This is a genomic window from Pseudomonas sp. RA_15y_Pfl2_54 (assembly GCF_963971015.1).
GTDB classification, from domain to species: Bacteria; Pseudomonadota; Gammaproteobacteria; order Pseudomonadales; family Pseudomonadaceae; genus Aquipseudomonas; species Aquipseudomonas baetica_A.
Genome location: NZ_CAXAPN010000028.1, coordinates 1 through 97,503, shown reverse-complemented (window position 1 = coordinate 97,503; position 97,503 = coordinate 1). Strand labels below are relative to the sequence as shown.

The window sequence follows — 97,503 nt, the reverse complement described above, 5'->3', positions numbered from 1 at the left end:
GGAAACAGGCTGGTCTGGCTGCGAGACTCTCCTTGGATGTAAGCCATAACGAAAAATGCTCCGTATCTTTCGATACGGAGCATTTTCATTGAGCGCTGCGCAGATTGCTAGGTTTTCACACAGTCTGCGAAGGGTGCTTTTTGCGTTTCGCTAAAAGCTTAGCGCTTCAGCGAAGCCGGCAGGTGCGGCTGGATCGCCGTCAGAACTGCCTTGAAGCACTTGGTGTTGCCGGCAACGATGTGGCCTTTTTCAAGGAAATCGTGACCGCCGGTGAAGTCGCTCACCAAACCGCCGGCTTCTTGAATCAGCAGGGCGCCTGCAGCCATGTCCCACTCGGACAGGCCCGACTCCCAGAATGCATCGAAACGACCGGCAGCGACGTAAGCCAGGTCCAGGCTCGCCGAACCAGCGCGGCGGATGCCGGCAGTTTGACCCACCAGAGCGCGGAACATGCCCAGGTAGTTGTCGAGGTTGTCCATCTGGTCGTCCCGGAACGGGAAGCCGGTGCCCAGCAGGGCGCCGTCGAGGCTGGTACGACCGCTGACGCGCAGGCGACGACCGTTCAGTTGAGCGCCGCGACCACGGCTGGCGGTGAATTCTTCCTGGCGAACCGGGTCCAGAACCACTGCGTGTTCCAGGCGACCGCGATATTTGCAGGCGATGCTGACGGCAAAGTGAGGAATGCCGCGCAGGAAGTTGGTGGTGCCGTCCAGTGGGTCAATGATCCACAGGTATTCTTCGCCTTCGATGCCGGTGCCGGCGTGCAGGCCAGTTTCTTCACCCTGGATCGAGTGATTCGGGTAAGCCTTGCGCAGGGCGTCGATGATTTTCTGTTCGGCGGCACGGTCAACCTCGGATACATAATCCTTGGCGTCTTTTTCGTCGACCTTGATGGTATCCAGGCGCTCGATGGAGCGGAAGATCAGTTCACTGGCGCTGCGGGCGGCGCGCAGCGCGATATTCAGCATGGGCTGCATGGATGTGTCACCTAAGGTTGTTAAAGAAAGCCGCGCATTCTATCAGAACTTTTCTTCAGGTGAAGGACGCTGTTCGCTTTCATAGCTTAACGGTAGGCTGTTCTGTAAGATTTGCACCCCTTCCCTGTGTCCGAGAGCGCCTCCCTTGCTGCAGAACATTCGTGTCGTCCTGGTCAATACCAGCCACCCCGGCAACATCGGCGGGGCTGCGCGCGCCATGAAAAACATGGGTCTGTCGCGATTGGTGCTGGTTGAGCCGCGGCTGTTCCCGCACCACGAAGCCGATGCTCGTGCTTCCGGTGCCGGTGACATTCTTGAAAACGCGCAAGTCGTCGCCACTTTGGAAGATGCCTTGGTCGGCTGCAATCTGGTGCTCGGCACCAGTGCTCGTGATCGACGCATTCCGTGGCCACTGCTGGATCCGCGCGAATGCGGCACCAAAGTGGTTGAGGAGGCCGGGCAGGGTGCCGAAATCGCTCTGGTGTTCGGTCGTGAAGATTCCGGCCTGACCAATGAAGAGTTGCAGCGATGTCACTTTCACGTGCACATCCCCTCCGATCCGGAGTTCAGTTCGCTGAACCTCGGCGCGGCGGTGCAGGTGTTGAGTTATGAAGTGCGCATGGCCTGGCTGGCCGCACAGGGTCAGCCGAGCAAGATCGAGAAAGAAGAAGTGGCCTCGGTGAAAAGTGCCGAACTGGCGACCATGGATGAGTTGGAGCGATTCTATGAGCATCTGGAACAGACGCTGGTCGCCATCGAATTCCTTGATCCGGAAAAACCACGGCACTTGATGGCGCGCCTGCGCCGGTTGTACGGACGCAGCTCGGTCAGCCGGGCGGAAATGAATATTTTGCGTGGCATTCTCACGGAAACCCAAAAAGCGGCCCGTGGTGAGCTTCTTAAGCGGAAGGACTAAATGATGTTTGAGCGTTTGCGTGAAGATATCCAAAGTGTGTTCCATCGAGACCCGGCGGCGCGTAACGCTTTTGAAGTCCTGACCTGCTACCCCGGGATGCATGCGATCTGGATTCACCGATTGGCCGGGATGCTCTGGCGCCATGATCTGAAATGGCTGGCGCGTCTGGTGTCGAACTTTGGTCGCTGGTTGACCGGGATCGAGATTCATCCGGGGGCGAAAGTCGGTCGACGCTTCTTTATCGATCACGGCATGGGGATCGTCATTGGCGAAACCGCCGAGATTGGCGATGACGTAACCATTTATCAGGGCGTGACCCTGGGTGGCACCAGTTGGAATAAAGGCAAGCGCCATCCGACGTTGGGTGATGGTGTTGTCGTCGGTGCGGGCGCTAAAGTGCTCGGCCCGTTCACGGTCGGCGCTGGTGCCAAGGTCGGCTCCAATGCCGTGGTAACCAAAGAAGTGCCGCCGGGCGCCACGGTTGTGGGGATTCCTGGGCGAATCATCGTCAAATCCGATGAGGAGCAGGACGCCAAACGCAAGGCCATGGCCGAGAAGATCGGCTTCGATGCCTATGGTGTCAGTGAGGACATGCCTGACCCGGTGGCGCGTGCCATCGGTCAGTTGCTTGATCACCTGCAAGCGGTGGATGGGCGACTGGAGGGGATGTGCGGCGCGCTGAAGGATCTGGGCAGTAGTTACTGTGCGAAAGATCTGCCTGAGCTGCGTGAAGAAGACTTTGCCTGCGTCAAAGGCAAGGATCAGAGTCAGGCGAGCTAAACCGCGTCGTATTCTTCGCGAGCAGGCCAGCATTGGAATGCATTCCCTTGTGGGGGTGGTCTCGCTCGCGAAGAACGATAACGCGGTATGTCTGGCTGTGCGCCACCAGCCTTTGCTATGATGCGCGCGCTCTTTTGCGGGTAAACCCGACTAAAGCACTAGGTCTTATAGTTGACTTAAATGCTCGGGAATTGCATACTCCCGCCCATTCTGAACTCCGTGGTAACTGTCCATGCGACTGACTACAAAAGGCCGATACGCCGTGACCGCCATGCTCGACCTGGCGTTGCACGCGCAGCACGGGCCCGTGTCTCTGGCCGATATCTCCGAGCGCCAAGGCATCTCCCTGTCCTACCTTGAACAGCTTTTCGCCAAGCTGCGCCGCAGTAACCTGGTTTCCAGTGTTCGCGGTCCGGGCGGTGGCTACCAGTTGTCCCGCGACATGCAGGGCATTCAGGTTGCTCAGGTGATCGATGCGGTGAACGAGTCGGTCGATGCTACCAAGTGCCAGGGCCAGGGCGATTGCCATTCCGGTGACACCTGTCTGACCCATCATCTGTGGTGCGACCTGAGCCTGCAGATTCACGAATTTCTGAGCGGTATCAGCTTGGCTGACCTTGTGACTCGCCGTGAGGTGCAAGAAGTAGCCCAGCGTCAGGATCAGCGTCGTTGCAATGGCAAGGCGCAGCACCTGGACAAGATTGAAGCGTCCGCCGTCGAATGACAGCCAAAGAGCTAGCGGCACGCCAGCCAGCCTGATTTAGGAGATAGTCCATGAAATTGCCGATTTACCTTGATTACTCTGCGACCACCCCGGTCGATCCGCGCGTTGCGCAAAAGATGAGTGAATGCCTGCTGGTCGACGGAAACTTCGGTAACCCGGCGTCCCGTTCCCATGTGTTCGGCTGGAAGGCTGAAGAGTCCGTCGAAAATGCCCGTCGTCAGGTGGCCGACCTGGTCAACGCCGACCCGCGCGAAATCGTCTGGACTTCCGGTGCTACCGAGTCCGATAACCTGGCAATCAAGGGCGCGGCACATTTCTACGCCTCCAAGGGCAAGCACCTGATCACCTCCAAAATTGAGCACAAGGCTGTCCTCGACACCATGCGCCAACTGGAGCGTGAAGGTTTCGAAGTGACCTACCTCGATCCTCAGACTGACGGTCTGATCACTCCTGAGATGATCGACGCCGCGCTGCGCGAAGACACCATCCTCGTGTCGATCATGCACGTAAACAACGAAATCGGCACCGTCAACGACATCGCTGCCATCGGCGAACTGCTTCGATCGAAAGGCATCCTGTTCCACGTTGACGCCGCTCAGTCCACTGGCAAGGTCGAGATCGACCTGCAGAAGCTGAAAGTCGACATGATGTCGTTCTCGGCCCACAAAACCTATGGCCCTAAAGGCATTGGCGCGCTGTACGTCAGCCGCAAGCCGCGTGTGCGCATCGAAGCGACCATGCACGGCGGCGGTCACGAGCGCGGCATGCGTTCCGGCACTCTGGCGACTCACCAGATCGTCGGCATGGGCGAAGCGTTCCGTGTGGCCAAGGAAGACATGGTTGCTGAAAACGTTCGTATCAAAGCCTTGAGCGATCGTTTCTACAAGCAGGTCGAGCATCTGGAAGAGCTGTACGTAAACGGCAGTCTGACTGCCCGCGTTCCGCACAACCTGAACCTGAGCTTCAACTACGTTGAAGGCGAATCGCTGATCATGGCGCTCAAGGATCTGGCGGTTTCGTCCGGTTCGGCCTGCACCTCGGCATCGCTTGAGCCTTCGTACGTACTGCGCGCTCTGGGCCGCAACGACGAACTGGCGCACAGCTCGATCCGCTTCACCTTCGGCCGTTTCACCACCGAAGAAGAAATCGACTACGCCGCGCAGAAAGTCTGCGAGGCCGTTACCAAGCTGCGCGCTCTGTCGCCGCTGTGGGACATGTACAAAGACGGTGTCGACATTTCGAAAATCGAGTGGGCGGCACACTGATTTCAAGTCGCCGCGAACCGGCCCTGTCAACTCAGGTTGTGGGGCATAAAGAGCGACTCTCTGATGAGTGAGGATTAAGAATCATGGCTTACAGCGAAAAGGTCATCGACCACTACGAAAACCCGCGTAACGTCGGCAAGATGAATGCCGAAGACCCGGATGTCGGCACTGGCATGGTCGGCGCACCGGCGTGCGGCGACGTGATGCGTCTGCAGATCAAGGTCAACGATCAGGGCGTGATTGAAGACGCCAAGTTCAAGACCTATGGCTGCGGTTCGGCCATCGCTTCCAGCTCCCTCGCTACCGAGTGGATGAAGGGCAAGACCCTGGACGAAGCGGAAACCATCAAAAACACTCAGTTGGCCGAAGAACTGGCCCTGCCGCCAGTGAAAATTCACTGCTCGGTACTCGCTGAAGACGCTATCAAAGCGGCCGTTCGCGATTACAAGCAGAAGAAAGGCTTGATCTGACTTTCAGGATTTGGCGACGAGTAAGGAGTCACCGATGGCTATCAGCATGACAGAAGCGGCTGCTCGACACGTGCGGCGCTCCCTCGACGGGCGCGGCAAAGGTGAAGGGATTCGTCTGGGTGTTCGCACCACAGGCTGTTCCGGCCTTGCCTACGTGCTGGAGTTTGTCGACGAGGTGGTTGCAGAGGATCAGGTGTTCGAAAGTCACGGTGAAAAAGTGATTATCGACCCCAAAAGCCTGGCCTACCTGGACGGCACCGAGCTCGATTTCGTCAAGGAAGGGTTGAACGAAGGCTTCAAGTTCAACAACCCCAACGTGCGCGGCGAGTGTGGCTGCGGCGAAAGCTTCAACATCTGAGGCTTGTCGTGGGTATTCCTTGTCATTTCGCTTTATTCGAGCTGCAACCGAGTTTCCGTCTGGATCTCGAGCAGTTGGCCACGCGCTATCGTGAGTTGGCGCGTGGCGTTCATCCTGACCGCTTTGCCGACGCTTCAGAGCGCGAGCAGCGGTCGGCTCTTGAGCAGTCTGCGCGTCTGAATGACGCTTATCAGACGCTCAAGAGCCCGGCCCAGCGTGCGCGCTACCTGCTGACCATCAGTGGGCATGAAGTGCCGATGGAGGTCACGGTCCACGACCCCGAGTTTCTTTTGCAGCAGATGCAATGGCGCGAAGAGCTCGAAGACCTTCAGGACAGCGCCGACCTGGACGGTGTCGCCGTATTCAAGCGTCGCCTGAAAGTGGCTCAGGAAGAACTCAATGAAAGCTTCGCAGCCTGTTGGGATGATGCAGCGCAACGCGAACAGGCCGAACGCCTGATGCGGCGCATGCAGTTCCTCGACAAGCTCACCTACGAAGTGCGCCAGTTAGAAGAGCGCCTCGACGATTAACCCAGTGCCGCTCCGGTCGCACGCCTGATATACAGATAAGTCCTGATCACGATGGCCCTACTGCAGATCGCCGAACCCGGCCAAAGTCCTCAACCGCACCAGCGTCGTCTGGCTGTGGGGATTGACTTGGGCACTACCAATTCGCTGGTCGCTGCGTTGCGCAGTGGTCTCTCCGAGCCGCTGGCCGACGCTGACGGGCAGGTCATCCTGCCGTCCGCCGTGCGTTATCACGGCGATCGCGTCGAAGTCGGCGAGTCGGCCAAATTGGCCGCCGCCTCCGATCCCCTGAACACTGTGCTGTCGGTCAAGCGCTTGATGGGGCGTGGTCTGTCCGACGTCAAGCAATTGGGCGAGCAACTGCCCTATCGCTTTGTCGGCGGCGAATCGCACATGCCGTTCATCGATACCGTACAAGGCCCGAAAAGCCCGGTCGAGGTCTCGGCCGATATCCTCAAGGTGCTGCGTCAGCGTGCGGAAGCGACCTTGGGTGGCGAGTTGGTCGGGGCGGTGATCACCGTGCCAGCGTATTTCGATGATGCTCAGCGTCAGGCCACCAAGGATGCGGCGAAACTCGCCGGCCTCAATGTGCTGCGCCTGCTTAATGAGCCAACCGCAGCCGCTGTGGCTTACGGTCTGGATCAGCACGCCGAGGGCCTGGTCGCGATTTATGACTTGGGCGGCGGCACCTTCGATATTTCCATTTTGCGTCTGACCGGCGGTGTTTTCGAAGTCTTGGCCACTGGCGGCGACAGCGCGCTGGGCGGTGACGACTTCGATCACGCGATTGCCGGCTGGATCATCGAGAGTGCGGGTTTGTCCGCTGATCTCGATCCGGGCGCGCAACGTAATCTGCTGCAAACTGCTTGCGCAGCCAAAGAAGCCCTGACCGACTCGGCGACTGTTGAAGTGGCTTACGGTGGCTGGAAAGCGCCGCTGACCCGCGAAGCTTTCGATGCGCTGATCGAGCCGATGGTCGCTCGCAGCCTGAAAGCATGCCGCCGCGCCGTTCGTGATTCCGGTGTTGAGCTGGAAGACGTACACGCCGTGGTCATGGTCGGTGGCTCGACCCGTGTTCCACGCGTTCGCGAAGCGGTCGCCGAAGCTTTCGGTCGTCAGCCATTGACGCAAATCGACCCGGATCAAGTGGTGGCCATTGGTGCCGCGATCCAGGCCGACACCCTGGCTGGCAACAAGCGCGATGGCGGCGAACTGCTGTTGCTTGACGTGATTCCGCTGTCCCTGGGGCTGGAAACCATGGGTGGCTTGATGGAGAAGGTAATCCCGCGCAACACCACCATCCCCGTCGCACGCGCACAGGATTTCACCACTTATAAAGACGGCCAGTCGGCCATGGCGATCCATGTACTGCAGGGTGAGCGTGAGCTGATCAGCGACTGCCGCTCCTTGGCGCGCTTCGAATTGCGCGGCATTCCGGCGATGGTGGCCGGTGCGGCGAAGATTCGCGTGACCTTCCAGGTCGATGCTGACGGTCTGCTCAGCGTTTCTGCCCGTGAACTGGGGTCGGGCGTTGAAGCGAGCATTCAGGTCAAGCCGTCCTACGGTCTGACCGACGGCGAAATCGCCAAGATGCTCAAGGATTCGTTCCAGCACGCCAATGACGATAAGGTCGCCCGCGTTCTGCGCGAGCAACAGGTGGATGCCCAGCGCCTGATCGAGGCTGTGCAGGGCGCTCTCGAGGTGGATGGCGAGCGTTTGCTCGACGCCGAAGAGCGCATGGTCATCGACCTGCAGGTGCAGGAGCTGGCCGAACTGATGAAAGGCACCGATGGTTACGCCATCGAGCAGCAGACCAAGCGTCTGTCGCAAGTGACCGACGCCTTTGCTGCCCGCCGGATGGATTTGACGGTGAAAGCCGCTCTGTCGGGGCGCAACCTGAATGAAATCGAGGATATCTGATGCCGCAGGTCATTTTTCTGCCCCACGAGAAGTTCTGCCCTGAAGGCATGGTGGTCGAGGCTGCGCCCGGCACATCGATTCTCGAACTGGCCCACGAACACCATATCGAGATGGAAAGCGCCTGCGGCGGCGTTTGCGCCTGCACCACTTGCCACTGCATCATCCGCGAGGGTTTTGACTCGATGGAAGAGGCTGACGAGCTGGAAGAGGACTTCCTCGATCGTGCCTGGGGTCTGGAGGCGCAATCGCGTCTGGCCTGTCAGGCTATCGTGGGTGAAGAAGACATCACCGTCGAGATTCCGAAATATTCGCTTAACCATGCGGCCGAAGCGCCGCACTGACTGGTAAGACTGTCATGAGCTACGGTTGGAATGATGTTCAACGCATTGCAGAAGAATTGGCCGAAGCCAAGCCGGATGTAGATCCGCTTTCTGTGAATTTCGTCGACCTGCAGCAATGGATCAAGGAATTGCCTGACTTCGACGACACCTCTGGCCGCGTCGGCGAGAAGGTGTTGGAAGCGGTTCAGGCGCTCTGGATCGAAGAAGTAGACTGATCGTCCTCGCAGGTTAGGCAATACCCAAGAACCCGCGTATAATTCGCGGGTTTAATTTTTCGCAAATTACCGTTTCTGGAGTTACACCATGGCTGTTCAACGCACTTTCTCCATCATCAAGCCTGACGCTGTTGCAAAAAACGTCATCGGCGAAATCACCACTCGTTTCGAAAAAGCCGGCCTGCGCGTTGTAGCTTCGAAACTGAAGCAACTGTCCAAAGCCGAAGCTGAAGGCTTCTACGCTGAGCACAGCGCTCGTGGTTTCTTCGGCGACCTGGTTGCTTTCATGATCTCCGGCCCTGTTGTTGTTCAGGTTCTGGAAGGCGAAAACGCTATCGCTCTGAACCGTGAGCTGATGGGCGCTACCAACCCTAAAGAAGCTGCTGCCGGTACCATCCGCGCTGACTTCGCTGATTCCATCGACGCCAACGCTGTTCACGGTTCGGACTCCGAAGCCGCAGCTGCTCGTGAAATCTCGTACTTCTTCGCAGCTACTGAAGTAACCACTCGCTAAGCATTGGCTTAAGAGTGAAGGTGAATCCATGACTACATCGACTGTAAAAACCAACCTGCTGGGTCTGACTCAACAGGAAATGGAAAAATTCTTCGACTCAATCGGGGAGAAGCGTTTCCGTGCCGGTCAGGTAATGAAATGGATTCACCACTTTGGCGTCGATGATTTCGACGCCATGACGAACGTCAGCAAGGCCTTGCGCGACAAGCTCAAGGCTATTGCTGAAGTCCGTGGTCCTGAAGTGGTCAGCGAGGATATCTCCAGCGACGGCACCCGTAAGTGGGTGGTGCGCGTGGCGTCCGGCAGCTGCGTCGAGACCGTGTACATTCCCCAGGGCAAACGCGGCACTCTGTGCGTTTCGTCCCAGGCAGGCTGTGCCCTGGATTGCAGTTTCTGCTCCACCGGCAAGCAAGGCTTCAACAGCAACCTCACCGCCGCCGAAGTGATCGGCCAGGTGTGGATTGCCAACAAATCTTTCGGCAGCGTCCCGGCAACCGTCGACCGTGCCATCACTAACGTGGTGATGATGGGCATGGGTGAGCCGCTGTTGAACTTCGACAACGTCGTCGCCGCCATGCATCTGATGATGGATGACCTTGGTTACGGGATCTCCAAGCGCCGCGTGACCCTGTCCACGTCGGGTGTGGTGCCGATGATCGATGAGCTGGCCAAGCACATCGACGTATCCCTGGCGTTGTCCCTGCACGCACCGAATGACGCATTGCGTAACCAATTGGTGCCGATCAACAAGAAATATCCGCTTAAGATGCTGCTCGAGTCGTGCCAGCGCTACATGTCCGCACTTGGCGAGAAGCGTGTGCTGACCATCGAGTACACCTTGCTCAAGGATATCAACGACAAGATTGAACACGCCGTTGAGATGGTCGAGTTGCTGAAGAACATTCCGTGCAAGATCAACCTGATTCCGTTCAACCCGTTCCCGCATTCCGGGTACGAGCGGCCGAGCAACAACGCAATCCGTCGCTTCCAGGATCAGTTGCATCAGGCCGGTTTCAACGTCACCGTCCGCACTACCCGTGGTGAAGACATCGACGCCGCGTGTGGTCAATTGGTAGGGCAGGTGCTGGATCGCACCCGTCGCAGCGAACGTTACATCGCCGTGCGTGAGTTGAGCGCCGACAGCGATCTGGCACAGAACGCCGCGAACACTAACTAAGAGAGGATCTCTATGTCCCTGCGCTTTGCGCTGCTGTTGCTGTTGGCCAGCCTGTGTGCTGGTTGTGTCCTGTCGGGTGACTACAACCCGATGAAGACCAGCAAGGGCCGCGATGAAGCGCGAGCTGCCTACGTGCAACTGGGGTTGGGGTACTTGCAGCAAGGCATGAGCGAGCGGGCCAAAGTGCCGCTGAAAAAAGCGCTGGAGCTCGACAGTTCGGACCCTGACGCCAACGCTGCCCTCGGGCTGGTATTTCAGGCTGAAATGGAGCCAAAACTGGCTGACGAGCATTTTCGCAAGGCGTTGTCCTCCCGTCCGGGTGATGCGCGAACGCTCAACAATTACGGCAGTTTTCTCTACGAAGAGCAGCGATATAAAGAAGCCTACGAGCGTTTTGAACAGGCCGCCGCCGATACCCTGTATCCTGAGCGTTCGCGTGTGTTCGAGAACCTCGGCATGACAGCATCGAAGCTCGGCGAGCGTGACCTGGCGCAGCAGCATTTGGAAAAGGCGCTGCGATTGAATCGTCAACAACCGCGCGCATTGCTGGAAATGGCTGAGTTGTCCTTCGAAGACAGGCATTATGTGCCCGCACGTGACTATTACGACCGTTTCAGCCTGCTTACCGATCAAAATGCACGTAGTCTATTGCTTGGCGTTCGGCTGGCTAAAGTGTTTGAAGATCGCGACAAGGCAGCCAGTTACGGCCTGCAATTAAAACGACTCTATCCCGGTACGCCGGAATATCAGCAATACCTGTCGGAGCAATGATGAAAGCGGCGCATCCCGAAGTTGTAGCAGCGAATCGCGTTAACCCCGGTGAGACCCTGCGCCAGGCACGCGAAAGCAATGGCTGGTCGCTGGCCGAAGTGGCCCTCAAGCTCAACCTCACTGTGACTTCCCTGAGCAATCTTGAAGCCGGCGCTTTCGACAAGCTGCCGGGGCATACCTTCGCACGCGGTTACATTCGCGCTTATGCCAAATTGCTCGGCATGGACCAGACCGTTCTGGTCCAGCAATTCGACCAGTCCACCGGCACCGACTCCCAAGGCAGTAACGTACACGCCCTTGGCCGTATCGAGGAGCCTGTTCGGGTTTCCCACACCATTTTGCGTATCGTCTGCCTGCTGTTGCTGATCGCGGTGATTGGCGGTGGTTTCGTCTGGTGGCAGGATCAGACATCGCTGCGAACCAAAGAATTGACCAGCCTGGCATCGGAGCACGTTGAAGTCGAAGGCGCCGACGGCACCACCCAGATACACCCGATAGACGAGCCGCAGGACCAGGCTGTTGCGCAAGGTCAGGCCGAGGGCACCACCGCGCTGGCGCTACCGCAGTCGGAAACCACAGCCGAATCGAGCGGCCCTGAAGGCGCCGCCCCGGCACCCGCTCCAACTGAACCGGCCGCGCCCGCGCCCGCGCCAGTTGTTGCGACCCCGGCCCCCAGCGTACCGGCCACGCCAGCGCCGACTGTCACAGCACCGGTCGCCTTGGCAACGCCTGCACCGACCCAGGAAACGCCTGCCCCCGTTGCCGGCGATGGTCAGGTGCAGTTGCAGTTCACCGGCGATTGCTGGGCACAAGTGACCGATGGTCGTGGCAAGGTTCTGTTCAGTGGTCTGAAGCATAAAGGCGACAGCGTATCTGTTTCCGGTAAGCCGCCGCTTGCTGTGCGCCTGGGTGTTGCCCGCGCCGCGCAGGTCAGCTACAACGGCCAACCGGTCGATATCGCTCCGTTCACCAGTGGCGAGACTGCTCGCCTGAAGTTGGGTCAATAAGTCATGCACGGCGAATCACCAATCAAACGTCGCGTCTCGCGCAAGATCTGGGTCGGTAACGTACCGGTAGGCGGCGATGCGCCTATCGCTGTGCAGAGCATGACCAACAGCGACACCAATGATGTTGCCGCCACTGTTGCGCAGATCAACCGTCTTGAAGCTGCCGGCGTCGACATCGTCCGCGTCTCGGTGCCAGACATGGACGCTGCCGAGGCGTTCGGCAAGATCAAGCAACTGGTCAAGGTGCCCCTGGTTGCCGACATCCACTTCGACTACAGGATCGCTTTGCGCGTAGCCGAACTGGGTGTGGACTGCCTGCGTATCAACCCGGGCAATATCGGTCGTGAAGACCGCGTGCGCGCGGTGGTTGACGCCGCCCGTGACCGCGGGATCCCGATTCGCATCGGCGTTAACGCCGGTTCCCTGGAAAAAGACCTGCAAAAGAAATACGGCGAGCCCACCCCCGCTGCACTGGTTGAATCCGCGCTGCGTCACGTCGAGCACCTCGAACGCCTGAATTTCCAGGACTTCAAGGTCAGCGTGAAGGCCTCCGACGTATTCATGGCCGTCGAGGCCTACCGTCTGCTGGCAAAAGAAATCGTTCAGCCACTGCACCTGGGGATCACCGAAGCGGGTGGATTGCGTTCGGGTACAGTGAAATCCGCCGTGGGCCTAGGTATGCTGCTCGCCGAGGGGATTGGCGATACTATCCGCATCTCGCTGGCGGCCGACCCGGTCGAGGAAGTGAAGGTCGGCTACGACATTCTCAAGTCTTTGCACCTGCGTTCCCGTGGAATCAACTTCATCGCCTGCCCGAGTTGCTCGCGGCAGAACTTCGATGTGGTCAAGACCATGAACGAGCTGGAAGGGCGCCTTGAAGACCTGCTGGTGCCGCTGGATGTCGCGGTGATCGGTTGCGTGGTCAACGGCCCCGGCGAGGCCAAGGAAGCCCATATCGGCTTGACCGGCGGCACGCCAAACCTGATTTACATCGACGGCAAACCGTCGCAGAAACTGACGAATGACAATCTGGTGGATGAGCTGGAAAAGCTGATCCGCCAGAAAGCGGCCGAGAAGGTCGAAGCTGACGCTGCGGTTATCGCGCGCGGTTGAGCCTGACTGTAGAGCCGAACGAATTTAAGGATTTAAAGTGAGCAAGTCATTGCAAGCCATTCGTGGCATGAACGACATCCTGCCCGAACAGACCCCGCTGTGGCGTTATTTCGAGAGCACTGTTGCGCGTCTGCTGGATAACTACGGTTACAAGCAGATCCGCATGCCGATCGTCGAGTTCACCGAGCTGTTCAAGCGCTCGATCGGTGAAGTCACCGACATCGTTGAAAAAGAGATGTACACCTTCGAAGACCGCAACGGCGACTCCCTGACTTTGCGTCCGGAAGGTACCGCAGCGTGCGTGCGTGCAGTGCTCGAGCACGGCATCACCGGTGGCGGCCAGGTACAAAAACTCTGGTACATCGGCCCGATGTTCCGCCACGAGCGTCCGCAGAAGGGGCGTTATCGCCAGTTCCATCAGATCGGTCTGGAGGTGTTCAACCTCGACGGTCCGGACATCGACGCCGAACTCATCATCATGACCTGGCGCCTGTGGGGCGAACTGGGTATTCGGGACGCCGTCAAACTCGAACTCAACAGCCTGGGTACCAGCGAGTCCCGTGGTCGTTATCGTGAAGCGCTGGTCGAGTACCTCTCGGCGCACCACGACAAGCTCGACGAAGACAGCCAGCGTCGCTTGAAAACCAACCCGCTGCGGGTGCTCGACACCAAAAATGCCGACACTCAAGCCGTGTTGGTCGATGCGCCGAAAATGGCTGACTACCTGGACGACGAGTCCCGTGCCCACTTCGAAGGCCTGAAGGCCCGTCTGGACGCCGTTGGCATTCCTTACGTGCTCAACCCCAAGCTGGTTCGAGGCCTTGATTACTACAGCAAAACCGTTTTCGAATGGGTCACCGACAAGCTCGGTGCCCAAGGCACCGTGTGCGCGGGTGGCCGTTACGACGGTCTGGTTGAGCAGATGGGCGGCAAGCCGACCACAGGCGTTGGTTTCGCCATGGGCATCGAGCGTCTGGTGCTGATGCTCGAAACCCTGGAACAGATCCCGGAAGAAATCTCCCGTCAGGTCGACGTCTATCTCTGTGCCTTCGGTGAAGAGGCCGAGTTGGCCGCTCTGGCGCTGGCCGAGCGTGTTCGCGATCAACTTCCAAACCTGCGTCTGCAAGTCAATGCCGGCGCCGGTAGCTTCAAAAGCCAGTTCAAGAAAGCCGACAAGAGCGGTGCACTGTACGCACTGATCCTGGGTGACGACGAAATGGCCCAGCAAGTGGTAGGTTTCAAACCCCTGCGTGGCCAGGGCGAACAACAAAGCATTGCCTGGGATGCGCTCGCCGCTCACCTGGCCACCTGCGTCGTGCAGGGTTGAAGCTGTCTAAACAGCCGATTTAGCGATTAAGGAGTATTGGGGTGTCGAGTACCGAAGACGAACAGTTGGCGGATTTGAAGGACTGGTGGACACGCAACGGCAAACCTCTGGTCACCGGCGGCCTGTTGGCGCTGGTCATCGTGTTCGGCTGGCAGGCTTATCACAAGTATCAGAGCAACCAGTCGCAAGGCGCTTCGGTGCTCTATCAGCAACTGCTGGAAACCACACTGACGCCTGACGGCAAGCCTGATACTGCGCGCGTTGCGGATCTGGCCGGCAAGCTCAACAGTGAATTCGGCGGTACTGCCTACGCGCAGTACGGCAGCCTGTTCGTGGCCAAGGTTGCAGTCGACAGCGGCAAGCTCGATGACGCAGCGATGGAACTGAAAGCCATTGTCGACAAACCGGCCAACCCGGCGCTCGGCGAAATCGCCCGTCAGCGTCTGGCGCAAGTGCTGGGTGCGCAGAACAAGGCCGATGACGCTCTGAAACTGCTCGACGGCGATGCCGATAAAGCGTTCCTGGCCACTCGCGAAGAGCTCAAGGGCGACTTGCTGGTGCAGTTGGGTCGTACCGATGACGCGAACAAGGCGTATCAAAAAGCCAAGGCAGCACTGTCGGATGAAGCGGCAGTCGGTGGCCTTCAAATCAAACTCGACGACCTGGCCAAAGGGGATGCGTGACGTGATCCGTTGGAAGCATGCAGCATTGCTGGCTCTGGCCCTTCTGGCCGCGGGTTGCAGCAGCAACAGCAAAAAAGAATTGCCACCGGCTGAACTGACCGACTTTAAAGAAGAAGTGGTTCTGCAAAAGCAGTGGAGTCGTTCGATTGGTGATGGTCAGGGCGAAACCTACAACATGCTGGTGCCAGCGGTTGACGGTGACACCATTTACGCTGCCGATGTAACCGGCATCGTGATGGCCATGGATCGCAGCAACGGCGACGTGAAGTGGAAAAAAGATCTTGAACTGCCTGTCTCCGGCGCCGTAGGCGTTGGTTACGGTCTGGTTCTGGTTGGCACGCTGCAAGGCGAAGTCGTTGCTCTGGACACCGTCACCGGTGAAGAGAAGTGGCATGCTCGCGTGAACAGCGAAGTCCTCGCCCCGCCGGCCAACAACGGCGACGTGGTCGTGGTGCAGACTCAGGACGATCGTCTGGTCGGCCTGGATGCCTCCACAGGTACTCAACGCTGGGTGTATGACAGCACGCCGGCCGTACTGACACTGCGTGGTACCAGTGCACCGATCGTGACCAACCGCCTCGCGGTGGCTGGCTTGTCGACCGGTAAAGTGGTTGCTGTGGACATTTCCAACGGTGTGCCGGTCTGGGAACAACGGATCGCGATTCCACAGGGTCGTTCGGAACTGGAGCGCGTAGTCGACATCGACGGCGGTCTGCTGCTTTCCGGCGGTACGCTTTACGTTGCCAGCTATCAGGGCCGTGTTGCGGCACTGGATCTGGAGAGCGGTCGTCAACTCTGGCAGCGCGATGCGTCGAGCTACGCCGGTATTGCCCAGGGTTTCGGCAGCGTCTATGTCAGCTTGGCATCAGGCACCGTTGAAGGCGTCGACGAACGTTCCACCACTGCATTGTGGAGCAACGATTCGCTGGCTCGCCGTCAACTGTCGGCGCCGGAAGTGTTCTCCAGCTACGTTGCAGTCGGCGACATGGAAGGTTACCTGCACCTGTTGAGTCAGGTGGACGGTCGATTCGTCGGCCGTGAGCGCATCGACAGCGACGGCCTTCGCGCCCGTCCGCTGGTGGTGGGTGACACGATTTATGTGTATGGCAACAGCGGCAAACTGGAAGCCCTGACCATCAAGTAACAACTATGCTTGGGGATAACACCCCAGGCAGCTTCACTTGTGGGAGTGAACCTGTTCGCCCCCACAGTGTTGCCCCGAGCACCAGCCGCTGCCTCGCAGCGGCTTTTGTATTTTCTGAAATAACGAAGTGGAGAGCCGCATGGTTCCCGTAATCGCCCTGGTGGGCCGACCGAACGTCGGCAAATCCACCTTGTTCAACCGCCTGACCAGGACTCGTGACGCCATCGTCGGCGACTTGTCCGGTCTGACCCGTGATCGCCAGTACGGTGAGGCCAAGTGGCAAGGGCGTTCCTACATTCTGGTCGACACCGGTGGTATCTCCGGTGACGAGCACGGTATGGACGAAAAAATGGCCGAGCAGTCGCTGCTGGCCATTGAAGAAGCTGATGTTGTGCTGTTCCTGGTAGATGCCAAGGCCGGTTTTACCGCCGCCGACCAGATGATCGCCGAACACTTGCGCAAACGTAACAAGCGCTCCTACGTGGTTGCCAACAAGGTCGACAACATCGACCCGGAAATGGCCCGCGCTGAATTTGCTCCGTTGGGTATGGGCCACGCGATTCCGATCGCCGGTGCTCACGGCCGTGGCATCACTCAGATGCTGGAAATCGCCTTGGGTGATTTCCCGAGAGACGAAGAAGAGCCGGAGGACGGCGAAGAAGAAGTCGTTGCCGAAGGCGAGGAAGCCAAGCGCATTCCTGGCCCGAGCGAAAAAGACGGGATCAAGATCGCCATCATCGGCCGTCCGAACGTCGGCAAGTCGACTCTGGTCAACCGCATGCTCGGTGAAGACCGGGTAATCGTCTACGACCAACCCGGCACCACGCGCGACAGTATCTACATTCCGTTCGAACGCAATGAAGAGAAGTACACGCTGATCGACACCGCCGGTGTTCGCAAGCGCGGCAAGATCCATGAAGAAGTCGAAAAGTTCTCCGTGGTCAAAACCCTGCAAGCGATCAAAGACGCCAACGTGGTGATCTTCGTGATGGACGCCCGCGAAGGCGTGGTCGATCACGACCTCAACCTCTTGGGTTTTGCCATTGAGTCCGGTCGTGCGCTGGTTATTGCCATCAACAAGTGGGACGGCATGACGCCGAGCGAGCGCGACTTCGTGAAGGTCGAGCTGCAACGTCGACTGTTCTTCGTTGATTACGCCGATATCCACTTCATCTCGGCTCTGCACGGCACGGGCGTGGGCAACCTTTACGCGTCCGTACAGAACTCGTTCAAGTCGGCGGTCACCCGCTGGCCGACCAACCGCCTGACCCAGATTCTGGAAGACGCGGTTGGCGAGCACGCGCCACCGATGGTCAACAACCGCCGGATCAAGCTGCGTTACGCTCACTTGGGGGGGGCCAACCCGCCGATCATCGTGATCCACGGTAACCAGATCGAGAAAGTGCCCAAGTCGTATGTGCGCTATCTGGAGAACACTTACCGCCGTGTGCTGAAGCTGGTCGGTACGCCGATCCGTATCGAGTTCAAGGGCGGCGAGAACCCGTACGAAGGCAACAAAACCACGCTGACCGACCGTCAGGTCAACAAGAAGCGTCGTTTGATGTCGCACCACAAGAAAGCCGACAAGAAGCGCCGCGACAAGAAGTGATTCATCGCTTCTTGTGCGATCAAGATAAAAAGGGGGGCGCCGGTTGGCGCCCTTTTTTTATGGGCGTCGTATGGGCTATCCTCGGGCTCTCCCGCGCCGTCGTCAGAGCCGGGGGCAGAGCAGGGAACCCGGATGATCACCAGTAAGCTGCCGAATGTCGGCATCACTATTTTCACGCAGATGTCTCAGCTCGCGGCGCAGACCGGGGCCATCAACCTGTCCCAGGGTTTTCCTGATTTCGACGGCCCACAGTCCCTGCGCGATGCGGTCGGTCGGCATATTGCCAGTGGCCATAACCAGTATTCGCCGATGACCGGGTTGCCGGCGCTGCGTGAGCAGATTTCAGCGAAGATCGCCCGCAGTTATGGCGTGAACGTCGATGCCGACAATGAAGTGACAGTGACGCCGGGTGCAACCCAGGCGATTTTCTGTGCCATTCAGGCCGTTATCCACAGCGGTGACGAAGTGATCGTTTTCGACCCGTGCTACGACAGCTATGAACCCGCAACGGAACTGGCCGGCGGTCGCTGCATGCATGTGCAACTGAGGCCCGACGATTTCTCCATCGATTTTGACAAGCTTGCCGCTGCCCTGAGTCCGCGCACGCGAATGATCGTCCTCAACACCCCGCATAACCCGAGCGGAGCGCTGATCAGCCGCGCAGAGCTTGATCAACTGGCGGCGTTGATCCGCGATCGTGACATCTATTTGATCAGCGATGAAGTCTACGAACATCTGGTGTTCGATGGCACGCCACATGTCAGCGTGCTGGCCCATGAAGCGTTGTATCAGCGCGCATTCGTGGTCAGTTCGTTTGGCAAGACCTACCACGTCACGGGCTGGAAAACCGGTTACGTTGTTGCACCGCCCGCGCTGACGGCTGAATTGCGCAAGGTGCATCAGTACGTCAGTTTCTGCGGCGTGACGCCGTTGCAATACGCCTTGGCCGATTACATGGCACAACACCCTGAGCACGTCGAAGAGCTGCCAGGTTTCTATCAGGCCAAGCGCGATCTGTTCTGTGATCTGCTGACGCCGTCGAGATTGAGCTTTACCCGAGTCACCGGTACTTACTTCCAACTGGTCGATTACTCACAGATACGTCCCGACCTCAACGACGTCGAGATGGCGATGTGGATGACCCGCGAGCATGGCGTGGCGAGTATTCCGGTGTCGGTGTTCTACCAGAAACCACCCGAAGGCCAGCGCCTGGTGCGCCTGTGCTTCGCCAAACGCGAGGAGACGCTGCGCGAAGCGGCGGCCAAACTATGCGCGATCTGAGTGCGTTACCCGATCTCAATCTGGCACTGATTCAGACCAGCCTGGCATGGCATGACCGTCAGGCCAACTTCGAGCATTTCGAGGTGTTACTGGAGCAGGCGCGTGGGGCGGACCTGATCATCCTGCCGGAAATGTTCACCACCGGCTTCTCCATGGAGTCAGAAACCCTCGCCGAAGCCGAGAATGGCCCTACCAGCAAATGGCTGCGGGTGCAGGCGGCCAAGCTCAATGCGGTGATCACCGGCAGCGTGATCGTTCAGGCCGCCGACGGTAGCCACCGCAATCGTTTGTTGTGGGCAAGGCCCGACGGCGAAGTCTGGCATTACGACAAGCGCCACCTGTTCCGCATGGCCGGCGAGCACAACCACTACACCCCCGGTGAACGTCAGGTGCAGTTCGAGCTCAAGGGCTGGAGGGTTCGACCGCTGATTTGCTACGACTTGCGATTCCCGGTGTGGAGTCGTGACGCGCAGGACACCGATCTGCTGCTGTACACCGCTAATTGGCCGGGTGCACGGCGTTTGCACTGGAATCGCCTGCTGCCTGCGCGAGCCATCGAAAATCTGTGCTACGTGGCGGCGGTCAATCGTGTGGGCACTGACGGCAAGGGGTTTGCGTATACCGGCGACAGTCAGGTACTGGATTTCCAGGGCGAAACCTTGCTGGCGGCGGGGGAGGCTGACGGGGTGTTCAGGGCTGTGCTGGAGGCCGCGCCGTTGGCTGCTTACCGTGAGCGTTTTCCGGCGAATCTGGATGCCGATACCTTCGAGTTCACCTGATATTTGCGGTGTCTGGCAGGCCGTCTTCGCGAGCAAGCCCGCTCCCACAGTTGACCGCGTTCCAATGGGGGAGCGGGAGGCCAGATTGAGCAATACAAAACCATCAGGCAAAAAAAGGCCCCGGCGTTCGCACTCCGGGGCCTTGTGCGTTTCAGCGATGGCTTAAGCCGCTTTCGCTTCCGGCTGGCTCAGCGAACGGTTGAGTGCGCTGAACAGTGCCTTGAAGCTGGCCGTGGTGATGTTCTCATCGATACCCACACCGTGCACCGCACGTTCGCCGTTCACGCGCAGCTCGATGTAGGCCGCCGCTTTGGCATTGGTGCCCGCGCCGATCGCGTGCTCGTTGTAGTCCATGATCTCCACCGGAATCGGCAGGCCAGCGACCAGTGCTTCCAGCGCACCATTGCCTTTGCCGCGCCAGTGCAGGTTGGTTTCGCCCTGACCTTGGCTTGCCACCTCCACTTCGACCGAGCTGTTGCCGTTTTCTTCCTGCAGGCGATGGCTGACCAGAGCATAAGGGGTGTTGGCTTGCAGGTATTCGCTGATCAACAGCGAGTGGATCTGCTTGGCGGACATCTCCAGGCCCAGACGGTCGGTTTCACGCTGCACGACCTGGCTGAACTCGATCTGCATGCGGCGTGGCAGGCTGATGCCATATTCCTGTTCCAGCAAATAAGCGATGCCGCCCTTGCCCGACTGGCTGTTGACGCGGATCACCGCCTCGTAGCTGCGGCCGATGTCGGCCGGATCGATCGGCAGGTACGGGACTTCCCACAGGGCATCGGGTTTCTGCTGGGCGAAACCCTTGCGGATCGCATCCTGGTGGGAGCCGGAGAAGGCGGTGTGAACCAGGTCGCCAACGTACGGGTGACGTGGATGAACCTGAATCTGGTTGCATTCTTCGACGACTTTGCGCACGCCGTCGATGTCGGAGAAGTCCAGCTCAGGGTTGACGCCCTGGGTGTACAGGTTCAGTGCCACGGTGACGAGGTCGACGTTACCGGTACGCTCGCCGTTACCGAACAGGCAGCCTTCGACACGATCGGCGCCCGCCATCAGGCCCAGCTCGGTCGCAGCCACGCCGGTGCCACGGTCGTTGTGGGTGTGCAGGCTGATGATCACGCTGTCACGACGGTTGATGTTGCGGCCGAACCATTCGATCTGGTCGGCGTAGATGTTCGGGGTCGCGCATTCCACGGTGGCCGGCAGGTTGAGAATCATCTTGTGCTCGGGCGTCGGGTTCCAGACCTCGATCACCGCGTCACAGACTTCCTTGGCGAACTCCAGCTCAGTGGCGCTGAAGGTTTCCGGCGAGTATTCGAACGTCCACTCGGTGTCCGGCTGCATCGCGGCGTATTTGACGAACAGCTTGGCGGCGTTGACCGCGATGGCCTTGATGCCGTCCTTGTCCTGATTGAAGACGATGCGACGGAAGGACGGCGAGGTGGCGTTGTACAGGTGAACGATGGCTTTCTTCGCACCGCGCAGGGATTCGAAGGTGCGCTCGATCAGGTCTTCACGACCCTGGGTCAGCACCTGAATGGTGGTGTCGTCCGGGATGTGGCCTTCTTCGATCAGGGTGCGCACAAAGTCGAAGTCGGTTTGCGACGCGGCCGGGAAGGAGGCTTCGATTTCCTTCACGCCCACTTGAACGAGGGTTTTCCAGAAACGCAGCTTTTTCACCGCATCCATTGGCTCGATCAGCGACTGGTTGCCGTCACGCAGGTCGGAGCTGCACCAGATCGGCGCGACATCGATGGTTTTTGACGGCCAGGTGCGATCCGGCAGGTTGATGACGGGAAACGCACGGTACTTCGAAGACGGATCTTTGAGCATGCTCATCGGGAAATTCCTTATTGTCTGGGCCGAAAAGAGGCGGCCTGCCGGTGGAACGAATGTTCTTGGAAAAGCGTGGGACGAGGCGTAGCGATTCAGCCTCGCAGTCGTGCGCTGACGAGGCACAGGCTGCGGTGCTGGCGAAGCTGAATGAGGGTGTGAGAGGTTTTCATGCCCTCAACCCTAACCGCGGGTGGGAAGGATGGCAAGCAGTCGGAAAAAAATTGAGAGGAATACTCGAAAAGTACAGATTTGCACGATTTTATTGTGCGCTATGGCGGGAATCGTATGGATGTTTGCGCGAGGTTCGATACGGGCGCAATCGCTTTTCGGTGGCAGTCACGACGCCTTCACGAGCAAGCCCGCTCCCGCATTGTCCGTGTCGCACACGCATCTCGTGAACACCACCAACCTGTGTGGGAGCGGGCTTGCTCGCGAAGAGGCCTGCGGCCTCAGCGCATGACTCAGGGCTGGAAAGCGCCGATAAAGATCGCCGGATCGACCCGCGCATCATTCAGGCTGACATTCCAGTGCATGTGCGGCCCGGTCGCCCGGCCGGTCGCCCCCACCTTGCCCACCACGCCGCCACGGGCCAATTGATCGCCAACCTTCACATCAATTTTCGACATATGGCAGAACATGCTGATAAAGCCCTGCCCATGGTCGACAAACACGGTGTTGCCGTTGAAGAAATAGTTGCCGATCAGGATCACCTTGCCTGCCGCCGGGGTCTTGATCGGCGTGCCTGCCGGCACCGCAAAATCTAGGCCCGCGTGGGGGTTGCGTTCTTCACCATTAAAGAAGCGGCGCACACCGAACTTGCTCGACAGTGGCCCGTTGACCGGTTTGTCCAGCAGCAGATTGCTCGGCGTGTTCGGGCTGAAGCGGCGGTAAGCCTTGATCTGTTCGGCCAGTTCACCCTGTATGCGCTTGAGGTTGGCCGGGTTTGGATTGACCTGCTGAGTGTTCTTCAGGGTGATGCGTTGTTCCGGGTATTTCTTGTTTCCGACCGTGAACGGCAGATTGCGTCCGCCGCTGCTGATCTGTTGCGCGCCGGGCTTGACCGTCAGCGGCACACCGACGATCGCCAGCCAGTTGTTCTGTTCCTTGACCACCAGTACCGGTTTGCCTTGATAAGTAGCTTTAGGCGCTTGGCTCGATACGCCCAGATCAACCACGGCGACGCCGCCCGGCACCGGTTTGTTCAGCATCCGGGTGATGTAACTGTCGGCGTGGGCATTGAAAGTCAGGCACAGGAGCAACAGTGGAGCCAGAAAACGCGGCATGGATCAGTCCAGTAAAGAGAGGGTGACAGGCGTCAGATGATTGTCTTCGACGCGCACTTGCAGTTCGCCTTCGCCCAGTTTGGCTTTCAGGCGCTGGCCGGTATGGGTTTGCGCCGCGTTGCGAATCGCGTTGCCGCGCTCGTCGAGCAAAATGCTGTAACCGCGGCCGAGGGTCGCCAATGGGCTGACCACGTGCAGTGTCTGCATTTGGCTGTGCAGTTGCAGGCGACGGCTTTTCAGGCCTTCACGCATCGCGCGTGGCAGACGCTCGGCGAGGCTATCGAGACGCTGGCGCAACATTGCCAGTTGCCGCCCCGGATGTTGCCCGGCGAGGCGGGTTTGCAGGCGGATCAGGCGTTCTCGACGGGTATTCAAGCTGCGTTCGAACGCCCGGCGCAGGCGCATGTCCAGATCATCCAGGCGCTGAGCCTGCTGGCGCAGACGTTCGCCGGGATGGCGCAGGCGACGCGCCATGCCTTCCTGTCGCAGGCGATCACGCATCAAACGGTCACGCATACGCATCACCAAGCGGCGATGCAGGCTTTCGACCTGACGGATCAGATGGCTGGAATCGGGGGCGAGCAATTCGGCGGCCGCGGACGGCGTCGGTGCCCGCACGTCGGCAACAAAGTCGCTGATCGACACGTCGGTTTCATGGCCGACCGCGCTGACAATCGGTGTGACACAGGCATCGACCGCACGGGCCACGGCTTCTTCGTTGAAGCACCAGAGGTCTTCCAGCGAACCACCGCCGCGAGCGAGGATCAGTGCGTCAAAACCACGGGCATCGGCCATTTTCAAAGCACGGACAATCTGCGCGGTGGCTTCGCGACCCTGCACGGCGGTGGGAATCAATGTCAGTTGGACCTGCGGCGCACGGCGGCGGAACACACTGATAATGTCGCGGATGACCGCGCCGGTCGGCGAACTGATGATGCCGATGCGTTGCGGATGCGCTGGCAGCGGTACTTTGCGTTCAGCGCTGAACAGGCCTTCGGTGCTGAGTTTTTCTTTCAGCGCATCGAAGGCCAGTCGCAGTGCACCGTCACCGGCCGGCTCAACCGTGTCGAGAATCAACTGATAGTCGCCACGGCCTTCGAACAGCGAGACCTTGCCGCGCACCTTGACTGCCAAGCCATCCTTCAACGCTTGACGCACCCGCGCCGCGTTCTGCCGGAACAGCGCGCAACGCACCTGCGCGCCACTGTCCTTGAGGGTGAAATAGATGTGGCCGGACGCCGGGCGGGCGAGGTTGGAAATTTCGCCTTCGACCCAGATATTGCTGAACACGTCTTCCAGCAACACCCGCGCGCGGCCGTTGAGCTGGCTGACAGTCAGGACTTCACGGTCCAGGCCGAGTCTTGCAAAGGGGTCTTTAATCATGGGGCGCAGTTTAAAGGCATTCGCCTGCCAATCACCACATGTCCACTCGGCACTTGACCGGATTTCGTCAGGGCTTAAGCTGCCGGCCTTTAGGGCGTCTTCGCGGGCAACCCGCTCCCTCAAGGTATCTCTGCTGTACACGCGATGTGTGAACGATGGAGGCCTCTGTGGAGCGACCTTGCCGGCGCAGGCGTCAGAAGCCACACCGCAGGTTTTTCCATGAATTCGCAAAGCATCATTGTCCCGAAAATCTCCACCCTGCCGGTCCACGAACCCCGGGCCCGGGCGATCGTGCGCTGGCTGGTGCGCAAGAACATCATCAAGGAAGAACTGACGACCTGTGGCCGCACCGGTAACCGCATGGCTTACGCGATTGCCGATGGCGCGCGGGCCGTGGTGTTGCACCCGCAGGCGTTGCCGTTCGGTGAGCCGATCAACGGGTTGGAGATTGTCACTAAACGCTGCATCTACACCCCGGCCAAGGGCTTTCTCGAAGAGGCCGGTTGCGCCGAGTGCCGTCGTGAGGTCGGCGAAGCGTTGTTCGAAAGCCTCGAAGACTGGATGCCGGGGCGCACCGACAACTTCACCTGCCCGGAATGCGGCCATGAAGATGACATCAACGGTTTCCTGTATTTGCAGGAATGTGCGTTTTCCAACCTTGGTTTCATCTTCAACAACTGGCTGGAAGCAGGGTTCAAGCAAAGCTTTATCGATGAGTTTGCTGATTGGCTCGATCAACCTGTCTCTTGGGTCAAGGTGGAGCTGTAGCGGCGGGGATCTCCGTATATCAGCAACATTGATATTAAGCGGAGTTTTACATTGAACAGCGGGGGGTGTCTGACTATAATGGCGCGCTTCCATTTTCCCGCTCGGGAGCCCCCGCGATGCTGCGTATCAGCCAAGAAGCTCTGACATTCGACGACATTCTACTAGTGCCTGGTTATTCCGAGGTGCTTCCTAACGAAGTCAGTCTCAAGACCCGCCTTACCCGTGGCATCGAGCTGAATATTCCTCTGGTTTCTGCCGCCATGGACACCGTCACTGAAGCCCGTCTGGCAATTGCCATGGCTCAGGAAGGTGGCATCGGCATTATCCACAAGAACATGACCATCGAGCAGCAAGCTGCCGAAGTTCGCAAGGTCAAGAAGTTCGAAGCCGGCGTCGTCAAGGATCCAATCACCATCGAGGCCGATGCCACGGTTCGTGATCTGTTTGAATTGACCCGCATGCACAACATTTCCGGCGTTCCGGTACTGCACGATGGCGACCTGGTCGGCATCGTCACTTCCCGTGACGTGCGCTTTGAAAACCGCCTGGATGCCACCGTCCGCGAAGTGATGACGCCTAAAGAGCGTCTGGTCACGGTCAAGGAAGGCGCCGACAAGAACGACGTGCGTGAACTGCTGCACAAACACCGCATTGAGCGCGTACTGATCGTCGACGACAAATTTGCCCTCAAAGGCATGATGACGGTCAACGACATCGAAAAAGCCAAAGCCTACCCGCTGGCCAGCAAGGACGATCAAGGTCGTCTGCGCGTTGGTGCTGCTGTCGGCACCGGTAAAGACACCGGTGATCGTGTCGCTGCGCTGGTCAATGCCGGTGTGGACGTGGTGGTGGTCGACACCGCTCACGGTCACTCCAAAGGCGTGATCGACCGCGTTCGCTGGGTCAAATCGAATTTCCCTGAAGTGCAGGTGATTGGCGGCAACATCGCCACCGGCGCAGCCGCCAAGGCCCTGGCCGAAGCGGGTGCCGACGCCGTCAAGGTCGGTATCGGCCCTGGCTCGATCTGCACCACCCGTATCGTCGCCGGTGTCGGCGTCCCGCAAATCAGTGCCATCGCCAACGTTGCCGCAGCCCTTGAAGGCACCGGCGTACCGTTGATCGCCGACGGCGGCATCCGTTTCTCCGGTGACCTGTCCAAGGCCATCGTAGCCGGTGCCTCCTGCGTGATGATGGGCTCGATGTTCGCCGGTACTGAAGAAGCGCCGGGCGAGATCGAACTGTTCCAGGGCCGTTCGTACAAGGCTTATCGTGGCATGGGGTCGCTGGGCGCCATGTCCCAGGCTCAGGGCTCCTCCGACCGTTACTTCCAGGACTCCTCGGCAGGCGCCGAGAAACTCGTTCCGGAAGGCATCGAAGGCCGGGTTCCTTACAAAGGCACCTTGAGCGCGATCATTCACCAGTTGATGGGCGGTCTGCGTTCCTCGATGGGCTACACCGGTAGCGCCAACATCGAAGAGATGCGTACCAGGCCTGAGTTCGTGCGGATCACCGGCGCTGGCATGGCCGAATCCCACGTTCACGACGTGCAGATCACCAAGGAAGCGCCAAACTACCGCGTAGGTTGAGCCTTCAAGCAACAAGCTAAGCAACCGGGGCTGTTTTATTCAGCCCCGAGTTGTTTCTGAATCACGACTGTTTCTGAATGACTTAGACGAGACTGAATCATGGCCCTCGATATTCACGCTCACCGCATCCTGATCCTCGACTTCGGTTCGCAATATACCCAACTGATTGCCCGCCGCGTGCGCGAGATCGGTGTGTACTGCGAACTGCACCCGTTCGACATGGACGAGGATGCGATTCGCGAATTCGCTCCGAAAGGCGTCATCCTCGCCGGCGGCCCCGAGTCCGTGCACGAAGCCAACAGCCCGCGCTGCCCACAAGCTGTGTTTGACCTGGGCGTACCGGTCTTCGGTATCTGCTACGGCATGCAGACCATGGCCGAGCAACTGGGCGGCAAGGTTGAAGGTTCCGAACTGCGTGAGTTCGGTTACGCCCGCGTTGATGTGGTCGGCAAGAGCCGCCTGCTCGACGGCATCGAAGACCACATCGACGCCGACGGCCTGTTCGGCCTCGACGTATGGATGAGCCACGGTGACAAGGTCACCAGGATGCCGGAAGACTTCCACATCCTGGCCAGCACCCCGAGCTGCCCGATCGCCGGCATGTTCAACGACGACCGTGGCTACTATGGCGTGCAGTTCCACCCGGAAGTGACCCACACCAAACAGGGCGGCCGCATCCTGTCGCGTTTCGTTCTCGACATCTGCGGTTGCGAAGCCCTATGGACGCCATCGAAGATCGCTGAAGATGCCATCGCCAACATCCGCGCACAGGTCGGCACCGACAACGTGCTGCTGGGGCTGTCCGGCGGTGTTGACTCCTCGGTGGTTGCGGCGCTGCTGCACAAAGCCATCGGCGATCAGCTGACCTGCGTGTTCGTCGACAACGGCCTGCTGCGTCTGCACGAAGGCGAGCAAGTGATGGCCATGTTCGCCGAGAACATGGGCGTCAAAGTGATCCGCGCCAACGCCGAAGACCAGTTCTTGAACAACCTGGCCGGCGAAGCCGACCCGGAGAAGAAACGCAAGATCATCGGTCGCACGTTCATTGATGTATTTGATGCCGAATCCTGCAAGCTGGATAACATCAAGTACCTCGCTCAGGGCACCATCTACCCGGACGTGATCGAGTCGGCTGGCGCGAAAAGCGGCAAGGCGCACGTGATCAAGTCGCACCACAACGTGGGCGGTCTGCCGGAAGAGATGAACCTGAAACTGGTCGAGCCACTGCGCGAGCTGTTCAAGGACGAAGTCCGTCGTCTGGGCCTGGAACTGGGCCTGCCGTACGACATGGTCTACCGTCACCCGTTCCCGGGCCCGGGCCTTGGCGTACGCATCCTCGGTGAAGTGAAAAAGGAATACGCCGACCTGCTGCGTCGTGCCGACCACATCTTCATTGAAGAACTGCGCAAGGCCGACTGGTACCACAAAGTCAGCCAGGCGTTCGTGGTGTTCCAGCCCGTGAAATCGGTTGGCGTGGTCGGCGATGGCCGTCGTTACGCCTGGGTCGTGGCCCTGCGTGCCGTGGAAACCATCGACTTCATGACCGCGCGTTGGGCACACCTGCCTTACGAACTGCTGGAAACCGTTTCCGGCCGCATCATCAATGAAATCGAAGGTATTTCGCGCGTTACTTACGACGTGTCGAGCAAGCCGCCGGCGACGATTGAGTGGGAATGATCCTGCTGCACTTCGATGCTTGCATTGAGTGACAGAAAACCCCTGGCCCAGGCCAGGGGTTTTTCGTTTCTGACGTGGATGTCAGTCAGGGAGACTGCTCTGTAGCGCCAGCCCCATCTCTGTCAGTCGTAGCGACATTTCCTCGATGTTGGCGAACTTGACGTCGTTCACCCGAGTCCATGCGGGACGATGCAGGGAAATGCCACCGTCGGCCAGATTCGCCACAGGCGTACGCACGAGCATGCCTTGCTTGCTACGGTGCAACACGGTGTAAGTGTCTGCGGTTTTCTGGATCATATACATGCCACGCCTGTGCAGCAGGTTCTCCAGTGTCTCCTCATTCCAGGCCACCGGTTCGGCTGGCATTCGCAGGCGAAAGTCAGCGCGAAGGACATCGTCAGTCTGTGTCGCTGCACCATTTGAAAATGATCCTCGACGCACTTCGATACCCGGGTCGGCGTCGACTTGCAGGGTGTCAACCATTCCGGCTTCCTCGATGCGCAAACCGATAGCGCCCTTTATTTCGCTGAGACCAGGCAGACCTCTCAGTGTGTTGGTGTTTTGCACACCGGTCAGCGCGATCCATTTTTTCGGGCTGTTGAGGTAGGTGTCACCCGTCATGATGTCGCTTGCCAGATAGGTGCCCATCATTTGTTCGTCATAGGGCGACAGCGGTGACTTCATTTTGTAGCTCGCTGCGCAGTCTATGCCCTGGATGCGCACACCGTTGGCCTTGGCTGCCTTGACCAGTTCCAGCGCATTGAATCGCCCCGTAGGATCGGTGCCCAGGCTGCTCAGGTAGGTTCGTAACTCTGCCGACAGGCTGCCGGATGTGAAGTAGCGGTTCAATTCCACTTGAGCGAAGTCACTGAGCACGCCACGCAGGTAAAGGGTTTTGGCGTGCCTGGCCAGCGCTGGCATGTGTTCGATCATGAAGCGCATGCTGGCAATTCGGTTCAGCGTTTCACCCACTACCAGTCCGGGTGCAGATTCAAAGATGCGATCAATGAACTCTGAAATTGAAATCGGCGTACTGATGGCGGTCATGGCGGGCCGGGGAGGCGGGGTGATCCACGGAAGATTGCTGAAAAATTTTCTCGCGCCGGCCTGCAGCAGTTTGCGCTTGCCCACGGCATACAATTCAAAGGGGTCGTGCATGCTGAAGCTACCGTCGGCATTTGGCATCAGTTGGGCATGGGTTTCGGTCAGGTTCAGTGCCCAGGCTCTTATCGAACTGCGCACAGTCGGTTCGATATCGTAGGCAGAGTTCACTATGCGCAGTGGGCGTGATACCGGAGTATGTGATTCGACCTGCGGTTGAGCGGTTGCCTCAGGCCCGGTCGGTTCAAGGGGGGCGAGCGGAATATCGGGAACGCAGGTTTTTCCCATGCATTGGCCGCCGCCGTTGAGGCGCAACGACTGCATTCGCTCCCACTCGCCAGCGGCATTCAGACGTACCGGCAAGGAATGAATAAACTGATTGGGTCTGTCCGGGTCCACGATAGCCCAATAGCCGCCTTCGCTATAGTCGCCGAAATAGCGCACATAGTACGGGTTGTCATTTATCAGAATGGCGTAAGGCGGATCGCTGTCGAGTCGAAAGATGCCTTGGAACTGTCCGGGTTCGGTCTGCATATCCAGGCCGTCGAGCAGTTCGTTGCACATGTATTTGTCAGGAATCGGCGGCGCTAGAGCGCTTTGCGCCGGGGTCGACCCGGACGCTTCAGGGCCAGGAGCAATAACGTCTGGCTCGACCGCAACGATGAGTTCCTGTTGTTCGACCCGCGGATCCGTCAGCTCCGGTGCCGACGTGGACGCGGTCAGCTCAGCCATTTCTGCTGCCTCGGCCGCTTCCACCTCGGCTCCCACCTCCAGCATCGAGCCGGTGCCCTTGAGGAAGGGAACGTTAAACAGCGCGTCAATCCCGCTCAGCACTGCACCCAGTACGCCTGCGTGACGATCACGGGCGGTTGTGCCGTTGACCGCCTGATCGATGTTCAGCCCCATGCTGACGATGCTGGCGCCAATGACCGGCAGTGCGACCGGCCAGCCTACAGCGGCCATCGGGCCAAAAACCTTGAGGCCGGCGCTCAGATACCCGATCCATAGTTTTTTGCGCAGGTCGCCATTGGAGGTCAGGGACAGGCTGGCTTCGGCAAACATTGCGTTGCGGGTCGAATCACGCAACCAACTGAACGCATCACCACTGATCGCCAGGTTGTGCCGATTGATCAGGTGGTGATCGGTACGGCCCCAGGTGCTGACCAGACGATTCATCAAATCGGTGATGTTCTCGGTCATCTGCTGACGTTCGGCGAGTGGAAAGTGATTGAGCAGATTCTTGCGTCGCGTGTCGTGATTCATCTGCTCTAGAACCCACCAATGCATGTCCGCTGAGGTTTCCAGCACTACGAACGTCAGGACCTCACCGGGCAGATAGAGAATCTGCCGACCAACCGGATCGACAATGCGCAGCAGGTTGCTGGCCGTATGGCCGTCGATATCGAACGCACGCACCTCATTGCCCGCCGCATGAGGCGTTTGTAGCGTTGAGAGGTTCATCGGCCAGGTGACAGGCCCGATCACCGAATCGACGATCCACTGGAAATCCGTACCGGTCAATTGCCCGACTTCCAGTGCCTGCACGGCTCGGCTGAGGAAGTTGCACTTGGCCAGCGTGCGGAAATCATCGGCGTGCGTGTTCCAGAAAGCCGTCAACCTGTCGTTGTATCGCGTGCTGAAGTCGATATCCCAAAAAGTGTTGAGCACCTCGTTGCCGTGCAGACGCACTTCGTTGCGGTGGTCGAAATTTTCGGTCTGGGGCCCATCCTTGTAGAAACCGGCGTAGAGATCCAGCAGATCGGCGTTGTCCTGGTCGGTGGCGCGAAAACGATGAATCACCAGTTGGGTGAGGGTCATCGATTCGTAGGGTTTTTCGCGCACGTGCTCCCAGCCGGTAAATGACCGGGTGCTGCTCTGGGCGGCCTTGAATCGATGAAAATAGACCTGATCCGGGTCAAGATTCGCTAGACCTTTTTCTTGTAACAGATGACGGGCGGCTTCATGTGCCGTGTCGTGCAGGCCCGGACAATTTTGCACGATGGCCGTGGCCATTGCCTTGAGGGCCGCTTTATCTGCCGCATTGGGCTGAGGACGTTGTACGGGGGCGTTCATGCTGTCTCCATCCATGAGAAACGAAGGCCGAGCATGGCCGATTCGCTCAAGGGGAGTGCACTACCTATGTACCGCACATTGCCGTCGAAAACGTGCTGCGGTCAGCGCCGTGCCACGTCGGAGAAGTAGAACTTGTCCAGCGTGTGCCGGGACTCGGTGTACTCGAACTGCCGACCGTCCTGGAGGAAAGTCTGGTTGCTGACCACGATCACATGGCTTTGCTCATCGAGATCAAGGTGCAACTGATCATCCTTGCTGCGCGGCACCGCCTCGATGGTGCGTTGGGCGTAGGCGATCTGCAGCTGCAAGGTCTGTTCGATGTAGGCGTAAATCGACTGCTTGGCGATATCGAGGGACAGGCCTGGAATCACCTCGGTAACGAAATGGTTGATGTCGAGAATCACCCGTTTGCCGTCGATGCGCCGCACCCGTTTGACTCGCGTGATGGGGCTGCCGGGCTCGGCGTTGATGTGTTCGAGCAGAGCACCTTCCAGTGTGATTTGCGTCAGTTCGACGACTTCGGTGCTGACGTCGTTGCCCAGTCGCGGATAGGTTTCCTGGAAGCTGACGATGCCGCCGAGCTGGAACTCGATCGGGTTGGTCGACAGCACGAACGTACCTTTGCCATGGATCTTCTGGGCGAAACCGCGCTCCTGAAGTTGCTCGATGGCCTTGCGTACGGTGCCGCGGCTGGCCTGATAGCTGTCCATCAGTTCGGTTTCCGAAGGCAGACGGGCGCCGCGTTCCAGGCGTTCAGTCGTGATGCTGGCCAGCAGATCGCTATAGATCCGGTTGTATTTGCTCATGGGTAGGCTGCTCTGTGCCGACTGTGCTCAAAACGTCGAACCTTAAGGGCAGGGTAGGGCTTTGTCCATGTGGGGAATGGAAATCACCCAAGGGTAGGGTAGGAAAATTCGCTGCCGATCTGACGGGAATATGCAAAAACAAACTCGTCTGTACGAGTTGTTGCATTAACTCGTACAGACGAGTATTTTTCGCTTCGGCGTGCTGCCAATAACAACAATTCACGGTGGAAGAACAAGCATGAGCCATGACTATCCGAACATCGCCAGCGAGTTGCTGCAAAGCCTCGGTGGCAGCGACAACCTCGAACAAGCCGCGCATTGCGTCACGCGCTTGCGTCTGGCCCTGAAGAATCCCGGCCTGGTCGACAGCGCCACGCTCAACCAGATCGATCTGGTCAAAGGGTCGTTCTTCACCGGTGGCCTGTATCAGGTGGTGATCGGTCCGGGTGAAGTGGAAAAGGTCTACGCCGAATTGCGCCGACAGACCGGTCTCGCCGCAGCGACCATCGCCGACGTTAAACAGAAAAGTGTCGAGAAGATCAACGCCATGCAACGTCTGGTGCGGGTGTTTTCCGATGTGTTCATGCCCATCCTTCCGGCGCTGATCATTGCCGGTCTGCTGATGGGCATCAACAACCTGCTGGGTGCCAAGGGCATGTTCATCGAAGGGCAGACCCTGCTGGATGCCTACCCGAAACTCGACGGGCTCTGGAGCCTGATCAATCTGATGGCGAACACCTCGTTTGTGTTTTTGCCGGCGCTGGTGGGCTGGTCGGCGGCCAAGCGTTTTGGCGGCAGTGAAATCCTCGGCATTGTGCTCGGCCTGATGCTGGTTCATCCGGACCTGCTCAACGCCTGGAACTACGGCAAGGCCGTGGCCGGGCTGGACGGCCAGCAAATGCCGTACTTCGACATCCTTGGTCTTTTTCAAATAGAGAAAGTCGGCTATCAGGGGCAGATCCTGCCGATATTGCTGGCCGCCTATGTCATGAGCGTCATCGAAAAATGGCTGCGGGCGCGCGTGCCCAACGCGGTGCAGTTGCTGGTGGTGCCGATCACCACCATCGTCGTCACCGGCGTGCTGGCGCTGGCCGTGATCGGCCCGGTGACGCGCCACATCGGCATCCTCATCACCGAAGGCGTGGTCATGCTGTTTGACCTGGCACCGATGGTCGGCGGGGCGATATTCGGACTGCTGTACGCGCCACTGGTCATCACCGGCATGCACCACATGTTTCTCGCGGTCGATCTGCAATTGATCTCGACCCAAGGCGGCACCTTCATCTGGCCGATGATCGTCATGTCGAACCTCGCCCAAGGCAGTGCTGCGCTGGCGGTGTTCTATATGACGCGCAACGCGTGGGACAAGAGCATGGCGTCGACCTCGGCGATTTCCGCGTATTTCGGTATCACTGAACCGGCCATGTTCGGGGTCAATCTGCGCTACAAGTTTCCGTTCTATGCCGCACTGACGGGGTCGGCAATGGGCTGCATCTTCCTGTCGCTGAACAAGGTTCAGGCATCGGCCATCGGCGTCGGAGGCCTGCCCGGTTTCATCTCGATCATTCCGCAGTTCATCCCGATGTTTGTGATCGGGATGGTCATCGCCATGGTTGTTCCGTTTGTTTTGACCTGTGCACTGAGCATGAAGATTGTCCGGCCTGGATATCGGGTTGCCTGACGCTTCCATTTATTGAAGGAATTGAGCCATGCAAGACTGGCAACGTTCGGTGATCTACCAGATCTACCCGAAGAGTTTTTACAGCCACGCTGGCAACCCGACAGGTGATTTACTCGGGATCGTGGCCAAGCTCGATTACCTGCATTGGCTGGGTGTCGATTATTTGTGGATCACCCCATTCCTGCGCTCGCCGCAACGGGACAACGGCTACGACATCAGCGATTACTACGCGATCGACCCGAGTTACGGCAGCATGGCCGATTGCGAGTTACTGATCGCCGAAGCCGGCAAGCGCGGGATCAAGCTGATGCTCGATATCGTGGTCAACCACACTTCGATCGAACACGTCTGGTTCCAGCAGGCGCGCAGCAGTCTCGACAATCCCTATCGCGACTTCTATATCTGGCGCGATCAGCCGAACAACTGGGAGTCCAAGTTTGGTGGTTCTGCCTGGGAGTACGAAGCCCAGACTGGCCAATACTTCCTGCACCTGTTTGACCACACCCAGGCTGATCTGAATTGGGATAACCCCAAGGTGCGCGCCGAAGTGTTCAAGATGATGCGCTTCTGGCGGGACAAGGGCGTGGGTGGTTTCCGTCTGGACGTCATCAATCTGATCTCCAAACCGGCAGATTTTCCCGAGGACAACAGCGACGGCCGACGCTTCTATACCGATGGCCCGAACGTCCACGAGTACTTGCAGCAGATGCACCGCGAAGTCTTCGAAGGGCACGACCTGATCAACGTCGGCGAGATGTCGTCCACCCGCCTGGAACACTGCATTCGTTACTCGAATCCGCAATCAAAAGAACTGTCGATGACCTTCAACTTTCATCACTTGAAAGTCGATTATCCGAACCTGCAAAAGTGGGTTCACGCTGAATTCGATTTCCTGCAGCTCAAGCAGATTCTGTCTGACTGGCAGACCGGCATGCAGGCCGGTGGTGGCTGGAACGCGCTGTTCTGGTGTAACCACGATCAGCCGCGCGTGGTTTCGCGTTTCGGCGACGACGGCGAGTATCGGGAACTCTCGGCGAAGATGCTCGGCACCGCGCTGCACTGCCTGCAGGGCACGCCGTTCGTGTATCAGGGCGAAGAACTGGGGATGACCAATCCGGGTTTCGAGCATATCGATCAGTACCGCGATGTCGAAACGCTGAACATCTTCCGGCTCAAGCGTGAAGCGGGAGCCAGTGATGTCGAGAACATGGCGGCGATCATGCAGAAGTCCCGTGACAACGGGCGCACGCCGATGCATTGGAACGCCGAGCCCAATGCCGGTTTCAGCCGTGGCGAGCCGTGGATCGGGGTGCCGGCCAATGCCGCGCACATCAACGTCGCCAACCAGCGCGATGACCCGGAGTCGGTGCTGCATCACTACCGCCATTTGATTGCGTTACGGCGCACAGAGGCGTTGATCTCAGAGGGCGTCTATCGACAGTTGCTGCCCGAGCACAAGCAGGTCTGGGCCTACCTGCGCGAAGGGACGGGGGAGCGCCTGCTGGTGGTGAACAATTTCTATGGCACACCGTGTGACGTCGAACTGCCGATAGAGATCGACGAGTCGCTGAGCCAGCGGTTGTTGATAAGTAATTATCCGCACTGTCCATTGCGCAATCGACGGGTGAGTTTGCGACCTTACGAATCGTTCGCCCTGCATCTGATCGACCCTGACACCTAACCAAAAACAGTGTTTCAAAAAACACGCAGAACCCTGCGCGGGAGAGTTTTGCGCGCCGATTTCATGCAATCACACAACAAAAATAATGGGGTGGCTTATGAAAACAACAATAAATCGTAGCCTTGCAGTCGCAGGTTTTTGCCTGGCGTTACCACAAACATCACAAGCGCTGGAGTTCGGCGGTTACTTGCGCAGTGGCGTCGGCAGCTCGACCCAGGGCGGTGGCCAATCGTGTTTCCAGTTGCCGGGCGCGCAGACCAAATACCGTTTGGGCAACGAGTGCGAACAGTATGGCGAGCTTGAGCTACGCCAGGATTTGTACACCCTCGACGACGGCTCGGTGCTTAGCGTTGATGGCATGGCCTCGCTGTACAACCGCTACGACCGCCGGCCCACGTTCAAGGACGACAACGGCTCGATTCGCCTGCCGCAGGCCTACGCACAGTGGTCGAAGCTGCCCGCGCTCAATGGCGGTTCACTCTGGGCGGGCCGCCGCTACTACAAGCGTAATGACATCCACATTTCCGATTTCTACTACTGGAACCAGAGCGCTACGGGCGGCGGGATCGAGGATGTGTTGATCGGCGACCTGAAATACAGCTACGCCTTCTCGCGCAAGGACAACCTGTACCAAAAGGACTACATCAACCGGCACGACTTCAACGTGGCCGGTTTCAATACCAACCCGGGCGGTCAGCTTGAGTTCGGCTTGAGTTATATCGACAAGCCCGATAGCCGTGACGCCCACAGTGGTTGGGCAATCACCACTCAGCATGTGCAGAAGGACTTTCTGGGCGGCAAGAACAAACTGGCCCTGCAATATGGTGAAGGCCCCGGCACCGGGCTGGGCTACACCGGCAACGTCAAACTGGACGACAGCAATAAAAGTTATCGGATCGTCGAGTTTTTCGACTGGCAGGTAACGCCGCGTTTCGGCGGGCAGTTCGAGGCGGTGTATCAGAAAGACATTCGCCCGGACGGTGCTGACCAGAACTGGATTTCTCTGGGCGTGCGCCCGACTTATGCGTTCACCGAACAGTTCAAACTGGTGACGGAACTGGGCCACGATCAAGTCGAAGCGCCGGGCGGCACGCGCAAGCTGAGCAAGTTCACCGTTGCCCCGACCTGGTCACCCAAGGGCCCGGAGTTCTGGGCGCGCCCTGAGGTGCGTCTGTATTACACGTACGCCACCTGGAACGAGGCCGCCAAACGTGCGGCCAATGAACTGGCCCAAGGTTCGGCGCTGTCCGACACCGGTGCCTTCGGCAGTGCACGCCACGGTGCGAACGTCGGATTGCAGGTCGAATACTGGTGGAAATAAGCGATGCTGGTGGGGCGTCGCGCTCCATCGGCACTTCAAAGAACAAAACCGCAGGTGACGTCATGGCCACATCCCAACCATTACAACTGCTGGCGCCTTTGGCTGGCGTGCTGATACCGCTGGATCAAGTGCCGGACCACGTGTTTTCCAGCCGGGTGATCGGCGACGGTCTGTGCATCGATCCGACGTCGTCGACCCTTTGCGCACCGCTGGCTGGAGTGGTCAGCAACGTCCAGGCCAGCGGGCATGCCGTGAGCATTACCGATGACAACGGCGTTCAAGTGTTGCTGCACATCGGGCTCGATACGGTCAATCTTGCAGGCCAGGGGTTTACCCGCCTGGTCGAGGAAGGCCAGAGGGTTGAGGCCGGGCAGGCGCTGATCGAATTCGATGCCGATTACATCGCGCTGCACGCCCGCAGCCTGATGACCCTGATGCTGGTGGTCAGTGGCGAGTCATTCACCTGGCTGACCGCGCCAACCGGTCTCGTTGACCCCGGCCAGCCGTTGTTGAGCCTCGCCACTTGCGGGGCGACCGGCGAGGCCCCGGCGGCCGCTGAAGGCGAAAGGTTTTTCTGCGCACCACTGACATTGCCCAATCTCAATGGCCTGCATGCGCGTCCGGCGGCAGTGTTCGCTCAGGCGGCAAAAGGCTTTTCAGCAAGGATTTATCTGCACAAACAGCAGGCTGAAGCCAACGCCAAGTCATTGGTGGCGATCATGGCGTTGCAGACCGCTTTGGGTGACCGTGTGCAGGTGAGTGCGGTGGGCGAAGACGCTGAAGCCGCGATCAACACGCTGTCCCGATTACTGGCCCAGGGCTGTGGGGAAGCGGTGGATGTGAAGCCTGATGCGGTGCAGGTCGAGGCGGTCGAGCCTGAGGCCCTGACGGTCATGCGTGGGGTCTGCGCATCACCCGGTTCGGCATTGGGCCAAGTGATGCAGATCGTCGAGCCAACGCTTGACGTGAAAGAGTTCGGCGCCGGGGCGCATTTAGAGCGCGAAGCCCTCGCCAATGCATTGATCGAGGCGGATATGGCCTTGCAGCACCTGCGCGACACCGCCACGGGTGACGCGCAGGCAGACATTTTCAAGGCTCATCAGGAACTGCTCGAAGACCCGGGTCTGCTCGATCAGGCTCAAACGTTGATTGCCGAAGGCAAAAGTGCAGCGTTTGCCTGGCGCGCGGCCACGCAGGCAACAGCGACACTTTTCCAGCATCTCGGCAGTCCGTTGCTGGCCGAAAGGGCGGCGGATCTGGTCGATGTGGGCCTGCGCGTCCTCAAGCTGATCCTCGGGGTTCGTGAGAATGCGCTGGAGCTGCCGGAGGGGACCATTCTGATCGCCGATCAACTGACGCCGTCCCAGACCGCCGGGCTCGATACAAACAAAGTATTGGGGTTCGCCACGGTTGGCGGTGGAGCGACCAGTCACGTCGCGATTCTCGCCCGCGCCTGTGGCTTGCCGGCGATCTGCGGGATGCCCATGCAAATGCTGGCGTTGGTCAGTGGCTCGCGCGTGTTGCTCGATGCCGACCGGGGCGAGCTGCACATAGACCCGGATCCCGTGGCGATCAATGAATGGCAGATCAGGCATGATCAACAACGCCAGCGCCATCAACACGAACACGCAAACGCAACGCAGGCAGCCTGTACCCGCGACGGGCATCACGTCGAGGTGACGGCCAACGTTGCCTCGCTGAGTGAGACCGAGCAGGCGATGACCCTGGGAGGCGCCGGTGTGGGGCTTTTACGTTCGGAGTTTCTTTATCTGGATCGCAATCACGCACCCACTCGCGACGAACAAGTATCGACTTACAGCGCCATCGCCCGGGCTGTGGGGCCATCGCACAATCTGGTGGTGCGCACGCTGGATGTCGGCGGCGACAAACCGCTGGCCTACGTGCCGATGGACAGCGAAACCAACCCGTTCCTGGGGCTGCGCGGGATTCGCCTGTGTCTGGAGCGCCCGCAGCTTTTGCGCGAGCAGTTCCGGGCCATCCTGGGCTGTGTCCATCTGACGCGTCTGCACATCATGTTGCCGATGGTGGCGCAGCTCTCGGAGCTGCATCTGGCTCGGCAGATGCTGGAGCAGGAAGCGCTGGCGCTGGGCATCGTTGAACGGCCGAAGCTGGGAATCATGATCGAAGTGCCGGCGGCAGCATTGATGGCCGACGTGTTTGCGCCGCATGTGGACTTCTTTTCGATCGGCACCAACGATCTGACGCAATACACGCTGGCCATGGATCGCGATCATCCTCGTCTGGCCAGCCAGGCGGACAGCTTCCATCCCTCGGTATTGCGCCTGATTGCGATGACCGTGAAGGCTGCGCATGCCCACGGCAAATGGGTCGGCGTCTGTGGTGCGATGGCTTCTGAACGCTCGGCTGTGCCGTTGTTGCTCGGACTTGGCGTGGATGAGCTGTCAGTGAGCGTGCCGCAGATTCCGGCGATCAAAGCCGCAGTGCGCGAGTTGGATCTGCTCGACTGCAAGGCCATTGCCGAGCAGGTGCAGGGGCTTGAGAGTGCTGAAGACGTGCGCGAGGCGCTGCGTCTGTATCACGAGGCGACGGTCGATACTTTACGGGCACTGGAGAATTGAAAATGTTCGATAAATTGCAGACGGCGTTCTGGAAAGCACTGACCCCGGATCTGGTGGCAGACGAGCCGCCAGTACAGGCCGAACCTGTTGGCGGCCTGAGCACAGAGATCGTGGCGGCGCTGGGGGGAGTGGATAACCTCCAATCCCAGCAACCAGCGGCGTTGACCCGGGTGCGTGTGGCGTTGCGTGATGTATCGCGTATGGATCGTGAGGCACTGAGCAATGCCGGTGTTGCGGGCGTCATGGAACTGGAGGACGGCGTCATCCACCTGATTACGGGGCTGCGGCCATAGGGCTGTAGATGATGTGCGGCCTAAGGTCACCCTTACTGTTTCTCATCCGCAGGTGTATCGTATTCGCCTTTTACGGGCCTTCAGGGTCTGTCGCTGATACGTGAGGTAGTTGAGTTCATGTCCTTTACCCGTCGCCAAATCCTCGGTGGCCTGGCCGGTCTTGTTGTCGTTGGTGTGGGAGCGGGGGGCGCGTCGCGTTACTGGCTGGGCAAAATGGCTGACGCTCAAGCGGGTCACGACTACGAGCTGATCGCCGCGCCTTTGGACGTGGAGCTGGTGCCGGGGCACAAGACCGAGGCTTGGGCGTTCGGCCCGTCGGCGCCGGGCACTGAATTGCGCGTGCGTCAGGGCGAATGGCTGCGGGTGCGTTTCATCAATCACTTGCCGGTCGCGACCACCATTCACTGGCACGGCATTCGCCTGCCGCTGGAAATGGACGGCGTGCCCTACGTTTCGCAGTTGCCGGTGTTGCCGGGTGAATACTTCGACTACAAATTTCGTGTGCCGGACGCCGGCAGCTACTGGTATCACCCGCACGTCAGCAGCAGCGAAGAGCTGGGGCGCGGGCTGGTCGGGCCGCTGATCATCGAAGAGCGCGAGCCGACCGGGTTCAAATACGAAAAGACCCTGAGCCTGAAGAACTGGCACATCGACGAAGAAGGCAATTTCGTCGAATTCAGCATTCCCCGTGAAGCAGCGCGTGGCGGCACGGCCGGGCGCCTGTCGACCATCAACGGCGTGCCAACGCCAGTGATCGAATTGCCAGCAGGGCAGATCACTCGGGTGCGACTGCTCAACCTCGACAATACCCTGACTTATCGCATCAACATTCCCGGCGTCGAAGCGCAGATCTACGCGCTGGACGGCAACCCGGTGGAGCCACGTCCGCTGGGCAAGGAATACTGGCTTGGCCCGGGCATGCGAATCTGCCTGGCGATCAAGGCGCCCGCAGCCGGTGAAGAGCTGTCCCTGCGCAACGGTCCGGTGCGTCTGGGCACCCTGCGCTCGGTGGCCAACACTGATGCTCCGACCGAGTGGCCGAAGGCCTTGCCGGCCAACCCGGTGGCCGAGCCGGACCTGGCCAATGCCGAAAAACTCAACTTCAATTTCGAATGGGTCGGTTCGGTGTCGGTCAACGTCGACAACGGCAAGCCACCGAGCCTGTGGCAGATCAACGGCAAAGCCTGGGACATCACTGACAAGACCTGTGCGGATCGGCCGATTGCCACCCTGAAACTGGGGCAGAGCTATATTTTCGAGCTGAAGAACATGACCCAGTATCAACACCCGATCCACCTGCACGGCATGAGCTTCAAGGTGATTGCGTCGAATCGGCACAAGGTCATTCCGTATTTCACCGACACCTACTTGCTTGGCAAGAACGAGCGTGCGCAAGTGGCGTTGGTGGCGGATAACCCGGGTGTGTGGATGTTCCACTGCCACGTCATCGACCACATGGAAACCGGCCTGATGGCCGCCATTGAGGTGAAGTGATGCGCCAGATTCGCCCCGCAGCGATCATCGACCGCAGCCGTGATCAGGACTTCATGCGCGAAGCCCTTTCCCTCGCCGCGCAAGGCGCCGCCCTCGGCGAAGTGCCGGTGGGCGCGGTGCTGGTGCAGGACGGCGAGATCATCGGTCGCGGCTTCAATTGCCCGATCAGCGCCAGTGACCCGAGTGCCCATGCAGAAATGGTCGCGATCCGCGCCGCCGCTCAGGCGGTGAACAACTATCGCCTGCCGGGCAGTACGCTGTACGTGACGCTGGAACCGTGCAGTATGTGCGCCGGGCTGATCGTCCATTCGCGCATTGCGCGGGTGGTGTATGGCGCACTGGAGCCTAAGGCCGGGATTGTGCAGAGCCAGGGGCAGTTTTTTACCCAGGGCTTTTTGAATCATCGGGTGGTGTATGAAGGCGGGGTGCTGGCGCAGGAGTGTGGCGCGGTGCTGACCGAATTCTTCCGGGCCAGACGCGCAAAACCATCTGAATAAACACAAGACTCAATGTGGGAGCGAGCAAGCCCGCTCCCACAACGGGATCTCCGTTGCTTGGGAGATGGGGTTATTTCTTCGCGACGATAACAGCGCGCATCGGCGCCGGCAGTCCTTCGATCGTCTTGCTGTGATCTTCGGGGTCAAGGAAGTCGCTCAACGACTGATACTTCATCCATTCAGTGCTGCGCTGCTCTTGGATGGTGGTGGTGCTGACATCGACGCAACGAATATCGGTAAACCCGGCACGCCGCAGCCACAACTCCAGCGCCGGCACCGACGGAAGGAACCACACGTTGCGCATCTGCGCGTAGCGGTCTTCCGGCACCAGCACCTGGTGCTTGTCGCCTTCGACCACCAGGGTTTCCAGCACCAGTTCGCCACCCTTGACCAGACAGTCCTTCAGCGCCAGCAAATGCTCGATCGGCGAGCGACGGTGATAGAACACGCCCATGGAAAACACCGTGTCGAATCCTTCAAGGTTCGGTGGCAGGTCTTCAAACGGGAACGGCAGGTGCCAGGCATTCGGCTCCGACAGGTAACGCTGCACAGCCTGGAACTGGCAGAAGAACAGCCAGTTCGGATCGACGCCGATCACGCTGTCCGCACCGGCACCGAGCATGCGCCACATGTAATAACCGTTGCCGCACCCGACATCGAGGATGCGTTTGCCTTTCAGATCCAGATGCGGTGCGACTCTCGACCATTTCCAGTCCGAACGCCATTCGGTGTCGACGTGCACGCCAAACAGATCGAACGGCCCCTTGCGCCATGGCGACAAGCCCATCAGCGCGGTGTGCATTTGCGCGCGGGTTGCATCGTCGCAATCGGTGTCCAGCTTCAAGCCGTTGAGCAAATCGACGTCGCTCGGCTGGATCTTCGGCAGCGCGTCCAGCGCACTTTGCCAGCGCTCCAGATCGCCGTGGCCCTTCTCCATTTTCTTGTCGAGTTGTGCTTGCAGCGTGTTGGCCCAGTCGGCCAGCGGAGTACCTGCCAAGCGGCGGGCGAGGGGGGACAGATCAATCATGGCAAGGCAATCAACGAGGCAAAGTTAAGACACTGGAACCACGGCACGACTTTCGAGAACCCGGCGGCTAACAGGCGCTCGCGGTGTTCTTCAAGGCTGTCGGGCTTCATGACGTTTTCGATGGCGCTGCGCTTCTGGGCGATTTCCAGTTCGCTGTAGCCGTTGGCGCGTTTGAACGCGACGTGCAGATCGGTGAGCAATTCGTGCTCTTGAACATCGTTGAAGCGCAGCTTCTCCGACAGAATCAACGCCCCGCCCGGCAGCAGCGATTGGCGGATGCGCGACAGCAACGCCGTGCGCTGATCCGGGGCGATGAATTGCAGGGTGAAGTTCAGCGCCACTACTGAAGCAGGCTGGAAGTCGAGGGCGAGAATGTCGCCTTCGATCACTTCGACTGGCAGCAACTCCTGGAACATCGAATCCTGACCGTTAAGGTATTCGCGGCAACGCTCAACCATCGCCGCCGAGTTATCCACCGCGATCACCCGGCAACCATCGGTGCGCACGTGACGGCGCAAGGCCTGAGTCACGGCGCCGAGCGAAGCACCGAGGTCGTAGAGCACGCTGTTCGGTTGGGCAAATTGCGCGGCGAGCACACCGAGGTTTTCGACGATGGTCGGGTAACCCGGCACCGAGCGCTTGATCATGTCCGGGAACACCCGCACCACGTCCTCGTTGAAGGCGAAGTCAGGCACCTGGGCCAAAGGCTGGGCGAAAATGCGATCGGGGTCTTTGCTCACGGCGGTTTCCGGCGGTGTCGGTGGAAAAGGCCGGCATTTTAGCCAAAGTGGCGCGGGGATGCTTGGGTTGTCTGATGAAACGCGGGAAAGGCCATTGAGGAAAGCTGAATGACCCTGCTCTGGGATTGAGCGAGGTCATTCATCATTTAATGCGGATTACTGAGGTTGCAGTAAGACGATGTAAGTGGACTTGCCGGAAATTTTTAACTCTTGATTACGGTTGTTGACACCCTTGAAATCAAAGCCAATCTGGTAATGCAGTTTTTCTGAGGTCACTTCGATTGCTTCTACCGTGAAGGTGCCGCTTTTCGCTACATATGAGTATGAGGTAATGAAACCAGGAATAGTTCCGGTTTCAAAATAATAGGAATGTTCGAAAGGAAAGCCTGGATCGCCAACTGGATAAGTGCCGGATTTAATCGCCTTATCGAATATAAGCACCAGACCCTTTTTAGTGCGATTTGAATAATCCTGAGTATTTGCGCGAGTCACCAAAGCGATCAGGTCGCTCGCGGTGTCGGCTTCAAATTGAACAATTTGGCTCTCAAATTTTACGCGGTCTGAGACCGTTGCATATGTTTCAGCACTGACTGTGATGATGGGTTCTGCAGTGTTGGCAGAATTTGAGTTTTTGCTTTTGAAGAAGCTCATGGGATCCATCCTTGTATTAAACGGTGAGTTGTGGACGCCATGGAATGCTAGGATGGGTCAAATAAACAAACCACTGTCAGATCTGACAGGTTTTTATAATGTTTCGAGATAGAAATTGCACTTTTTAGTTAAGGTGTTCCGAATAGTCGGCGTGTTTTGCCAAACGCTGAGGCTGCAATACCCCATTGTCCCAACCAATAACTGATGATGATCACGTACGGCGCCCCGTGGAAGGGCGATACGAAACGATCAATGCCGATCCGTTGAAGGCGAGGTCAGGCACCTGGGCCAAAGGCTGGGCGAAAATGCGATCGGGGTCTTTGCTCCCGGCGGTTTCCGGCGGTGTCGGTGGAAAAGGCCGGCATTTTAGCCAAAGTGGCGCGGGGATGCTTGGGTTGTCTGATAAACCGTGGGAAAGCGCCTTGAGGAAGGCGGAATGACCGGGGCCGAAGCGTATGGTCTGGTCATTCATTATTTGAAGCTGATTAAACAGGTCGCAGTAATACGATGTAAGTGGAGTCGCCCGCGATTCTCAGTTCCTGATTACGTGCATTGACACCCATGAAATTAAACTTAAATCGGTAATGTAGTTTCTCGGGAGTAGCCTGCATGACCTCTACAGTGAAAGTTCCGCTTTTTGCATAGTAGTTGAAAGAGGTAGTCGCGCCAGAGATGACCCCCGCTTCACCGTAATAGGCCTTCTGGAAAGGAAACTCAGGATCAGTAACAGAGTAGGTGCCAGGCTCAATGTTCCTATCGAACGTGAGCCCAATGCTTTTTGCACTTTGATAGGTGGGACCCCCGGCGTTTGCATGAGTCACCAGCGAAATCTGACTACTCGCAGGATTGGCGTGGAACTCAGCAAATTGGCTGTTGAATTCGACTCGGTCAGTGATCGTGGCAACTGTTACAGCGCTGACTGTGATGACGGTATCCTCAGCGTTGGCAGCCGTGGCGCGTTTGAAAAACTCATGAGATGCTTCCTTGTATTCAACGGGTGGTCGGAGATGACCACTGAATACTAGGGGAAAGGAGAAAATCCGAACTACTGTCAGATCTGACAGTTGTTTATAACGGTTTGGAATTATTTGCGGAGTTTATAGATATAAATTTTTACTTTAACCGTCCTTCGTATTAAACGCCGAGGCGGCAATACACCATTGTCCCAACCAGTAGCTGAGGATGATCACGTAGGGGGCTGGGTGAAATGGCGACACGAAGCGATCTATGCCGATCACGCTGTCGGAGAACACGAACGCCAGGGCACCGGCGGCGGCCAACAATGCCGAGCGCTTGGGCACATCGGTGCCGAGGCGGGCGAGGGCGCGCCAGAGCATGGCGCTGATCGCGGTGCCGTAAACAATCACCGGCACCAGCAAAGGCCCCAGCCCACTGGAAATCAGAATCCCCAGCAGCACCGCGCCGACGGCGACAGCGAGCACCAACGGCAACAGCGCCAGACGTTTGCAGTCGCTGAGGTAAGCCTTGAGATAAGCCAGGTGCGCGACCAGAAATGCACCGAGGCCGAACACAAACAAATCACCCGGCCAGGCCAGCAACACATCACCGAGCAGAGAGAAAATCAGACCGAGGCTGATCCAGCGCCGATAGTCGCTGGGTGGCGCGTCGTGCAGCCAGCCGAGCAGCGCCAGCACCGGTAACGGTTTGACCAACAGGCAGAGCAGCGCCGCATGGGTGCTCAGGCCATAGAGAAAGGTCACCGCGCCCATCAGCGCCAGAATCAGCCAGCCCACGATCAGTTCACCGATATCGCACAGTCAAAGGTTTCCACCGGCAACACTTCTGGTGCCCAAGGCTGTTGCGACGTCAGGCGCAGGCGCCCGGTGCCGGCAGCGAACGCCTGGAAGCGCCAAGTGGAAAGCCCGGCGGCACCGACGACGCCGGCATCTTCGGGGTTGCTGTAAACCTCGGGGCTGAGCGCGCGTAACACGCCACCGGCCGAATCCTGAATGGCCCAGCGATAACCGGTGGTCGGGTTGCTTGGCAGCATCACGATAAGGTTTTGCCCGATGGTGAGCCGCACGGGGCATTCGCTTTGTTTTTCCACGGTCACGTTATGTTTCGGCTGCGTGGCGCAAGCGGCCAGCAAGGAAAGGGCGAGGGGGACAAACAGGCGAGTGGGGGACATAAGATCGGCGGCTCCGGCGTTGGCGACGAACGGCGAGCATAACTGAAGATGAGACAAAGTGTGACGGTCGGGGCGGGTTTCGACTGTGCCGACGCTTTCGCGAGCAAGCCCGCGCCCACAATGGCCGGTGGTGATCACAAACCTTGTGGTCATCACCCAACCCTGTGGGCGCGGGCTTGCTCGCGAAAGGGGAATTTCGGGCTCTAAAGAACTATCAGAAGAGCACCTTCGCCACATCCGCAAACCGCTTGGCGAAGTGCACGGTGATGCCTTCCTTCAAGTAGTCCGGCAGTTCCTCGAAGTTGCCACGGTTCGGCTCCGGCAAAATCAGTTCGAAAATCTTCTGTCTTCTTGCCGCAATTACCTTCTCGCGTACCCCGCCAATCGGCAGTACGTGCCCGGTCAGGGTCAGTTCACCGGTCATCGCCACGCCTTTTTTCGGCGCTTGATTGCGTGCGAGCGAGAGCAGGGCGCTGGCCATGGTCACGCCGGCGCTCGGGCCGTCCTTCGGTGTGGCGCCTTCCGGTACGTGCAGGTGGACGAAGGCTTCGTCGAAGAATTTCGGATCGCCGCCAAACGACTTCAGGTGCGAACTGACGTAGCTGTAGGCGATTTGCGCCGACTCCTTCATCACATCGCCCAGTTGCCCGGTGAGTTTGAAGCCGCGATTGAGCGTGTGAATTCGCGTGGCTTCGATCGGCAATGTGGCGCCGCCCATGCTGGTCCACGCCAGGCCGGTGATGACACCGGTGCCCGACAGCACCTGCTCATTACGGAACACCGGATGACCGAGCGAGGCTTCCAGGTCTTTGGGCCCGAGCTTGATTACCGCTTTGGGGTCTTCGATCAGCTTCATCACCGCTTTGCGCACCAGTTTGCCCAGTTGTTTTTCCAACTGACGCACCCCGGCTTCACGAGCGTAACCGTCGATCAAGGCCTTGAGCGCGCTGTCGCTGATGCTCAGGCTGCCCTTGGACACGCCAGCCTTCTCCAGCAGTTTCGGCCACAGGTGACGCTTGGCGATGGCGACTTTTTCTTCGGTGATGTAGCCCGACAGGCGAATCACTTCCATCCGGTCGAGCAGCGGGCCGGGAATCGAGTCGAGGGTGTTGGCAGTGCAGACGAACAGGACTTTCGACAGGTCCATGCGCAGGTCGAGGTAGTGGTCGAGGAATTCGACGTTCTGCTCAGGGTCCAGGGTTTCCAGCAGCGCCGAGGCCGGGTCGCCCTGGTAGCTCTGGCCCATCTTGTCGATCTCGTCGAGCATGATCACCGGATTCATCACTTCGACGTCTTTGAGCGCCTGCACCAGTTTGCCCGGCTGCGCGCCGATGTAGGTGCGGCGGTGGCCCTTGATCTCGGCCTCGTCGCGCATGCCGCCGAGGCTGAAACGGTAGAACGGTCGGCCGAGGGATTCGGCGATGGATTTGCCAACGCTGGTTTTACCCACACCCGGCGGGCCGACCAGCAGCACGATGGAGCCGCTGATCTCGCCTTTATAAGCACCGACCGCGAGAAACTCGAGGATGCGATCCTTGATGTCGTCGAGGCCGGCATGGTGTTTGTCGAGGACTTTGCGCGCGTGCTTGAGGTCGAGTTTGTCCTCGCCGTACACACCCCAAGGCACCGAGGTCGCCCAGTCGAGGTAGTTGCGGGTGACCGCGTACTCAGGCGAGCCGGTTTCGAGGATCGACAGTTTGTGCATTTCTTCTTCGAGGCGTTTCTGCACCTGCGCCGGCAGGACTTTGCCTTCCAGGCGTTGCTCGAACTGTTCGAGGTCGGCGCTGCGGTCGTCCTTGGTCAGGCCCAGTTCCTGCTGGATGACCTTGAGTTGTTCCTTGAGGAAGAACTCGCGCTGATGTTCGCCGATCTTGCGGTTAACTTCCGCCGAGATTTCTTTTTGCAGGCGCGCGACTTCGACTTCCTTGCGCAGCATCGGCAGGACTTTTTCCATGCGCTTGAGCATGGGCACGCAGTCGAGCACTTCTTGCAGTTCGGGGCCGGTGGCCGAGGTCAGGGCGGCGGCGAAGTCGGTCAGTGGCGACGGATCGTTGGGGCTGAAGCGGTTGAGGTAGTTTTTCAGCTCTTCGCTGTACAGCGGGTTGAGCGGCAGCAGTTCCTTGATCGCGTTGATCAGCGCCATGCCGTAGGCCTTGACCTCGTCGGTCGGCTCGGTGGGCTGATGCGGGTATTCGACTTCGACCAGGTACGGCGGGCGGTGGTGTTTGAGCCAGGTTTTGATGCGCACACGGCTCAGGCCTTGGGCGACGAACTGGAGTTTGCCGTTTTCACGGCTGGCGTGGTGCACCTTGACCAGCGTGCCGTACTCGGGGAGGGCCTGGGTGTTGAAGTGGCGCGGGTCTTCCTGGGGGGAGTCCATGAAGAACAGGGCCAGGGAGTGATGTTCGGATTTGCTGACCAGTTCGAGGGTTTCGGCCCAGGGTTCTTCGTTGACGATGACCGGCAGGACTTGGGCCGGGAAGAACGGGCGGTTGTGGATCGGGATGATGTAGACCTTGTCCGGCAGGTTCTGGCCGGGCAGGGCCAGGCCTTTGCCGGCGGCGTGGTGTTCGATGTTGTCGGTTTCGGTGAAGTCTTCTGGGATGTCCGGGAATTCTTGCTGGTCGCTCATGGGGCACCTGCGCAATGGGGTATGGGTCTTAGATGGGGCAGGGCTTGGGTGGTTTCAATGGGGGCTGGTGTTTCTGCTTGTGTGTTCAGGGTTTTGACAGGGTTGGCTTTTTTGACGCAATCTGAGGTGGCAGCTGTACGCGGGTTCGCGGACCGATAACTGAGAAATCGGCATACCTCCAAGGACGGTATCCCGCGCACAGCCGCCATGACACAAACAACGGGCACCGAGGTGCCGTGAGGTTGGCGATTATGCATCAGTTATCGGGCCGCAACGCCCCATCGCTGAATTTGCAGCGACCCCTCGAGCCTATCCACCCGATTTCCGACGCACAACCGACGCGACTTGTCGGAAATCTCCGCGCGATCACCAGTACCTGTAGGACAAGCACAATTCCTACAACATGGTATTGCTCGCGGTCGTGCTGGCACAGCAGGCCGAGTTGCAGCCAACACAAATCGTGACCGATACCGACGCCTACGGTGATGAGGTGTTCGGATTGTTCCGTCTGCTCGTTTATCACTTCTGTCCACACCAGGCTGACGTTGGTGGTACCCGGTTCTGACGCACACGTCCGGACGCGGTTTACGGTAAGTTCAATGGACTTGTCTGCCAGACGGTCAAGTTCGAACTGATCGCTGAGGACTCGGATGATTTGTTGCGCCTGAGGGTGAATATCATCGTGCTCTGGAATACCCTCTACATAACGGCCGCCGTGGAATGACTAAAACAACGCGGCTACACGGTACTGGTCGAAGATCTGGCTCGGCTATCGCAGCTAATTTTCGAACACATCAATATGCTGGGACGGTACTCCTTCGCAGTACCGGAAGAGGTCGCTCGAGGTGAGCAGCGGCCAGTGCGTAATCCAGACGATGGCTGTGAGGTTGACCAGGAACAGTTTTGAAAAAACCTTTATGGGTATTGAACCGGTGTGAGTTTACTTTCGTGAAAAAAACCACTTAACTTTCCGTTTGGCCGGTAGTGAAAGTGAATGAATGAATATACAAGAAAAAGCAATCCAGCCAATAAATGGGTGTTCTGCAGTTATTTCTGGTCTATGCCCTAAAAATAGAAAGTCATTGTTTTCAATGATGTCTATATAAGGTACAACAAAGAGGCCGTTGAATATCAGGCAGAAAAAAAGCTTAATGTTATTTAAGTTTTTTCCCGAGAGACGTATTTTTAGAAGGAACGCGAAAAAAATACCGCAAACGGCCAAGATAGGAAAAATCCACACAATCATTTCGTGGTCTCTTGGTAGATCTGCTTTCCTGTTTGGAAATCAGTATGTATTTCAAGCCCCCATGCGCTAACGCCCATTCCTTTATAAGATCGTACATAGTCTGCTCTGACATATCTAAACAAGCGCCAGGCATCAGGCTTTAATATGTATCGACTAAGGCCATAGACAGAGAGGCCTAAGTCAGCGGTACTGTAGGCTAAATTCCCTTCGCGCGCTTCATATCCCACCGACTTTGCTATGGTTTGATAACCCTTCCTGACAAGACCTTCTGTATCAGTTCGATCCTCTAAAAGATTGCGTCCGTTTTCATAAATGTTATTTGCTCCATGGGCCATCATTGGCACACCAGCCACGAGACACAGCGTCCCTGCTGAGGCATAGCATATCCCACCGCCTGCTATAACCTGCATTGCACCCGCGATAGCACCGGCACCCTTTTTGGCTATTTCCCACGACTGATTAAGCAAACTGCTTTGTTCGTTCTTCAGTTCCTGTAAACCCTGCTCAGTAGTTTTTTCCCCTGAGAAACGTCATCTACAATGCTTTTGGCGTAATAAGCGATTTCGCGGTTGAACTGCAAGCGCAGCATGCCGTCTTTGATGTGTCTAACACCTAATGTGCTGGCTTGGCTTCCAAGTTTTCCAGCAGCGGCACTGACCATCCAGTAGTCACAACTGCCAGGCGTGCAACTCTCGCTCAGTTGTTTCATTCGTTATTCCCCCATGTGCCATATCCGCTGGTGCCAGCAGTATGGTGGGTCCAAGTTATATCTCGGTAACGGATGGCTATATGTTCTTGTGGCTCGGCATCGTTCTGCAAAATAGAATGAGGCATTTCAAGTGTTAGGTCAGCAATAATTCCGCCATTGATCGAGACGGAATAAAATCTTTCCTGTATGCCGGAAGATGACACTCGATAAAAGCTAATTGTGCAGTCTATTTTCTCTCTAGTTGAGAGTGCTTGGGCGAGGAGTGGCGAGGATTTATCAACATTTTTGGTTATGATGATTGGATTATGTGTTGGCTTATTGATATTTCCGATGTTGACCATGTTATGTGAGTAAGACAGCACCATGATTTCGTCGATATGCCCAGTCTGACACTTGTTGCCAATAGAGTCTTGGGTTGAACAACCCGCCGAAATCAATCCTTGAGCCTTGCCGGTAATGGTCATATAACCATGGTTAGCCATACGTGACACTCCTTTTTAGTCGACCGAACATCCTATTACAAGGGGTTCAGGTGCGCTGTAGGGCGTTTCTGAAAAGCCATACGAAATATTCTGAATCCGGATCCGACGGCAACTCCGGGAGAATCTGGCTCGTAAGTTTGTGGGTAGGTCGCGAAACCAGGGTATGCGAGCTTTATTTGGCGTGCCATTGTCACTGTCCACCGGTGGCGATGAAATGGGCACGCATGGCTTCCTATTTGCTATCCCCCCCCTTCGAGTCCTGCCATACAAGCTGGCTTGCCAGCGATGGAGGCCTGTCAGCCGACCAATTTCCGGGTGGTTTACTCGATTCATCTGTAGGAGTTGCCGCAGGGAGGGTGTCAGGTTTTGGCGGGGATTTCGTGGTTATCCAACACGCGGTTCACCGCGAGTTCGGCGGCTTCGTGGAATTTCTTCGAATCGGGGGATTGGTAGGACGAGGTGTCGTTTGGTGCAGGCGGATTGGGTGTTGGTTTTTTCATGGTGAAACTCCGAATGATAAGTGGGGCTGTCACTCTCAATCACCGCGACGCGACAGAGGGTGGCAGCTGTACGCGGGTTCGCGGACCGAGCCATTCGGCAATCTCGGCATACCCGAAGGTATCCCGCGCACAGCCACCATCAAACCAAACCAAAAGCACCTGAGCGCTTCAGTTTGGGCCGGCGATTATGCATCAAATCGAATGAACTGCTCGGGCCGCGACGCCCGCTCGCTGAATTTGCAGCGAGCCTGCGAGCCTATCCACCCGATTTCCGAAGCACAACCGACGCGACTTGTCGGAAATCTCCCACCAAACGCTGATGCTGTAGGACATCCCCAATCCCTCTGTAGGAGCAGCCTTCGGCAGCGCCTACAGGGGGCGTGACAGTGGTGGGGTTTTTCGTTTGTGCATCAAGTGGGCTTACGCCAGCCGACTACAACCGCAACCCCCTCAACCGTGATAGCGCACTACATAACCCTTATAGCCTGTGGAGGAAAACGTAGGCCCACACACAACGATGCGCTGATCTTTCATGACGACACAGTCCGTGAGCGTTGGACTCCCTTGTGGATTTCTGTAGACAGCCCAGCCTGTTTTGTTGAACGACATGTCTGGAGCAGCGTCAACCAGATAACGAGCGATCAGGATGGTAGGATCTTGACCTACGAAGGCACCGCCACCCGATCCGCTGACGAGGAGTGCGCTATTTGTCTGCCATGCACAATAGTGCCATCTCACGCCTTCTGGCAGCATGTCGGAATACAAGGTTTTGCCGCCATTGAAGACAAGGTTGGCAGAGCCTCCTGGGTTCAGAACGGTGATCCAGCCCTTGCCGATACGTTCTCGAGTCAGCTCCCCGACAACGGCGATTGCGCCGTCAGCCTTTCTCACGGCGAGCGCTTCTACCCAACTCCAACCGTTGCCGGCAGTCAGGGGGATAGTTGCAATACCTTGGTCGGCAAATCCGCTATCCGGTTGGCCATTTTCCAGATAGCGCGCTACATAGATTCCGTACGTGGCGTTCTCATCCAATGGTTGGAATGTACCGGCGACCAGGACTTTTCCGTCTTCTTGCACTACAAGGGCCTGGACTCCGTTGTACTGATGCTCAATCGCGCTGAGTTCGATCAGCGTAAATCCCTTGCCATTGAAGGATGTGTCTAATTCGCCATTCCGGTGGAGGCGAACCACGATTCCCCTCAAGTCATAGGCAGAATCCGAGACGTGATCGATCAAAACGATTTTTCCGTCGGGCAATACGACGGAGGAAGGCGCCGCAGACCCTGCGTTGCCGCTCGACTGTTGAAGGGGTTTCGGATCCTGTGCCCGTTTGGCCAGAATGGCGGCCAGAGCTTGCTCATCGGGAACGGCGAGTTTCTGGGTGTCAACGTAGACTATGCCGTTGTCGCCAAAGTCGGGATCGGGTGTGCCATCTACGAGCAGGCGGACGACGACCTCATAACCGTAGGAGAAATGCTCGTCTACCGCTCGCAGGACCTGGCCTGTGAGGATCCATCCTCCAGCGGGATGTGAGGCCAGCACGGGAATCGAAAACTCTTCATTTTTTGCAAAATGGATTTCGACAGAACCGCCAACGCCAAATGTTTCGTCCGGTGTTCCGTCAGCGTTCAATTGTGTTAGTACGGCGGGTCCGCGACGCGTCGATGGCTCTTCGGCAATGAGCAATTTGCCATCGGAAAGTTTGAGCATTGACTCTGGACTGTTGCCTGTCCGCCCCTTGATCGGCCAGCCGACCGCCCCATCAACACCAAAAAGAGGGTCGAGTGTGCCCGGTTCATTGATTGCCTGTGACTGATTCATGATCGGTGTCCTTGTGTGGAGGCGAATGCCTTTGCAACGCCAATGGAACACCTGGGGGGAGTTGCTGACACCTGTCAGAATTGACAGTTCTACAGTCTTTTAAAGCCAGATTAGTGGCTTTAGGGGGCAGGGAGGGGTGGAAAGCAGAAATCTCGAAGGGGCGGACAGGGTTCGGCCCGGCGGGTATTTTTCAGATTGTCCGCCTGCGGTCGAATCTGCTGCGCAGGTAAATGGCGTGCACAAAAAAGGCGATGTCCCTCACGAGACATCGCCTTTGTTTTACCGCCGATAAAGCTTATTCCGGCAGTTTGTACGCAATCACATAGTCACCCATCTTGGTGCCCAGCGAGCCGTGGCCGCCGACAACCAGCAGGACGTATTGTTTGCCGTCCTTGCCGGTGTAGGTCATCGGAGTCGCTTGACCACCTGCTGGCAGACGCGCTTTCCACAACTCTTTACCGGAGTTGACGTCGTAGGCGCGCAGGTACTGGTCGAGGGTGCCGCTGAGGAAGCCGACGCCGCCGGCCGTCACGATCGAGCCGCCCATGCTGGGCACGCCGAGGGTGAAGCCGATCGGGATGGGCGAGCTGTCGCGGCTGGTGCCGTTCTTGCGTTTCCACACGACTTTGCCGGTGGTCAGGTCGATACCGGCGACGTAGCCCCAGGCCGGGGCCTGGCACGGTACGCCGAGTGGCGACATGAACGGGTGCATGATCACCGCGTAAGGCGCGCCGGTGTTCGGTTGCACGCCGGCGGTTTCGCTCTCGCGTTTGCTGCCGGCGGCGACTTGCGCGCGTGGCACCATTTTCGAAACGAAGGCCATGTAGTTCGGGCTGGTGAAGAGCATCTGGCGAACCGGATCGACCGACACGCCGCCCCAGTTGAACACACCGACGTTACCCGGGTAGATCAGGCTGCCCTGTTCGGACGGCGGGGTGTACTGGCCTTCATAACGCAGTTCCTTGAACTGGATGCGGCACAGCATCTGGTCGAACGGGCTGGCGCCCCACATGGCTTTTTCGGTCAGTTCCGGGGCCAGCAGGTTGAGGTCCGAACGGGCCTGGGTCGGTGCGGTGTGGTCGCCTTTCACGGCGCCTTGCGGTACCGGGATTTCGCGGATCGGGATGATCGGCGTGCCGTCACGACGGTCGAGGACGTACAGGCTGCCCTGTTTGGTCGGAGCGATCAGCGCCGGTTTCACGCCGTCGGCGGTTTTCATGTCGAGCAGGGTTGGCTGGCTGCCAACGTCCATGTCCCACAGGTCATGGTGGGTGAACTGGTAGTTCCAGCGCACTTTACCGGTGGCCAGGTCCAGAGCAACGACACCGGCGCTGAATTTCTCGGCGCCCGGGGTGCGGTCAGCGCCCCATTGGTCTGGAGTCTGGTTGCCCAGTGGCAGGTAAACCATGCCGAGTTTTTCGTCGACACTGGCCAGCGACCACATGTTGGCCGAGTTGCGGCTGTAGGTTTCGCCTGGTGCCAAAGGTTCGGTGGCGTCTGGCTTGTCGCTGTCCCAGTTCCACACCAGGTGCCCGTCGCGCACGTCGAAGGCGCGGATCACGCCCGATGGCTCGTTGGTCGACTCGTTGTCGGTGACGTGACCGCCCATGATCACCAGATCACGGGTAATCGCGGCAGGCGAGGTGGAGTAGTAGCCACCCGCGGTGAACGGGCCGATGCCTTGGGTCAGGTCGACCACACCTTTGTTACCGAAGCCTTCGCAGATTTTGCCGGTGTCGGCGTTCAGCGCGATCAGGCGCGCATCAGCGGTTGGCAGGTACAGACGACGCGGGCAGGCCTGGGCAACGGCTTTGCCGGCTTCGGAAATCACCGCCGAGGCTGCGTTTTCAGACTTGGCGTAAGCGGCTTCGTCGTAGTACGACACGCCACGGCAAGTCATGTGGGCGAAGCCTTTGAAGCCGACCGGGCTTTTGATCTGCGGGTCGAAGCGCCACAGTTCCTTGCCGGTGTCCGGGTCCAGTGCCAGCACTTTGCTGTGCGCGGTGCAGGCATAGATCATGCCGTTGGCTTTGAGCGGAGTGTTTTCGTTGGTCAGCTCAACCGGGTCATCAGCGGTCGGCAGGTCGCCGGTCTGGATGCGCCAGGCTTCTTGCAGCTTGCCGACGTTGGCCGGGGTGATCTGCTTCAACGGCGAGTAACGATCACCGAATTCGCTGCGGCCGTAGGCCTGCCAGTCGCCATCAGGCATGGCTGGCGCGGTGCTGGTCATGTCGGCAGTGTCGCGGCCCAGTTCGCCGAAGGTTTCGCCCGGGTGGGTGAACAGGCTGGCCAGAGCGGTGACGCCGGCCAGAACCACGGCCACGGTCAAACCGCCGGTGCCCATCGGCGCAGGGCCTGCGAGCAGCAATGGACGACGCAACCACGGCAGCAGCATGACGAAGCCCAGAACAAACCACAGCGCCAGACGCGGCACCAGTTGCCACCAGTCCAGACCGACTTCCCACAAGGCCCAAACAGTGCTGGCGAACAGCACGATGGCGTACAGGCCCAGCGCTGCGCGACGTCGCAGCAGCATCAGAATGCCGGTCAGGGCGATGCCGATACCGGCCAGCAGGTAGTAAAGCGAGCCGCCCAGCATGCTCAGTTTGACTCCCCCGGCCAGCATGGCCAGGCCCATCAGTAGAAGCAGAATGCCGAGCAGGCTCGGTAGCAGACGGCCTCGACTCGAAGCACTTTCGGTGCTCATAGTGTGAATCTCCGTGACGTTTATGTAGTCCCGCGCTGTAGTCACTTTAGATGACGATTGGACGTGGGCATGGTTCAGATAAAAACTTGTCTGGCTAACTATTTTTTTTCTGTGGGAGCAAAACCCCTCCCACAGGGGTACAGCGGTGTCGGTTAGAACGAGGATTGGATCTTGATTCCGCCGATCAGGGCGTCATCGACCTTGTCCACGCCACCCGGGTGGCGGATGTATTGCAGGTTCGGGCGTACGGTCAGCCAGTTCGTTACGTGCACGCCGTAATACAGTTCGGCGCTGTATTCGGTGTCCTGCGGCGGCAGGAACGACGGGTCGTCGTAGTCGTAGACGGCGTTGGCGCGGTTGCTTGCTTCGGCGTTTTTACGCAAGGCCGGGTTGACGTGTACGCGGGCGAGGGCGAAACCGATGTCATCCTTGGCGCGCGCATCGAACGGGCCTTTGTAGGTGAGGCCGGCCTGCACGTAGTTGTCGATGGCGTTGGTTTTCTTGTCGTGCATCGTGCCGTTGGCGAACACGCTCAAGCCGCGGCTGTTATCGCTGGCCATGCTGGTGATTTGCTGTTGAACACCCAGCCACACGCCGTGTTTGCTCGACGCGCTGCGGTAGGCTTGGCCGCTGAGGGCCGCCGGTTGGCCATGGTTGTCTTTGTAGACGTCGGTGGCGTTGGCGTTGCTGTAGTAGTAACCGGCGCGGTATTCGCCCGGCAGGCCGTTGAGTTTCGGCGTCCACACCAGTTCAATCGGCAGGATCGCGCCTTGGGTGCCGCTGCCGCTGAGTTTGAAGCCGTTGCCGCGGTCGAGGTTCGACGGGTTCTGCTCGTAGGCGCCGACCTGTGCGTACAGCTCCGGCGTCAGGTGATATTTGACGCGCAATGCCCACTGGCTGACCGGCCAGTTGTACCAGATGCCGCCGACCCAGTTGCCGACCTGCGAGCCGCAGAACGCCAGGTTCTGGAAGTCGCACGGGAAGCTGTTGAAGTCTTCGCCTTCGCCGAAACGACCGATCTTGATGTCGAGTTTCTGATCGAAGAATTTCTGCTGATACCACATCTGCGTCAGGCGCGTGGTCTGGCCACGGCCCCAGACTTCCTGAGCCGAGGTGAAGCCACCGACACGTGGATCGTTGATGCGGTCGTTGCTGATGTTGTTGCCGTTGCGTTTGGTAATGGTCAGCTGAAACTCGGCGTCGTCCCAGCCGAGGATTTTTTGCAGGTCCAGGTGCGTGCCCAAGCCGAACTGATCGCTGTAGCGCGCGGTACGGTCGTGGTCGTAGCCGCCGTGCAGGTTGCTGCCCATTTCACCGGTGTAATCGAGCTTGAAGTCGTAGCCTTTTTCCGAGAGTTCTGTGCGCGTGCCGTTCCAGTCACCGAGCATGTAAGGTGATTCACTGTCGAACGCGGGAGCCGCTTGGGCGAAGGTGGCGAGGCCAAGGGCCGTGCAGCCGCCGATCAGGCGCAGGGATGAGATAGCGCTGTCTCGGAAAAACGGAAAATCGGGCATAAAGGGGTCTTTCTTGATCTTTTTTGGGGGATGAGCTGAGCGCTACGATTTGACGCAGGCAGTGAAGCGATTCAGCGGAAGGGCGGCAGGATAATGATCTGTAACAAAAAGACAAAGGGGTTTTGTTGACATGGATCGTTTCCGATTCGGTAACAGTGCGTCAAACGGGCGCATGGCGAGTCAGGTCACAGGCTGCGATCTTCTCGGGTTGGCCTACATTTGAAGCAAGCCCTTCCACCCGAACACCCCCTCGGCTAAGGTGCGCGGCTTCTGCATATTCACTTCGTCCAAAGGCCTGGCATGAACGAACACTCCCCCGATCCGCTGCACGGCGTGACCCTCGAACACATCCTCACGGCGCTGGTGGCCCACTACGAATGGTCGGGGCTGGCCGAACGCATCGACATTCGTTGTTTCAAAAGCGATCCGAGCATCAAGTCGAGCCTGACGTTTTTGCGTAAAACACCGTGGGCCCGAGAGAAGGTCGAGCGCCTGTACGTCAAGCTTGCGCGTACCAAGCGACCGCTCTGAGATGAACGCCTCGTTGCAGCGACGTCTGATCATTTTCGCTGCCATCCTCGGCTGGACGGGGTTGGGCCTTCAGCTCTATCTGATTTTCTTCGCCCGTTTGAGCGTCGATGCCGGTTTGCTGGGTGGGCTGGTGAGTTTCTTCAGCTATTTCACGGTGCTGACCAACACGCTGGTGGCGACGGTGCTGACCTGTGCCGTCACGCCGCGTGACGGCGCCGCGCGTCGCTGGTTTCTGCAACCCTGGGTGAGTAGCGCAGTGGCAGTGAGCATCGCCGTGGTTGGCCTTGCCTACAGCCTGTTGCTGCGGCATTTATGGCACCCCGAAGGTTGGCAATTGATCGCTGACGAATTGCTCCACGACGTCATGCCGCTGGTGTTTCTGGGCTATTGGTGGTTTTGCGTGCCGAAGGGCACGTTGCGTTTGTGGCATCTGCCGTTGTGGCTGATTTACCCGCTGGTGTATTTCATTTACGCCTTGCTGCGCGGGCATTTGCTGGGCGCGTATGCGTACCCGTTCATTGATGTCGCGGTGTTGGGTTATCCACAGGTGTTCCTCAATGCCGGGGGGATTTTGGTGGGGTTTGTGGTGACTGGGTTGGCGGTGATCGGCATCGACCGCTGGCGAGCACGGTAGGTGCGAGCCTGCTCGCGATCGCGGTGAATCAGTCACTGTTATTGACTGACGCTGCGCCTTAGCGGGCAAGCCCCACACAGGGCGATGTCACTCTTCTTCAGAACCCTCGGCGCGCCAGTAGCCGACGGCTTTCACCAGCTTCTCGTCCAGCCCGTGCTCATCAAGCAGCACCCGGCGGATCTGCCTTGAGACCTTGTTCTGCGTCGCTACCCACGCATACAGATTGCCCTTGGGCACCTGCAATTGCTGGACGGTGGTTATCAGGTTGTCCTTGCCGCCCTCACGCAGTACCCAGATCACATTGACCTGCGCGGGGCTTTCCAGCACTTGTTGCTCACTGCCGTTTTCCACTTCGATCACCACCAGCGCCTTGCGATTGGCAGCCAGGCCTTCTAGGCGGCGGGCGATGGCGGGCAGGGCGGTTTCGTCGCCGATCAGCAGGTAGCTGTCGAAGATGTCCGGCACGATCATCGAACCGCGCGGCCCGCCGATGTGCAGGTACTGCCCGGGTACAGCCTGTTCGGCCCAGGTCGAGGCAGGGCCGTCGCCGTGCAGGACGAAGTCGATGTCCAGTTCCAGTGTGTCGGGGTCATAGCGGCGCGGGGTGTAGTCGCGCATCTCGGGCATCGGGCCGTTGTCCTTGCCGGCGCCGAGTTCCAGGGTTTCCAGCGCCGCTGCTTGTTCGGCGGTCTGGGGGAACAACAGTTTGACGTGGTCGTCCGTGCCCAGGCTGATAAACCCGGCCAGTTCCGGCCCGCCCAGGGTGATGCGGCGCATGCGCGGGGTCAGGTTGACCACCCGTAGCACTTGCAATTTGCGACGTTTAATTTCGTGCATCACGCGGTGAATGGTTTGCGTATCGACTGCGGTCATTCGGCTTTCTCCGGGGCAAGTTGAACGGCAGGGCCGTCGACGATGGCTTTAGCGGTGTCGTTGAGCAGGTCGCGCACGCGCAGGATTTCTTCCGGGCTCCAGCGTCCGTGGTGCAGTTGCAGGGCGTGGCGCAAGTTGTGCACCGCCTCGTGGATTTCCGGCGGGCGGTCATGCCCGCGCAACGAGCGCTTGCTGACGTCGATGCGCATGCGCACGCCATCGAGTGCAACGGCTTGCTCACTTAAAGACAAACGACCGGCGTCGGTCACGCTGTAACGTTTTTTTCCGGCTTCGGCGTCTCCCGCAATCAGGTCGCTTTCTTCCAGAAAGGTCAGGGTCGGATAGATCACACCGGGGCTCGGGCTGTAGGCGCCGTCGAACATGCCCTCGATCTGGCGAATCAGGTCGTAGCCGTGGCACGGCTGTTCGGCGATCAGCGCCAGCAGCAGCAATTTCAGATCGCCGGGGGCGAACACCCGTGGGCCACGACCGCCGCGCTCACGACCGGGGCGCTTCTCGAAACCGTCGCGGCCGTCGCCGTGGTGGGAATGAGGGTCTCTCATTGCTGTCTTCTCTCGTCATGTTTAGATACAACTTAAGATATATCTTAATGATCGTGCAAGGCGTTTTTCCCAAGGTGACAGGTGTGTCTGACGAGCGGCTCTCATCCGGGAATGCAACAGGTCGAATGTTGATGCTTGCCCGGCGATCAATAACTTTGAAGTTAAAGTTAAGACTCTATTTAATCGAGTAGCTATTCTAAAGTTCTAACTGAGCCCCGCTATATCTGGGCGATATTGCTGTATGGTTTTTTAACGTTATCTGTGTGTAGGTCGTAACTTACAGTCACTGTTTTGAATATCGTTTTTTTGTTCTTTTTTCTGGCGGGTCATGGGGTTGTTGAACTACGAACTTATAGGAAGTTACTTGCTTACTTTGCAGAGGGAACAGTCGATGATGCCCCGGCATTGAAAGTTCAAGTTGATCTGGCTCAACTCCCGTGACGTTTGATTTGAACTTTCAATCCACTCCTTCTCAATAAAGAAAACAAGGTACTGAACGATGTTCAAGAAAATCGCAATCGCCGCTCCTTTGGCTCTTCTGGCACTCGGTTCATCGGGAGCGTTCGCCGCCGGTGAAGCTGCTCACTCCATCAGCATCGTCGCTCACGTGCCGACCAACGGCTTCTATGTCGTGCCGACCAATCCTGATCTGGTCAACAAGGATCAGGACATGAGCTATCAGCCAACTACCGGCAAGATGGGCGAAGTCAACGGTTTCTTCGATGTGCGCAACAACAACGGTTCGGTTCACGCGAGTGTAGACAGCGTGCCAAAACTGATCTCGGGCTCCAATGAGATCGCGCTTAAAGTCGAAGTCAATAACAAGACCCTGACCACCACCCCTCAGGAAGTTGTCGGTGAGGCAGAGTCGGACGTGAACTATCGTGCGCCGATCAAAATCAGTGCCATCGGTACAGCTTTCAACCCTGGCGACTACACCGGTGTTGTGGCAATGACCTTTGATGCCGTGCCACCGGTCGGTACGCCTTGATCGAGCGATCCGGCAACCGGCGCTGAGTTCTCCACAGCGCTGACCGACGGGGCAAGCCACTGGGGTTGTCCCGTCGGACTTCATCATTCGTAATCAGAGTAAGAGTTCATGTTCCCGATGACACCCATCGCGGCTGCGCTTGCGCTGTTGTTTTGTGCCAGCGTAGCCGTGGCTTCCAACTCCGCCGGCACGACGCCGCGAAGTCTGTTGGCCCAGGCCAAAGGCCTGCCGGCGGATTTCGAGGAGCATTTCTTTGATGTGCCTCTGGCTGTTCGGGTTGAACTCGATCGCCAGCCGTTGGGCGAAGCCATGGTGGTGTTGTCCCGCGACGACCGCATTACCTTGCTTGAATTCACCGACACCAGCGAGAACCGTTTCGGCCCTGCCGAGCGGGAAAAATGGGCGAGTTTTCTCAAGCCCGGCGTGCCTCTGGGCAACTGCGTCGGTTCCTGTCCGGATCAGGTGCTGGCCGTGCATTACAACCTGGAAAACTCGTTGGTCTCGATCCTCACCGAAAATGCCGAGCGCGACGTTGAAGCCAAGCGTTATTACGAACAGCCCAAAGACGGCAGTAACGGTTTGATGGTGCGCAATCAGCTCAACCTCAATGGCGGTCAGGGTCAGGATCTGGGCGGACGTTTCGGTCTTGAGGCCAGCAGCAGTCTGGGCAACTGGAGCCAGACGCTGAACCTGCAACTGGCGCGCCTCGGCGGGCCGGACGACAAGCTTTACCACTCTCTACACGAATTCCACACACAGCGCGAATTGCAAGGCAGTTTTTTTCGACTGGGCTATTTCACCCCCAATTCCGAAGGGTTGACCCGCCAGCCGCGTACGTTCGGCAACAGCCCAGACACGGCCGTCGGCGTGATGTACGGCAGCTCCGACAGTCTGGCGATCAACAGCCCGATGCCCAGCGTCTATCCGATCTACGTCACCGCCAACCGCCAGGGGTCGGTGGAGATCTATCGCGATGGCTTGCTGATCAACACGCAATCGGTGCCCGCCGGTTTGCAAACACTCGACACCCGGCCCTTGCCCGGCGGCATCTATGAAGTGGAAGTGCGGCTGATCGAAGACGGCCAGATCACCTCCACCACTCAGGAGCTGGTGTACAAGCCCAACAACTGGCGCAACCTCGATGAGCGCTGGCGCTATAACGTGTTTGCCGGTGAGGAAAGCAAGCTGCTGAGCAACTGGGACACCCAGTCCAGCGGCAGCCCCACGGCTGGCGCGGCGGTCAACTACCTGATGCACCCGCGGGTGATTCTCGGGCTGTCGGCGCGCCAGATCCGCGAAAAACTGCAGTACGGCACGTCCATCGACTGGACGCTGGCCAATCACATCAGCGTGTACGCCAACGTTTACAAGACCGAGGACTACGGCACGGGCCTGGATCTGCAAAGTCTATACAGCTACGGGGCCGGCAGTGTGGTGGCCAGCCACAGCCGCAGTTGGCTAGACACCACCAACACCTACGACACGCTGCCGGACGGCACGCGGGTTCGCCCACGCAACGTGTTTATCGGCCAGACCAGCAACTCGTCACTGGCAGTCAACCATCGGGTCAGCAGCAAGAGTTCGCTCAACGCCAGGGTCTCCCACAGTGAGGGGAACGTTGAGGGCATCGGACTGGATATGGGCTGGACGCAACGCACCGAACTGTTTGGCAGCGACGCCAGTTGGCGCTTGTCGCTGTTTGATCGCCCGGGCAGTTACAGCAGCGGCGATGCGCGCAATCGCGGGGTCGATCTGAGTGTCAATCTGGCGCTCGGTGCCCCCGGTCAGCAGATTACCGGCAGCATCGGTTCGCGCACGGCCCGTGACGGCAGCCGCGACAACAATGGCTCGATCGGTTGGCGAAAGGACCTGAAAGACCATGTGCTGCAAAGCGTGTCGGTGACGGCATTGACCGACACCTATGGCGTAGGGATGTCCAGCCTGGCGAACTTTCGTACCGACGCGGTCAGCGGCGACGGTTTCATTCAGCGTTCGTCCTATAGCGGTAATTTTACCGGTGGCCTCAACGTCGATAGCACGCTGGTGGTCGGCGGCCAGCAGATGCTCATGACCAGCCAGAGCGAAATGCGCGGGGCGGGGATGATCGTCGATGTTGAGTCGGACATCGATGACGTCATCTTGCGCGCCGACGATTACGTCGGCGGCAGCGCGGTATTGAAACCGGGGCGCAACTTCATTCCGATCACGGCCTATCAAAACAGCTCTGTGGGTTTCGATTTCGAAGGCAATCACGTCCCGGCAGCCACCATCGAGCCGGCGCGCACCCGTTATCACCTGAACAAGGGTGGGGTGGGTTACAGCAAGATCCGCGTGATGAAAACCCTGACCGTGCTCGGCCGTCTGGTCGACGGGCAAGGGCGGCCGCTCAAGGGTCACCATGTGATCAACCACGCCAGTCGCGGGGTGACGGAGGTGGACGGGTTTTTCTCGATGGAAATGAACGCCGGCTCGCCGACGCTGCAAGTGCGTCGTGATAACCAATTGCTCTGCCAGTTCCGGCTGGAAGAAAACCAGCATCGCCGCGAAAACAATGTGCTGATGATCGGCGATTTGCGCTGCACACCGGACACCCTGGCCGATGTGAACTCCACCGAACAGAAAGCGGGTTGATCCCAATGAGAAAATCCACATGCCTCTTGGGGTTGTGCGTGGCGCTGGCCCTGCCGGTGGTCGAGGCGGCCAGTCAGGAGATTCGGGCGTTGTTCCAGCCTGACCCGTCGCAGCCGCGCAAGAACGTGTTCCTCAACAAGACCGCCAACAGTGGGTACTGCGCCGACTACCCGGATCAATGTGAGGAAAACTCGATGTTCAGCATTCGGTTACCGGTCCGGTTCAATGCCCCTTTCACCCTCCCACCGAATTGGGGGATTGGAATAAAGGCGCCTGCCAACTGGCGCCCATTGACGGTGACCAATAGCGAGACGATGGAAACGGAAATCGTTGAAGTGCGTATCATCGGTGTCGGCTCCAACTATGTCCTGAGCCAGCCGGCCCACGAACTGGTCGGCGTGAGCGACGTAGTGCTGGGCCATCAACTGCTCTGGGAAAGCAGCAGTTGGGTACATGCGTCCCCGCCCTGCCAGTACAGCGGTGTCGGCGCTTACACTGCTGCCACCTACCGGTTTTTCTGGAAAACTCCCGTCGAGGGATACTGCACCAAGAAGTCGCTGGCGACCATTCCATCCATGTACTTCGATACCCTCGACTTCGCTTATGAACTGCGCACACCCAATCCGTTGGGCATGTCATCGGGTCTGTATACCGGCTCACTGACCTACAGCCTGGGCAATGGCGGCGATTTCGATATAGGGGGCGGTTTTCAACCGGACGACTCCAGCCTGACCCTGGACTTCGTGCTGGACGTGCAGCACACCCTGAAAGTCGATCTGCCACCGGGTGGCGATAAAGTGGTGCTGGAACCCGAGGGAGGGTGGACGCGCTGGATCAACAGCGGGCGCAAGCCATCCAGTATTTTCCGCGATCAACTGTTCTACATCTCTGCCTCGTCCCGGTTCAAAGTCATGATGCTGTGCAACTCCTACGGTGGTTCACGGTGCATCCTGCGCAGCCCGAATACCAATACCACCGAAGTCGAAACGTTCCTCACGTTGCCCCCCGGGGTCAGTGGTCCCGGAGGCGGAGACGTCAATCGGGTCATGTTGCTTTACAACACATGGATCGGTCCCTTCCAGCCGCAGATCTACCTTGAGCGCAAGGCCGGTTCTTTGCGTTTTGCAATGCCCAAGGACGCCATCGACTTTGTCTTGCGACCCGGTGTGAATGACACCTTCACCGGCAACATCACCATCATCTGGGACTCGGAAGTGTGAGCACCTCCGGCAGGCGATTTTCATTTTTCATGGAGCTGAAAACGATGAACCGTGGTTTTTTGCTGGGCGTGCTCAGCCTGTTTTGCCTGACGGCGCAGGCGGGCCCGCAGATCAATGTCGGCACTGTGTACGACTATCTCGATGCTGATAAAAGCACCTACCTCAAACGCGTGTTCAACAGCGGCGACGCCACGGCGTTCGTCAAGATCAACGTGCTGGAAATCGTCTACGACGCCGAGGGCAAGCCACAGGAAATTCCTGTGGCGAACGCCGCCGACGGTGCCTCGCGCAATGGCTTGATGGCAAGCCCCGCGCGGTTGATCGTGCCGGCCCAGGGCATGCAGGGCACCCGCTTGCTGTATATGGGCGAGCGTGATCGCGAGCGGTACTTCCGAGTGCGTTTTGTGCCAGTGGTGCCGGAAAAGGAAGACGAGTTCACCGTCACCGGCGAAGAGCGCGAAGACTACAAAAAAGCCCTCAAGGCCGGGGTCAATGTGATGACCGGATTCGGTACGGTTTTTTTCGTGCGGCCCAAAGATGCGCGGTTCGCCACTGCCATCAACGAAACCGACAGTCGCTACGAATTGCGCAACGACGGCAATACGGTGTTGATCGTCGACGAGTTCAAAAACTGTTCACTGACCAAGGAAACCGACTGCGGCGCGACGACCAAACACCATGTGCTGGCGGGCAATAGCTTCGCCTTCGACAAGGAGAAGGGGCGTGAGTATCGCTTCTTTCTGATCGAGGGCGCCGACAGGAAAGCCCTGAAAGTTGTGAGCCGCTAGGCCTGCTTTTCATTGACGCAACGGGTAACCGACATGATCAAGCAATATACCGCCGCCGCGCTGATGGCCACGGTGGCTCTGGCCGACTCCACGGCCTGGGCGGCTCGGGAAATACGCACCTTTGAAGTGTCCCTGACCATCCCCAGTCGGGCGTTTTACATCATTCCTGCAGAGCCGGACTGGATCCACCGCCCGCAACGGCTCGCATGGGATTATCCGAGTTCGACCCTGGGCAGCCTGCAAAAGAATTTCGATGTGCGGCACGACAACAGCGCGATTGAAGCGCGCCTGGAGGCTATTCCCTACCTGTCCAATGGCCGACCGGGTGAGGAGATCGGTCTGCGGGTCACCTTCAATGGCGTTGAATTGAGTGCGCAGGTGACGCCGCAGCAGGTCCTTTCTCAGGAAGAAGCGGCCGCGGGCAAGCGCGTGGCGCTGGTGATCGACCCGGTTGAACCGGCCGGTGGCTATCGGGCCGGGGATTACAGCGGCAACGTGTTGTTGCTGTTCAATGCCCGCGCGCCGGGTGCGCAGGCAGACCAATAAAAAGAGTTCAGCAGAGGCGGGGAGACGCATGAAGAGGTTCTGTGGGGTGATATGGATGGCGGCGTTGAGCATACCTCAGGCGCAGGCGATCAATCAGGAGATCCGTGCGTTGTTTCAACCGGATTCTTCCAGACCAGACAAGATGACGTTCGTCAACAAAACGCCGAACAGCGGTTATTGCGCCACCTATCCGGGCCAATGTGAAAATAACGGCATGTTCAGCATCGAATTACCCATACGTTTCAGTTCTACCCGCTACGTAGGCATCTTTGACTGGGCGGCAGTAAAGGCCCCCGCCAATTTGCGGCGGCTGACCGTGACAAACAGCCAGACACAGGAAACGCAATCTGTGGAAATACGCATTACCGGCATGGGCTCCAGGTATGTTTTGAGCCATCCGGCTGTGCGACTGGCCGGCGGCAGCAATGCACTTGAAGGCCATAGCAGGTTATGGACCACGGGTAATTGGGTACAAGCAATACCTGCCCCTTGCTGGTACAGCGGCGAAGGCGCCTACGAGGAGGACAGCTGGCGGTTTTTCTGGAAAACCACGCAAGAGGCCCACTGTTTTAAAGTGCCGGCGTACCACATTCCGTCGATGTATTTCGACAAGCTGGACTTCGCCTACGAGCTGCGCACCCCCAACCCGTTAACCATGTCTACCGGCCGTTATACCGGTTCGTTGACTTACAGCCTGGGACCTGGAGGGGATTTCGATATGGGCAAACTGTTTGAGCCGGACGACAGCAGCCTCACCCTCGATTTTGTGCTGGACGTGCAGCACACCCTGAAAGTGGATATTCCACCCGGGGGCGACAAAGTCGTACTGGAACCGCAAGGCGGCTGGCAACGCTGGCTGGACAGTGGACGCAAGCCTTCGCGCCTTTACCGCGATCAGATATTCCAAATCTCGGCGTCGTCGAAATTCACCATGAAGCTTGAATGCGAGCACAGTCTGGGCGTGGGCTCGGGTTGCGCCATTGCAGACGGGCAGGGGTTCGCAGGCGGGGTGGACGTCAGTGTCAGTTTGCCCAACGGCTTGACCGACAGCGCCGGGCAAGCGGTCACGCGCAAGCGCTTGGGGATCGAGGCGACAGCACCGTTTCAACCCGGCTTCTATATCGATCGCAAGCCGGGAACCCTGCATTTCGAAGTGGATGAACAGCAAACCCACTGGATGATCGACAACGCCCAAGGCCGAATTTACAGGGGCAATATCACGGTGATCTGGGATTCGGAGGTGGGTTAGTGCGCATCAGTTGGCCAGCCCCGGGTTCAGGGCTGGCGCCTTGCGAGGGTCAATGGCCGATGCTGATCAACGCTTCGCGGGTCAATTGTCTGGACAGTTCGTTACGCGAATAACCGATATTGTTCAGCAGTCGGTCGTACCGCGCCTGACTCATGGCCTCGCCGCTGAAAATATCCGCGTGAGGAATGTTCAGTTGATCGGCCAGGGTTTCCATCTTTCGTATCAACGGGTTCATCTGCGTCTGGGCGTTGGCATTGGCGTACTCCGCCTGTGCCAGGCGCAACTCATCCAGCAGGCCCGGTTTTTCCTCGAACCGCAGATCATTGCGCTCATATTGTGTCGGATGGGTTTTGCGCAAATGGCGTTCCCAGAAATCATCCCCGTTGGGGTCAATCATGCCGTCGACCAGTCCGTTGCCGCTTTCGCGCAGCTTGAACGAGTCATAGGCCGCGTCGATCTTCGCCTGGGTAACGCCTGATCGCTGCTGGTAAAGCATGCCTTTTGATTGCCAAGGCAGCTCCAGCCGTTCCGCCAAGCCGGTTTCATAGGCCATATGGATTTCAAGATCATCCGGCGCGCGATTGTTCGACGGATCGATCAGATGCTGTTGCGCTTGACGGCCGATTTCTTCTCGAGCGATATCGCCGACGATGTTCAGGCGTGCGCGGCTGCGGGCCAGTCTCGCCAGTTTTTGGTCAAGCACAAGGGCCGAGGCCGGCTCGGCATAGGCCTTCGAGACCAGCACTTTGATGCCCATGGAGTTGAACAGATAGGCACCGCCGTCGCGGCAGCTATCGGGCTCTCGGGCTTGTTTGAACAGTTCTTCACGCAGGTTGGAATCCAGCGCGGCGGCATCGATCATTTCCCAGACACGTCGGGTCAGTTGCTGACGTGATTGCGCGTTTTGGTAATCGGCGGTTCGCCTCTGTCGGGCAATGACGGCAAAAAAATCTTCGGCGTCAGGCTCGGCCATCAGATCGTGCCAGGACTCTTCGCGGTACTTGCTCAAAGACGAGGAGGGACCAAACGCGTCAGGTTCACCGGGAAACGATTTCCAGTGGCTTAGCTCGTTTGTGGCCGCCGGAAAATCGGTCTGCACAAAGGCCAGCCCTGTGGATTGACGATAAGTGCCATAGCGTACCCGCTCCTCATTGGAAAGCCTGGCCGTGTTGAAACGCGCGCGACTGAGGATAAAGGCCTGATCGGAACCCGGTGTGACTTCGGGCAGGGTATTGATCGGCGTATGACGCATATCCAGCATGAAACCGCGGGGACGATGCTTGTCCACCGAGCCGACCTTGAACAGGCCTTCGGGCCAGGACTGGATATCGGTATTGGCCAGACTGAGGTCATTCAATCGATACATCCGCCCGACATCGGGTGGTTGGCGCAACGGGTTACCGTTCAGGGTCAGTGATCGCAGGCGAACCAGGCCGGCGAGCTGTTCATTTGAACGCACGGTCAACCTGATGCGGTTGTCGGTCAGGTCCAGACTCTGGAGGTGACGCATTTCTCCGATGGTGGGGGGGATCTGCGTCAGGTCACACTGACGCGCGCTCAATTCACGTAGCCTGGGGAAGCTGCCGAGCACGCCATCGGACGATGTCGAGAAACGCGTTTTATCGAGTTTCAGCGAAGTGATCTGGTCAAGGTGTTTCTTCATCCCGGGCCGCCTGCGCAGATCGCTCCACCAACGATCAAGGTTGGGCCGCGAAAGCGAGCTGGACAGGTCCAGCGAATAGCCTTGCTCTTGAGGGGGGCTGTGCTCGGCAAAAGAGTCGTTTTGACGCTCGAAGCACTCAAGCAGCCGTTCCTCGATATGCCGTCCGCCCTCCTGCATGTACTGCGTCGATACTCCGGGGATCGCTTCTCCCGACCCATCCACGTCGGGCGGGTAGCTTTCCCGCCAATTCTGCATCTCTGTGCGCAATTGCTCGCGTTCGCTTTCCAGGTGTTTGATCGTGTCAGCGGGATCGCCATTCTTGCGCAGCTTTTCGATGAACATCTTCGCCTGATGCTCAGACATTTTCGGGTACAACTTTCGGACTTTCTGTTCCGGTGTGTTTTGCGCCCAGGGCCATGGCCAGCGACCAGTCAGCGTTTCGGTTTCAACACTGGCCACCCGACGAATCGGTGGTTCGGCCATCACGCTGCGGCGCTCGGCCGGCTCGGCGGATGTTTCCATCAGCCACTGTTTGAGCCGTTGACCCTGACCTCGCCGGTATCCCGCTGCCTGCAGTTTTTCGTCAGGCAGGGCATGCAGGATCGACTCGTAGAAGTCGTCGGCTTCATGCAGCGTGCGATTGTTGGCGTCGAGCACTTCATAGCGGCCATGTTCGTCACGAACCAGACGTCTGACGGTGGTTGCATCATCCGCGCCGACGCTGCAGCGCAACGGGCCGTCGTAGCTGCCGTCGTGCACGTCTAAACGCACATCGGCAAAAGCGTCGGTGTGGAACTTGAGGGTGTTGAGCGCCAGTCGCTCGGTCTCCGGGAGCATCCATTGCTCTCGGAAAAAACCGTTATAGGCGCGGGCGGTGGATGCTTCGAAATCCAGCTCCCGCGCTTGCGCCTTGAGGCGCAGTGGCAAATGGTTTTCGTCGGCGATACGTTGCAACTCGGCCGGGTTCGCCAGGGCCACGACCTTCTCGGCCAATGGCAACGGGAGTTGCGGGAATGTTTTTTGTACGGCGCGGATATCGGCCTTGTTTGATTTTTCACCCACCTGATACAGGTAGTTGGAGACATCTTTGTGACGCGTGTCGACGGCATCGGCGAGCAGGTTACGCACCGCTGTTGCCCGATCGCTGAGAGGGACGTCACGACCGAGCAGTTGTTTGAACTCGTTATCGTCGAGAAAACGTGCCAACCGTTCCGGCAGTTTGCCCCAGGTGAGATCCGCAAGGCTGATGCTCAGGGTATCGGCATCCGCCGCATTGGCATCGCCGTACGTACGCACGTAACCCTGCAGGTCGGCGCTTTCATACACCTTCAGCGCCTTGGTGCGTGGCCAGCCTGGCTGGCTCGTCAGCAGCGGTTCGAACCAGACGGCCTGCGGGTCGATGGGGCGGCCATTGCGGATATTCGCACTGGCGACTTGGGCATCGTCGTAGGCACTGAAACGCTTGATGGTGTCGGTTAGCAGCGGCGGCGGTGCCGTGTTATCGATGTGCATTTGGCGCAGTTGGTTTTCGTGCGTGCCGCTGATCACACGGATCTGTTCGCGTTGCACCGGCGAAAAGCCTTCCACGCTGTGTCCGACACGACGCATCAACGTCGCAAAGTCCCAGTCGCGCGGGTTTTCTATTTCCTGCACCCAGGCACCGTGACCGTTGTGTTCGATGAACGGTTTATAAGCGTTTGGGCGTGTCGGGTGCTTGATGCGATGGGTCTTGGACGTCGGTTCGCTCGATGCTTTTTCGACCGCGTAGAGTTTACGTTCCAACAGCAAGATCCTTTCATCGCCGTACAAATGCAGGCCATGCTTGTCGGGTTTCGCGTCGGGTGCCAGGCTGATGTCGTTGCGCTCGTAAGGCTTGATGTCGGGATGCCAGAGGCTGGGTTTGCCATTGGGCAGTTTCACCGGTTTCATCTCGTCCACCAGCGATGACAGCTTGACGCGAACGACTTCGCCGATTTTTGCGCCCGAGGCAAAGGCTGCCAGTTGAATGATGTCTGTCACCACACTGATCAGATGCTCGCCGGCTTCCAGCGACTGCCCTTGGGCCAGATCGACAATCCCCTCGATAACGTCGGTGGCCAGTTGGTAAACGGTGTAAGCCAGCATCAACTGGCCCAGCACCGGTACAAACGGTGTGACGACCAACAGCGCGACGTTGAGAATGTCCGAGAGCATTTTCTGAAAATTTTCCCACCAGGCCCAGCGCGCCTTGCTGTCGGTGTCGGCGGTGGAGACGGCTAACTCCCGGGCATCATTCAGGATCTTGTTGAACTTTTGTTGATAGAGGTGCCGCCAGTAGTTGCCTTGCAACTGCACACGATCAAATTGCAGGTTCGGGTTGTCCACCGGGTCCTGTCGCCATGGCGGTTGTTGGTCGGTCGGATCCTGGCGCGGGTGATACCGATAAATGAACAGCCGTTGCTCCAGTTCGGCAAAGAAGTGCCCACGCTGCTGCTGATCGACGAAATCGCTGAAGAACTGGCGATACGTTTGCTTGGTTGACTCGATGTATTTGTCTTCGCGCAACTGGCGGGTCAATTCTTCCTTGAACGCCTTGAGCGAGTCGTACTCCTTGAGCGGATGATCCGGATCATGGGGGACATAAACGATCACGCGTCGAATCCCGCGGTTGTCGCGCACCGCATGGATGAGCAGCAGAATGCCGGTCAGCCGGGTGCCGAGAATCGACAGGTCGCAGCACAACATGGCGCGGCCATTGAGCAGCAGTTGCGGTTTGTCTTCGGCCAGGTTCAACAGCATTGTGCAGGTGTCGACCTGGATGTCGTTCTTGATCAAGGCCAAGTAAGCCGCGGCGGCGAGGGCGTCTTGCTGGCTTTGTATCACCCTGGTTTTCAGAACGGCTTCTGCCACCGGCTCGCCGGGCAACAGATACCTGTGCAAATGCTTTTTATAACGGGCGCCGATGTCCAGATCCCGGCATAGGGTCTGAAACTGGGCGATGGACATGCTGTGTCTGATGGGCAAGACGTCGAACAAACCGCGTTCATCGGGTTTGCTGATGTACTCCGAGCCGCGATCAACCGTTTCACTTTTGGCGAAGTTGTGTAGCGCGGCTTCCAGCAGGGAAACCGTTCGACTGGTCACTGCACCCGAGAGCTTGATCGTGTACCAGGGCTGGTCTTTGGGCATGTACAGGCGCAGGTAGGTTTTCTTGACATCGAGATTCAGGCCATGGCGCCGTTTGATTGCGGCCTTGAGCAACGGTTCGGCGAAGGCGTGCAGATCGGTTTTCGCCAGCAGGTGGTCAACCGGGTTTTGCGAGGCCCAGGCCTTGAGATTGGCGGCAGCGAGTTTTTCCAGCCAGGTGTCTGGCGCCGTCAAGTACCAGGGTTCGATCTTCAGTGGCACGGCTGCCAACGCTTGGCCCCGTGCGACGGTGGCGCCTTTGAAACTGTCGCTGACGGCAGACTTGATGAATTCGTAGTGCCGACCTTTTTCTGCGTTTTCGACAGACTCGGGTATGGGAGACATGGCCAATCATCCTTGATTGTTTGAGGAGTGATCAGCCTACCGGCGCAAGGCCAAAACAAAAGTTCAAAGTTCAGGAAGCAAACGGCGCTACGGGGCATCAACCCGACGAAAATTCGAATTCGAAAAATACATAAGTACCACCCGCCGTGAAGAAAAAACGTCACGCTGAATCGGAAACGACTGACACGATTTGTTACCTCGTCTTCAGGCGTTCCGGATTGATCATCGCAACGTTTGTGCTCTGTGCAGGGTGGCATTGCAAGTCGCTGCCCGGTTGCAGATACGGGGTGAGGAACGGTGCCATGCCCTTGAGTACCTGTACTGGCAAGGCTGAAGTGAATTTGAAGTTTTCTGCCGAAGGCCCCGGAACGTACGCGGTGAGGGTGCCGAAATGGTGATCGCCGATGTAGAACACGAAGGTCGCCGTGCGGTTGATCGACTTCGAACTGAGGATGCGTCCGCCCGAACCGATGGCCTCGATGCGGTTATCGCCTGTACCCGTTTTGCCGCCCATGGCCAGCGGACTGCCATCGGCCAGTTTGAAACTGCCGGCAACACGTTTGGCCGTACCGGCGTCGACCACCTGTGAAAGCGCTTCGCGCATGGCGGTGGCAACTTGCGACGGCATCACCCGTTTGCCGACATGCGGGTCATTGATCAGCCGCGTTTCATACGGCGTGTCGGCAGCAAAGTGCAGGCTGTCGATGCGCAGGGTCGGCATGCGCACGCCATCGTTGAGAATGGTGCCGATCAACTCCGCGAGCGCTGCCGGACGGTCGCCTGAACTGCCGATGGCGGTGGCCAGCGACGGCACCAGATGATCGAACGGATAGCCGACTTTTTTCCAGCGCTGGTGAATCTCCAGGAAGGCTTCGATCTCGAGCATGGTGCGGATGCGGCTGTCGCGCGCGCCCTTGTGCTTGCTCTTGAACAGCCAGCTATAGACTTCCTGGCGTTCGAAGTGGCTGGCTTTGACGATCTGACTGAACGTCGCGTCCGGGTTGTTCAGCAGGTAACCCATCAGCCACAGATCCAACGGGTGAACCTTGGCGATGAAGCCCAGGTCCGGGAGGTCGTAGCGGCCCGGGCCATAAGCGTCATAGAGCCGGATCAAGCGATCGTCGGTGAGTTTTACAGTGAGCTTGGCGTCCTTGAGGTGCGAGCGCACGAAGCGGTTGAAGTCTTCCTGAGTCGCGTTCGGCAACAGGTAACGGTGTACGGCGGCCATGCGGATCGGGGTCGGGCGCATGCTGTCGAGGAAGGTTTCGAGCCGCGCCTGGGTGTCTTTGTTTCTGTACCTCTTCCAGAACTTGAGCAAGAACGTTGTACCTTCACGGTCGGCAAAGCTCGCCAGGTATTCCTGACGCCTTGGGTCGCGGTCGTCCTTGAGCAGTTCGGCGCTGCTGTTGGGACCGGAGTAAGTGGTGTAACGCACCACATCGCGCATCAGACGAATGAACGGCAGGTTGATCGACTCGCGCAGGGCGTCGCGCAGGGTCGGCATGCGGCCGTTGTCTTCCTTGCGAAAGTTATGAAAAACGTGCAACCCGCCACCGGTGAAAAACGCCTCGCCGGGGCTGGCCGAGTATTTGCGATCCAGCGCTGCACCAAGCATTTTCGAGAGGTCGTGGTCCTTGTTCTGGATCAGGTAATCGATGGCCCATTGGCTGAGGCGATCCTGGTCGGGGACGTCGACCTTTTTCAGTTCCGGCACGCTCAGCGCACCGTACTTGTCGTGCAACTCGGCGATGATTTGCAGGTACGTGGTGAGCACACGCATCTTCGCCGTCGAGCCCAATTCGAGTTTGCTGCCTTCGTTGATGTCGAAGGGCTGGTCGGTGCTGTCGGTCTGCACCCGCACTCGCGAGCCGTCGGGGGTGAGTTCGAGCAAGGTGAAGCTGTAGCGCACCTGAGCAGTGCTGACAGGCGTCAGCAGCCGTTCACCGAGCAGGCCGATTTCAGCGGCGTAGGCCGGGTCGGCGAGTTTTTTCAGGTAAGCGGTGACCTGGGTTTGCAGGTCGCCTTGCAGCGTGCTGGTGGCCGAGAGGTCGAGGCGGTCAAGGTCGTACAGCGAACGATTGAGCATCGCGGCCAGGCGGCTACGAGCAGCGTTGATACCTTTGTTGGTTTCAATCGGCTGAAGAGTCGGCTGGGTCTGCCAGTCACGATAGCTGACCTGGCTGGCCAGTGCGGCATCGGCGAGTGCGCTGTCGATCACGCCGTTCTGCTTGAGCAGGCGCAAATGGCTGTCGGTGAGATCGGCGAGTTCTTCGTGGCCCTTGTTCAGGTAATGGGTGGGACGACGCTGGGCGATCATCAATGACAGCATTTCACGCAAGGCCAGGCCTTTATCAGCCATGGTTTTCGGGTCGGTCGCCGGGCTGTTCAACTGTTCGTTGGCCTTGTTGAAGTCGCTGCCGTACCAGACCCGCAACCCTTCGGCCATGCCATGCACTTCACCGTGGCCCGGCACAGCCGACAGCGGCACGCTGTTGAGGTAGTCACGAACGATGTTCTGCCGCGCGGTCAAGGTTTGCGGGCCGTCCTGATAGGCGCGCACGCTGGCGGAGATCATCTGGCGAATCTTCTCGGCGCCGGACACCGTCAGGCCATCGGGTGAGTGCCGGTATTTTTCAAGTTGCGTCGCCAGCGTGCTGCCACCCGCCGATTGCCCGGGCAAGTGCAGCAACTTCGCCACTTGCGACCACGCGGCCATGCCGAACCTGGGCCAGTCCACCGCCGGGTTGGTCATCGGTTGCCTGGGGTCAAGCAGAAAACGGTTTTCAATGAACAGCAGGCTGTTGACCACCGCCGGCGGAATCGCCGCGAAACTCGAATACAGTTGCTGCGGATAGTTGTACTGATACAGCGGCGCGGCGCGGCAGTCGGTGATCGAGAGGCCGGCCTGAGTCTTTTCCGCATAGGGCACGAACATGCCCTTGCCGGTATAGCTGAGCAGCGCCGGCGAGAAACGGGTCTGCTCGGTGATCACGTAATCGCGTTTGAGCAGGCGCGGCAGGAGTTCATCGAGCGAGCTGTAACCCAGACGCAAATCGAAGGGCCCATTGCCGGGGTATCGAATCGCTTCGCTGGGGCCTGGTTCAAGCTTGTAGGTCAGTGAGGCTGCGTAGCGGCTGAGTTCACGGGCCTGGAAACGCGAGGTGCGCATTTCCCTGGCCGCCGCCAGCCCGACCACGATCAGGATAATCAGCAGCAACAGCCAGAAAGCCTTCCACCCATGCCGGTTGCGGCGGTTTTTTTCAGGGACAGGCGCTTCGTCATCCACACGGTCAGTCGGAACCACGGCTTTACTCGAATCGGTTTGCCACAAAGCGCCCATAGTCGATTGATCCATTCACGCAGATTGATCGGACTTGTCTGAAGCTTAGACGGTGGTGGGCGACAGGAGGGAAATTGTGCAGCGACACGGACCAAGAGGCTCGATGAAGGTGCCGGACTTCAGGCGGGCGCTTGCGACTTTTTGTGGTGCGTGAGTGCAGGAGGAAGTTGCTGATTGTTAAAAGGTTATTCAAGTAAGCTGAAGTGTGTAAGTAGATGGTTCTTTTGTTTGGTCATGCATACGATTAGTAACGGTTTTCGGTTTTTTATTTAAAGGTGCCTGTTGTTTACTTTTGCTTCGTTTATTTATCAAGGAAGATTGTATGATCGAAGCAAATGATGTCGTCGTGGATGCTGTTCCGGTGTCTGACAGTTATGAATATGAACTTGAGTCTGCAAGGCAGGAAGCTGAAGATATCTCGCCGTCCGCACTTGGCGACTTTGGCGGAGCCTTGTCCTGGCCGATTCCATTGAGTACTGATCAGCAGCACGAAGTGCTGAATGCCGTTCAGCTTTATATCGAAGGACTTGATGAACTATGGAAACCAGGCCAGCAACTGCTGGAGCATTTGTACCTGAATCATCCGCTTGACAGTGAAACATTAGGCAATCCTGCCAAGGCACTGGAAACACTCATTGCCAGCGCTTGCGGCCAGGCGCTTGGGCTGGCGGTACAAACCCGTTTGAAAGGCATTTCCACGGACGTCAGCATCAATGAATACGCACTGGCCGCCATTCAGTTGAATCTTGACCCGCTGTCTATTGAAAACACTCAACGCAACAGCGTCGCGGGGTTCGATCTGGCCAGTCGTCAACATTGGGGGAAACCGGTTTCGGCGGTGTTCAACAAACTACGTGAACACTTGATCAAAGAACTCATCAGCAGCCCTGAAATGGCCGGGTTAGGCGCGTACGCCTTGTTGGCAAGGAATGCCCCTCTGTTCCTGATCAAAGACATCCCGGACGGCGTCAAGTATGGCGGTCCGGCGTGGTTCAACCTGGCCGTTGCCGCTGCGACGATCCAAGCTCAATGTCCGGGCAAGCTCGCCAATATGACCTTTGCCCAGGTCATGATCTGTGCTGAACATGCTGCCATGACCGATCCGACCGTTACCCGGTATGCCCAGACAATTGCTCTGATCGATTGGGGCGTTGTCCATGTCGCCTTGGAAAAGAAAGACGATGAACGCTACACCGAAGTAGAACTTGGCGAAATAAAAGAACAGTTCAATGCTCAAATGATCGACCGGCTCAATACGCCGGTGTTATTGAAGAGCGTGTTTCAAAGTCGCAAAAGCATTGCGTTGGCCGGGCTGGAAAAGGAATTTAACAAAGACTTTCCGTTTGAAAAAGCCGCGCTTGAATGGGACAGCTCGGTAAAAGTGTTAAGTCATCTCGCGCCCGTGCCGAGCGATGTGCTAGGGCCGCAGGGCAAGTACTCGTTGCTGGACGTTGCAATGATGGATGGCAATTATCGATGGAAATCCAGCGACAAACTTCTGAACGCTGTCATTCACGACATCAACGAACTGAACCTTCGCGTGCGGGAGACTTTCAGGAAGCAGTTTGCAACGACGCTGAGCAACCTCAAGGAAGGCGCCCGGTTAACCGTAAAACACCTGATATCCGAGTTGTCGCTGGATGACCGAGAAAACCTCGAATATGGAAAGATCGATTTCTATCAACACAAGACCTACAAGCTGAGTACGAGCTTTTTTGGCAGGAGCCTGACCTACACCAGTCCGACACTGACATTGAGAGTCGAGCGCGGAACGGAAAAAAAAGTAAGCGTGTATCACATTGATTTAGGGGCCGACTCGATCACAAAAAGTGGTTCTGACCCTGCTCAAGTGGCAGAACGAACCAACGTGAATGTTCCGAGCACCGTGTACACCACCGAACCCTTTTATGTCGCTGACAAATCGGTCGCTGCGAAGCTCAAGCAAGTAAGCGCGACGCAGGCCTTGCCTCCGAAAAGCTACTCCAGCGAGAGAACCCTGACGATTGCCAATGCCTTCGTTGAGCATCTTGATTACGACAGCGAGAAGATTCTGAACGCTGCTGAAGGTCAGACGACGTATGACAAGGAATGGGCGGCCATGAAATCCCGCGTGGAGTTTTTGCTCAACCTGATTCCCTTCAAATCTGCCGTTACCCATTTTGTAGAAGGCAAACATCTAGACGGAGCCATTGATCTGTTCCTCGACGTATTGGGATTCGTCACTGCTGGCCTGGGTGCCGCAGCCAAGTTGGCACAAGTGGGGGGCAGGACGGCTTCGGCAATCAGCAAAGCGCTCAGGATAGCGAAAATAATAGGGGCCGTTGTCATCAGCGAACTTAATCCGGTGAGTGGCATAGCGGCAGGTGTGCAGCTACTGGGTCGGGGGATCAAGTTCGTGGGCGTTAAAGGGCTGCACCAATTGAACAGACTTCGGGCGTCTGCGAGCGGGTATGACGTGCTGCTCGGAGTCAGTAAGGCGCACGGGCCGACAGTGCTGGGCACCTTCAAAGTGGGTGAGCAAAGTATCGAGGGCGTGGGGGTATTGAAAAATGACAATTGGCACCAGTACAACCTGGACACCCGCAGGCTTTATGGTCCGCCGGGCAATTTCACGCCTCAACGTTTCTGCTGGGGTGGAACCTTGGGCAGTGAGGCAAAATCCCGTGTCTATTTGAATTTTCATAACAATGTCGAATTTGCACGGAACAAGAATAATCTTCGAGCTTTTGAACGTGGTTATACGCAAGGGAATGTAATCGCAATCGATGGCTACACTCCTGGAATGAAATTTGATGAATTGATTGAGTTGGTATCAGAGCCTGGTCTCAAGCCTGAAGAAATAGGGGCTTTGACAAAAGAAATAAAAACAAAAATTCTCAGCGACGCTCGTTATAGTTCAAACCTTCTTGCCATGGATTTGAAAGGTTTGGCTGTCGAGGTGGTTCCTGTTTCGCAGGGGCTGTATCTGGCTCACGTCAATATGGTCTCCAGAGGTGAGTGCGCAGGACTCTCAAATGCCATGGCCTACGCTATTCATCACGGAAACGAAGACATACTGCTTAAAAATATTCCCAGAGCTGCCCTGGCGAAAGAGGCGCCTGAATCCACCAGATTTATCTCCGACATGACGGAGTTTCACAATACGGTGAACAATAAGGAGTCTTTTCATATGGGCGCAGCCAAGACGAAAATGGACGCCGACGAAATTATCGATGCACTGGAAAGTTCTCCTGATTCGAAAACACTCAGGCTGGCCTCCAAAGATCATGCAATGCTTGCAGGTATAAGAGTCAGGAACGGTAGACCAGAGTGGTTCTTTTACGAGCCTAACTCTGGATTTGCGAAGTTTGCCAGCCCCGACGCCATGAGACAGGGCATGCATAAGGTACTGGAAAGCGGAGCGCTGGCCGCGACGTTAAACACCTATGGAAGAAGGCGTGGTGGTCGTGACTTCAACGTCAGTGAATTTGATCCCGCCGATATTGATGGCGGTTACATTAGCCGCCACCGCGTCGAGCATCTTTCGTCTGTTGAATTGCCTGATCCAGAAGAACTGGTCGCGGTTCAGACTCTCCATTAAAGCGTTTGCCAAGGTTCCCGGAGCTGGATAAAAACGCCAGACGAAAAGACGATGCACCAAGGTTGTGCAATACTCGCCGCCGTTTTCAGTGGCGAGTTTTCCTACATTTGCCAGTTGATCCGCCGGGTCTACTGGCATTCTTGCGACAACTCCCACTGAATCTTGTGGTTTATAGAGTGAAAAGACCTGCGACAAGGTTTTTATACTGACGCCCCGCTGATCTTGCAGGCTGTCCTGCAAGACGCGTTTGCCCACGAAGCAGACGCGGTTTTCAACGAGCCAAGGCTAATCGGCCGACGCTTGAACACTCGGTGGCCATATCCAATAACAAGACGAGGTTGCACCCCTATGCCAGTTGGCAATCACCTGCCTCACGGCGAAACCGCTCAGGGCGGTCCGCTTAAACGCGAACTCGGCGAACGGCATATTCGCCTGATGGCCCTCGGAGCCTGTATCGGCGTCGGTCTGTTTCTCGGTTCGGCCAAGGCCATTGAAATGGCCGGCCCGGCGATCATGCTCTCCTACATTCTTGGCGGTCTGGCGATCCTGGTGATCATGCGCGCCCTTGGCGAAATGGCCGTGCATAACCCGGTGGCCGGTTCGTTCAGCCGCTACGCGCAAGACTACCTCGGCCCGTTGGCAGGCTTTCTCACGGGCTGGAACTACTGGTTTCTGTGGTTGGTGACGTGTGTCGCGGAAATCACTGCCGTCGCCGTGTACATGGGCATCTGGTTCCCCGATGTGCCGCGCTGGATCTGGGCCCTCGCGGCGCTGATCAGCATGGGCTCAGTCAACCTGATCGCGGTCAAAGCCTTCGGTGAGTTCGAATTCTGGTTCGCCCTGATCAAGATCGTCACCATCATCGCCATGGTGATTGGCGGCATCGGCGTTATCGCCTTCGGTTTCGGCAACGACGGCGTTGCGCTGGGGATTTCCAACCTGTGGAGCCATGGCGGCTTTATGCCAAACGGTGTGCAGGGTGTGCTGATGTCCCTGCAAATGGTGATGTTCGCCTACCTCGGCGTCGAGATGATCGGCCTGACCGCAGGCGAAGCGAAGAACCCGCAGAAGACCATCCCCGATGCGATCGGCTCGGTGTTCTGGCGGATTCTGCTGTTCTACGTCGGCGCGCTGTTCGTGATCCTGTCGATTTACCCATGGAACGAAATCGGCACTCAGGGCAGTCCGTTCGTGATGACGTTCGAGCGTCTGGGCATCAAGACCGCAGCAGGCATCATCAACTTCGTGGTGATCACGGCGGCATTGTCGTCGTGCAACGGCGGTATCTTCAGCACCGGGCGCATGCTCTATAGCCTGGCGCAGAATGGGCAGGCCCCGGCCGGTTTTGCCAAGACGTCCAGTAACGGCGTGCCGCGTCGCGCATTGCTGCTGTCGATTGGCGCACTGCTGCTGGGCGTATTGCTCAACTATCTGGTGCCGGAAAAAGTCTTCGTCTGGGTGACGTCGATTGCCACTTTCGGCGCAATCTGGACCTGGGTGATGATCCTGCTGGCCCAGCTCAAATTCCGCAAAGGCCTGAGCGCCAGCGAACGTGCCGCCCTCAAATACAAGATGTGGCTGTACCCGGTCAGTTCGTACTTTGCGTTGGCGTTCCTGGTGCTGGTGGTCGGCCTGATGGCGTACTTCCCCGACACCCGCGTGGCGCTCTATGTGGGCCCAGCATTCCTGGTGGTGCTGACGGTGTTGTTCTACGTGTTCAAGCTGCAACCGACCCAGGTGTCGCAAGGCGCGGTGCGTTCGGCTTCGTAAGTGAGGGACGTTGAAACGGCGAAGCTCCGGTCGAGAGATCGGGGCTTTTTTTATTGGGGCGGCGCGGTCGCTGCACGGATGAAATACGTATAACCGTTGGTCGGAATAACCCTCGTACCTGTAATTTCTGACAGTAGACCGCCCCTGCGCCATGGCCTAGCTTGAAGACCCGACAAGTCGGAGTCAGCAAGGAACGGACATGAAAGGATTCTCCGCAACCGGCGTGATCGGCTTTGCAGATGCGCTGATCCACTGGCAAATATTTTTCGTGCTCTGCACCGCGGTCGGCCTCGATCAGGCATCCAGCAATTTTGCGGCGTTTTGCGTGGCCGCTGCGTTCACGTTTTACGTGAACGCGCTTTACACGTTCGAGAGAGAAACCTCGGTGTTCGCTTACCTGATGTTTGTCGGCGCAATGGGCGCGGTGAGTTTCGGCGTGGGCGTGATTGCCGATGCCTGTCATCTTCCCGGCCTGGTGACGGTGGCTTCTTTTTCACTGATCAACATTTTATTGGGGTACTGCTTTTTCCGGTTTGTGCTCTTTCGGGAGCGTCGGATATGAACGTATCGGTGACTGATTGCCTTTCAATTCAAGAGTTCGGCCGTTCTCCAATATTGTGCAAGCGTCAATTCACCTGAGCGCCGGTAAATTCGCCTTCCGAATTGACGCTCGGAGTGCCAAAAGGGTGAATATGGCACTCCGTCTGGACGCTAAGCCGCCACCACTTCCATCGGCTCAAAACTGTCTGTCCGCGCCATCTGCCACATCCGCGAGTAAAACTCGCCGTTCACTTCCCCGGTGAGCAATTCCCCTGGCTTCAAAAACACATGCAGTTGCGAGAACAGTTTGATCTCGGTCGCCGACATGCGTCGAACCAGGTGCTTGGCCGACAGTTGCGAAGGATGTTCCAGTCCGGCCGCTGCGAGCATTTCCGCCAAAGCCTTCAACGTGTTGCGATGGAAATTGAACACGCGCTGGGCCTTGTCCGGCACGACCAGTGCGCGTTGGCGCAAGGCGTCCTGAGTGGCGACGCCGGTCGGGCATTTGTTGGTGTGGCAGCTTTGCGACTGGATGCAACCGATGGCGAACATGAAGCCGCGTGCCGAGTTGGCCCAGTCAGCGCCGATGGCCAGCACGCTGGCAATGTCGAAGGCGCTGACGATCTTGCCGCTGGCGCCGAGTTTGATCTTGTCGCGCAGGTTCAGGCCGACCAGGGTGTTGTGCACGAACAGTAGACCTTCGCGCATCGGCACGCCGATGTGGTCGGTGAATTCCACGGGGGCCGCGCCGGTGCCGCCTTCCTTGCCGTCGACGACGATGAAGTCGGGGAGGATGCCGGTTTCGAGCATGGCTTTGGCGATGCCCATGAATTCCCACGGGTGGCCGAGGCAGAACTTGAAGCCCACCGGTTTGCCGCCGGACAGTTCACGCAGTTGCTGGATGAAATGCATCATTTCGATTGGCGTGGAAAACGCACTGTGGCGTGACGGCGAGACGCAGTCTTCGCCCATCATGATGCCGCGGGTGTCGGCGATTTCCCGGGTGACTTTGTGTTTCGGCAGAATCCCGCCGTGGCCGGGTTTGGCGCCTTGGCTCATCTTGATTTCGATCATCCGCACTTGCGGGTTTTGCGCTTGCGTGGCGAAGCGTTCCGGGTCGAAACGGCCGTCGCTGGTGCGGCAACCGAAGTAGCCGCTGCCCAGTTCCCAGGTCAGGTCGCCGCCGTTTTCGCGGTGATACGGGCTGATGCTGCCTTCGCCGGTGTCGTGGGCGAAGTTACCGAGTTTGGCGCCCTGGTTGAGCGCGCGAATCGCGTTGGCGCTGAGTGAACCGAAGCTCATCGCCGAGATGTTGAACACCGACGCCGAGTACGGTTGAGTGCACTGCGGGCCGCCGACGGTGACGCGGAAACTGCTGGGGTCGCTCAACGGCGCCGGGCGCATCGAATGGCCGATGAATTCGAAGCCCGATTGATAGACATCGATCAGCGTGCCGAACGGTTTGTCGGCGCTTTCATTCTTCGCCCGTGAGTACACCAGCGAACGCTGGGCGCGGGAGAAGGGCAGGGCGTCGCTGTCGGACTCCAGCAGGTATTGGCGGATTTCCGGGCGGATGCCTTCGACCAGGTATCGAATGTTGCCCAGGATCGGGTAATTGCGGCGTACCGCGTGCGGGCTCTGCATCAAGTCGAACAGGCCGACCAGGCTCAATACGCCGGTGACGGCAGTGATCGGCCAGAGCCAGTCGTGTTCGAGAAAGGGCAGGCTGGCGAGGGTGAATATCACGCAGACGGCAAAGAAGGCGTAGCGGCTCAGGAGGGACAGGCTCATACGGTTTCCTTGGTTCGGACTCAATGGGTGTGGCCCGCCGCAGATTCTCTGTGGCTGCGGGCTTGCTCGCGCAAACGCTGCAATCAGGCGTTCTGCGCCTGAAGAACAATCGAAAACAGCTCGGCCCGGGAGGTGATCCCAGGTTTGCTGTACCGGTGTTTCTTATGGGCATTAACGGTTTATACGGCGATTTCCAGCTTACGGGCGAATTCTTTGCTGGAGCAACCGCTGAGCATCAAACGCCTGACGGCGCGGTGCCAGGCGATGGTGTCAGACGAGAGTGTCACGCCTCGACCCCTTCCCGCAGGGATCAAGCGGCTGACGGTGTCTGGCGCATCGGCAGTTCGACGCGAAAGGTCGTGCCTACGCCCAACTCGCTGCTCACCGAAATGTCTCCACCATGCTTTTTCACAATGCCGTAGGACAGGGACAAACCGAGACCAGTCCCCTGGCCGACCGGTTTGGTGGTGAAGAAGGGGTCGAAGATTTTTTGCAGGGTGTCCGGTGCGATACCTGATCCGGTATCGGCCACTTCAACCCAGGCGATGTCGGCCTGCTGCCCGGTGCGCAGGGTGATGATGCCGCGTTCCTGCCCCATGGCCTGAGCCGCGTTGACCACCAGGTTCATGATGACCTGATTGATTTGCGACGGCAGGCACTCGATGTCCGGCAACGGCTGATACTCCTTGATCACGTCGGCCTTGTATTTGAGTTCGCTGGCGACGATGTTCAGGGTCGACTCGATGCCTTGTTGCAGATTGGCCCACTGCCATTGCTGGTTGGAATCGACCCGGGAAAAATCTTTCAGGTCCTTGACGATCTGCCCGACCCGGCCGATGCCGTCCTTGGATTCGCGGATCAGCACGGGAATGTCTTCGAGCAGAAAATCCAGTTCGACGTCCTGGCGCAATTGCTCCAGCCGTGACGCCGATTCGCTGTCCGGGGCGTGCCCGAGCGTCTGGTAGGCGTCGAGCATGGTCAGCAGTTGTTTGAAGTAGCCGTCCAGTGTGCCGAGGTTGGAGGAAATGAAGCCGATCGGGTTATTGATTTCATGGGCCACGCCCGCCGCCAGTTGCCCCAGTGACGCGAGTTTTTCCGATTGCACCAGTTGTCCTTCCAATTGCTTGCGCTCGTCGACTTCTCTCTGCAGTTCTTCGCTGGCCTGCTTGAACTGGGCGGTGCGCTGATCCACCAGATGTTCCAGATTGTGCATTTGCAGGGAGGCCCGTTCAGTCATCTGCCATTTGGTGAGCAGTGTGTTGGCCATCTGTTGCACTTCGATGTTGTCGAACGGTTTTTTCAGGATCAGCAGTCGATCATGAGCGTGCAGGCGTTCCAGCAGTTCGTCCCAGGAGTAATCCGAGTACGCGGTACACACCACTACCTGCAACTGCGGATCCTCTTTCCACAGGTGTTCGATGGTTTTCGCACCGTCCCAGCCATCGGGCATGCGCATATCGACGAAAGCCAGCGCATAGGGGCGCTGCTCCTGCATGGCCTGAACCAGTTTGCCCAGACCTTCCTCGCCGCCATAGGCCGAATCCAGCTCGAACCGAGGACGCTCGATTCGGGCCTGGGTGCCGAACAGTGCTGCCTCCATTTCGTCCAGTTCCACCGACTGTGCCGCCGGAGCGAGGATCTTGCGAAAGTCTTCATGAATCGACGGCATGTCGTCGATCAGTAGAATGCGGCGATTCGAAAGCTCACTCATGCGTTCTCCGTTACGCTGATCAGGGGGATCTGCAGGGTGAATAACGCACCCTTGCCCGGCCCGTCGCTGTGGGCGGTGAGATGGCCGTTCATCTCGATGGCCGCCAGGGCGCAGCTGTGCAGGCCAAACCCGTGGCCTTCCTTGCGGGTGGTGAAACCATGGGCAAAAATGCGCGTCATGTTCTGCGGCTCTATGCCCTCGCCATCGTCCCGGACGCTGATTTCGAGGAAGTTTTCATCCGCGATTCTGACCCCCAGAGTCATGGTGCGTGGGCGGTTGCTGAGGTCCGACATCGCGTATTTGGCATTGCTGATGAGGTTGATCAGGATCAGTAGCAAGCGGTGTTTGTCGCCCATCACTTGCGGCACATCGGCGTACTCCTTGACCACCGTGACGTGATGCCGGGTCAGGGCCCCGGCGTTCATGCGCAGGGCGTCTTCGAGCAGTTCGTTGATGAACAGCGGCTCGGTCATGCTGTTGGCCCCGGCATAGGACTGCTGGGTGGCGACGATGTCCTTGATGTGGTCGACGCTTTTGTTCATCTGGTTCAATTCGTCGGCCATTTCCTGCTGTTCCTGAGAGATCGCGCCGACCAGTTGATTGAGGTAACCGGGCAGCAATTTGCCCTTGGCGTCCTCGCTGAGGAAATGGCCGAGGTCGTGCGGATGTTCGTTGATCAATTGCATGGCCTTGCCCAATCCCAGTGATTTGCTGGCGCGCAGCTTTCGTGCGATCAGGTCGCAAGAGATGTTCACACTGTTGAGCACATTGCCGACGTTGTGCAGCACGTTGGTCGCGATTTCCGCCATACCGGCCTGGCGCGCGGCGTCGAGCAATTCGCTCTGGGCGTTCTTGAGCTCGCGGGTGCGCTCCTCGACCCGTTGCTCCAGCGCATCGTTGGCGGTCTGCAAGGCGCTATTGACCCGATTGATTTCGGCGAAACTGCGGATCAGGCGAACGGCCAGCCATATCAGTGACATCATCAACAGCACGGAAAACAGCAGCAGGTAGAAGTGGTATTTCCTTTCGATGACTTCGACGCGTTGCTGATCCATGTCAAGCATGGTGGTGATGTTGTCCAGACGTTCGGCCACTGGAATGGCTTCGATGTTTTCGAGCAACTGATTGACCCGTGGTTGCTCGCGCGCAATCAGGGCGATGTGATTGCTCATGATCCTGATCGGGCTTTGAAACTCCGCGGGCAGGCGTTGTGCATTCACTGCCAGTTTGTTCAACCCTAACTCGATGTCGGCAGCTTTGTCGGCGGAGGTGACCTGGGCGAACTCCAGGGCACTGAGTAGCAGGTCGTAGGTATCGGTGGTGATGTTCTGCAACTGCAACTTGTCGAAATCAGGCAGATTGGCCAGTTGCGCCTGGATGTCGTCTTCGGCGGTTGGCAAAAAGGCCAGAGAGTTACGCAACAGGGCGTTGTGCGACTTGAACTGTTCGACCAGACGGGTTTTTTCCTGCATCGCGTGCAGGAACCCCTCGTGGGCGTCGTTCCATAGGACGGAGTCGTTGCGACCATGCCCGGACTCCAGGGAGTCGAAGCGCTCCCAGAGCCGGGTCATCTCGTTCATTGGCGATACCAGGGGGTCGTAGTTGTGGGAGATCGCCACCCTGGCTTTGAGAATCTCGTTTTCCCACAGAGCGTTCTGCTGTTTGATCTGCCGGACCAGGTCCCTTGACTCGGTGTACGTCATGGTTTGTTCGGAGCTTGACTTGAAATAGAGAAACAGCAGGATCGAGGCCAGCACCACCGCGACCAGCGTGAGCAACAGCAGGCTGGTGTGGCGTGAGATGTTCTTCATGGCTTGCCCTCCCATTGGCCGGTCAGGGTCTTGAGAAACAGGATGATCAGGTGCTTGTCTTCTTCGCTCGGCATGCGCCCCAACTGGTACTGGAACATCACGTCCACCGCCCGTTCGAGGGTGGGCGCCGAGCCGTCGTGAAAGTACGGCGCGGTCATTGCGACATTGCGCAGGCTCGGCACTTTGAACACGGCACGATCCGCTTCGTCGCCGGTGACATTGAAACGTCCCTGGTCGGCCACTGTCGGGTTGCCGCGATCGGCAATGTAGTCGCCGAACACGCCGAATTTCTGGAACATGTTGCCGCCGATGTTCACCCCTTGGTGGCAGGCAATGCAGCCGTATTCCTTGAAGCGCTGGTAGCCGTACTTCTCCTCGAGAGTCAGGATGTCCGTGTTGCCCAGCAGGTATTGATCGAAACGGGAATTGTGGGTTAGCAAGGTGCGTTCATAGGTGGACAGTGCTTGCTGGATATTGGCCTTGGTCACACCGTCCGGGTAGGTGGCGGCGAAGTCCCGGCGGTAGTCGGCGTCGTTGGCGATGCGTTCGACGACGGTGCTCCAGTCGTTGCCCATTTCATGGGGGCTGGTAATGACCACGTCGCTCTGCTGCTCCAGTGTCTCGACGCGGCCGTCCCAGAACTGGCGAAAGTTCAGGCTGGCGTTGAACACCGTCGGTGTGTTGACGGCCACCGGTTTGCCGTCGAACCCCAGTGACAAGGCTCGGCTGTCGGCACCGTTCTTGTCCAGTTGGTGGCAACTGGTGCAGGACAGGCTGTTGTTGATCGATAACCGTGGCTCGTGGAATAACCGGCGGCCGAGTTCAACGCGCCGGGCATCCTGCGCCGGTGCTGCGGGCAGGGGGATGAGCGGTTCGTCCAGCGGCTCGGCGTGGGCACCGATACAGAGTCCACAAAGCAGCAACGCCATGAAAGGGGGGTAAAGGCTCATCGGCAATCGTCTCCTTGACTCTCGTGGCCGGTTTCGGGGCGTGCATCAAACTGTCCAGGGCGGTGGGGACGTGGCGGCCAGCAAGTGCGCAAAAGCGTCGGCAGGCAGGGCTTTGCTGAAGTAGTAGCCTTGGCCTTCTTCGCAGTGGTGGGCCTTGAGAAAGGCCAGTTGTTCTGCGGTTTCGATGCCTTCGGCGATGACGTTCAATCCCAGACTTTTTCCCAGGCTGATGATGGCGCTGACGAGGGCGGCATCATTGCTGTCGTGGCTCAGACCGCGAATGAACGATTGATCGATCTTCAGCACATCAATGGGAAACCGGCGCAGGTAGCTCAGGCTTGAATAGCCGGTGCCGAAGTCGTCGATGGACAGTCGTGTGCCCAGTGCCTGCAGGCGATTGAGTGCGGTCATTGTCGCTTCGACGTTTTGCATCAGTACGCCTTCAGTGATTTCCAGTTCCAGCCAGCCGGCGTCCAGCCCCGACTGCCTGAGCACGTGCTCGACGCCTTCGACGAAGTCGCGCTGGCGAATATCGATGGGCGAGATGTTCACCGACATGCGGATCGGCGGCAGTCCCGCCACTTGCCAGGCCCGAGTCTGACGACAGGCCTCGGCCAGCACCCATTGGGTCAGTGGCACGATCAGTCCGCTGTCCTCGGCCACCGGAATGAAGTCCGAGGGATAGACCGTGCCGTGCCCCGGTTTCTGCCAGCGCACCAGCGCCTCGGCACCGACCACCCTGGCGCTGCGCAGGTCGATTTTCGGTTGGTAGTGCAGGACGAACTCTTGCCGTTTCAGCGCCAGACGAATGCCCGATTCGATGCTTTGCTGTTCGCGTGCGCGCTGGTTCATCGCGTCGATGAAGAAACCGATGTCGTTGGGGCCGTTTTCCTTGACGTTACGCATCGCGGTTTCGGCCTTCTTGATCAACTCGATGGCATCCAGTCCGTCTTCGGGATAGACGCTGATGCCCAGACTGGCGGTGACGCTGACGTCATGGCCGGCAATCGTCTGCGGCAGGCGAATGGCCGCGAGCACTTTTTCGGCGATGGCGTGGGTCTGCTGTGGATGGCTGATGTCGGTGAGGATCACCACGAACTCGTCTGAACCGTAGCGAAAGACCGAGTCTGATCCGCGTATGCACAGCAACAGTTGCTGTCCGACACGCTTGAGCATTTCGTCGCCCGCCGGATGGCCCAACGCATTATTGATGCGCTTGAACCGGTCCAGACCGAGGAACATCACCACCAGTTGCTTGTCATGGCGCCGGCAGACGGCCAGGGCCTGGCTCAGGCGATCACCGAGCAGGGTGCTGTTGGGTAAACCGGTGAGGGTGTCGTATTGCAGCAGGCGCGACACCTTCAGCAGTTCGTGAACCCGCGCCTCGATGGTTCGCTCAAGGCTGAGCATCTTCAGTGCCGCGTCCTGGGCCAGTTGCCATTTCCAGGTCAGGGCACTGGCCATCTGGCGGATTTCCAGGCTGTCGAACGGCTTTTTGAGAATCAGTAACTGGTCGCCGAACTCCAGCCGCTCGGCCATCGCCTCCCAGCTGTAATCGCTATAGGCGGTGCACAAGGCAATTTGCAGGTTCGGATCGGCCTGCCACAGTTGCTCGATGGTTTCCAGACCATCCCATCCCGGCGGCATGCGCATGTCGATGAAGGCAAGGGCATAAGGGTTGCCATCGGCCTGCGCGCGCAGGACCAGAGCCAAGGCTTCCTGGCCCTGGTAGGCGGAGTCTAGCTGGAAGTTCAGGTGTGGCGACTGACGGGTACCGAACAGCGTCTGTTCGAGGTGATTCAAGTCAGCCTCTTCGGGCGCCTTCGGGGCAAGGATCTTGCGGAAGTCGTCGTGAATCGCCGGTGTGTCATCGATGATCAGGATGCGCCGGTTGGATTGCGGGAATGGGGTTTTCATTCCTCATCCTCCCCCCGGGACTGGACCACCTTGTGTCCGTCCCTCAGCAGTTGGCCTGCCTGCTCGGCGCTGACCGCCTCACTGAAATAGAGCCCCTGTGCACTGGGTAATGCGGCCGCGGTGGGCGGCGCGGGATGCTGTCCCGGTGTCGGCTGGCCTTCGGCAATGATGCCGATGTCCAGATCCCGGGCGAAATTGACGATCGCCCGCAGTGCGCTGGCACCGGCTGCATCTTGAGTCGCGCTATCGATGACGCTCTGAGCAAGCTTGAGATGATTGACGCGGTAGGTTTTCAGGTAATCGAACGATGAATACTCGGTGCCGAAATCATCGATGGCGATGGTCACGCCCAGTTCACGCAGGCGTGGCAATACATCGTTGTGGGTCCACTTGGTCTGGGCCAGCGTCGCCTCGGTGACATCGAAACGCAAATCCCAGGGCGCAAGCTGCCAGCGTGCGGTGGTGCGCAGAACGTCGTAGATCAGTTCGGGGCCACTCTTGAGTTGCGCCAGAGAGAGCTTGATTGCCATCAACGGCGGTGCCACGCCTTCCTCACGCCAGAGTTGCATCTGGCGGCAGGCGCGATCCAGCACCCAGCGCCCCAGAGGAATGATCGCGCCGGTTCTTTCCGCCGCCGGGACGAAGGCGGATGCCGGCAGCAGACCGCGCCGCGGGTGTTGCCAGAGGATTTTCGCCTCCATGCCCAGAATCCGGTCGTTGTGCAGATCCATCTCCGGTGCGTAATGCAGTCTCAGCTCATCGCCCTCCAGCGCGGCCATCAACTCGCTGACGAGGGTCATGCGTTCGGCGACTTCCCGAGAGATCTCCTCCGAGTGGAAGTGATACTGGTTGCGCCCCGTTTCCTTGGCGCGGTACAGCGCCATGTCGGCTTGCCCCAGCAGGCTGTCGGCGTCGAGACTGGTCGCGCTGTAGCTGCTGATGCCGATACTGACCGAAATATGCAGCGCATTACCGGACAGGTTGTAGGGCGCCATCAGTGCGTCGCGGATATGAGACGCCATCGCGGCCGATTGGGTCGGGTCGCTGACGTCCAGTTGCAGGATCGCGAACTCGTCGCCGCCCAGGCGCGCCACCACATCGTTTTCTCGCACGCAGGCCTTGATGCGCTGGGCGACTTCCTGTAACAGCAGGTCGCCGACCGGATGCCCGAGGGTGTCATTGATTCGCTTGAAGTGATCCAGGTCGAGGTAAAACACCGCGAACGGCATGGCGCCACGACGCGCGGCCGCAAACGCCTGGTGCAGACGCTCGATCAATGTGGCGCGGTTGGCCAGCCCCGTCAGGCTGTCGGAACGGGCCATCAACGCCAATTTCTCCTCGACCAGACGACGTTCTGTGATGTCCAGGATGATGCCTTCGACTTCCTGCAGCCGCCCGTCATGATCGCGCACTGGTATATAGCGGTTTTCCACCCAGCGCCAAGTGCCCTGGCCGGTGCGCAGGCGAAATTCGATCGAAGCGCCCGACGCATGCCGATCCAGCACCCTGGCCATGGCCGCATCGACGTTCGCCTGATCGTCCGGGTGAATCAGCTCCTGAGCCCAGTTCGGCGAGCGCACCAGATCCGCGGCGACATGACCATAGCGAGTGATGTTGTGGGAGATGTACATCAGTGCAAACGAGGGATCGCCGCGCAGCCGATAAAGGATGGTCGGGCTGTTCTGCACGATGATATTGGCGTCGGACAATTCCCGGGTGCGTTCCTCAACCGCTTGTTCCAGCTCGTTGAGCTTCAGCGCGGCGTCTTCGGTCATTTGCCATTTGACCGTAAGGGCGCTGGCCATCTGGCGGATCTCGATTGCGTCGAAGGGCTTTTTCAGAATCAGCAAACGGTCGTTCAGCGCCAGGCGCCGGTCGATGTCTTCCCACGAATAATCGGAATAGGCCGTGCACAGGGCGACCTGCAACTTGGGGTCGACTTGCCACAGCCGTTCGATGGTTTCCAGCCCGTCCCATCCCGGTGGCATGCGCATGTCAATGAATGCCATGGCATAGGGGCGCTCATCGGCCAGCGCAGCTTCGAGTTTATCGAGTGCTTCCCGGCCCTGAAATGCCGAGTCAAGTTCGAAGTGCAGTGTCTGTGTCGCAGTCGGGGTGCCGAACAATAGACTCTCGGTCTCGCCGAGGCCGTCGTCCTGGGGGATGACAGGGCAGAGAATCTTGGCGAAATCGTCATGAATCGCCGGGCTGTCGTCGACGATGAGCACGCGGCGATTGATGTATACGGGGGGCGCCGTCATACCGCGCGGTCCACGGGGTCACATGCTGTTGTCATCGGGAGCATCCTTTCCCTCATTACGTGCCTGTTCGAAGGCCGATGGAGTCCGCCTGCGAGTTGAGCATAGTCGCGCCCTCGGCAATTTGCCTGTGCACTCGGGCTGAAGATTTGCGTGAACACTGCAGAAAATCATCTAGCCTTCAGTCAGGCGCAGGCAAGCGAGGCGGTAGGCTGGCGCGTCGTTTTCGTCCACTGTTTTGCTTGAGGTCACGCCATGGAAGAGCAATCCGCCCCGACTCTGCCTCACCGCCCCACAGTGCTGCTGGTCGATGACGAGGAGTCGATCCTCAACAGCTTGCGCCGCCTGTTGCGGGGTCAACCCTACGATGTCCTGCTGGCCACGAGCGGCGCCCAGGCACTGGAGATGCTCGAACAGCAGACGGTTGACCTGGTCATGAGCGATGCGCGTATGCCCAATATGGACGGCGCCTCGTTGCTGGCTCATGTTCGCCAACGTCATCCGGCGACCGTGCGCATCATGCTCACGGGCTACGCCGACCCGTCCGCGATCATAAAGGCGATCAATGACGGGCAGATTCATCGTTACATCAGCAAACCGTGGAATGACGAAGAGTTGCTGCTGATCCTGCGTCAGTCCCTGGAGCATCAGCATTCCGAGCGAGAACGTCAGCGCCTGGAACAGTTGGCCCGGGTGCAAAACGATCAGCTCAAACTGCTCAACAGCACCCTGGAAAAGCATGTCGCGGCGCGCACCGCCGAGCTGCAACAGACCGCCGACATGCTTGATCTGGCTTACGAAGAGCTCAAGCGCAGCTATGTCACCGGCACCGAAGTGTTCTCGTTGCTGGCCAATCTGCGCTTGCCCCCGGCCAAACAGACCAACCGGCAAATCATCGAACTGGTGCGCAGCTACTGCAAACACCATGACCTGGACGAGGCCACCAGCCGTGACCTGACCATGGCGGCGGCGCTCTACAATGTCGGCAAACTGAGCTGGACCGACGGCATGATGATTACGCCTTCGGATTTGCTGCGTCATACCGATCAAGAGCGTTATCGCGGGTATCCGAAGCAGAGCGAGTCCTTGCTGATGACGCTGGACCCGATGAAAGATGCCGCACGCCTGATCCTGCATCACCAGGAGCGATGGGACGGCAGCGGCTTTCCCGACCGCCTCAAGGGCGAGGCGATTCCCTTCGGCTCGCGGTTACTGAAACTGGCGGTGGACTTCGTCGAGTTGCAACGCGGCCTGATTCTTGAGCGGCAGATGAACAGCGACGAAGCGTTGCTGTACCTGCGCCAGTACGCCGCACGCCTGTACGATCCGGAACTGGTCGAAGATTTCATTCACGTGTGTGCGGCCTTCCTCAGCGATGTCACGCTGGCCGATCCGACGGTCAAGGTACTGACCACTCGGGATCTGGCGCCGGGAATGATTCTGGCGCGCAATCTCAACGCTGATAACGGCATGTTGCTGCTCAATGCCGGCAAAACCCTCAGCGGCCTGTTGGTGGAAAAGCTGATTGCTTTCGAAGCCATGGAAGGCGGCAAATACAAGATTTTCGTCAAGGTGCCTGAGGAGGTCGACGAGCAACTCAAGGCTCAGGGTTAGCGATCTGTAAGGTGACGTCATTGGGCAGGCATGGGATCCTTGCGATTTTTTCAGGCCGGTGGCTGCCCCATGACCTCTGCACCCGTTGTCTCCCCACGCATCATTCGCATCGCCGCCGCGCTACTGCTCGGCGCTGACGGTCGCACCCTGCTGGTACGCAAGCGTGGTACCACGGCGTTCATGCAACCGGGCGGCAAGATCGAGCCCCACGAACGGCCCCTGCATGCACTGGCCCGTGAGCTGGAGGAAGAGTTGGGATTGCGTATTGACCCTTCGCAGGCGACATTCCTCGGCCAGTTCTGCGCCCCCGCCGCCAATGAGCCAGGATTTGTCGTACAGGCTGAAATCTTTCAACTGACCATCGACACCGAAGTCACCCCTGCCGCCGAAATCGAAGAGGTGGTCTGGATCGACCCGGCCACCGACGGCGATGTTGAACTGGCGCCATTGACACGCGACCTGATCCTGCCGTTTTATCGAGCCTCGCTCACCGCCATTGCCTGATCATCCACGCAAAGGACTTTGCCATGATCCCGCTTCAAGACCTGCTGATTTTCGCCGCCGCCGCGTTGCTGATGGTACTGACGCCGGGGCCGAACATGATCTACCTGATCTCGCGTTCGATCTGCCAGGGGCGCAAGGCCGGTGTGACCTCGTTGCTGGGCGTGGTGGCCGGTTTTTTTGTGCACATGTTTGCAGCGGCCGCCGGTTTGACCGCGGTGTTTCTCGCGGTGCCGATGGCTTATGAGGTGTTGAAGTGGGCTGGCGCGCTGTATCTGCTGTGGCTGGCCTGGCAAGCGGTGAAACCCGGCGCACGCTCGCCGTTCGAAACGCAGCCGTTGCCGGCGGATTCGTCGCGAAAGTTGATCACCATGGGCTTTCTCACCAGCGCCCTGAATCCGAAAATTGCGGTGTTCTACCTCTCGGTATTTCCGCAGTTCATCACGCCTGAACATGGCTCGGTGTTCACCCAGAGCATCATTCTTGGCCTGACCCAGATCAGCGTCAGTTTTTCCGTCAATCTGTTAATCGCACTGTTCGCGGCGGGCATTGCATCATGGTTCGTGCGTAACCCGACGTGGCTGGCGGTGCAGCGTTATTTCATGGGCCTGGTGCTCGGCGGTCTGGCCGTGCGGCTGATGATTGAACAACGGCGAGGGGCTTGAGATGTGGATCGAACGGCTGGACGCCAGCCATGCCCTGGCCTATCGCGAGTTGATGCTCCAGGCCTACGACCGCCATCCACACGCCTTCACCTCCAGCGTGCGCGAACGGGCAGTGATGCCGCTGAGTTGGTGGGAAACGCGGCTGACCAGCAAGCTCGATGTGGTGCTCGGTGCGTTCGAGGCCGGCGTATTGGCGGGCATCGTCGGTCTGGCGTTCGAGCCTCGTGAGAAGGCCCGACACAAGGCCACGTTATTCGGCATGTACGTGTCGGCGGATTTTCGCCAGCACGGCTTGGGTTATGAACTGGTGCAAGCCGCGCTGAGCGAAGGCCAAAACCATCCCGAGCTGAAACTCATCCAGCTCACCGTCACCGCCGGCAACGATGCGGCGTTCAAGCTGTATCAACGCTGCGGCTTTATCCAGTTCGGCCTCGAGCCGCTGGCCGTGCGGGTCGGTGAAGACTATTTCGACAAGATCCACATGTGGCGTGAACTCTGACCCGTCACTGTTTCATCCTGTTCAGGCTGGTGGATCGAGGTTATCCCGTGCGCGATTGACGGTCGGTTCACCGAGCAGGGGGGGCGGTGCGGTGTGCCCGGCAAACTGTAGGCCGTGACGCAAGATTGCGTAGCCTGAGTCCATGTCTGGACATGTCTGTTAAACATTGCTGTTTAAGGTAATAAGAACACTCACCAAACCTGGCCGGGTGCAGGTGCGCGCAAATTGCTTTGGCCAAAATCGGAATCGCCCTACACGCAAAAGAGAATCACCCGGCATCAAAGCTTGAGGTCGCTCGCCAAAGTCCCCCGTTTTGCAGAACGGGACACGGATGTGACCAGACTCATCCCTCAACGCGAACTCCACGGCCAACAGCTACTCGACACCCACCAAGCCATGGACACCTTTCGACAGGCACTCAACCGCTCGGATGAACTGCCGGGTTTCGATGACATGCTCAATGCAATGGGCCTCAATCAATCCAACTACCTGCAAGGCGCCAACCAGCGAAAACTTGTCGAAGCCATTCGCAACGGCGACTGGGTCGTGGTGAAACCACGCGTTGTTGCCGATAGCGGCGGCGCCTCCTGGAACGCCTTCAAACCCGAACCACCACCCGCCCAGCATCTGGTGGAAGAGCACACCTACACCCTGCCGCAACCGGCAGAGTCGGGCTTTCACATCGTCCAGAAACCCATGAGCCGCGAAGCGCTCGAGCGTGCGCTCTACGAAACCACGCTCAGCGATGCCCTGCGCCGCGAATTCCGCTCCCTAAACCGCCATCTCGGCGAACAGGTCAAACCGGGACAAATGGTCATCTTCAGCGACTCGCGCAACTACATGTGCCGACGCGAAGAAGCGCAGATGATGGCGGCGGCAGAGAAAGTGAATGAAGCGCTGAAGGATCTGACGGATGAAGAGGCGTCTTTCATGGTTGAACACCATGAGGTGATTGAACCTTTTTTGGGGGTTTCTTCTGGAGCGTTGGGCGTCGCGTCGTTCATGGTGGGCCAGCACATGGAAACACTTAAGAACACGCTACAGAACTGGAGCGCTTGCACATTGAGCAATACCCCCCGGTGTCAGGATAGTTGTCGCCTCTCCGGTTTTTCCAAAAAAAGCATATCGGGGGCGGAAAGAGACTGGTCGTGCCGTACTATTCACCTGAACGCAGAGCCGCATTACTTAAGATGCTGCT

At 58.4% G+C, this 97,503-nt stretch carries 73 protein-coding genes and 6 pseudogenes; 48 read left to right on the top strand and 31 right to left on the bottom strand.

Annotated elements, in window-relative coordinates:
• Window positions 1–158: 158 nt before the first annotated feature.
• Window positions 159–977 carry a type III secretion system regulator SuhB gene (suhB, locus tag AACY50_RS20085; RefSeq protein WP_016773320.1) on the bottom strand — a complete coding sequence of 273 codons (819 nt, stop codon included), beginning with the start codon at window positions 975–977 and terminating at the stop codon, window positions 159–161.
• A 145-nt stretch (window positions 978–1,122) separates the two neighbouring features.
• Between suhB and trmJ the strand changes: the two genes are divergently transcribed.
• The 21 genes from trmJ to AACY50_RS19980 all read left to right on the top strand — a co-directional run bounded on the left by trmJ (window position 1,123) and on the right by AACY50_RS19980 (window position 19,898).
• Window positions 1,123–1,893, top strand: coding sequence for a tRNA (cytosine(32)/uridine(32)-2'-O)-methyltransferase TrmJ (gene trmJ / locus AACY50_RS20080; protein ID WP_108226533.1), 771 nt, complete (start codon window positions 1,123–1,125; stop codon window positions 1,891–1,893).
• Window positions 1,894–1,896: 3 nt separating this feature from the next.
• Window positions 1,897–2,673: a serine O-acetyltransferase gene (gene cysE / locus AACY50_RS20075; protein ID WP_339432824.1), complete on the top strand. Its 777-nt coding sequence runs from the start codon at window positions 1,897–1,899 to the stop codon at window positions 2,671–2,673.
• A gap of 232 nt (window positions 2,674–2,905) precedes the next feature.
• Complete coding sequence (gene iscR, locus AACY50_RS20070; protein ID WP_009045442.1) at window positions 2,906–3,397, top strand: Fe-S cluster assembly transcriptional regulator IscR; 492 nt, start codon at window positions 2,906–2,908, stop codon at window positions 3,395–3,397.
• Between the two features lie 50 nt (window positions 3,398–3,447).
• Window positions 3,448–4,662 (top strand): IscS subfamily cysteine desulfurase, encoded by a 1,215-nt coding sequence (locus tag AACY50_RS20065; RefSeq protein WP_221733371.1) that lies wholly within the window; start codon window positions 3,448–3,450, stop codon window positions 4,660–4,662.
• Between the two features lie 83 nt (window positions 4,663–4,745).
• Window positions 4,746–5,132 carry a Fe-S cluster assembly scaffold IscU gene (gene iscU / locus AACY50_RS20060; protein WP_003227907.1) on the top strand — a complete coding sequence of 129 codons (387 nt, stop codon included), beginning with the start codon at window positions 4,746–4,748 and terminating at the stop codon, window positions 5,130–5,132.
• Between the two features lie 34 nt (window positions 5,133–5,166).
• Window positions 5,167–5,490 (top strand): iron-sulfur cluster assembly protein IscA, encoded by a 324-nt coding sequence (gene iscA, locus AACY50_RS20055; RefSeq protein ID WP_003227904.1) that lies wholly within the window; start codon window positions 5,167–5,169, stop codon window positions 5,488–5,490.
• Window positions 5,491–5,498: 8 nt separating this feature from the next.
• Window positions 5,499–6,020, top strand: a complete 522-nt coding sequence (hscB, locus tag AACY50_RS20050) for a co-chaperone HscB (protein WP_008084660.1) — start codon at window positions 5,499–5,501, stop codon at window positions 6,018–6,020.
• A 51-nt stretch (window positions 6,021–6,071) separates the two neighbouring features.
• Window positions 6,072–7,937 (top strand): Fe-S protein assembly chaperone HscA, encoded by a 1,866-nt coding sequence (gene hscA, locus AACY50_RS20045; protein ID WP_339539048.1) that lies wholly within the window; start codon window positions 6,072–6,074, stop codon window positions 7,935–7,937.
• Window positions 7,937–8,278 (top strand): ISC system 2Fe-2S type ferredoxin, encoded by a 342-nt coding sequence (gene fdx, locus AACY50_RS20040; RefSeq protein ID WP_007916885.1) that lies wholly within the window; start codon window positions 7,937–7,939, stop codon window positions 8,276–8,278. Before hscA ends, fdx begins: the two co-directional genes overlap by 1 nt.
• Before the next feature lie 14 nt (window positions 8,279–8,292).
• Window positions 8,293–8,493 (top strand): Fe-S cluster assembly protein IscX, encoded by a 201-nt coding sequence (iscX, locus tag AACY50_RS20035; protein WP_339432826.1) that lies wholly within the window; start codon window positions 8,293–8,295, stop codon window positions 8,491–8,493.
• Window positions 8,494–8,581: 88 nt separating this feature from the next.
• Entirely contained in the window at window positions 8,582–9,007 is a 426-nt protein-coding gene (gene ndk / locus AACY50_RS20030; RefSeq protein WP_007916882.1) for a nucleoside-diphosphate kinase, read from the top strand.
• A 28-nt stretch (window positions 9,008–9,035) separates the two neighbouring features.
• Entirely contained in the window at window positions 9,036–10,184 is a 1,149-nt protein-coding gene (gene rlmN, locus AACY50_RS20025; protein WP_339465870.1) for a 23S rRNA (adenine(2503)-C(2))-methyltransferase RlmN, read from the top strand.
• Between the two features lie 12 nt (window positions 10,185–10,196).
• Window positions 10,197–10,955 (top strand): type IV pilus biogenesis/stability protein PilW, encoded by a 759-nt coding sequence (pilW, locus tag AACY50_RS20020; RefSeq protein ID WP_339432828.1) that lies wholly within the window; start codon window positions 10,197–10,199, stop codon window positions 10,953–10,955.
• Window positions 10,955–11,962 (top strand): RodZ family helix-turn-helix domain-containing protein, encoded by a 1,008-nt coding sequence (locus AACY50_RS20015; protein ID WP_339432829.1) that lies wholly within the window; start codon window positions 10,955–10,957, stop codon window positions 11,960–11,962. The genes pilW and AACY50_RS20015 overlap by 1 nt, the downstream gene beginning before the upstream one ends.
• A 3-nt stretch (window positions 11,963–11,965) precedes the next feature.
• Window positions 11,966–13,075 carry a flavodoxin-dependent (E)-4-hydroxy-3-methylbut-2-enyl-diphosphate synthase gene (ispG, locus tag AACY50_RS20010; protein ID WP_064589068.1) on the top strand — a complete coding sequence of 370 codons (1,110 nt, stop codon included), beginning with the start codon at window positions 11,966–11,968 and terminating at the stop codon, window positions 13,073–13,075.
• Between the two features lie 37 nt (window positions 13,076–13,112).
• Window positions 13,113–14,402 carry a histidine--tRNA ligase gene (hisS, locus tag AACY50_RS20005; protein WP_339432830.1) on the top strand — a complete coding sequence of 430 codons (1,290 nt, stop codon included), beginning with the start codon at window positions 13,113–13,115 and terminating at the stop codon, window positions 14,400–14,402.
• A gap of 41 nt (window positions 14,403–14,443) precedes the next feature.
• Window positions 14,444–15,085, top strand: coding sequence for a tetratricopeptide repeat protein (locus AACY50_RS20000; protein ID WP_221733378.1), 642 nt, complete (start codon window positions 14,444–14,446; stop codon window positions 15,083–15,085).
• Entirely contained in the window at window positions 15,078–16,229 is a 1,152-nt protein-coding gene (bamB, locus tag AACY50_RS19995) for an outer membrane protein assembly factor BamB (RefSeq protein WP_221733379.1), read from the top strand. The genes AACY50_RS20000 and bamB overlap by 8 nt, the downstream gene beginning before the upstream one ends.
• 139 nt (window positions 16,230–16,368) lie before the next feature.
• Window positions 16,369–17,838, top strand: coding sequence for a ribosome biogenesis GTPase Der (der, locus tag AACY50_RS19990; protein WP_339432831.1), 1,470 nt, complete (start codon window positions 16,369–16,371; stop codon window positions 17,836–17,838).
• A 132-nt stretch (window positions 17,839–17,970) separates the two neighbouring features.
• Window positions 17,971–19,119: a pyridoxal phosphate-dependent aminotransferase gene (locus tag AACY50_RS19985; RefSeq protein WP_339465872.1), complete on the top strand. Its 1,149-nt coding sequence runs from the start codon at window positions 17,971–17,973 to the stop codon at window positions 19,117–19,119.
• Window positions 19,107–19,898: an amidohydrolase gene (locus tag AACY50_RS19980; RefSeq protein WP_339539047.1), complete on the top strand. Its 792-nt coding sequence runs from the start codon at window positions 19,107–19,109 to the stop codon at window positions 19,896–19,898. The genes AACY50_RS19985 and AACY50_RS19980 overlap by 13 nt, the downstream gene beginning before the upstream one ends.
• A gap of 162 nt (window positions 19,899–20,060) precedes the next feature.
• Here AACY50_RS19980 and leuA read toward each other — a convergent pair whose 3' ends face one another.
• The 3 genes from leuA to xseA form a co-directional block, all read right to left on the bottom strand.
• A complete protein-coding gene (gene leuA / locus AACY50_RS19975) occupies window positions 20,061–21,740 on the bottom strand; it encodes a 2-isopropylmalate synthase (RefSeq protein ID WP_339432834.1) in 1,680 nt (559 codons plus the stop codon).
• 458 nt (window positions 21,741–22,198) lie between these two features.
• On the bottom strand, window positions 22,199–23,020 hold the full coding sequence (locus AACY50_RS19970) for a peptidoglycan DD-metalloendopeptidase family protein (protein ID WP_339432835.1): 822 nt from the start codon (window positions 23,018–23,020) through the stop codon (window positions 22,199–22,201).
• A gap of 3 nt (window positions 23,021–23,023) precedes the next feature.
• Window positions 23,024–24,403, bottom strand: a complete 1,380-nt coding sequence (xseA, locus tag AACY50_RS19965) for an exodeoxyribonuclease VII large subunit (protein WP_339539046.1) — start codon at window positions 24,401–24,403, stop codon at window positions 23,024–23,026.
• A gap of 219 nt (window positions 24,404–24,622) precedes the next feature.
• Between xseA and AACY50_RS19960 the strand changes: the two genes are divergently transcribed.
• From AACY50_RS19960 to guaA, 3 genes are all read left to right on the top strand, one after another.
• A complete protein-coding gene (locus tag AACY50_RS19960) occupies window positions 24,623–25,171 on the top strand; it encodes a sugar ABC transporter ATPase (protein WP_339432837.1) in 549 nt (182 codons plus the stop codon).
• Between the two features lie 116 nt (window positions 25,172–25,287).
• Window positions 25,288–26,757 carry an IMP dehydrogenase gene (gene guaB, locus AACY50_RS19955; protein ID WP_339465875.1) on the top strand — a complete coding sequence of 490 codons (1,470 nt, stop codon included), beginning with the start codon at window positions 25,288–25,290 and terminating at the stop codon, window positions 26,755–26,757.
• A 99-nt stretch (window positions 26,758–26,856) separates the two neighbouring features.
• On the top strand, window positions 26,857–28,434 hold the full coding sequence (guaA, locus tag AACY50_RS19950) for a glutamine-hydrolyzing GMP synthase (RefSeq protein ID WP_339432839.1): 1,578 nt from the start codon (window positions 26,857–26,859) through the stop codon (window positions 28,432–28,434).
• 81 nt (window positions 28,435–28,515) lie between these two features.
• Here guaA and AACY50_RS19945 read toward each other — a convergent pair whose 3' ends face one another.
• Both AACY50_RS19945 and treR read right to left on the bottom strand, forming a co-directional pair.
• Entirely contained in the window at window positions 28,516–31,608 is a 3,093-nt protein-coding gene (locus AACY50_RS19945; protein ID WP_339539044.1) for a membrane-targeted effector domain-containing toxin, read from the bottom strand.
• A gap of 101 nt (window positions 31,609–31,709) precedes the next feature.
• Window positions 31,710–32,414: a trehalose operon repressor gene (gene treR / locus AACY50_RS19940; RefSeq protein ID WP_339432841.1), complete on the bottom strand. Its 705-nt coding sequence runs from the start codon at window positions 32,412–32,414 to the stop codon at window positions 31,710–31,712.
• A 238-nt stretch (window positions 32,415–32,652) separates the two neighbouring features.
• Here treR and treP point away from each other — a divergent pair, with 238 nt between their 5' ends.
• From treP to tadA, 7 genes are all read left to right on the top strand, one after another.
• Window positions 32,653–34,095, top strand: coding sequence for a PTS system trehalose-specific EIIBC component (gene treP, locus AACY50_RS19935; protein WP_339539043.1), 1,443 nt, complete (start codon window positions 32,653–32,655; stop codon window positions 34,093–34,095).
• A 28-nt stretch (window positions 34,096–34,123) separates the two neighbouring features.
• On the top strand, window positions 34,124–35,776 hold the full coding sequence (treC, locus tag AACY50_RS19930; protein WP_339432843.1) for an alpha,alpha-phosphotrehalase: 1,653 nt from the start codon (window positions 34,124–34,126) through the stop codon (window positions 35,774–35,776).
• 97 nt (window positions 35,777–35,873) lie between these two features.
• Window positions 35,874–37,097: a maltoporin gene (locus AACY50_RS19925; protein WP_339539042.1), complete on the top strand. Its 1,224-nt coding sequence runs from the start codon at window positions 35,874–35,876 to the stop codon at window positions 37,095–37,097.
• Between the two features lie 62 nt (window positions 37,098–37,159).
• Window positions 37,160–39,697: a phosphoenolpyruvate--protein phosphotransferase gene (ptsP, locus tag AACY50_RS19920; RefSeq protein WP_339432845.1), complete on the top strand. Its 2,538-nt coding sequence runs from the start codon at window positions 37,160–37,162 to the stop codon at window positions 39,695–39,697.
• 2 nt (window positions 39,698–39,699) lie between these two features.
• Complete coding sequence (locus AACY50_RS19915; protein ID WP_339432846.1) at window positions 39,700–39,990, top strand: PTS glucose transporter subunit IIB; 291 nt, start codon at window positions 39,700–39,702, stop codon at window positions 39,988–39,990.
• 117 nt (window positions 39,991–40,107) lie between these two features.
• Window positions 40,108–41,484, top strand: a complete 1,377-nt coding sequence (locus AACY50_RS19910) for a multicopper oxidase family protein (protein WP_339432847.1) — start codon at window positions 40,108–40,110, stop codon at window positions 41,482–41,484.
• The gene (tadA, locus tag AACY50_RS19905; protein ID WP_339539040.1) at window positions 41,484–41,981 is read left to right on the top strand and encodes a tRNA adenosine(34) deaminase TadA; all 498 of its coding nucleotides are present in this window, start codon (window positions 41,484–41,486) and stop codon (window positions 41,979–41,981) included. The genes AACY50_RS19910 and tadA overlap by 1 nt, the downstream gene beginning before the upstream one ends.
• Window positions 41,982–42,051: 70 nt before the next feature.
• On the opposite strand, the gene cmoB is transcribed toward tadA, so the two are convergent.
• From cmoB to lon, 8 genes and pseudogenes are all read right to left on the bottom strand, one after another.
• Window positions 42,052–43,008 (bottom strand): tRNA 5-methoxyuridine(34)/uridine 5-oxyacetic acid(34) synthase CmoB, encoded by a 957-nt coding sequence (gene cmoB, locus AACY50_RS19900; protein WP_339539039.1) that lies wholly within the window; start codon window positions 43,006–43,008, stop codon window positions 42,052–42,054.
• Complete coding sequence (gene cmoA, locus AACY50_RS19895; RefSeq protein WP_339432850.1) at window positions 43,005–43,748, bottom strand: carboxy-S-adenosyl-L-methionine synthase CmoA; 744 nt, start codon at window positions 43,746–43,748, stop codon at window positions 43,005–43,007. Before cmoA ends, cmoB begins: the two co-directional genes overlap by 4 nt.
• Window positions 43,749–43,904: 156 nt before the next feature.
• On the bottom strand, window positions 43,905–44,399 hold the full coding sequence (locus tag AACY50_RS19890; RefSeq protein ID WP_339432851.1) for a hypothetical protein: 495 nt from the start codon (window positions 44,397–44,399) through the stop codon (window positions 43,905–43,907).
• Between the two features lie 128 nt (window positions 44,400–44,527).
• Window positions 44,528–44,659: pseudogene (locus tag AACY50_RS19885) on the bottom strand (lysoplasmalogenase); the annotation flags it as partial.
• Between the two features lie 2 nt (window positions 44,660–44,661).
• Window positions 44,662–44,764 (bottom strand): annotated as a pseudogene (locus AACY50_RS28840) (carboxy-S-adenosyl-L-methionine synthase CmoA); the annotation flags it as partial.
• A gap of 753 nt (window positions 44,765–45,517) precedes the next feature.
• On the bottom strand, window positions 45,518–46,153 hold the full coding sequence (locus tag AACY50_RS19880; RefSeq protein ID WP_339432853.1) for a lysoplasmalogenase: 636 nt from the start codon (window positions 46,151–46,153) through the stop codon (window positions 45,518–45,520).
• 2 nt (window positions 46,154–46,155) lie between these two features.
• Entirely contained in the window at window positions 46,156–46,548 is a 393-nt protein-coding gene (locus tag AACY50_RS19875; RefSeq protein ID WP_339432854.1) for a protease inhibitor I42 family protein, read from the bottom strand.
• Between the two features lie 214 nt (window positions 46,549–46,762).
• The gene (gene lon, locus AACY50_RS19870) at window positions 46,763–49,180 is read right to left on the bottom strand and encodes an endopeptidase La (protein WP_339432855.1); all 2,418 of its coding nucleotides are present in this window, start codon (window positions 49,178–49,180) and stop codon (window positions 46,763–46,765) included.
• Window positions 49,181–49,583: 403 nt separating this feature from the next.
• On the opposite strand from lon, the gene AACY50_RS28835 reads away from it, so the two are divergent.
• The gene (locus tag AACY50_RS28835; protein ID WP_445261495.1) at window positions 49,584–49,745 is read left to right on the top strand and encodes a Tn3 family transposase; all 162 of its coding nucleotides are present in this window, start codon (window positions 49,584–49,586) and stop codon (window positions 49,743–49,745) included.
• 677 nt (window positions 49,746–50,422) lie between these two features.
• On the opposite strand, the pseudogene AACY50_RS19860 reads toward AACY50_RS28835, so the two are convergent.
• The 6 genes and pseudogenes from AACY50_RS19860 to AACY50_RS19830 all read right to left on the bottom strand — a co-directional run bounded on the left by AACY50_RS19860 (window position 50,423) and on the right by AACY50_RS19830 (window position 58,159).
• Window positions 50,423–51,135 (bottom strand): annotated as a pseudogene (locus AACY50_RS19860) (DUF4225 domain-containing protein).
• Window positions 51,132–51,617, bottom strand: coding sequence for an Hcp family type VI secretion system effector (locus AACY50_RS19850; protein ID WP_339539035.1), 486 nt, complete (start codon window positions 51,615–51,617; stop codon window positions 51,132–51,134). Before AACY50_RS19850 ends, AACY50_RS19860 begins: the two are co-directional and overlap by 4 nt.
• A gap of 386 nt (window positions 51,618–52,003) precedes the next feature.
• A pseudogene (locus AACY50_RS19845) lies at window positions 52,004–52,117 on the bottom strand (DUF6124 family protein); the annotation flags it as partial.
• A 450-nt stretch (window positions 52,118–52,567) separates the two neighbouring features.
• Complete coding sequence (locus tag AACY50_RS19840) at window positions 52,568–53,938, bottom strand: hypothetical protein (protein ID WP_339539034.1); 1,371 nt, start codon at window positions 53,936–53,938, stop codon at window positions 52,568–52,570.
• A 295-nt stretch (window positions 53,939–54,233) separates the two neighbouring features.
• Window positions 54,234–56,645: a glucose/quinate/shikimate family membrane-bound PQQ-dependent dehydrogenase gene (locus tag AACY50_RS19835; RefSeq protein ID WP_339432857.1), complete on the bottom strand. Its 2,412-nt coding sequence runs from the start codon at window positions 56,643–56,645 to the stop codon at window positions 54,234–54,236.
• Window positions 56,646–56,797: 152 nt separating this feature from the next.
• Window positions 56,798–58,159: a carbohydrate porin gene (locus AACY50_RS19830; RefSeq protein WP_339539033.1), complete on the bottom strand. Its 1,362-nt coding sequence runs from the start codon at window positions 58,157–58,159 to the stop codon at window positions 56,798–56,800.
• Between the two features lie 300 nt (window positions 58,160–58,459).
• Between AACY50_RS19830 and AACY50_RS19825 the strand changes: the two genes are divergently transcribed.
• Together AACY50_RS19825 and AACY50_RS19820 are read left to right on the top strand one after the other, a co-directional pair.
• A complete protein-coding gene (locus tag AACY50_RS19825; protein WP_221732149.1) occupies window positions 58,460–58,690 on the top strand; it encodes a VF530 family protein in 231 nt (76 codons plus the stop codon).
• A gap of 1 nt (window position 58,691) precedes the next feature.
• Window positions 58,692–59,324, top strand: a complete 633-nt coding sequence (locus AACY50_RS19820; RefSeq protein WP_339432860.1) for a Pr6Pr family membrane protein — start codon at window positions 58,692–58,694, stop codon at window positions 59,322–59,324.
• Window positions 59,325–59,411: 87 nt separating this feature from the next.
• On the opposite strand, the gene AACY50_RS19815 is transcribed toward AACY50_RS19820, so the two are convergent.
• Both AACY50_RS19815 and AACY50_RS19810 read right to left on the bottom strand, forming a co-directional pair.
• Window positions 59,412–60,197 carry a siderophore-interacting protein gene (locus AACY50_RS19815; protein WP_339432861.1) on the bottom strand — a complete coding sequence of 262 codons (786 nt, stop codon included), beginning with the start codon at window positions 60,195–60,197 and terminating at the stop codon, window positions 59,412–59,414.
• Entirely contained in the window at window positions 60,194–60,760 is a 567-nt protein-coding gene (locus AACY50_RS19810; RefSeq protein WP_221732146.1) for a PadR family transcriptional regulator, read from the bottom strand. The genes AACY50_RS19815 and AACY50_RS19810 overlap by 4 nt, the downstream gene beginning before the upstream one ends.
• 499 nt (window positions 60,761–61,259) lie before the next feature.
• Here AACY50_RS19810 and AACY50_RS19805 point away from each other — a divergent pair, with 499 nt between their 5' ends.
• From AACY50_RS19805 to AACY50_RS19780, 6 genes are all read left to right on the top strand, one after another.
• Window positions 61,260–61,751 (top strand): CS1 type fimbrial major subunit, encoded by a 492-nt coding sequence (locus AACY50_RS19805; protein ID WP_339432862.1) that lies wholly within the window; start codon window positions 61,260–61,262, stop codon window positions 61,749–61,751.
• A 108-nt stretch (window positions 61,752–61,859) separates the two neighbouring features.
• Window positions 61,860–64,382, top strand: a complete 2,523-nt coding sequence (locus AACY50_RS19800) for a TcfC E-set like domain-containing protein (protein WP_339539032.1) — start codon at window positions 61,860–61,862, stop codon at window positions 64,380–64,382.
• Between the two features lie 5 nt (window positions 64,383–64,387).
• A complete protein-coding gene (locus AACY50_RS19795) occupies window positions 64,388–65,602 on the top strand; it encodes a hypothetical protein (protein ID WP_339432864.1) in 1,215 nt (404 codons plus the stop codon).
• Window positions 65,603–65,646: 44 nt separating this feature from the next.
• The gene (locus tag AACY50_RS19790; RefSeq protein WP_339432865.1) at window positions 65,647–66,390 is read left to right on the top strand and encodes a molecular chaperone; all 744 of its coding nucleotides are present in this window, start codon (window positions 65,647–65,649) and stop codon (window positions 66,388–66,390) included.
• 33 nt (window positions 66,391–66,423) lie between these two features.
• Entirely contained in the window at window positions 66,424–66,936 is a 513-nt protein-coding gene (locus AACY50_RS19785; protein ID WP_339432866.1) for a CS1 type fimbrial major subunit, read from the top strand.
• Between the two features lie 55 nt (window positions 66,937–66,991).
• Entirely contained in the window at window positions 66,992–68,185 is a 1,194-nt protein-coding gene (locus AACY50_RS19780; protein WP_339495829.1) for a hypothetical protein, read from the top strand.
• Between the two features lie 49 nt (window positions 68,186–68,234).
• Here AACY50_RS19780 and AACY50_RS19775 read toward each other — a convergent pair whose 3' ends face one another.
• Both AACY50_RS19775 and AACY50_RS19770 read right to left on the bottom strand, forming a co-directional pair.
• The gene (locus tag AACY50_RS19775) at window positions 68,235–73,358 is read right to left on the bottom strand and encodes a dermonecrotic toxin domain-containing protein (protein WP_339432868.1); all 5,124 of its coding nucleotides are present in this window, start codon (window positions 73,356–73,358) and stop codon (window positions 68,235–68,237) included.
• Between the two features lie 193 nt (window positions 73,359–73,551).
• Window positions 73,552–76,698 carry a transglycosylase domain-containing protein gene (locus AACY50_RS19770; RefSeq protein WP_339539029.1) on the bottom strand — a complete coding sequence of 1,049 codons (3,147 nt, stop codon included), beginning with the start codon at window positions 76,696–76,698 and terminating at the stop codon, window positions 73,552–73,554.
• 322 nt (window positions 76,699–77,020) lie between these two features.
• Here AACY50_RS19770 and AACY50_RS19765 point away from each other — a divergent pair, with 322 nt between their 5' ends.
• The 3 genes from AACY50_RS19765 to AACY50_RS19755 all read left to right on the top strand — a co-directional run bounded on the left by AACY50_RS19765 (window position 77,021) and on the right by AACY50_RS19755 (window position 82,610).
• Entirely contained in the window at window positions 77,021–80,278 is a 3,258-nt protein-coding gene (locus AACY50_RS19765; protein WP_339507970.1) for a hypothetical protein, read from the top strand.
• 348 nt (window positions 80,279–80,626) lie between these two features.
• Window positions 80,627–82,048, top strand: a complete 1,422-nt coding sequence (locus AACY50_RS19760; RefSeq protein ID WP_339432871.1) for an amino acid permease — start codon at window positions 80,627–80,629, stop codon at window positions 82,046–82,048.
• A 199-nt stretch (window positions 82,049–82,247) separates the two neighbouring features.
• Window positions 82,248–82,610: a GtrA family protein gene (locus tag AACY50_RS19755; protein ID WP_339495831.1), complete on the top strand. Its 363-nt coding sequence runs from the start codon at window positions 82,248–82,250 to the stop codon at window positions 82,608–82,610.
• Between the two features lie 149 nt (window positions 82,611–82,759).
• On the opposite strand, the gene AACY50_RS19750 is transcribed toward AACY50_RS19755, so the two are convergent.
• The 7 genes and pseudogenes from AACY50_RS19750 to AACY50_RS19720 all read right to left on the bottom strand — a co-directional run bounded on the left by AACY50_RS19750 (window position 82,760) and on the right by AACY50_RS19720 (window position 93,029).
• Window positions 82,760–84,379 carry an FMN-binding glutamate synthase family protein gene (locus tag AACY50_RS19750; protein WP_339465897.1) on the bottom strand — a complete coding sequence of 540 codons (1,620 nt, stop codon included), beginning with the start codon at window positions 84,377–84,379 and terminating at the stop codon, window positions 82,760–82,762.
• 83 nt (window positions 84,380–84,462) lie between these two features.
• Window positions 84,463–84,627, bottom strand: a pseudogene (locus tag AACY50_RS19745) (LuxR C-terminal-related transcriptional regulator); the annotation flags it as partial.
• Window positions 84,628–84,689: 62 nt separating this feature from the next.
• Complete coding sequence (locus AACY50_RS19740) at window positions 84,690–86,090, bottom strand: ATP-binding protein (protein WP_339432879.1); 1,401 nt, start codon at window positions 86,088–86,090, stop codon at window positions 84,690–84,692.
• Window positions 86,087–87,901, bottom strand: coding sequence for a DAHL domain-containing protein (locus AACY50_RS19735; RefSeq protein ID WP_339432880.1), 1,815 nt, complete (start codon window positions 87,899–87,901; stop codon window positions 86,087–86,089). Before AACY50_RS19735 ends, AACY50_RS19740 begins: the two co-directional genes overlap by 4 nt.
• Window positions 87,898–88,851, bottom strand: a complete 954-nt coding sequence (locus AACY50_RS19730) for a cytochrome-c peroxidase (RefSeq protein WP_339432881.1) — start codon at window positions 88,849–88,851, stop codon at window positions 87,898–87,900. The genes AACY50_RS19735 and AACY50_RS19730 overlap by 4 nt, the downstream gene beginning before the upstream one ends.
• A 45-nt stretch (window positions 88,852–88,896) precedes the next feature.
• The gene (locus AACY50_RS19725) at window positions 88,897–90,768 is read right to left on the bottom strand and encodes a putative bifunctional diguanylate cyclase/phosphodiesterase (protein WP_339539027.1); all 1,872 of its coding nucleotides are present in this window, start codon (window positions 90,766–90,768) and stop codon (window positions 88,897–88,899) included.
• Complete coding sequence (locus AACY50_RS19720) at window positions 90,765–93,029, bottom strand: GGDEF/EAL domain-containing response regulator (protein WP_339465899.1); 2,265 nt, start codon at window positions 93,027–93,029, stop codon at window positions 90,765–90,767. Before AACY50_RS19720 ends, AACY50_RS19725 begins: the two co-directional genes overlap by 4 nt.
• A 252-nt stretch (window positions 93,030–93,281) precedes the next feature.
• On the opposite strand from AACY50_RS19720, the gene AACY50_RS19715 reads away from it, so the two are divergent.
• The 5 genes and pseudogenes from AACY50_RS19715 to AACY50_RS19695 all read left to right on the top strand — a co-directional run.
• A complete protein-coding gene (locus AACY50_RS19715) occupies window positions 93,282–94,640 on the top strand; it encodes an HD domain-containing phosphohydrolase (protein ID WP_339432884.1) in 1,359 nt (452 codons plus the stop codon).
• A gap of 69 nt (window positions 94,641–94,709) precedes the next feature.
• Window positions 94,710–95,144, top strand: a complete 435-nt coding sequence (locus AACY50_RS19710; protein ID WP_339432885.1) for an NUDIX hydrolase — start codon at window positions 94,710–94,712, stop codon at window positions 95,142–95,144.
• A 23-nt stretch (window positions 95,145–95,167) separates the two neighbouring features.
• Window positions 95,168–95,806 carry a LysE family translocator gene (locus AACY50_RS19705; protein WP_339432886.1) on the top strand — a complete coding sequence of 213 codons (639 nt, stop codon included), beginning with the start codon at window positions 95,168–95,170 and terminating at the stop codon, window positions 95,804–95,806.
• Window position 95,807: 1 nt separating this feature from the next.
• Window positions 95,808–96,305 (top strand): GNAT family N-acetyltransferase, encoded by a 498-nt coding sequence (locus AACY50_RS19700; protein WP_339432887.1) that lies wholly within the window; start codon window positions 95,808–95,810, stop codon window positions 96,303–96,305.
• A 225-nt stretch (window positions 96,306–96,530) separates the two neighbouring features.
• Window positions 96,531–97,503 (top strand): annotated as a pseudogene (locus tag AACY50_RS19695) (hypothetical protein); the annotation flags it as partial.

Excerpts from the sequence above, each read along its gene's own strand:
- AACY50_RS19815 (WP_339432861.1), bottom strand. The coding sequence starts at position 60,197 with ATGACCGCAGTCGATACGCAAACCATTCACCGCGTGATGCACGAAATT.
- AACY50_RS19980 (WP_339539047.1), top strand. The coding sequence starts at position 19,107 with ATGCGCGATCTGAGTGCGTTACCCGATCTCAATCTGGCACTGATTCAG.
- guaB (WP_339465875.1), top strand. The coding sequence starts at position 25,288 with ATGCTGCGTATCAGCCAAGAAGCTCTGACATTCGACGACATTCTACTA.
- treR (WP_339432841.1), bottom strand. The coding sequence starts at position 32,414 with ATGAGCAAATACAACCGGATCTATAGCGATCTGCTGGCCAGCATCACG.
- AACY50_RS20015 (WP_339432829.1), top strand. The coding sequence starts at position 10,955 with ATGAAAGCGGCGCATCCCGAAGTTGTAGCAGCGAATCGCGTTAACCCC.
- AACY50_RS19715 (WP_339432884.1), top strand. The coding sequence starts at position 93,282 with ATGGAAGAGCAATCCGCCCCGACTCTGCCTCACCGCCCCACAGTGCTG.
- tadA (WP_339539040.1), top strand. The coding sequence starts at position 41,484 with ATGCGCCAGATTCGCCCCGCAGCGATCATCGACCGCAGCCGTGATCAG.
- AACY50_RS19730 (WP_339432881.1), bottom strand. The coding sequence starts at position 88,851 with ATGAGCCTTTACCCCCCTTTCATGGCGTTGCTGCTTTGTGGACTCTGT.
- AACY50_RS19825 (WP_221732149.1), top strand. The coding sequence starts at position 58,460 with ATGAACGAACACTCCCCCGATCCGCTGCACGGCGTGACCCTCGAACAC.
- AACY50_RS19800 (WP_339539032.1), top strand. The coding sequence starts at position 61,860 with ATGTTCCCGATGACACCCATCGCGGCTGCGCTTGCGCTGTTGTTTTGT.
- AACY50_RS19750 (WP_339465897.1), bottom strand. The coding sequence starts at position 84,379 with ATGAGCCTGTCCCTCCTGAGCCGCTACGCCTTCTTTGCCGTCTGCGTG.
- treP (WP_339539043.1), top strand. The coding sequence starts at position 32,653 with ATGAGCCATGACTATCCGAACATCGCCAGCGAGTTGCTGCAAAGCCTC.
- fdx (WP_007916885.1), top strand. The coding sequence starts at position 7,937 with ATGCCGCAGGTCATTTTTCTGCCCCACGAGAAGTTCTGCCCTGAAGGC.
- AACY50_RS19985 (WP_339465872.1), top strand. The coding sequence starts at position 17,971 with ATGATCACCAGTAAGCTGCCGAATGTCGGCATCACTATTTTCACGCAG.
- AACY50_RS19765 (WP_339507970.1), top strand. The coding sequence starts at position 77,021 with ATGATCGAAGCAAATGATGTCGTCGTGGATGCTGTTCCGGTGTCTGAC.
- der (WP_339432831.1), top strand. The coding sequence starts at position 16,369 with ATGGTTCCCGTAATCGCCCTGGTGGGCCGACCGAACGTCGGCAAATCC.
- AACY50_RS19735 (WP_339432880.1), bottom strand. The coding sequence starts at position 87,901 with ATGAAGAACATCTCACGCCACACCAGCCTGCTGTTGCTCACGCTGGTC.
- AACY50_RS19960 (WP_339432837.1), top strand. The coding sequence starts at position 24,623 with ATGAATTCGCAAAGCATCATTGTCCCGAAAATCTCCACCCTGCCGGTC.
- iscA (WP_003227904.1), top strand. The coding sequence starts at position 5,167 with ATGGCTATCAGCATGACAGAAGCGGCTGCTCGACACGTGCGGCGCTCC.
- AACY50_RS19840 (WP_339539034.1), bottom strand. The coding sequence starts at position 53,938 with ATGAATCAGTCACAGGCAATCAATGAACCGGGCACACTCGACCCTCTT.
- AACY50_RS28835 (WP_445261495.1), top strand. The coding sequence starts at position 49,584 with ATGGTATTGCTCGCGGTCGTGCTGGCACAGCAGGCCGAGTTGCAGCCA.
- AACY50_RS19945 (WP_339539044.1), bottom strand. The coding sequence starts at position 31,608 with ATGAACGCCCCCGTACAACGTCCTCAGCCCAATGCGGCAGATAAAGCG.
- AACY50_RS19805 (WP_339432862.1), top strand. The coding sequence starts at position 61,260 with ATGTTCAAGAAAATCGCAATCGCCGCTCCTTTGGCTCTTCTGGCACTC.
- ndk (WP_007916882.1), top strand. The coding sequence starts at position 8,582 with ATGGCTGTTCAACGCACTTTCTCCATCATCAAGCCTGACGCTGTTGCA.
- AACY50_RS19875 (WP_339432854.1), bottom strand. The coding sequence starts at position 46,548 with ATGTCCCCCACTCGCCTGTTTGTCCCCCTCGCCCTTTCCTTGCTGGCC.
- bamB (WP_221733379.1), top strand. The coding sequence starts at position 15,078 with ATGCGTGACGTGATCCGTTGGAAGCATGCAGCATTGCTGGCTCTGGCC.
- AACY50_RS19925 (WP_339539042.1), top strand. The coding sequence starts at position 35,874 with ATGAAAACAACAATAAATCGTAGCCTTGCAGTCGCAGGTTTTTGCCTG.
- AACY50_RS19790 (WP_339432865.1), top strand. The coding sequence starts at position 65,647 with ATGAACCGTGGTTTTTTGCTGGGCGTGCTCAGCCTGTTTTGCCTGACG.
- iscU (WP_003227907.1), top strand. The coding sequence starts at position 4,746 with ATGGCTTACAGCGAAAAGGTCATCGACCACTACGAAAACCCGCGTAAC.
- AACY50_RS19775 (WP_339432868.1), bottom strand. The coding sequence starts at position 73,358 with ATGTCTCCCATACCCGAGTCTGTCGAAAACGCAGAAAAAGGTCGGCAC.
- AACY50_RS19770 (WP_339539029.1), bottom strand. The coding sequence starts at position 76,698 with ATGGGCGCTTTGTGGCAAACCGATTCGAGTAAAGCCGTGGTTCCGACT.
- AACY50_RS19720 (WP_339465899.1), bottom strand. The coding sequence starts at position 93,029 with ATGACGGCGCCCCCCGTATACATCAATCGCCGCGTGCTCATCGTCGAC.
- AACY50_RS19830 (WP_339539033.1), bottom strand. The coding sequence starts at position 58,159 with ATGCCCGATTTTCCGTTTTTCCGAGACAGCGCTATCTCATCCCTGCGC.
- rlmN (WP_339465870.1), top strand. The coding sequence starts at position 9,036 with ATGACTACATCGACTGTAAAAACCAACCTGCTGGGTCTGACTCAACAG.
- AACY50_RS19705 (WP_339432886.1), top strand. The coding sequence starts at position 95,168 with ATGATCCCGCTTCAAGACCTGCTGATTTTCGCCGCCGCCGCGTTGCTG.
- cmoB (WP_339539039.1), bottom strand. The coding sequence starts at position 43,008 with ATGATTGATCTGTCCCCCCTCGCCCGCCGCTTGGCAGGTACTCCGCTG.
- AACY50_RS19915 (WP_339432846.1), top strand. The coding sequence starts at position 39,700 with ATGTTCGATAAATTGCAGACGGCGTTCTGGAAAGCACTGACCCCGGAT.
- pilW (WP_339432828.1), top strand. The coding sequence starts at position 10,197 with ATGTCCCTGCGCTTTGCGCTGCTGTTGCTGTTGGCCAGCCTGTGTGCT.
- AACY50_RS19810 (WP_221732146.1), bottom strand. The coding sequence starts at position 60,760 with ATGAGAGACCCTCATTCCCACCACGGCGACGGCCGCGACGGTTTCGAG.
- AACY50_RS19835 (WP_339432857.1), bottom strand. The coding sequence starts at position 56,645 with ATGAGCACCGAAAGTGCTTCGAGTCGAGGCCGTCTGCTACCGAGCCTG.
- AACY50_RS19785 (WP_339432866.1), top strand. The coding sequence starts at position 66,424 with ATGATCAAGCAATATACCGCCGCCGCGCTGATGGCCACGGTGGCTCTG.
- cysE (WP_339432824.1), top strand. The coding sequence starts at position 1,897 with ATGTTTGAGCGTTTGCGTGAAGATATCCAAAGTGTGTTCCATCGAGAC.
- guaA (WP_339432839.1), top strand. The coding sequence starts at position 26,857 with ATGGCCCTCGATATTCACGCTCACCGCATCCTGATCCTCGACTTCGGT.
- AACY50_RS20065 (WP_221733371.1), top strand. The coding sequence starts at position 3,448 with ATGAAATTGCCGATTTACCTTGATTACTCTGCGACCACCCCGGTCGAT.
- AACY50_RS19780 (WP_339495829.1), top strand. The coding sequence starts at position 66,992 with ATGGCGGCGTTGAGCATACCTCAGGCGCAGGCGATCAATCAGGAGATC.
- hscA (WP_339539048.1), top strand. The coding sequence starts at position 6,072 with ATGGCCCTACTGCAGATCGCCGAACCCGGCCAAAGTCCTCAACCGCAC.
- AACY50_RS19795 (WP_339432864.1), top strand. The coding sequence starts at position 64,388 with ATGAGAAAATCCACATGCCTCTTGGGGTTGTGCGTGGCGCTGGCCCTG.
- AACY50_RS19700 (WP_339432887.1), top strand. The coding sequence starts at position 95,808 with ATGTGGATCGAACGGCTGGACGCCAGCCATGCCCTGGCCTATCGCGAG.
- AACY50_RS19740 (WP_339432879.1), bottom strand. The coding sequence starts at position 86,090 with ATGAGTGAGCTTTCGAATCGCCGCATTCTACTGATCGACGACATGCCG.
- iscX (WP_339432826.1), top strand. The coding sequence starts at position 8,293 with ATGAGCTACGGTTGGAATGATGTTCAACGCATTGCAGAAGAATTGGCC.
- ispG (WP_064589068.1), top strand. The coding sequence starts at position 11,966 with ATGCACGGCGAATCACCAATCAAACGTCGCGTCTCGCGCAAGATCTGG.
- AACY50_RS19970 (WP_339432835.1), bottom strand. The coding sequence starts at position 23,020 with ATGCCGCGTTTTCTGGCTCCACTGTTGCTCCTGTGCCTGACTTTCAAT.
- AACY50_RS19850 (WP_339539035.1), bottom strand. The coding sequence starts at position 51,617 with ATGGCTAACCATGGTTATATGACCATTACCGGCAAGGCTCAAGGATTG.
- AACY50_RS19755 (WP_339495831.1), top strand. The coding sequence starts at position 82,248 with ATGAAAGGATTCTCCGCAACCGGCGTGATCGGCTTTGCAGATGCGCTG.
- AACY50_RS19710 (WP_339432885.1), top strand. The coding sequence starts at position 94,710 with ATGACCTCTGCACCCGTTGTCTCCCCACGCATCATTCGCATCGCCGCC.
- xseA (WP_339539046.1), bottom strand. The coding sequence starts at position 24,403 with ATGATTAAAGACCCCTTTGCAAGACTCGGCCTGGACCGTGAAGTCCTG.
- AACY50_RS19910 (WP_339432847.1), top strand. The coding sequence starts at position 40,108 with ATGTCCTTTACCCGTCGCCAAATCCTCGGTGGCCTGGCCGGTCTTGTT.
- treC (WP_339432843.1), top strand. The coding sequence starts at position 34,124 with ATGCAAGACTGGCAACGTTCGGTGATCTACCAGATCTACCCGAAGAGT.
- AACY50_RS19820 (WP_339432860.1), top strand. The coding sequence starts at position 58,692 with ATGAACGCCTCGTTGCAGCGACGTCTGATCATTTTCGCTGCCATCCTC.
- ptsP (WP_339432845.1), top strand. The coding sequence starts at position 37,160 with ATGGCCACATCCCAACCATTACAACTGCTGGCGCCTTTGGCTGGCGTG.
- AACY50_RS19725 (WP_339539027.1), bottom strand. The coding sequence starts at position 90,768 with ATGAAAACCCCATTCCCGCAATCCAACCGGCGCATCCTGATCATCGAT.
- lon (WP_339432855.1), bottom strand. The coding sequence starts at position 49,180 with ATGAGCGACCAGCAAGAATTCCCGGACATCCCAGAAGACTTCACCGAA.
- iscR (WP_009045442.1), top strand. The coding sequence starts at position 2,906 with ATGCGACTGACTACAAAAGGCCGATACGCCGTGACCGCCATGCTCGAC.
- AACY50_RS19760 (WP_339432871.1), top strand. The coding sequence starts at position 80,627 with ATGCCAGTTGGCAATCACCTGCCTCACGGCGAAACCGCTCAGGGCGGT.
- AACY50_RS19890 (WP_339432851.1), bottom strand. The coding sequence starts at position 44,399 with ATGAGCTTCTTCAAAAGCAAAAACTCAAATTCTGCCAACACTGCAGAA.
- suhB (WP_016773320.1), bottom strand. The coding sequence starts at position 977 with ATGCAGCCCATGCTGAATATCGCGCTGCGCGCCGCCCGCAGCGCCAGT.
- leuA (WP_339432834.1), bottom strand. The coding sequence starts at position 21,740 with ATGAGCATGCTCAAAGATCCGTCTTCGAAGTACCGTGCGTTTCCCGTC.